General features: G+C 58.1%; 95 protein-coding genes, 1 rRNA gene and 5 pseudogenes. 50 read left to right on the top strand and 51 right to left on the bottom strand.

Annotation, left to right across the window (positions count from 1 at the left end; translation table 11 throughout):
- Positions 1 to 138: 138 nt before the first annotated feature.
- Positions 139 to 254: ribosomal RNA gene (rrf, locus tag ADS46_RS05730) — 5S ribosomal RNA — on the top strand.
- A gap of 250 nt (positions 255 to 504) precedes the next feature.
- On the top strand, positions 505 to 1,575 hold the full coding sequence (rlmM, locus tag ADS46_RS05725) for a 23S rRNA (cytidine(2498)-2'-O)-methyltransferase RlmM (protein WP_066317455.1): 1,071 nt from the start codon (positions 505 to 507) through the stop codon (positions 1,573 to 1,575).
- Between the two features lie 27 nt (positions 1,576 to 1,602).
- On the opposite strand, the gene ADS46_RS05720 is transcribed toward rlmM, so the two are convergent.
- The gene (locus tag ADS46_RS05720; RefSeq protein WP_066317450.1) at positions 1,603 to 1,890 is read right to left on the bottom strand and encodes an antibiotic biosynthesis monooxygenase family protein; all 288 of its coding nucleotides are present in this window, start codon (positions 1,888 to 1,890) and stop codon (positions 1,603 to 1,605) included.
- A 28-nt stretch (positions 1,891 to 1,918) separates the two neighbouring features.
- Between ADS46_RS05720 and tusA the strand changes: the two genes are divergently transcribed.
- On the top strand, positions 1,919 to 2,170 hold the full coding sequence (gene tusA / locus ADS46_RS05715; RefSeq protein ID WP_066317448.1) for a sulfurtransferase TusA: 252 nt from the start codon (positions 1,919 to 1,921) through the stop codon (positions 2,168 to 2,170).
- A 45-nt stretch (positions 2,171 to 2,215) separates the two neighbouring features.
- Here the strand turns inward: tusA and ADS46_RS05710 are convergent, their stop codons facing one another.
- From ADS46_RS05710 to ADS46_RS05700, 3 genes are all read right to left on the bottom strand, one after another.
- Complete coding sequence (locus tag ADS46_RS05710; RefSeq protein ID WP_066317447.1) at positions 2,216 to 2,911, bottom strand: hypothetical protein; 696 nt, start codon at positions 2,909 to 2,911, stop codon at positions 2,216 to 2,218.
- Positions 2,912 to 3,026: 115 nt separating this feature from the next.
- On the bottom strand, positions 3,027 to 4,013 hold the full coding sequence (locus tag ADS46_RS05705; protein WP_066317444.1) for a DUF3080 family protein: 987 nt from the start codon (positions 4,011 to 4,013) through the stop codon (positions 3,027 to 3,029).
- Complete coding sequence (locus ADS46_RS05700; RefSeq protein WP_066317439.1) at positions 4,000 to 5,448, bottom strand: MATE family efflux transporter; 1,449 nt, start codon at positions 5,446 to 5,448, stop codon at positions 4,000 to 4,002. The genes ADS46_RS05705 and ADS46_RS05700 overlap by 14 nt, the downstream gene beginning before the upstream one ends.
- Before the next feature lie 124 nt (positions 5,449 to 5,572).
- Between ADS46_RS05700 and ADS46_RS05695 the strand changes: the two genes are divergently transcribed.
- Positions 5,573 to 6,118, top strand: a complete 546-nt coding sequence (locus tag ADS46_RS05695) for an elongation factor P hydroxylase (protein ID WP_082926002.1) — start codon at positions 5,573 to 5,575, stop codon at positions 6,116 to 6,118.
- On the opposite strand, the gene ADS46_RS05690 is transcribed toward ADS46_RS05695, so the two are convergent.
- Positions 6,115 to 6,594 carry a hypothetical protein gene (locus ADS46_RS05690; RefSeq protein WP_066317435.1) on the bottom strand — a complete coding sequence of 160 codons (480 nt, stop codon included), beginning with the start codon at positions 6,592 to 6,594 and terminating at the stop codon, positions 6,115 to 6,117. The two genes, ADS46_RS05695 and ADS46_RS05690, sit on opposite strands and share 4 nt — an antisense overlap.
- Before the next feature lies 1 nt (position 6,595).
- Positions 6,596 to 7,459: a TatD family hydrolase gene (locus tag ADS46_RS05685; protein ID WP_066317433.1), complete on the bottom strand. Its 864-nt coding sequence runs from the start codon at positions 7,457 to 7,459 to the stop codon at positions 6,596 to 6,598.
- Positions 7,460 to 7,619: 160 nt separating this feature from the next.
- On the opposite strand from ADS46_RS05685, the pseudogene ADS46_RS19170 reads away from it, so the two are divergent.
- The 3 genes and pseudogenes from ADS46_RS19170 to ADS46_RS19160 all read left to right on the top strand — a co-directional run.
- Positions 7,620 to 8,486, top strand: a pseudogene (locus tag ADS46_RS19170) (ABC-F family ATP-binding cassette domain-containing protein); the annotation flags it as partial.
- A 150-nt stretch (positions 8,487 to 8,636) separates the two neighbouring features.
- Positions 8,637 to 8,951: pseudogene (locus tag ADS46_RS19165) on the top strand (ATP-binding cassette domain-containing protein); the annotation flags it as partial.
- A gap of 69 nt (positions 8,952 to 9,020) precedes the next feature.
- On the top strand, positions 9,021 to 9,536 hold the full coding sequence (locus ADS46_RS19160) for a hypothetical protein (protein ID WP_420706097.1): 516 nt from the start codon (positions 9,021 to 9,023) through the stop codon (positions 9,534 to 9,536).
- A 51-nt stretch (positions 9,537 to 9,587) separates the two neighbouring features.
- On the opposite strand, the gene ADS46_RS05675 is transcribed toward ADS46_RS19160, so the two are convergent.
- Positions 9,588 to 10,040: a universal stress protein gene (locus ADS46_RS05675; protein ID WP_066317422.1), complete on the bottom strand. Its 453-nt coding sequence runs from the start codon at positions 10,038 to 10,040 to the stop codon at positions 9,588 to 9,590.
- Positions 10,041 to 10,186: 146 nt separating this feature from the next.
- Here ADS46_RS05675 and ADS46_RS05670 point away from each other — a divergent pair, with 146 nt between their 5' ends.
- Positions 10,187 to 10,720, top strand: coding sequence for a hypothetical protein (locus tag ADS46_RS05670; RefSeq protein WP_066317420.1), 534 nt, complete (start codon positions 10,187 to 10,189; stop codon positions 10,718 to 10,720).
- Here ADS46_RS05670 and slyA read toward each other — a convergent pair.
- Together slyA and ADS46_RS05660 are read right to left on the bottom strand one after the other, a co-directional pair.
- Positions 10,700 to 11,152 carry a transcriptional regulator SlyA gene (slyA, locus tag ADS46_RS05665; protein ID WP_066317419.1) on the bottom strand — a complete coding sequence of 151 codons (453 nt, stop codon included), beginning with the start codon at positions 11,150 to 11,152 and terminating at the stop codon, positions 10,700 to 10,702. The genes ADS46_RS05670 and slyA overlap by 21 nt on opposite strands.
- A 70-nt stretch (positions 11,153 to 11,222) precedes the next feature.
- A complete protein-coding gene (locus ADS46_RS05660; RefSeq protein ID WP_066317418.1) occupies positions 11,223 to 12,380 on the bottom strand; it encodes a DUF5924 family protein in 1,158 nt (385 codons plus the stop codon).
- A 209-nt stretch (positions 12,381 to 12,589) separates the two neighbouring features.
- Here ADS46_RS05660 and fadB point away from each other — a divergent pair, with 209 nt between their 5' ends.
- Positions 12,590 to 14,767: a fatty acid oxidation complex subunit alpha FadB gene (gene fadB / locus ADS46_RS05655; protein WP_066317412.1), complete on the top strand. Its 2,178-nt coding sequence runs from the start codon at positions 12,590 to 12,592 to the stop codon at positions 14,765 to 14,767.
- A gap of 24 nt (positions 14,768 to 14,791) precedes the next feature.
- Positions 14,792 to 15,970 carry an acetyl-CoA C-acyltransferase FadA gene (gene fadA, locus ADS46_RS05650; RefSeq protein WP_066317409.1) on the top strand — a complete coding sequence of 393 codons (1,179 nt, stop codon included), beginning with the start codon at positions 14,792 to 14,794 and terminating at the stop codon, positions 15,968 to 15,970.
- Between the two features lie 167 nt (positions 15,971 to 16,137).
- Here fadA and ADS46_RS05645 read toward each other — a convergent pair whose 3' ends face one another.
- The 4 genes from ADS46_RS05645 to ADS46_RS05630 all read right to left on the bottom strand — a co-directional run bounded on the left by ADS46_RS05645 (position 16,138) and on the right by ADS46_RS05630 (position 18,183).
- The gene (locus ADS46_RS05645) at positions 16,138 to 16,620 is read right to left on the bottom strand and encodes a nucleoside deaminase (protein ID WP_066317406.1); all 483 of its coding nucleotides are present in this window, start codon (positions 16,618 to 16,620) and stop codon (positions 16,138 to 16,140) included.
- A gap of 79 nt (positions 16,621 to 16,699) precedes the next feature.
- Positions 16,700 to 17,092: a DMT family transporter gene (locus ADS46_RS05640; protein ID WP_066317403.1), complete on the bottom strand. Its 393-nt coding sequence runs from the start codon at positions 17,090 to 17,092 to the stop codon at positions 16,700 to 16,702.
- Positions 17,093 to 17,159: 67 nt separating this feature from the next.
- The gene (locus ADS46_RS05635) at positions 17,160 to 17,483 is read right to left on the bottom strand and encodes a DMT family transporter (protein ID WP_199825197.1); all 324 of its coding nucleotides are present in this window, start codon (positions 17,481 to 17,483) and stop codon (positions 17,160 to 17,162) included.
- A gap of 52 nt (positions 17,484 to 17,535) precedes the next feature.
- On the bottom strand, positions 17,536 to 18,183 hold the full coding sequence (locus ADS46_RS05630; protein WP_066317400.1) for a DsbA family oxidoreductase: 648 nt from the start codon (positions 18,181 to 18,183) through the stop codon (positions 17,536 to 17,538).
- Between the two features lie 469 nt (positions 18,184 to 18,652).
- Between ADS46_RS05630 and ADS46_RS05625 the strand changes: the two genes are divergently transcribed.
- Positions 18,653 to 19,084 (top strand): MarR family winged helix-turn-helix transcriptional regulator, encoded by a 432-nt coding sequence (locus ADS46_RS05625; protein ID WP_066317398.1) that lies wholly within the window; start codon positions 18,653 to 18,655, stop codon positions 19,082 to 19,084.
- 88 nt (positions 19,085 to 19,172) lie between these two features.
- Here ADS46_RS05625 and ADS46_RS05620 read toward each other — a convergent pair whose 3' ends face one another.
- Positions 19,173 to 20,261, bottom strand: coding sequence for a histone deacetylase (locus tag ADS46_RS05620; protein WP_066317396.1), 1,089 nt, complete (start codon positions 20,259 to 20,261; stop codon positions 19,173 to 19,175).
- Positions 20,262 to 20,358: 97 nt separating this feature from the next.
- Positions 20,359 to 20,820, bottom strand: coding sequence for a flavodoxin family protein (locus ADS46_RS05615; RefSeq protein ID WP_066317395.1), 462 nt, complete (start codon positions 20,818 to 20,820; stop codon positions 20,359 to 20,361).
- A 78-nt stretch (positions 20,821 to 20,898) separates the two neighbouring features.
- Between ADS46_RS05615 and ADS46_RS05610 the strand changes: the two genes are divergently transcribed.
- From ADS46_RS05610 to ADS46_RS05570, 9 genes are all read left to right on the top strand, one after another.
- Positions 20,899 to 21,276: a thiol-disulfide oxidoreductase DCC family protein gene (locus tag ADS46_RS05610; RefSeq protein ID WP_066317392.1), complete on the top strand. Its 378-nt coding sequence runs from the start codon at positions 20,899 to 20,901 to the stop codon at positions 21,274 to 21,276.
- Positions 21,277 to 21,362: 86 nt separating this feature from the next.
- Positions 21,363 to 21,839, top strand: coding sequence for a YbhB/YbcL family Raf kinase inhibitor-like protein (locus ADS46_RS05605; protein ID WP_066317389.1), 477 nt, complete (start codon positions 21,363 to 21,365; stop codon positions 21,837 to 21,839).
- 279 nt (positions 21,840 to 22,118) lie between these two features.
- Entirely contained in the window at positions 22,119 to 22,583 is a 465-nt protein-coding gene (locus ADS46_RS05600) for an SUF system Fe-S cluster assembly regulator (RefSeq protein WP_066317387.1), read from the top strand.
- Between the two features lie 79 nt (positions 22,584 to 22,662).
- On the top strand, positions 22,663 to 24,105 hold the full coding sequence (gene sufB, locus ADS46_RS05595) for a Fe-S cluster assembly protein SufB (RefSeq protein ID WP_066317469.1): 1,443 nt from the start codon (positions 22,663 to 22,665) through the stop codon (positions 24,103 to 24,105).
- Positions 24,106 to 24,177: 72 nt separating this feature from the next.
- Positions 24,178 to 24,927: a Fe-S cluster assembly ATPase SufC gene (gene sufC, locus ADS46_RS05590; RefSeq protein ID WP_066317385.1), complete on the top strand. Its 750-nt coding sequence runs from the start codon at positions 24,178 to 24,180 to the stop codon at positions 24,925 to 24,927.
- Positions 24,924 to 26,264 (top strand): Fe-S cluster assembly protein SufD, encoded by a 1,341-nt coding sequence (sufD, locus tag ADS46_RS05585; RefSeq protein ID WP_066317384.1) that lies wholly within the window; start codon positions 24,924 to 24,926, stop codon positions 26,262 to 26,264. Before sufC ends, sufD begins: the two co-directional genes overlap by 4 nt.
- 14 nt (positions 26,265 to 26,278) lie before the next feature.
- A complete protein-coding gene (locus ADS46_RS05580; RefSeq protein ID WP_066317382.1) occupies positions 26,279 to 27,544 on the top strand; it encodes an aminotransferase class V-fold PLP-dependent enzyme in 1,266 nt (421 codons plus the stop codon).
- Positions 27,545 to 27,552: 8 nt separating this feature from the next.
- Complete coding sequence (gene sufT / locus ADS46_RS05575; protein ID WP_066317380.1) at positions 27,553 to 28,122, top strand: putative Fe-S cluster assembly protein SufT; 570 nt, start codon at positions 27,553 to 27,555, stop codon at positions 28,120 to 28,122.
- A gap of 19 nt (positions 28,123 to 28,141) precedes the next feature.
- Positions 28,142 to 28,822 carry a SanA/YdcF family protein gene (locus ADS46_RS05570; RefSeq protein ID WP_066317378.1) on the top strand — a complete coding sequence of 227 codons (681 nt, stop codon included), beginning with the start codon at positions 28,142 to 28,144 and terminating at the stop codon, positions 28,820 to 28,822.
- On the opposite strand, the gene ADS46_RS05565 is transcribed toward ADS46_RS05570, so the two are convergent.
- The 4 genes from ADS46_RS05565 to ADS46_RS05550 form a co-directional block, all read right to left on the bottom strand.
- A complete protein-coding gene (locus ADS46_RS05565; protein ID WP_066317376.1) occupies positions 28,819 to 29,265 on the bottom strand; it encodes a hypothetical protein in 447 nt (148 codons plus the stop codon). The two genes, ADS46_RS05570 and ADS46_RS05565, sit on opposite strands and share 4 nt — an antisense overlap.
- An 88-nt stretch (positions 29,266 to 29,353) precedes the next feature.
- A complete protein-coding gene (rimK, locus tag ADS46_RS05560) occupies positions 29,354 to 30,262 on the bottom strand; it encodes a 30S ribosomal protein S6--L-glutamate ligase (protein ID WP_066317374.1) in 909 nt (302 codons plus the stop codon).
- 73 nt (positions 30,263 to 30,335) lie between these two features.
- Positions 30,336 to 30,776, bottom strand: a complete 441-nt coding sequence (locus ADS46_RS05555; protein WP_066317365.1) for an ATP-dependent zinc protease — start codon at positions 30,774 to 30,776, stop codon at positions 30,336 to 30,338.
- 76 nt (positions 30,777 to 30,852) lie between these two features.
- Entirely contained in the window at positions 30,853 to 31,893 is a 1,041-nt protein-coding gene (locus ADS46_RS05550) for a DUF3549 family protein (protein ID WP_066317362.1), read from the bottom strand.
- Positions 31,894 to 32,178: 285 nt separating this feature from the next.
- Between ADS46_RS05550 and ADS46_RS05545 the strand changes: the two genes are divergently transcribed.
- Positions 32,179 to 32,511, top strand: a complete 333-nt coding sequence (locus tag ADS46_RS05545) for a YqcC family protein (protein ID WP_066317359.1) — start codon at positions 32,179 to 32,181, stop codon at positions 32,509 to 32,511.
- A 74-nt stretch (positions 32,512 to 32,585) separates the two neighbouring features.
- Here ADS46_RS05545 and ADS46_RS05540 read toward each other — a convergent pair whose 3' ends face one another.
- The 4 genes from ADS46_RS05540 to ADS46_RS18475 form a co-directional block, all read right to left on the bottom strand.
- Entirely contained in the window at positions 32,586 to 33,212 is a 627-nt protein-coding gene (locus ADS46_RS05540) for an OmpW/AlkL family protein (protein WP_066317356.1), read from the bottom strand.
- A 473-nt stretch (positions 33,213 to 33,685) separates the two neighbouring features.
- Positions 33,686 to 34,552: a DMT family transporter gene (locus tag ADS46_RS05535; protein WP_066317355.1), complete on the bottom strand. Its 867-nt coding sequence runs from the start codon at positions 34,550 to 34,552 to the stop codon at positions 33,686 to 33,688.
- An 11-nt stretch (positions 34,553 to 34,563) separates the two neighbouring features.
- Positions 34,564 to 35,103 carry an aspartyl/asparaginyl beta-hydroxylase domain-containing protein gene (locus tag ADS46_RS18480; protein ID WP_082925999.1) on the bottom strand — a complete coding sequence of 180 codons (540 nt, stop codon included), beginning with the start codon at positions 35,101 to 35,103 and terminating at the stop codon, positions 34,564 to 34,566.
- The gene (locus ADS46_RS18475) at positions 35,104 to 35,430 is read right to left on the bottom strand and encodes a hypothetical protein (protein ID WP_082925998.1); all 327 of its coding nucleotides are present in this window, start codon (positions 35,428 to 35,430) and stop codon (positions 35,104 to 35,106) included. It lies immediately after the preceding gene.
- Positions 35,431 to 35,746: 316 nt separating this feature from the next.
- Between ADS46_RS18475 and ADS46_RS05525 the strand changes: the two genes are divergently transcribed.
- Entirely contained in the window at positions 35,747 to 36,631 is an 885-nt protein-coding gene (locus ADS46_RS05525; protein WP_066317353.1) for a LysR family transcriptional regulator, read from the top strand.
- Positions 36,632 to 36,786: 155 nt separating this feature from the next.
- On the opposite strand, the gene putA is transcribed toward ADS46_RS05525, so the two are convergent.
- The 5 genes from putA to ADS46_RS05500 form a co-directional block, all read right to left on the bottom strand.
- Positions 36,787 to 40,452: a bifunctional proline dehydrogenase/L-glutamate gamma-semialdehyde dehydrogenase PutA gene (gene putA / locus ADS46_RS05520; RefSeq protein ID WP_066317347.1), complete on the bottom strand. Its 3,666-nt coding sequence runs from the start codon at positions 40,450 to 40,452 to the stop codon at positions 36,787 to 36,789.
- 148 nt (positions 40,453 to 40,600) lie between these two features.
- Positions 40,601 to 42,091 (bottom strand): sodium/proline symporter PutP, encoded by a 1,491-nt coding sequence (gene putP, locus ADS46_RS05515; protein ID WP_066317345.1) that lies wholly within the window; start codon positions 42,089 to 42,091, stop codon positions 40,601 to 40,603.
- Positions 42,092 to 42,515: 424 nt separating this feature from the next.
- Positions 42,516 to 43,340 (bottom strand): AraC family transcriptional regulator, encoded by an 825-nt coding sequence (locus tag ADS46_RS05510; protein ID WP_066317344.1) that lies wholly within the window; start codon positions 43,338 to 43,340, stop codon positions 42,516 to 42,518.
- A gap of 23 nt (positions 43,341 to 43,363) precedes the next feature.
- On the bottom strand, positions 43,364 to 43,723 hold the full coding sequence (locus ADS46_RS05505) for a hypothetical protein (protein WP_066317341.1): 360 nt from the start codon (positions 43,721 to 43,723) through the stop codon (positions 43,364 to 43,366).
- 271 nt (positions 43,724 to 43,994) lie between these two features.
- Positions 43,995 to 44,402 carry a CBS domain-containing protein gene (locus tag ADS46_RS05500; protein ID WP_066317336.1) on the bottom strand — a complete coding sequence of 136 codons (408 nt, stop codon included), beginning with the start codon at positions 44,400 to 44,402 and terminating at the stop codon, positions 43,995 to 43,997.
- A gap of 223 nt (positions 44,403 to 44,625) precedes the next feature.
- On the opposite strand from ADS46_RS05500, the gene ADS46_RS05495 reads away from it, so the two are divergent.
- The 7 genes from ADS46_RS05495 (at position 44,626) to ADS46_RS05465 (ending at position 50,394) form a co-directional block, all read left to right on the top strand.
- A complete protein-coding gene (locus ADS46_RS05495; protein ID WP_066317333.1) occupies positions 44,626 to 45,147 on the top strand; it encodes a YqaE/Pmp3 family membrane protein in 522 nt (173 codons plus the stop codon).
- 117 nt (positions 45,148 to 45,264) lie between these two features.
- Positions 45,265 to 46,134: a carboxylate/amino acid/amine transporter gene (locus ADS46_RS05490; protein WP_066317330.1), complete on the top strand. Its 870-nt coding sequence runs from the start codon at positions 45,265 to 45,267 to the stop codon at positions 46,132 to 46,134.
- 113 nt (positions 46,135 to 46,247) lie between these two features.
- Complete coding sequence (locus ADS46_RS05485) at positions 46,248 to 47,156, top strand: NAD(+) kinase (RefSeq protein WP_066317328.1); 909 nt, start codon at positions 46,248 to 46,250, stop codon at positions 47,154 to 47,156.
- Between the two features lie 2 nt (positions 47,157 to 47,158).
- Positions 47,159 to 48,175, top strand: a complete 1,017-nt coding sequence (locus ADS46_RS05480; protein ID WP_066317325.1) for a metallophosphoesterase — start codon at positions 47,159 to 47,161, stop codon at positions 48,173 to 48,175.
- A gap of 245 nt (positions 48,176 to 48,420) precedes the next feature.
- Positions 48,421 to 49,266, top strand: a complete 846-nt coding sequence (locus ADS46_RS05475) for a rhomboid family intramembrane serine protease (RefSeq protein WP_066317324.1) — start codon at positions 48,421 to 48,423, stop codon at positions 49,264 to 49,266.
- Positions 49,267 to 49,280: 14 nt separating this feature from the next.
- Positions 49,281 to 49,565 carry a YeaC family protein gene (locus ADS46_RS05470; protein WP_066317322.1) on the top strand — a complete coding sequence of 95 codons (285 nt, stop codon included), beginning with the start codon at positions 49,281 to 49,283 and terminating at the stop codon, positions 49,563 to 49,565.
- On the top strand, positions 49,549 to 50,394 hold the full coding sequence (locus ADS46_RS05465; protein ID WP_066317319.1) for a DUF2797 domain-containing protein: 846 nt from the start codon (positions 49,549 to 49,551) through the stop codon (positions 50,392 to 50,394). Before ADS46_RS05470 ends, ADS46_RS05465 begins: the two co-directional genes overlap by 17 nt.
- A gap of 6 nt (positions 50,395 to 50,400) precedes the next feature.
- Here ADS46_RS05465 and ADS46_RS05460 read toward each other — a convergent pair whose 3' ends face one another.
- Complete coding sequence (locus tag ADS46_RS05460) at positions 50,401 to 50,706, bottom strand: winged helix-turn-helix domain-containing protein (RefSeq protein ID WP_066317317.1); 306 nt, start codon at positions 50,704 to 50,706, stop codon at positions 50,401 to 50,403.
- A gap of 40 nt (positions 50,707 to 50,746) precedes the next feature.
- Positions 50,747 to 51,832, bottom strand: coding sequence for a PA0069 family radical SAM protein (locus ADS46_RS05455; RefSeq protein ID WP_066317315.1), 1,086 nt, complete (start codon positions 51,830 to 51,832; stop codon positions 50,747 to 50,749).
- A 93-nt stretch (positions 51,833 to 51,925) separates the two neighbouring features.
- Here ADS46_RS05455 and ADS46_RS18720 point away from each other — a divergent pair.
- From ADS46_RS18720 to ADS46_RS05445, 3 genes and pseudogenes are all read left to right on the top strand, one after another.
- Positions 51,926 to 52,046 (top strand): annotated as a pseudogene (locus ADS46_RS18720) (DinB family protein); the annotation flags it as partial.
- A gap of 66 nt (positions 52,047 to 52,112) precedes the next feature.
- Entirely contained in the window at positions 52,113 to 52,382 is a 270-nt protein-coding gene (gene dhiT / locus ADS46_RS05450; protein ID WP_066317314.1) for a DUF4160 domain-containing protein, read from the top strand.
- Positions 52,376 to 52,897, top strand: coding sequence for a DUF2442 domain-containing protein (locus ADS46_RS05445; protein ID WP_066317313.1), 522 nt, complete (start codon positions 52,376 to 52,378; stop codon positions 52,895 to 52,897). Before dhiT ends, ADS46_RS05445 begins: the two co-directional genes overlap by 7 nt.
- A 219-nt stretch (positions 52,898 to 53,116) precedes the next feature.
- On the opposite strand, the gene pgi is transcribed toward ADS46_RS05445, so the two are convergent.
- The 4 genes from pgi to ptsP all read right to left on the bottom strand — a co-directional run bounded on the left by pgi (position 53,117) and on the right by ptsP (position 60,536).
- Positions 53,117 to 54,784: a glucose-6-phosphate isomerase gene (gene pgi / locus ADS46_RS05440; RefSeq protein ID WP_066317312.1), complete on the bottom strand. Its 1,668-nt coding sequence runs from the start codon at positions 54,782 to 54,784 to the stop codon at positions 53,117 to 53,119.
- A 168-nt stretch (positions 54,785 to 54,952) separates the two neighbouring features.
- On the bottom strand, positions 54,953 to 56,695 hold the full coding sequence (locus tag ADS46_RS05435; RefSeq protein ID WP_066317310.1) for a PTS fructose-like transporter subunit IIB: 1,743 nt from the start codon (positions 56,693 to 56,695) through the stop codon (positions 54,953 to 54,955).
- Entirely contained in the window at positions 56,692 to 57,663 is a 972-nt protein-coding gene (gene pfkB / locus ADS46_RS05430; RefSeq protein ID WP_066317309.1) for a 1-phosphofructokinase, read from the bottom strand. Before pfkB ends, ADS46_RS05435 begins: the two co-directional genes overlap by 4 nt.
- Positions 57,663 to 60,536, bottom strand: a complete 2,874-nt coding sequence (gene ptsP / locus ADS46_RS05425; protein WP_066317303.1) for a phosphoenolpyruvate--protein phosphotransferase — start codon at positions 60,534 to 60,536, stop codon at positions 57,663 to 57,665. The genes pfkB and ptsP overlap by 1 nt, the downstream gene beginning before the upstream one ends.
- A 181-nt stretch (positions 60,537 to 60,717) precedes the next feature.
- On the opposite strand from ptsP, the gene cra reads away from it, so the two are divergent.
- Positions 60,718 to 61,719 carry a catabolite repressor/activator gene (gene cra, locus ADS46_RS05420; RefSeq protein ID WP_066317301.1) on the top strand — a complete coding sequence of 334 codons (1,002 nt, stop codon included), beginning with the start codon at positions 60,718 to 60,720 and terminating at the stop codon, positions 61,717 to 61,719.
- 32 nt (positions 61,720 to 61,751) lie between these two features.
- On the opposite strand, the gene ADS46_RS05415 is transcribed toward cra, so the two are convergent.
- On the bottom strand, positions 61,752 to 62,228 hold the full coding sequence (locus ADS46_RS05415; RefSeq protein ID WP_066317298.1) for a methylglyoxal synthase: 477 nt from the start codon (positions 62,226 to 62,228) through the stop codon (positions 61,752 to 61,754).
- Between the two features lie 22 nt (positions 62,229 to 62,250).
- Positions 62,251 to 63,723: a pyruvate kinase gene (gene pyk, locus ADS46_RS05410; RefSeq protein WP_066317297.1), complete on the bottom strand. Its 1,473-nt coding sequence runs from the start codon at positions 63,721 to 63,723 to the stop codon at positions 62,251 to 62,253.
- Between the two features lie 279 nt (positions 63,724 to 64,002).
- Between pyk and gap the strand changes: the two genes are divergently transcribed.
- Positions 64,003 to 65,007: a type I glyceraldehyde-3-phosphate dehydrogenase gene (gene gap, locus ADS46_RS05405; protein WP_066317295.1), complete on the top strand. Its 1,005-nt coding sequence runs from the start codon at positions 64,003 to 64,005 to the stop codon at positions 65,005 to 65,007.
- Between the two features lie 9 nt (positions 65,008 to 65,016).
- Here gap and ADS46_RS05400 read toward each other — a convergent pair whose 3' ends face one another.
- From ADS46_RS05400 to ADS46_RS05375, 6 genes are all read right to left on the bottom strand, one after another.
- The gene (locus ADS46_RS05400; RefSeq protein ID WP_234346771.1) at positions 65,017 to 66,066 is read right to left on the bottom strand and encodes a LacI family DNA-binding transcriptional regulator; all 1,050 of its coding nucleotides are present in this window, start codon (positions 66,064 to 66,066) and stop codon (positions 65,017 to 65,019) included.
- A 137-nt stretch (positions 66,067 to 66,203) separates the two neighbouring features.
- Positions 66,204 to 67,310: an ABC transporter ATP-binding protein gene (locus ADS46_RS05395; RefSeq protein ID WP_066317291.1), complete on the bottom strand. Its 1,107-nt coding sequence runs from the start codon at positions 67,308 to 67,310 to the stop codon at positions 66,204 to 66,206.
- Between the two features lie 226 nt (positions 67,311 to 67,536).
- Positions 67,537 to 69,162 carry an alpha-glucosidase family protein gene (locus ADS46_RS05390; RefSeq protein WP_066317465.1) on the bottom strand — a complete coding sequence of 542 codons (1,626 nt, stop codon included), beginning with the start codon at positions 69,160 to 69,162 and terminating at the stop codon, positions 67,537 to 67,539.
- Between the two features lie 30 nt (positions 69,163 to 69,192).
- Positions 69,193 to 70,035, bottom strand: coding sequence for a carbohydrate ABC transporter permease (locus tag ADS46_RS05385; protein ID WP_066317288.1), 843 nt, complete (start codon positions 70,033 to 70,035; stop codon positions 69,193 to 69,195).
- The gene (locus ADS46_RS05380; RefSeq protein WP_066317285.1) at positions 70,032 to 71,018 is read right to left on the bottom strand and encodes a carbohydrate ABC transporter permease; all 987 of its coding nucleotides are present in this window, start codon (positions 71,016 to 71,018) and stop codon (positions 70,032 to 70,034) included. Before ADS46_RS05380 ends, ADS46_RS05385 begins: the two co-directional genes overlap by 4 nt.
- Positions 71,019 to 71,032: 14 nt before the next feature.
- Positions 71,033 to 72,304 (bottom strand): ABC transporter substrate-binding protein, encoded by a 1,272-nt coding sequence (locus ADS46_RS05375; RefSeq protein WP_066317283.1) that lies wholly within the window; start codon positions 72,302 to 72,304, stop codon positions 71,033 to 71,035.
- Between the two features lie 389 nt (positions 72,305 to 72,693).
- Between ADS46_RS05375 and ADS46_RS05370 the strand changes: the two genes are divergently transcribed.
- The 8 genes and pseudogenes from ADS46_RS05370 to eda (ADS46_RS05335) all read left to right on the top strand — a co-directional run.
- Positions 72,694 to 74,238 carry a carbohydrate porin gene (locus ADS46_RS05370; RefSeq protein WP_066317281.1) on the top strand — a complete coding sequence of 515 codons (1,545 nt, stop codon included), beginning with the start codon at positions 72,694 to 72,696 and terminating at the stop codon, positions 74,236 to 74,238.
- Positions 74,239 to 74,428: 190 nt separating this feature from the next.
- On the top strand, positions 74,429 to 74,953 hold the full coding sequence (locus ADS46_RS05365) for a DUF3455 domain-containing protein (RefSeq protein ID WP_066317279.1): 525 nt from the start codon (positions 74,429 to 74,431) through the stop codon (positions 74,951 to 74,953).
- Between the two features lie 110 nt (positions 74,954 to 75,063).
- On the top strand, positions 75,064 to 75,627 hold the full coding sequence (locus ADS46_RS05360) for a sigma-70 family RNA polymerase sigma factor (RefSeq protein WP_066317273.1): 564 nt from the start codon (positions 75,064 to 75,066) through the stop codon (positions 75,625 to 75,627).
- Positions 75,624 to 76,340 (top strand): anti-sigma factor, encoded by a 717-nt coding sequence (locus ADS46_RS05355; protein ID WP_066317271.1) that lies wholly within the window; start codon positions 75,624 to 75,626, stop codon positions 76,338 to 76,340. The genes ADS46_RS05360 and ADS46_RS05355 overlap by 4 nt, the downstream gene beginning before the upstream one ends.
- A gap of 527 nt (positions 76,341 to 76,867) precedes the next feature.
- Positions 76,868 to 78,373 (top strand): glucose-6-phosphate dehydrogenase, encoded by a 1,506-nt coding sequence (zwf, locus tag ADS46_RS05350; protein WP_066317269.1) that lies wholly within the window; start codon positions 76,868 to 76,870, stop codon positions 78,371 to 78,373.
- 1 nt (position 78,374) lies between these two features.
- Complete coding sequence (gene pgl, locus ADS46_RS05345; protein ID WP_066317267.1) at positions 78,375 to 79,040, top strand: 6-phosphogluconolactonase; 666 nt, start codon at positions 78,375 to 78,377, stop codon at positions 79,038 to 79,040.
- A gap of 38 nt (positions 79,041 to 79,078) precedes the next feature.
- Positions 79,079 to 79,526, top strand: a pseudogene (gene eda, locus ADS46_RS05340) (bifunctional 4-hydroxy-2-oxoglutarate aldolase/2-dehydro-3-deoxy-phosphogluconate aldolase); the annotation flags it as partial.
- Position 79,527: 1 nt separating this feature from the next.
- On the top strand, positions 79,528 to 79,915 hold a 388-nt coding region (eda, locus tag ADS46_RS05335), incomplete at its 5' end, for a bifunctional 4-hydroxy-2-oxoglutarate aldolase/2-dehydro-3-deoxy-phosphogluconate aldolase (protein ID WP_156524479.1).
- Positions 79,916 to 80,021: 106 nt separating this feature from the next.
- On the opposite strand, the gene ADS46_RS05330 is transcribed toward eda (ADS46_RS05335), so the two are convergent.
- The 9 genes and pseudogenes from ADS46_RS05330 to edd form a co-directional block, all read right to left on the bottom strand.
- Positions 80,022 to 80,903 (bottom strand): SMP-30/gluconolactonase/LRE family protein, encoded by an 882-nt coding sequence (locus tag ADS46_RS05330; protein WP_066317264.1) that lies wholly within the window; start codon positions 80,901 to 80,903, stop codon positions 80,022 to 80,024.
- A complete protein-coding gene (locus ADS46_RS05325) occupies positions 80,900 to 81,511 on the bottom strand; it encodes a 2-dehydro-3-deoxy-6-phosphogalactonate aldolase (RefSeq protein ID WP_066317262.1) in 612 nt (203 codons plus the stop codon). The genes ADS46_RS05330 and ADS46_RS05325 overlap by 4 nt, the downstream gene beginning before the upstream one ends.
- A gap of 42 nt (positions 81,512 to 81,553) precedes the next feature.
- Positions 81,554 to 82,519: a 2-dehydro-3-deoxygalactonokinase gene (locus tag ADS46_RS05320; RefSeq protein ID WP_082925997.1), complete on the bottom strand. Its 966-nt coding sequence runs from the start codon at positions 82,517 to 82,519 to the stop codon at positions 81,554 to 81,556.
- Positions 82,520 to 82,546: 27 nt separating this feature from the next.
- The gene (gene dgoD / locus ADS46_RS05315) at positions 82,547 to 83,695 is read right to left on the bottom strand and encodes a galactonate dehydratase (RefSeq protein WP_066317260.1); all 1,149 of its coding nucleotides are present in this window, start codon (positions 83,693 to 83,695) and stop codon (positions 82,547 to 82,549) included.
- A gap of 33 nt (positions 83,696 to 83,728) precedes the next feature.
- On the bottom strand, positions 83,729 to 84,448 hold the full coding sequence (locus ADS46_RS05310; protein ID WP_066317259.1) for a FadR/GntR family transcriptional regulator: 720 nt from the start codon (positions 84,446 to 84,448) through the stop codon (positions 83,729 to 83,731).
- A 156-nt stretch (positions 84,449 to 84,604) separates the two neighbouring features.
- Positions 84,605 to 85,598 (bottom strand): annotated as a pseudogene (locus ADS46_RS05305) (carbohydrate kinase family protein).
- Positions 85,599 to 85,640: 42 nt separating this feature from the next.
- Positions 85,641 to 86,510 (bottom strand): aldo/keto reductase, encoded by an 870-nt coding sequence (locus ADS46_RS05300; protein WP_066317257.1) that lies wholly within the window; start codon positions 86,508 to 86,510, stop codon positions 85,641 to 85,643.
- Between the two features lie 22 nt (positions 86,511 to 86,532).
- Entirely contained in the window at positions 86,533 to 87,498 is a 966-nt protein-coding gene (gene glk, locus ADS46_RS05295) for a glucokinase (RefSeq protein ID WP_066317253.1), read from the bottom strand.
- Positions 87,498 to 89,387, bottom strand: a complete 1,890-nt coding sequence (edd, locus tag ADS46_RS05290; RefSeq protein WP_066317251.1) for a phosphogluconate dehydratase — start codon at positions 89,385 to 89,387, stop codon at positions 87,498 to 87,500. The genes glk and edd overlap by 1 nt, the downstream gene beginning before the upstream one ends.
- Before the next feature lie 265 nt (positions 89,388 to 89,652).
- On the opposite strand from edd, the gene cobT reads away from it, so the two are divergent.
- From cobT to ADS46_RS05250, 8 genes are all read left to right on the top strand, one after another.
- A complete protein-coding gene (cobT, locus tag ADS46_RS05285; protein ID WP_066317248.1) occupies positions 89,653 to 90,717 on the top strand; it encodes a nicotinate-nucleotide--dimethylbenzimidazole phosphoribosyltransferase in 1,065 nt (354 codons plus the stop codon).
- A complete protein-coding gene (cbiB, locus tag ADS46_RS05280) occupies positions 90,714 to 91,724 on the top strand; it encodes an adenosylcobinamide-phosphate synthase CbiB (RefSeq protein WP_234346770.1) in 1,011 nt (336 codons plus the stop codon). Before cobT ends, cbiB begins: the two co-directional genes overlap by 4 nt.
- The gene (cobD, locus tag ADS46_RS05275; RefSeq protein WP_066317246.1) at positions 91,721 to 92,836 is read left to right on the top strand and encodes a threonine-phosphate decarboxylase CobD; all 1,116 of its coding nucleotides are present in this window, start codon (positions 91,721 to 91,723) and stop codon (positions 92,834 to 92,836) included. Before cbiB ends, cobD begins: the two co-directional genes overlap by 4 nt.
- A complete protein-coding gene (locus tag ADS46_RS05270) occupies positions 92,820 to 93,356 on the top strand; it encodes a bifunctional adenosylcobinamide kinase/adenosylcobinamide-phosphate guanylyltransferase (RefSeq protein WP_066317244.1) in 537 nt (178 codons plus the stop codon). Before cobD ends, ADS46_RS05270 begins: the two co-directional genes overlap by 17 nt.
- 41 nt (positions 93,357 to 93,397) lie before the next feature.
- Positions 93,398 to 94,168 carry an adenosylcobinamide-GDP ribazoletransferase gene (gene cobS, locus ADS46_RS05265; RefSeq protein ID WP_066317456.1) on the top strand — a complete coding sequence of 257 codons (771 nt, stop codon included), beginning with the start codon at positions 93,398 to 93,400 and terminating at the stop codon, positions 94,166 to 94,168.
- A complete protein-coding gene (locus ADS46_RS05260; protein ID WP_066317242.1) occupies positions 94,105 to 94,758 on the top strand; it encodes a histidine phosphatase family protein in 654 nt (217 codons plus the stop codon). The genes cobS and ADS46_RS05260 overlap by 64 nt, the downstream gene beginning before the upstream one ends.
- Positions 94,710 to 95,135, top strand: a complete 426-nt coding sequence (locus ADS46_RS05255; protein WP_066317239.1) for a bifunctional adenosylcobinamide kinase/adenosylcobinamide-phosphate guanylyltransferase — start codon at positions 94,710 to 94,712, stop codon at positions 95,133 to 95,135. The genes ADS46_RS05260 and ADS46_RS05255 overlap by 49 nt, the downstream gene beginning before the upstream one ends.
- 169 nt (positions 95,136 to 95,304) lie before the next feature.
- Positions 95,305 to 95,772, top strand: a 468-nt coding sequence (locus ADS46_RS05250) for a contractile injection system protein, VgrG/Pvc8 family (protein WP_267886939.1), incomplete at its 3' end; no start/stop codon positions are given.

Below are 95,772 nucleotides of genomic sequence, written 5' to 3'. Positions count from 1 at the left end.
ACCCTATAACACCCAAGGGGTCTGGTCGTGATGATAACGATGGAAGAACCGGATACGCGCACTGAGCCAAGTGTTGATGACACAAGGCTTGGTAAGAGACGCACACAAAACACAGCATGATATCCATTTAAAGTTACGCCTGACGACCATAGCAAGCGTGAACCACCTGATCCCTTGCCGAACTCAGCAGTGAAACCGCTTCGCGCCGATGGTAGTGTGGGGTCTCCCCATGCGAGAGTAGGTCATCGTCAGGCACCTATACCGCAGAAAACCCAGCCAACCGGCTGGGTTTTTTGTTTAGGGGTCTCCCCATGGAGAGTAGCGGAGAGCCGCCCTGGTCATCGTCAGGCACCTATACCAAAAAAATCCCCCAGGGCTGATGCCTTGGGGGATTTTTTTGTTATGGGACGAACAAAATAAATCGAGCCTTATAAGTGCTATGATGCGCGTCGATGAAATCAACCAGCGGCTGATACCGTTTGTGATGGGTAAATTTGAGGTGAAGTGGTGAGTGAAACGGTACCTACGTCATGGTTAGTCTATTGCCGTCCTGGGTTCGAGCATGATGCACTGTCAGAACTGCAGCATCACGCCGCCTTGAATGAGGTTAACTGTGTACCGTCCTATGGTGAAGGATGGGTAAGTCTAACCCACGCCGATGGTGAGCCGATCAACGACCTGCATCGCCAGGCCGCGTTTAACAAGTTGATTTTTGCGCGGCAGAGCCTGGCGGCACTGTCGGCACTGACGCTATCCCGTGATGATCGTTTGACGCCGATCTTGGAACAGATAAAAGCCAGCCGCTGGAGTTTTGAAGAGATCTGGCACGAAACGCCGGATACCAACGATGGTAAAGCGCTGGCCGGTCTGATCAAGGCGCTGACCAGGCCGCTGGAAAGCATGTTGAAAAAACGGGGGGCGTTAAGGCGGAAAGCCGGTGGGCGGCGGCTGCATATCTTCTGGACGGAGGGTGATCGTGTACAGCTGGGGATGAGCTTTCCCGGCAACAGAAGCGAGCTGATCAATGGTATTCGTCGTCTTCGCTCACCTTCACGTGCGCCCAGCCGTTCCACGTTAAAACTGGAAGAGGCGTGGCATGAGTTCATACCCCGTGAGGAATGGGATGCGCGTCTGGCGGATCATATGCAGGCGGCGGATTTGGGCGCGGCGCCAGGTGGGTGGACATGGCAGCTCGTTCAACGGGGCATGTACGTTTATGCCATCGATAATGGGCCCATGGATAAACAATTGATGGCGACAGGGCAGATTGATCATCTTAAGGAAGATGGTTTTACCTGGGAGCCGCCGCAGCGTCTGGATTGGCTGGTATGCGATATTGTTGATAAACCGGTACGCGTCCTGGCGATGGTCGAGCGCTGGTTAACGCGAAAATGGTGCCGCGAGGCCATCTTTAACCTCAAGCTGCCAATGAAGAAGCGCTGGGAAGAGGTATCACGTTGCCTGGCGATGTTAGAAAACTCATTATCCCAGGCAAGCGTTTCGGCAGATATTGCGTGTCGTCATCTCTACCATGACCGTGAAGAAGTGACAGTGCACGTAAGGCTGAAGCATTGACGCCAAGCTGATTTAGGGCCTGTTGACTTAGTAACTGGCTTCATAAATTCGAATTGTTTCATCTTCTGTCAGAAGCGGTAGAATTTGCTGCATCGCGTTGGCTCGCGCTTCACTGTGGTGCCATTCATTCCAGGCACGCAGGTCGCGCCATTTGGTAATCATTAAACGACGGTCCGTGTGGCCAAGTTCAACAAGACTTTCGCCGCCGACAAAGCCGCGAGCGCCCAATGAAGCCCGCATGGCCTCGCGGGCGGCCTGTTCATATTCTTCTTCAAGGCCGGGCATAATTCGCCGTTCAATGATGATTTTGATCATAGATTAAGTCTCAACTCCGAGGGTATCGATGTCTGACATTATAAAGGATGCGCCACATCACGATGCGCTATTGGATACCAGTGGCCTTTATTGCCCCGAGCCGATCATGCTGATGCACAATAAAGTCCGCGATATGGCCTCTGGCGATGTATTGAAGGTCATTGCAACAGATCCAGCAACCACCCGTGATGTGCCTAAGTTCTGTCAATTTCTAGGCCATGAGCTATTGCAGCAAACTTCAGATTCTGACCAGTATTGTTATTTTATACGTTTGGCATAGCCGATGCGGGGTCGCGCGGGTTATTTTGATAACCCGTGCGCCCTCTTATTTCTGTGGCAACACGACCATGGCCAGTGCGTCAAGGGTAGCGGGGTCTTCCTCAAGAATGCGATTGGCAATATGGCGCTGAAAGAAGTAGACACTTTGATGCATCGACCTTGCGCTGTATAGGCAGTCATCCCCCAATAAGATAGGTGTCATGGTTGCCTTATCTTCATCAGCAAGCAGAGCATCAATGCTACCGTCGCTATAAAGTCGCCAGCCGTAGACGGGCTTCATATGCCAGGGACTATCGGGCTGGTTCATGCATAAGGCATGGGTGCCTAACGTATCGGGCAATTGCTGGATAAGGGTGATATCACCCGAAGGTTCGTACTCGAAATACTCCGCGGCGGAGGCAAGCTCATCGGCTTTGTGGTCTGGCGGCGAAGTGAAGATTTCTTCCGTTTCAGGATCGCGATAGCCAATAAATCGCCCATCTTCATGACGGTGAAGTTCATGGCAATCGGTTAGCTGCTCCATCCACGGGACTAAACCGACGACATTGCCGTCCTCCCTGAGGCCCCAGGCTAGCAGGGGCATTCCATAATAGCTGTCCGGATCCGACGCCAACTGATATACCATTTCCAACCCATCCAGCTCTGGCGCTAGACGCACAAGGGTCTTTTGCGCCAGTTGACGCTGACGTACAGAATCCAGGTCGATGACCTGGGCAGAGCGGGGTGACAGGGGTGCGCCCATAGAGTCCCTCCTTCGTACTGCGTGGCCACGACATTGGCAAACCAGACGTGCATCTGTTCGCCGCATACTTCACCAATAGCACAGGTTGGCTCGAAGGTTAAGGGTAAACGACGTTTTAATTAGGCGTGCAATTAGAAAATTGAGCCCTGGCGCGTTCATGGGATTTGATGGCGGCCTGATAGCGTTGCCAGGGCGCATCGGGCGCCTGCAGTGATAACCATCTGGACTGGTAAGCCTGTATTGCCTCGGGCGCGGCGATGGGGTGGCGGTCGATCACGCCATTGACCGCGGTCAACCATCGCCTGGCCACATTAGACAGGTCGGCCAGATGTTGCTTGTTCCATCGAGGGAGGCACGTTTCGTCTGGTCTGGCATGCTCATTCAGGTATTTGCTGGCGTCTTCAAGCCGTTGAGCCGCCAGCATGAGCGTGCGCAACATCTCGGCGGTCAAAGGGCGCGTTCGTAGCGTATTAAGTTGGTCTTCCAGTCTTGATGAGTCCTGCTGCCAAGCGAGGCTGAATTGATGCTCCACCATTTGCTGCAGGTAGCGCACGGCTTCAAGCTGGGGCTCAATCGACGGCATGGCGTCGATCTTCAGAGGGTGACTGGCCCGCGCAAAACTGTCGGTCCATTCGTCAGAGTCAAAAATGGCATTCCAACTGACATAGGGCAGCTGCGCTGTTTTGGTATGCATCAGTTGATTCAGTCGTTCACGGTTTTCTGCACTCAGTGCGTGAGGAACATCGCTTGTCCAGCATAACGTTAAACGTTGCCACAGCGTTCGTTCATAAAGCCATTGCTGGCTGGGTGGAGCGACCTTGCCCAGTTGATTATTGCGGGCGGCGACGAGGGATGTGATCTCGCATTCGCGCAAGGCATAGACGTTGAGCAGTGAGTCGCGGGTTTCTTCGATGTCGAACAGGCGCGCTTCACGAGCCGGAAACGCACCGATATTAGGCGGTGGGCGCGTCTCGACAGGCCCATCGGCCAATGCGCTTTCAAGCTGCTGGTGGTAAGCCTCCCAGGGTGCCTCTGCCTGATGCGGGTCGGCGCAGCCGAGCAGCATCAAGGGTAAAACCCATATCCAGTCAAAGCGTTTCATGCTGACTCCTGATAGCAGAGGTGCGTCGGCTTATGACGTGCAGCCGCCAAGCCAGAAGCAAGGCAGCAGTGCTCAAGCCCGCAATCAAGCCGATCCAGTAGCCATGCACGCCCAGTGGGCCAAAGGCATTGCCCAGTCCTTGCGATCCCAGCCAGTGCCCCCCGCCGAGGCCCACCAGCCAATATGACAATACCGTAATGACCATGACGATCCGCGTATCCTTATAGCCCCTGAGGGCGCCCGCCAGATTTACCTGAAGCGAATCGGAGAGCTGGAAAATGGCCGCCAGGGCAATAATCGAGAGTGCCAGTGACTGTATGGCTTGATTGGACGTGTAGAGCGCAATGACAGGCGCGGCCGTTGTCCATAGCAGCAGACTATTCAAAGCAGCGACAATGACGCTGATGATAATACCGTTCCAGGCCACACGGCGGGCATGCGACATGCGTTGTTGCCCTAGCGTATTCCCCACGCGGACAGTTAGCGCCATGCTAAGCGACATGGGCAGCATAAACAGAATGGTGGTGTAACTCAGAGCAATCTGATGGGCGCCGACGGTGACTTCACCAAAGCTGGCGATAAATAAGGCAATCAGCGTGAACAGGGTAACCTCGACGAAAATGGCCACGCCAATGGGGACACCGACCACCAGGAGTTCCTTAATGCCGGGCCAATGGGGAAGCGATAAGCGCTGCCACAATGAGATGCCGTGATAATGATTGGTGTAGTGGGTGTAAATGGCCATCGCGATCGCCATGGTCCACATGGACAGCGCCGTGGCGATGCCGCAGCCCAGCGCGCCCAATGCAGGCAGTTGCTGTACTGCACTGGGCAACCATGGCCCCAGCAGGTTAGCCAAGCCGTCGCCGCCGTTGATCAGTAGATAGTTGGCGGGTATGTTGACAGCCAAGCCAATCAGACTGATCCATAGGGCAGGCCGGGTATGGTTCATGCCATCCGAAAAAGCCCTGAGCGCCTGGAAAAGGGCGATGCCCGGCATTCCAAAGGCGACGGCGGCGAGATACGCAGCGGAGGCGTGTGCTACCTGTGTTGGCACTTCCATCAGCTCGAAAATGGGCAGTACGCTTACCCAAAGCAGCAGTGCCGCCAACAGCCCCAGTACGATGGCAACCCAGAGCCCCTGATGTACTGCGGGTCGAATGGCGGTGTGGCGCTGCCCGCCCAGCAGGTGCGCGACGATGGGCGTCAGGCCCATTAATGTGCCGGTCATGAAAAGCATTAATGGCATCCACAGGCTGGAACCCACCGAGACAGCCGCCAGCGCAGTGGCATCATGGCGACCTGTCATGATGACATCGACCACGCTCATGCCCGCCTGGGCAAGCTGAGCGCCACAGATGGGAAGCGCCAGACGCACAAGTTGGCGCGTTTCAAGCCAGTCAACCGGACTGAATTTTTCCAACACACGACCCACGGGGTAACTCCTGAGCAAAGCGGCCCTCAAAGCTCGCTAGATTAGCAGGTATACTGGGCAAAATTATGCTGCTGATGAGGCTAATGTGAGTAACACCCAACCGCAATGGACGCTCGACGAAGTGATGACATTATTCGATGGCGTTTTTTTTGAGCGTTACAAAACCCGCTTGGTAAAAGGGGAGGAGGAACCCCTTTATCGACCGGCTGACGACAAGACGCCTTATCATCAAATTATTTTTGCTCATGGTTTTTTCGCCAGTGCGTTACACGAAATCAGTCATTGGTGTATTGCAGGGGCCGAGCGGCGACAAAAAGAAGACTATGGCTACTGGTATTTGCCGGATGGCCGGGATGCTGAACAACAACGCGCATTCGAGCAGTCCGAGATAGCCCCACAAGCACTGGAATCACTGTTTGCCGAGGCGTGTGGGCGTGAGTTTCATGTCAGCGTTGATAACCTGGGTGGCGATGCCGCGGTGGATCGTGAAGCATTTGCCGAAAAAGTGGCCCAGCGTGCCGCCCGCTACAAGGAAGAAGGCCTGCCAGTACGCGCCAACGCCTTTGCCTGTGCGTTGGCGCGTTACTATCGCCACCAGGATACGCTGACCGAGGCCGTGGCCCATGGGCATGCCGTGCTGGATCAAGCGGACTCAATGGCGAGCGCTTAATCGTCTTCGGTTAGTCTCTGGTGTAAAGACAGCATGACTTCCAATTCATGTTCGGGCCGCATGGGCTCGAGTCCCAACTCGCTGAATGTTTCCCGGCGCTGGCGATGCCACTCGCCAGGCGTGATGGACGGATAGAGAACCGATGCGGGGGCCAGTTCCACAAAAGGATCGAGTCCATAGGTGTCGAAGAGACGCGCAAGGGCCGCTTCATCATCGCCGTTATCGCTGGTATATAGTGTCGCGGAAAAGTGGTCGTTCTCAAGCTCGCGGATCACTTCAAGGGGGCTTACCCCCAGGCTCTCCAGCTCTTCGATGCTGTAGGCACCCATGGCATTGGTGTCTTCCTTGATCCAGCTATCGTCCGGGTGGATCAATGTCTGTTTAACTCGACCATCGGTTAGTGACCAGGCAATGGCTAGGGGGAGGCCATCATCTTCGCCTGTCTCAATGGCAATAAACCCTGGATAATCGGCCACGCTAGTACTCCTTTAAAGATTCCGTGGGAAGGCGGAAAAAACGTTGGGCGGTCTGTGTGGTGGCAGCCCCCATGTCAGCTTCGCTGATGCCACGGCACTCGGCAATTTCCCTGACAATCCATGGCAGCAGGGCAGGTTCGTGTCGGCGCCCTTTGAGTTTTGCTGGCAGGTTACGCGGCAGCAAATAGGGGCAATCGGTTTCTACCATCAGCCGGTCAAGTGGAATCTCACCCACCAACGGGCGTAGATGATGGCCGCGCCGCTCGTCACAAATCCAGCCTGTCAGGCCTATATGCAAGTCTAGGTCGAGATAGCCAAATAGCGTATCGCGGTCAGCGGTAAAACAATGCACCACGGCCTGACTGATCTCATCCCGCCAGGCATGCAGCATCTCGCGCATTCGTTGGCCGGCGTCGCGTTCATGCACAAACAGCGGTAAACCGCTCTCGGCCGCCAGGGCAAGCTGTGCTTCAAACGCACGCTCCTGTTCACGGGGCGTCGAGAAATTGCGATTGAAATCAAGCCCGCATTCACCCACGGCAACAACTTCCGGCCTGGCATGCAGTCTGGCCATTTCAGCCGCTATGGCGTTGTTCCACTGGCTTGCATCATGGGGGTGTATCCCGGCGGTGGCGTAGAGGCCGGGAAAGCGCTGCGCGAGTGAAACAGCCTGCTCGGCATGCTCGATGTCGGTGCCGGTAACGATCATTGTGGTGACCTGGGCTGCCTGCGCCCGTTGAATGACGGCTTCCAGATCCCGCCCAAAGCTTTCATGGGTCAGGTTGGCGCCGATATCAACCAGCGGCGCGCTGGGCCGGAACTGTAGCGCGTCGGGTAAAAAATCATCGATATAAGCGGTTCCCAAGCGGCACTCCCCTTAATTCGCAAAAGGCGCATTGTAACGTCAGGCATCAGCTGACGGCTATCGGTGGTTCGAGACATAAGGGAATTGTGCCTTATTAACGTTGTCCGCCCAGTCCGCGCATGCGTTACACTGTGCGCCTTATGATGAAGGAGGACACTGCGTGACCCTGTTACGACTCGAACAGCTGCAACTTGCCTACGGCACCCAGGTACTGCTCGACCGCGCCGATCTCACGGTTGAGAGAGGCGAGCGGCTGGCGTTAGTCGGGCGCAACGGCACCGGTAAGTCTACCTTGCTGAAACTGGTCGCCGGCGATATCCAGCCGGACGATGGCTCGATCTGGCGGGCACCCGGTTTGAAAATCGGCGTGTTAGCCCAGGAACTGCCCGACTCGTCCGGCATGACGATTTTCGACATGGTGGCGCAAGGACTGCCCGAGGCCGGAGAGTTACTGTCGGAATACCAGCATTTGATCAATGACCCTGATCCCGACATGAATCGCATGGCCACCTTGCAAACTCGCCTTGAGGCGATTGATGGGTGGTCGTTCCATCAGCAGATTGACGTGGTGCTGACGCGCTTGGGGTTGCCTCCGGAAGCCGAGATGAGCGCCCTTTCCGGTGGTTGGCGGCGCCGCGTCGCACTGGCCCGGGCGCTGGTTGCCCAGCCTGACCTGCTGCTCCTCGACGAGCCGACCAACCATCTGGACCTGGATACGATTGCCTGGCTTGAAGAGCAGCTGCTCGCATTCAACGGCGCGGTGTTGCTGATCACCCACGACCGGGCATTCCTCTCCAAACTGGCGACCAACATTCTTGAATTGGATCGTGGCAAGCTTGGGCACTATCCCGGTGACTATGCTGAGTATCAGGCGCGCAAGCAGCACGAGCTTGAAGTGGAAGCCCGGGAAAACGCCGAGTTCGATAAAAAGCTGGCTCAGGAAGAGGTCTGGATTCGTCAGGGTATCAAGGCACGCCGGACGCGTAACGAAGGCCGGGTGAGGGCCCTTGAGGCGATGCGCAACGAGCGCAGTCAGCGCCGTGAGCGCCAGGGAACGGCCAACCTGTCGGTTGACAGTGGAGAACGCACCGGCAAGCGTGTCGTCAAGCTGAAAGGCGTCAGTCAGCGGTTCGGCGATGACACCATTATCCGCGATCTGAATCTTGAAGTGATGCGTGGCGACCGAATTGGCTTTCTGGGGCGTAACGGGGCCGGTAAAACAACCCTGCTCAAGATATTGCTCGGCGAGATTGAGCCGACGGAAGGCACTGTCCAGTTGGGCACCAACCTTAAAGTGGCTTACTTCGACCAGCTACGTGCAGGGCTCGAGCCCGAGAAAACGGTCTACGACAACGTGGCGCAAGGGAGTGATCGAGTCAGTGTCGGTGGTAAAGACCGCCACGTCATGAGCTATCTGCAGGATTTCCTGTTCACGCCAGACCGCGTCCGCCAACCGGTAAAAGCGCTCTCGGGCGGCGAGTCCAATCGTCTGTTGCTGGCCAAGCTGTTTACCCAGCCCGCCAATGTGCTGGTGCTCGATGAGCCAACCAACGACCTGGACATGGAAACCCTGGAGCTTCTGGAAGAGCTGCTGCTGAATTTCGAAGGAACGCTGCTGTTGGTGTCCCACGATCGGACCTTTATGGATAACGTGGTCACCAGCATGCTGGCGTTCGAAGGTGAAGGCGTTGTGCGTGAATACGTCGGCGGCTATACCGACTGGATTCGTCAAGGGGGCAAGTTGCCACCGGCTCCCTGGGAGGGGGCGGCACGGCAGAACGCCGAGCCGACGGCAACGGTAGCTAAAGAAAAGCACAGCGCAACCGCTGCACCGGCGCAAAAGCCGGTCAAGCTTTCCTATAAGCTACAGCGTGAACTTGATGCGTTACCTGCCGAGATAGAGCGGTTGGAAAACAACGTGGAAGCACTGGAGCAGGAAGCCGCCGACCCGGCATTCTATCAGCAGGACGCGAGCGACGTGACGGCCAAGCTGAAAGCGCTTGAGCAGACGCAGCAGGCATTGGATGCGGCCATGGAGCGCTGGATGGCCCTGGAGGCGATGGCCAACGGTGAATAAGCAGCGTGTTGAAGGTGCCGGTATCACCGGCACCTTCAACCGCACCCGGCATTATTCGTCGCTTTCTTCGCCTTTTTTACCCACGCGAACCGCCAGCACATCACATTGGGCACCATGCAACACCCCGGTGGAGGTGGAACCAAGCAGCAGTGCAAACCCATGGCGTCCGTGGGAGCCGACGACAATCAAGTCAACGCCGTGTTCTTCAGCGAAGCGATGAATTTCTGTATCCGGCATACCCACCACCACGTGTTGATCTGCCTCGGCAATGTGGGGAGACGCTATGTCGGCCAGGCGTTTCTTGGCGTGATCGTCAAGCTGGTCCTGAATGCTGGTCAAATCCATCGGGATATCGCCGCCGTAGGCAAAACCCAGGGGTTCAAGCGTATGCATGATAGAAATCTTGGCGCGGTCATTGCGCTCAGCAATCGCGATGGCCCGATCCAGAATTTTCTGAGAGTCTTTGGTCAAGTCGACGGCAACCAGAATATGGTGATAGCTCATGGCCTATCTCCTTAGTGAGTAACAAGCAGTGTTATGTATCTAATGCTCTCTACTTTAAGTGGCGTGCCCCATCTTAACAACGACCTGGATCATGGTTTTTACGCACTCTCCATTCAAGTGTGGCTCAGTTTGAAGGAAATGTAGAAATGGAATGGTTGATTATTGTCTTTATCATGCTGTTTGTCCTGGCGCCGGTGATGTGGTTAAAACCGAGCCCGCGACAAAAGAGAACCATGGCAATGCGCCTGCACGCCAGCCGTAAAGGGGTAACGATCAAGCAGCAAAAACCACCGCTGCATGGTTTCAGGGGCACCATGCCCGCTTACCGCTGGTACTATCCTCAGCAGCAACCAGGGCCTGATTTTTTGCTCGTCCGCGACCAGCATGCCAGCCAGGAACTCGAACCCTACCATGCAGGATGGCGCTGGCGCATAGCACCGCTGAGGCCCATCCCTGACGCTGCTGAAACGCCACTGAAAGCGTTGCTGGAACGCCTGCCACTGGATGCGCTAGTGCTTGAGTCAACGCCCAAGTCACTGACGCTTTGGTGGTGGGAGTCACAGAATGCCGCGCGTTTCGACACCTATCTGGATGATTTTAACCAGCTACGCGACCAACTGTCGGGGCAGGCGGATAGCTCTCCTCAAGAGCCTCCTCTGTCAGGAAGCCGCTTCCTGTAGATCGCGCGCCTGAATGGCCAGTCCGTTTTGCTCAATGCGTTCCAGCCATTCCCCCAGTTGCTCAAGGTCCGCTTCCGAGAGACCCTCGAACATTTCCTTGCGGGCTTCCTGCGCGACACTGTCGATCTGTTCAAGCAGTGGCATGGCCGCATCCGTCAGGTGGATACGTTTACTGCGACGGTCGCTATCGCAAGCGCGCCGCTCCACCAGCCCCTGTGCTTCAAGCTGACTGAGTGTGCGAACCAGGGAGGGGGCCTCGACACCAATTGCCCGGGCCAGGTCACACTGTGGCTGGCCGTCGCCCAGACGCCACAGATGATACAGCGTCACCCAGCGCGTTTGCGTAAGGCCAAGCGGCGCCAGACGGCGATCCAATATGGAACGCCATAGATGGGGCAGGCGAGCAATGCGAAAACCAATTGATGATGCCATGATCTGCTAGTTACCAGTCAAAGTGAATAAACGGATTGTCATAATCTCAGGCGCTGAATGCAAGACACGATCACTGCTCAGCGTCGGTTTGGTCAACGTCTCGGTCACGGCCGGCGATAAAGCGCTGAAGATTCAACCGGCTCAAGCCCGCTGGCCGAATGTCGCTATCTGCCAACGTCGCCTTGTCGGTATCTTCGCTGACGGTAAACCGAATCAGGCCCAACCGCTGGCCGCTATCCGTCATGATATCCACCCGCCAGCGGCCAGACGGATCCTCGGGGAAGTTCAGTTTGTGGCTCCAGGCCCGGTAACCTTCTTCCCGCCCGCCATTGATATCCAGGTCGACGACGTCCAGCTGTTCACCATTGTGATGCCACACATGGGAAATCGTTTCACTCAACCCCCGTGGGGCACGAATGGCGGTATACACATAAAGACCGTTTTGCTTAACTGCCTGAGGGGTCAAGGCAATGGAGCCGCGGGGTTCTCGTTGCTGAATATTGAGGGCCGGTGACAACGCCGTGCCGGTCATCCATAAGCTGGCTGGTGGCACCCAGGCGCGCCCGAACCAGGCCAGGCCCGCCACTATTAACATCATGGCGAGTAACGGAAACCAGCCACTGAATGAACGTTGTCTCAACAGGTGCCAAAAGCTGGGTATTGCCACCACCAGCATGGTGGCAATGGCCAGTAGTAAACTCTGCCCGGTGGTCAGGTGAAGCATGATCGGCAACGTGACCAGCACCACCAAAAACACACACAGGGCATGAAACATGAAATAGAGACTGCGCCAGCGACCGGCAACCTTGTAATACAGAGGATCAATAATCGACAGCACCGCCATGGCCACGACGCAAAGCGTGAATAGACTTTGGCCGCTGTTCCATACGGTGGTGATCAAAATAAACGGCAGTGTGAAAAATAACGTTTCCTGGTGGATCATCTGCGCGATGAACGAGGCAACGCCTTTGGGTAGGGTAGGATAGCCTCGACGGGCAAGCCAGCGACCGACCAGGCTTTCTGAGAGAAGCAACAGCCAGGCGAATAAAAGCCCCAATGCCAGCGCTGCTCCCAGCCATTGCTGGCGATCCACAAGAAAGAAGCTGCCTAGGCCTGCCGCAAAGGCTAAAGGGGGCCATAGCCAGCTCCATGGTTTTAAACGAACGACGAGTCGTTCCACAAACGATTGCAAAGCGGCGATGCGCGCCTGTGTGAGCAGCGTGCTCATATCAAATAACCCGGATGATCAACGAGTCGTGATCCTAACAGCCCGAACGCTTGGTGGGGAGCGCTGGTCGAAGAGGTTTGCAGAATTAGCCGAAAGTCAGGGCTTGACGTTCTTGGGTAACTCAACCAAGCTTACGCAATCAAACGACCGTATGAATGCGAGGTGTGTCCCGCTGCTCGGGACCGCCCGAACTTGTGGAGAGAGCGCGGATGATCTATCAAGGCAATGCCATCACGGTGGAACGTCGTGACACCCAAGGTGGCAATGACATCGCAATGCTCACTTTCGATTTGAAAGATGAGTCCGTCAACAAGCTTTCCAGCGCCGTGATGACTGAGCTGGGAGAGGCCGTCAAAGCCCTTCAGGCAGAAACCGGGCTGCAGGGGCTGGTCATTGGCAGTGCCAAAGAAGCCTTCATCGTGGGTGCCGACATTACCGAGTTTCACGGCATGTTCTCCAAGGGCGAGGAGCAGATTGCCGAGATGCTTGAGCGGGTGCATGGCATCTTCAACGCCATTGAAGACCTGCCTTTCCCCACGGTAGCAGCGATTAATGGCCTGGCGTTGGGCGGCGGTTGTGAAGTACTGCTGGCCGCCGACTTCCGCGTCATGAGCGAAAAAGCCAAGATCGGTCTGCCGGAAACCAAGCTGGGTATTCTGCCGGGCTGGGGCGGCTGTGTGCGCCTACCGCGGCTGATCGGTGCCGACAACGCGATTGAATGGATTGCCGGTGGCACTGAAAACCGGGCTGACGCGGCGCTCAAGATGGGGGCCGTCGACGCGGTGGTTGCCCATGAGCTGCTCCAGGACGCTGCACTGGATATTCTCGACCGCGCCAACAGCGGTGAACTTGACTATCAGGCGCGTCGCGACGAAAAGACCAGCCCGCTCAAGCTTAACGCCATCGAGCAGATGATGGCCTTTGAAACCGCCAAGGGCTATGTGGCAGGCAAAGCAGGGCCGCATTATCCTGCGCCGATTGAAGCGATCAAGGTGATCCAGAAGGGCGCTGGCGAGGAGCGTGGTCGTGCCCAGGCGATCGAGGCCAAGGCCTTTGCCAAGCTGGCGCTGAGCAGCGTGGCATTCAACCTGGTGGGTCTGTTCCTCAACGACCAGGTGGTCAAGAAAAAAGGCAGCCAGTACGAGAAGCAGGCGCAGCCGGTGAAGCAAACGGCCGTGCTGGGCGCCGGTATCATGGGCGGCGGTATTGCCTATCAGAGTGCTTCCAAAGGCACGCCCATCCTGATGAAAGATATCAAGGATGACGCCATCGAGCTGGGCCTCAAGGAAGCCCGCAAGCTGTTTGCCAAGCAGGTGGAGCGCAACAAGCTGACTACCGAGCAGATGGCCGAAAAGCTGAGCAATATTCGCCCGACGCTCTCCTACGGTGATTTCGGCAATGTCGATCTGGTCGTCGAAGCAGTCGTTGAGAACCCGAAAGTCAAAGACGCGGTGCTCACGGAGGTCGAAGGGGTCATCGGTGAAAACACCATTCTCACTTCCAACACCTCGACCATTTCCATCAACCGCCTGGCCAAGAACCTGAAGCGTCCGGAAAACTTCTGCGGCATGCACTTCTTCAACCCGGTGCACCGTATGCCGCTGGTGGAGGTGATCCGCGGCGAGAAAACCTCGGATGCTGCGGTGGCCGCCACGGTCGCCTACGCGCGGGCCATGGGCAAGACGCCGATCGTGGTCAACGACTGCCCTGGGTTCCTAGTCAACCGGGTGCTGTTCCCCTACTTCGGTGGCTTTAGCTTACTTGTCGAGCAAGGCGCCGACTTCCAGCAGGTCGATAAAGTCATGGAGAAATTTGGCTGGCCCATGGGTCCTGCGTACCTGCTGGACGTGGTCGGTATGGATACGGCGGTTCACGCCAACGAGGTCATGGCCGAAGGCTTCCCGGATCGAATGGCCCGTGACGGCAAGACCGCCATCCAGGTCATGTACGACAACGAGCGACTCGGCCAGAAGAATGACAAGGGCTTCTACGCCTACGAAGAGGACAAGAAGGGTAAGCCGAAGAAAGTCACCGATGAAGCGGCCTACACCTTGGTCAAAGAAGTGGTGAAAGAGCAGAAGGAATTTTCCGACGACGACATCATTGCCCGCATGATGGTGCCGCTGTGCCTGGAGACCGTGCGTTGCCTGGAAGACGGTATTGTCGCGACGCCTGCCGAAGCCGACATGGCGCTGATTTACGGAATCGGCTTCCCGCCGTTCCGCGGTGGTGCGCTGCGCTACATTGACGCCATGGGCGTGGCCGAGTTCGTCAAGCTGGCCGAGGGGCTGGCTGATGAGCTGGGACCGCTTTACGCGCCCACTGACAAGCTGCGCCAGATGGCCAAAAATGACGAGCTCTTTTACACCGTCGGCGATCAGGCCTAAGTCACCACGTACAGGAGAAATATGATGAGTTTGAATCCGAGAGATATCGTGGTGGTCGACGCCGTACGCACCGCCATGGCAAAAGCCAAGAACGGCGCGTTTCGTAACGTGCGGGCAGAAAATTTGTCCGCGGCTGCCATGCAGGCCTTGTTTCAGCGCAACGCCAATCTGGATGCCTCAGAAGTCGACGATGTGATCTGGGGGTGTGTTAACCAGACCCTCGAGCAGTCGATGAACATTGCGCGCAACGCCGCCATCATGACCGGCATCCCGCGCTCGGTACCGGCGCAGACTGTCAACCGCCTTTGCGGCTCTTCCATGAGCGCGCTGCATATCGCCTCGGCCAATATCAAGGCCGGTATGGGGGATTTCTACATTATCGGCGGCGTCGAGCACATGGAGCATGTGCCGATGACTCACGGCGTTGACGTCAACCCCGCGGCCAGCAAGCACGCCGCGAAAGCCGCCATGATGATGGGCCTGACCGCCGAGCTGCTGGGTAAAATGCACGGTGTCTCCCGCGAAGACCAGGACAAGTTTGGCGTACGCTCCCACCAGCGTGCCCAGGCGGCGATGGAGAAAGGCTACTTTGACAACGAAATCATCGGCGTCGAAGGCCACGACCAGCAAGGCTTCAAGGTGATGGTCAAGAATGACGAAGTGATTCGTCCCGATGCCAGCCTGGAGTCGATGGCTAACCTCAAGCCGGTGTTTGATCCGCGCAACGGTACCGTGACGGCAGGTACCTCTTCGGCGCTGTCGGTGGGCGCTTCCGCCATGGCGGTAATGAGCTACGAGCGTGCCCAGGCCCTGGGTCTCGAGCCGATCGCCAAGGTGGTGTCCACCGGTGTAGCGGGCTGCGATGCGTCCATCATGGGGTATGGCCCGGTGCCTGCTTCCAAGAAGGCGCTGAAAGCCGCTGGGCTTTCCGCTGAGGATATTCAGACCGTCGAGCTCAACGAAGCCTTTGCCGCTCAGGGCATACCCGTGCTGAAAGACTTGGGTTTCCTGGATGCCATGGACGAGAAGGTGAACCTGCACGGCGGCGCCATTGCGCTGGGGCACCCGCTGGGCTGCTCGGGCTCGCGCATCTGTACAACGCTGCTTAACGTCATGCAGCAGCGCGACACCACCCTCGGTCTCGCCACCATGTGTATCGGCATGGGGCAGGGGGTTGCCACCGTATTTGAACGCCTCAGATAACCATGGCGTTAGTCAGAACGTAAAACGGCACCCTTCGGGGTGCCGTTTTGGTTGATGCCCTCGGTTCAACCCTGCTTTCCCTAACCCCAGTGCAGATGTAGATAAACGGTACCTTCATAGTGCGCGGGGCAGTAGAATTTTTTGGCTTGAGCTGGGTCATGGGGCGTTCACAGGAGACTCCTTTTTCTTCTCCAAAGGTTAAACGGCTCGAGTGCCTGGGTGGTGGCGTGCTTGTGTACCTTCATCGGCCACTGGTCGGGGAAGTGCGCCAGCATCTGATAGGAGCCGCGGTAATCGAAGCCCGCTTCGGCGGCATCATCCCGATCAACCGCATAGATCACCTCGTCGATGCCTGCGAAGAGAGCGTTCAGGTAGCACATGGCGCAGGGCTCGCCCGACGCCAGGAGCGCCATCCCCCGCAATTGGCTGGTGCCGACGTTACGACACGCGTCTCTTATCGCTTCTACCTCTGCGTGGGCGGTCGGGTCGTGATGTTCCACGACGCGGTTTACACCACGCCCCAGAATCGCACCGGAGGCATCGACGACAAAGGCAGTGAAGGGGATGCCGCCACTGCGAACATGCTCTGACGAGTAGGTCACTACCTCTTCCATGAGCTTCGAGAAGCGTTCAGTTGGACTAGAGGACATCACTTGTCTCCAAACGTAGTGGATCTCCCCAAATGGGCATGCGGTTTAGCATGCCCATTTAGGAGTTTTTATGGGTTATTCAAGACGGTGAGGTACTTGATCCATTGACTTGCAGTTTTTCGCTACTGGCCAGTTTCAGCCAGATAACACCAGCAATGATGACAGTGAGCCAAAACCCCTGAACCAACGTGAAGGATTGATCGAATAAAATGCTGCCAAACACGACCGAACCTACCGCACCGATGCCCGCCCAGACGGCATAGCCAATGCCTACGTCGATAGTCTTCAAGGCAACACTCAGCGCGTACAGCGTGAGCAGGAAGAAGACGATGGCCGAGATCGACCAGCTCAGAACAGTAAAGGCTTCGCTACCGGCGACACTCAAGGCATAAACGATTTCGAAGGCGCCGGCGAGCAGCAGCGCGAGCCATGCACGGCCATTGTCGGCTAGGGGGGAAGATGTATTCGTCATGTTGATTTCCTTTGGTTTAGTGCTGATGACATAGGTACCGCAATGGCGGTTACTGCTTGATTTGCCCTTACGCTGCGCCGCTCAGTCGAAGGCCGATGACACCGCCAATGACCATGGCGATACCCGAAAGCTTTCTTAGATTGAGCCGTTCCTGGAAGAAAATCGCACCCAGGATGACGATTCCGACCCCAGCGACGGAGGTCCAGATGGAGTAGCCCACGCCGACATCGAACTCGAGGAGAGCGAGGCTGAGAAAGAAGGTGGCAATGGCCCCGCTGACAAGCGTGGCAATCGTCCACCATAGGCGGGTGAACCCCTTTGCGTTTCCTGCTGAGAAGGCGACGGCAATTTCAAAAAGAACGGCGATGCCGAGATATAGCCAGCTAATCATGGTAGTTACTCCTGCGGTGTTTAGAGGTTGTGTTAAGACCTGCTTGTGTGAACTAGTGTGCGTTGCCTGGGAGCGTAGAATCAGGCAGGCGCTGCTTGTGGTCGGCCTCTGCCGTGGCCTGATCGATGGCCCGACGCAGCGCTTCATGGGACGGTACGCCACGGAAAACTTGCTCGCCCACCACAATGGTGGGCACGGACGCGATGGTCATGTCCTCCTGGGCATGGCGTAGAGCTTCGCGATGGCGATCTCGGTAAGTGCCTTTGGTCAGTGCGTTAAGTACCGCCTCGCGCTCAAGGCCTACTTTGGCTCCTAGATTGGCTAAGACTTCCGGATTGCCGATATCCTCCTCATCCTGAAAAAACGCTTTTAGGGCCGTCATCGAAAATGCGTGGCCATGCCCATTCTCATCCGCCATTGCGAAGACCTCGAAGGCCTTGTCGGTGCGTGGCTGAGGCGAAATAGTCGGCAGCTTGATCGGGACGCCGAGACGCTCTGCCATCGGATAAATAGATTGCTTCCAGATCTGTGGCAAATAGGGGTCCTCGACGCGCAGAGTCGGTACCGGCTCGGGCCGAAGCTCGTAGGGGCGCCATGTGATCCCGATGTCTTGCCCTTGGATCACTTCTTCGACGATGTGCTCTGCCAGTAGGCAGTACGGGCAGACGTAATCGGTGTAGATGGTTATTTGTGTGTTCATGAGATTTCCTGTGGTTGTACATGCATATAATTAGCATTAAACCCCTGAGCTTGGGGATTTGGCTCGCGGCAGCCCGCCGTCTGGCATGACTATGCCTGGATGGTAAATGTTCACCATCGCTATCAGCTCGGAATAGCGTGGGTGAATACCAACTGACCTTCGCTGTAGTCCATTGTCATAGCCATCTATTGGAAGGCAGGTCAAGCAATTGCTTGCATGTGCAAGCATTAATAGGTTAGTGATTAATTTTTGAATGTCAATATGCTTGCGCATGCAAGTAAATTGGGTGTTTAGTTCTTCTCGGAGGGAATCTGTCGATAGCTGTTGGGAATATTGCTGGCAGGAAAAATTAATTACCGCTAACAGCGATTTAGTTGAGAAATAGAGCAAATTTTGGCTAAAATATGCATGTACAAATATCAGGGAAGCTAAAGTGAAAATGACATCACTCGTTTAGATGAGACCAATTATGATCCCCCAGTCTGTAGTTTGGCAGCAATTGAGAAACGTCTTTGAATCGGTAGAAAATCAGGTGGCTAAAGCGATGCAAAGAGAGCATGGCCTAGGGCTTACCGAATACAGGGCATTGAAACTGCTCTCAATAGCGCCAGATGCCGAGCTACGTATGCAAGAGTTGGCCTTAAAGCTGGGGCTGAATCAGAGTTCTGTGACGCGTTTGGTCGAGCGTATGGAGCGCAACGGGTATACCTTCCGTGATGTATGTCCAAATGATAAACGTGGCGTCTATACGGTTCTTACCAAACGTGGTCGGCAAGTACAGGCCGAGGCGGGAAAAGACTATGATAATTTCCTGGAATCTGCGCTTGATGAGGTGTCCGGACAGCAGGAAAATACCCATATAGTCAATTATTTACGTCAACTTACCTCAGAGGCCAATTGAAGACGAGCGGGAAATTGAGTACGGGCTGCTTGAAGGCGCACCATTTAAGATAATAACAGCGCCAACAGTTAACTGGATGGGGTAGTCGCTACTCGGCCTGAAAAGCGCTGCGGTGGAAATTGGCCGCTGCCTCGACTTCAGCAATACCGCAGCTGTCGGGGACGGGGATTGTCTGGCCAGCAAGGACGGCAAACACGGCGCGCGTGCCGTTGGCCAGCGACTCCAGGTTATACCCACCCTCCAGAATAAAGACCAGGCGGTCATCGCAGTGCTTCTCAGCCAGCTGCTGTAAGAAGCCGGTCAAGGCGCCAAACCCGTCGTAGGAAACATTGAGGGCCAAGTCGTGCCAGTGCGGGTCAAAGCCGGCGGAAACCAGAATGATATCGGGCTTAAACCATTCGGCCGCCGGAGCCAGAATATCCTGAAACGCCTTGAGAAAAGCCTCGTCACCGGCGCCGGCAGGCAGTGGAACATTGATGGTGGTACCTTCGCCCAGTCCGGCACCGACTTCTTCCAGATGACCCGAGCCTGGGTAGAAGGGGGCAGCCCGGTGTATGTCGAAAAACATGACATTGGGCTCGGCCCAAAAGATATCCTGAGTGCCGTTACCGTGGTGGGCGTCCCAGTCAACGATCAGCACGCGCTCACAGCCCAGGGCACTGCGGGCATGGGCCGCTGCGACGGCGACATTATTGAATAGACAGAAACCGCGGGCGCGAACCGGTTCGGCATGGTGTCCAGGCGGTCGAACAAGGGCAAAGGCGCTTTTAGCACGTTTTTCCACCACCGCTTCAACGGCGGCAATCGCGGTACCTGCTGCCACTTCCGCGGCGTCGATGCTGCCCGGTGAGACCGCCGTGGTGTCCACGTCCAGCCAGGCATTTTTACCGCGTAAACTAAAAATATCGGTCAAATAAGAGGTCGTATGCACCCGCGCCAACTGCTCATGGGTGGCCGCTTTGCCCCCTTCAAACGTCAGGCCTTCAATGGGGGCTTTTGTGAGGAGATGCTGTATGGCTTTCAAGCGGCCGGGGTGTTCAGGATATTTCCATGGCACCGGCAGGCCAGCCAGTAGATGACGAATGCGTTTATCGATGCGGTCATGTAAAAAGTCGGACTCGATATTGGGTTCGTGGGCAAGGACGCGATCATCATAGAAGGCGATAACGTTTTGCATGGTCATATACCTGAGTTAGGGCGCGCTCAGTACAGGCGTATCAGTTGTTGGCCCAAGCGCTAAAGAGATTGCTTACAGTAAGGCAGGCTTGGCGACGTTATACAATGCCATTATCCAGGCTGAACGCTAAGTAGAGCCCCAACTCTTCCACCTGGGTGGCAAAATCCTCCTGCCATCTTCCCTGCAGGATGAGAGGTGGCTGTACCCACCGCCAGCGCAGGCCGGAAACGATGCTTTCCACCGCTCGTCGTGTGCCGGTACCGTCAAGCCCGGCACGAATGTACAGGGCACAAGGCAGGCCCTGTTTTTCCTCTATGACGCCGTAGTAGCTGCGGTCGAAAAAATCCTTGAGCGCACCGCTCATGTAACCCAGGTTTTCCGTGGTGCCAAGCAGGATGCCATCGCAGGCAAGTACATCGTCAGGACCAGCCTTGAAAGGGGTCTTGACCACGCAGCGCACGTTTTCAAGGTCGGTGTGTGTGGCACCACGATAAGCTGCATCGCTGAGCGCCTGGGTGTTCGATGAAGGAGTATGGGCAACGATGAGTAGCTGTTTCATGAGGTAACCTGTGGGGATGAGATTTGCGTCGTTGCAGCAACATGCCACACTAACTATCCACCTGTTCCAAGAGCCTATATGCCCACGAATGCCATGATCAACGTGTATTACGATGCGATCTGCCCTGGCTGCCGAGAAGATCGACGGCGCTTTGAGCGCTGGGCAGGCAAGCGCGCCAGGGATATTGACTGGTTCGATGTGACCGAGCATCAGCAACGCCTGCGCGACAAGGGAATAGCGCCGGAAGCTGCCTTGCGCTCGCTGCATATTGAGCTGAGTGACGGCCGCATGATTGAGGGTATTGATGCCTATCGGTTACTCATGCAGCGGATACCGTTATTTTATCCCGCGGCATGGTTGATCGGTTTGCCTGGTATCAAGCAGGCGTTGCGTCGTTACTACGATCACTGGGTGGAGAAACGCTTGAAGCGTGAAGGTCGCTGGCCGCCCCAGTAAAGGACTTGTCACCTGATGACATTGACAACGCTGTGCTTTTCGACAAGGCTTTTGGCACTTCTCACTGGAAGATCAAGGAGAGAAATATGGCGTTTGCTCTATCTTCAATGCAGGTAACCAGCAGTGCCTTTGCGAATCATCAAGCGATTCCCGCAAAGCATAGTGCCGAGCAAGATGATGTATCGCCTGCACTGGCTTGGCAGGGCGCACCCGAAGGTACCAAGGGTTTCGCCGTTGTGTGCCACGATCCCGATGCGCCGCTGGTTAAAGACGGCACCTACGGGTTTGTTCATTGGGTGCTGTATAACCTGCCGGGCGATCTCAACGAGCTGAGTGAAAATACGGCGCTGGGCACCGCCGGTGCCAATGACTTCGGCAACCAGGGGTATGGTGGCCCCATGCCGCCAGAAGGCCATGGTACGCATTATTATTATTTTTGGGTGCTGGCGCTTGACCATCAAACGGCCTTGCCCGAAGGGCTGACACTCAACGAGTTGCTGCGTGAAATCGAGCCAAACCTGCTAGGCATGAACCGACTGGTCGGCACCTATCAGCGCGATTGACGCTGCCACGGCAACGGGGGAGTATCATTTTCCCCATCGTTCTCCGATGAAACCCGCGAACCCTCGCGGGTTTTTTTCGCGCAGCATCTCGCCCAGCAGTCTGATAGTTTCATTGAATGATAATGATTAGCTTTTTTGATGTTATCAGCGGCGAACGTGTCAGGAAATTGCGCTATTTGATAAGGAATTTGCAGAAGGGCTTCACATCAAATTTATACAGGACTAAAATGGTACTCAATTGAGTGGATAGGCCAAATGCAATGGCTAATGGGAGTCGACATGCTTAAGCTTTCCCGGCTGACAGACTATGCCGCCGTGGTCATGGCGCAGATTGCCCGTCAGTCACAGGCGTCACATGCGGCGGCAGACCTGGCCGATGCGGTGCAGCTGCCTCATCCGACGGTAAGCAAAACGCTCAAAATGCTGGTGAAAGCAGGACTTCTTGAGTCACAGCGCGGCGCCCAGGGCGGCTACCGGCTTGCCCGGCCTGCCTCCCAGATTTCGGCGGCAGACATTATCTCCGCCATTGAGGGCCCGGTGGCGATGACTGAGTGCAGCCAGGCGGAAGGTGACTGCGAGCTCGTGGCCACCTGTGGCGTGGCGGACAACTGGCAGCGCGTATCGCTCGCCATTCGCACACTGCTTGAAAGCGTGACGCTTGCGCATTTGGCCGACACCACACCGATCAAGCTACCCGTACAGCTACCAATTCAAAGCATAAGTCTATCGGCAGCTACCGCATGACCAGCATGACCGATACAGGCACTTATCTCTTATTGACGGCGAGCTAACCTCGCCACCCAACTGCCCGGAGGGTATGACCATGGCAACCGAAGAAATGGAACAGTTGGTTCGTCGCGATTACAAAGAAGGCTTTGTAACAGATATCGAAAGCGACACCCTGCCACCTGGCCTGGATGAAAACACCATCGCCTTTATTTCCAAAAAGAAAGGCGAGCCGGAGTGGATGCTGGAGTGGCGCTTGGAGGCGTTCCACAAATGGCAGGAAATGAAAGAGCCGTCCTGGGCGCACCTGAATTATCCGCCGATCGATTACCAGTCGATTTCCTACTTCAGTGCACCGAAGCGTCCCGAAGATCGTCCCCAGAGCCTCGACGAAGTCGATCCCAAGCTACTGGAAACTTACGAGAAACTGGGCATTCCGCTGCATGAACGGGCAGCGCTTGCCGGTGTTGCGGTAGATGCCGTGTTCGACTCGGTATCGGTGGCCACCACCTTCAAGAAGCAGCTCGCCGAGGCCGGTGTCATCTTCTGCTCGATCTCTGAGGCGATCCGTGACTACCCGGAACTGGTTAAGCAGTACCTGGGGACCGTGGTGCCACAGAACGACAACTATTTTGCGGCGTTGAACTCTGCCGTGTTCACCGACGGGTCCTTTGTCTTCGTGCCGGAAGGCGTGACCTGCCCGATGGAGCTGTCGACCTACTTCCGTATCAATGCCGCCAACACCGGTCAGTTCGAGCGTACGCTGATCATCTGTGAAAGCCGGGCTCAGGTTTCCTATCTGGAAGGCTGCACCGCGCCGATGCGCGATGAAAACCAGCTGCACGCGGCGGTGGTAGAGCTTGTCGCACTGGACGATGCCTATATCAAGTATTCCACGGTCCAGAACTGGTATCCCGGTGATGAAGACGGAAAGGGTGGCATTTACAACTTCGTGACCAAGCGTGGCGAATGCCGTGGCGCGCGTTCGCGGATCAGTTGGACCCAGGTTGAAACCGGGTCAGCCATCACCTGGAAGTACCCCTCCTGCGTGCTACGCGGTAAAGACAGTATCGGCGAGTTCTATTCTGTCGCCGTGACTAACGGCCGCCAGCAGGCTGATACCGGTACCAAGATGATCCACATCGGGGAGGGCACCCGTTCCTATATCGTCGCCAAGGGTATCTCTGCCGGTAAGAGCGATCAGTCCTATCGGGGGCTGGTGAAAATCGGCCCGCGCGCCAAAGGGGCCCGTAACTTTACCCAGTGCGACTCGCTGCTGATAGGTGACAAGTCAGGTGCGCATACCTTCCCGTACCAGGAAATAGGTAACAGCACGGCCAAAATTGAACACGAAGCGACCACGTCCAAAATTGGTGAAGACCAGCTGTTCTACTGCCAGAGCCGGGGTATCACCGAGGAAGACGCGGTCAGCATGATCGTTAACGGCTTCTGCAAGGACGTGTTCCAGGAATTGCCGATGGAGTTCGCGGTCGAGGCCGAAGCGCTCCTGAACGTGACACTGGAAGGCGCGGTGGGCTAAGCGCGCCACGGTACCAGACAACTTTTATGAGCGTCGCGTAAGCGATCTGTAAGCATTTGAAGGGTTTTTACTATGTTGGAAGTTAAAGATTTACACGTCACCGTCGAAGGCAGCGAGATTCTCAAAGGCCTCAGTCTGACAATCAACGAGGGTGAAGTGCATGCGCTGATGGGCCCTAACGGCGCGGGTAAATCCACGTTGTCGGCGGTAATTGCGGGCAAGGATGGCTACGAGGTCACCCAGGGCAGCATTACCTTCAAGGGTCAGGACGTGCTGGAAATGGAAATCGAAGAGCGTGCCCAGGCGGGCCTGCTGTTGGGTTTCCAGTACCCGGTCGAAATTCCCGGGGTGAAAAATATCTACCTGCTCAAAGCCGCCCTCAACGCCCAGCGTGCCGCGCGTGGTGAAGACGAGTTGCCAGCACCTGAGTTCATGAAGCTGGTGAAAGAGAAGCTTGGCCTGATGAAGATGGATGCCAGCTTTTTGCAGCGTGCGGTCAACGAAGGCTTTTCTGGCGGCGAGAAGAAGCGCAACGAAATTCTGCAAATGCTGGTGCTGCAACCCAAGCTCGCCATGCTTGACGAGATTGACTCGGGGCTTGATATCGACGCCATGAAAGTCGTTGCCGACGGGGTCAACAGCCTGCGCGCCCAAGACCGCGCGATTCTGCTGGTGACCCACTACCAGCGCCTGCTCGATTACATCGTCCCGGACAAGGTTCACGTTCTGGTCGACGGGCGCATTGTCAAAACCGGCGATGCAGAGCTTGCCAAAGAGCTGGAAGCCAACGGGTACGAAGGCATTGAGGAGTCTGCGGCATGAGCGACACGCAAACGTTTTTGGACACGCTGAACGCGCGTAGCCAACAGCGCGATGCAGAGCCGACCTGGATCGCGGCTCGCCGCCAGGCTGGCGCGGCGCGCTTCGAGGCTGTTGGCTTCCCCACTCGCCGTGATGAAGAGTGGAAATACACCGATGTTCGCTCTATTGCCCAGGGCAATTTTGCCCTGGCGGAAAGTGCCGAGTTCTCCCAGGCCCAGGCAGCCGCATTGACGCTGCCCCTGGATGCCTACCGGCTGACGTTTGTCGACGGCGTGTTTTCATCAGCGCTGTCTGATCTGGAGGCACTGCCCGATAGCGTTCAGATGCTGCCGTTGTCCAAGGCCCTGACCGACAATCATGAAGCCGTTGGCGGGCCGCTGGGTCGTCTGACAAGCGTTGATTTTTCCGCCTTTGCGGCACTCAATACGGCGTTTATGGAAGAAGGTGCCGTGGTACGCATCGCACCGGGGACAGTGGTGGAAAAGCCCATTCTGCTGCAATTCCTTTCCCGTGCCGGTACGCCAGTGATGAGCCATCCGCGTATTCTGGTAGAAGCCGGTAGCCGCAGCGAAGCGACGCTGATCGAACATTATGCCGGTCAAACCGATGCCACGAATTTCACCAACGTGGTGGCTGAGCTGATGCTGGACCGTGGTGCGATTCTGAACCACTACAAGCTTCAGGAAGCCCCGCTGGGCGATATGCACGTGGCGAGTATCCATGTCGAGCAAGGCCGCGATACCCGGTACAGCTCCTACAACCTGAATCTGGGCGGTGCGCTGGTGCGTAACGACCTGATCAGTGACTTGAACGGCCAGGGGGCTGAAACCAACTTCCTCGGGCTGTTCTTTGGCCAGGGTCGCCAGCATGTCGATAACCACACCAAGGTCAATCATAATGCGCCGCTGACGTTCTCCAACGAGAACTACAAGGGCATTCTGGATGACCGTGCCCACGGCGTGTTTAACGGCAAGGTATATGTCAAACGCGACAGCCAGAAGATAGAAGGTTTCCAGAGCAACCAGAACCTGCTGCTTTCCGACCGTGCTCACATCGACGCCAAGCCTGAGCTTGAAATCTACGCGGACGACGTCAAGTGCTCCCACGGCACGACCACCGGCCAGCTTGATGAAGAAGCCATCTACGCATTGCGCACCCGGGGAATCGACGAAGCGACCGCTCGCGGTCTACTGACACTGGCGTTTGCCGGTGAAGTGCTGGAGCAGGTGGCGCTGGATGCCGTGGCCGAGCGCGTGGAACTTGCCGTCGCCGGTAAATTGCCAGAGCGTTTCAACCTTGCCGGGTTGGTAGAAGCAGCGGTTTCGCTCAACGACTAATCAAGGAGCTATCGATGCCCCATACCGTGATTGAGACGCCCTTGGAGCAAGACAGCGCGCGCTATGACGTGGCCGCGCTGCGCCGGGAATTCCCGGTGCTTAGCCGCGAAGTTAACGGCAAGCCGCTGATCTACCTGGACAATGCGGCGACCAGCCAGACGCCGCAGCCAGTGATAGACGTATTCAGCGATTACTACTCGCGCTATAACGCCAACATTCACCGTGGTCTGCACACCCTGGCCGATGAGGCCACCGCGGCGTTTGAGGGTACGCGTCAACGGGTGAAAGGGTTTCTCAATGCGGAAGACGCGCGTCAGATTATCTTTACCCGAGGCACCACCGAGGCGATTAACCTGGTGGCGCAAAGCTGGGGGCGCACCCAACTGCATCCTGGCGATGAGGTGCTGATATCGATGCTGGAGCACCATTCCAACATCGTGCCCTGGCAACTGCTGGCAGCCGAGCGCGGGTTTACCATCAAGGTCATTCCCGTGGACGCAAATGGCGCGCTGGATATGGACGCCTATCGGGAACTGTTGAGCGAGCGTACCAAGCTGGTCGCAGTCAATCACGTGTCCAATGCGTTAGGTACGATCAATCCCGTTAAAGAGATGACGTCGCTGGCGCATCAGTTTGGCGCCTTGACCCTTGTTGATGGCGCCCAGGCCGCGCCGCATCAACGGGTTGACGTGCAGGACATCGATGCTGATTTCTATGCCTTCTCGGGGCATAAGGTCTACGGGCCTACCGGCGTTGGTGTGCTGTATGGCAAAAAAGCGTTGCTGGAAGCGATGCCCCCCTGGCAGGGCGGCGGTGAGATGATCGACACCGTTTCCTTTGACGCGGGCACTACCTTTGCTGCTATTCCGCACAAGTTCGAGGCGGGGACGCCGGCGATTGCCGAAGTCATTGCCTTGGGCCGCGCCCTTGAGTGGATGGAAGGTGTCGGGGTCGAGGCGATTAGTGCCTGGGAAGGCGTTTTGCTTCATCATGCCACCCAGGCGGTCAGCCAGGTGGAGGGGCTACGTATTCTGGGTACCGCACCGAACAAGGCAGGCGTGCTATCCTTCGTGGTTGACGGGGTACATGCCCAGGATATTGGCCTGTTGATCGACCAGTTGGGCGTGGCAATCCGCACGGGGCATCACTGCGCTCAACCGCTCCTGCATCACTTCGGGGTAGAAGCAACGTGTCGGGCCTCATTTGCTGCGTATAATACCCTTGAAGAGGTAGAAACCTTTGTAGCGGCGCTCAACCGCGTTATCGGAATGGTGCGCTAAGGGAGCTTATGGATATCGAGCAAGTAGCCAGTTTGCAGCGTGGACAAAGCTTACCGCTTCAGCGCGATGTGGAAGCGATCGCGATACCGTTTGGCAGCACCGAGCAGTTGCCGGAAGATAGCGTCGTAAGCGTCATGCAGGCCAAGGGCAGTACGGTGAGTGTCGGCTTTGAGGGGCGGTTGTTCTTGATTGAAGGCAGCAACCTGGATGCGTTGGGGCTTCCTCCATTGCCGCGACCAACGCTGCACGAAGATGCCACGGAAGACGAAATCGAGCAGTTCGTCTGGGATCAACTGCGGACATGCTTTGACCCTGAGATACCTGTCAATATCGTCGACCTGGGGCTGGTTTACGGCTGCAGGATCGAGCGACTGATCAGCGGTGAACGGATGGTGACCATTCGTATGACGCTTACCGCCCCTGGTTGTGGCATGGGCGATGTGATTGCTGCCGACGCGCGTAACAAGATCCTTGGCGCGCCGCAGATCAGCAAGGTGCATACCGAGATTGTCTTCAGCCCGCCCTGGAGCCGTGACATGATGAGCGAAGAGGCGAAGCTTGAGCTGGGTATGTTTTAACGGCGGGACGGCGCGCTAAATGCGTATACCGCTGATCAGATGGATATCGCGTATGTTAATGTCGCTGGGAGCCTTGCTGCTTCTGGCGACATTGCTATTTGTAGGTGCCAATCTATGGATTCTGGGGCGAACAAGCGCTTATATCCATGAGCAACTTCCCCAGTGTGTACCCACCGAGGTAGGGATCGTCTTTGGTACCTCGAACTGGACACGCAGCGGCATGCGCAATCCTCATTTCCATGCGCGAATGCGCACCGCCGCCCGGTTGGTTGACCATCAAAAAGTACAGCATCTGCTGCTGTCGGGCGATAATCGTACTCAGGCCTATAATGAACCCCGCGCCATGTGGCGAGACTTGACGCGCCGAGGCGTAGCCCCTGAGCAGCTGACAATGGACTTTGCCGGTTTCAGTACCTACGACACCCTGGCAAGAGCCCGCGACGTTTTTCAGCTGGACCAGGCGGTATTGATTACCCAGGACTGGCACTTGCCCAGGGCGATCTTCATCGCCCAGGCATTGGGCATGGAGGTAACGGGCTGTGTCGCTGAAGAGCGCGATGGAGCGGGTGGCTGGCACGTGCTGATGCGCGAGTGGGCAGCCAGGGTGGCCACGCTCGGTGATTTGTATATCTGGGGGCGCGAGCCTTACTTTCTAGGCCCGCCGGAGCCTATTCAAACCTTACCCGAGCGCACGAATTAGCGGCTTGTTTTGCGTTTTTGCAGCTCGTATAGCTCGCGGATCAGCTGACGACAGCCCTTCATGCAATCTTCGATAACCGGCTCGATAGGGGCGGGTAGCGGATGAGTGAAGAGCGTTGACAACGCCTGCATCAAGACGCGCTCCTGCTCCAGCAGCTCGTTGATCAGCACTTGACTGTCGTTGCCGACAAAACTTTTCAGACGGCTCCAGAGCCATAGAAAGTCGTCGCGCTCAACGTCAGCGTCCCGGGGCAGCATCTTCAGATGCGTCCGTGCCAGGTCCTGCAACTGGTGCATGGATTCTAGGCGTGCAGCGTAATGCGGCTTCAATGCTTCGCGCAGGGAAGGTCGCAGGCGTTCTATATTGTCCTGGAAATAATCAATGCTATCGGCCAGCGCTTCCAATGCGCTGTCCATCGCCACTTGGCGATTGTCGAGAAACATGAGCGTCTACCTCCTTCGGTGACGCAGATTGTGGCGGGGGTGCGCTAGATTTGCCACCCCCTTGACGAATTATTTTTGCGCAGACCGGTTAGCCTTTTGGCTTGGGTGGTGCTTTACGCGCCGGCATGGCATTTTTTTCGATGTGTTCAATAATCATGCTGGCGATGTCTTTGCCCGTGGCACTTTCGATGCCATGCAAACCGGGGGAGGAGTTCACCTCCATGATCACCGGGCCATGATTGGAGCGCAGCAAATCGACACCCGCAACCCGCAGCCCCATGGCCTTGGCCGCACGGATGGCGGTGGAGCGCTCTTCAGGCGTAATCCGGATGACGCTGGCGGTGCCGCCGCGGTGAAGGTTCGAACGGAATTCACCGTCGGCCGCCTGACGCTTCATGGAGGCCACGACTTTATCACCGATCACGAAACAGCGAATATCGGCACCGCGTGCTTCCTTGATGTACTCCTGCACCATAATGTTGGCTTTCATGCCCATAAAGGCTTGAATAACCGACTCCGCCGCCTGATTGGTTTCAGCCAACACCACGCCAATGCCCTGGGTGCCCTCCAGCAGCTTAATGACCAGCGGGGCACTCTTTACCATGGTGATCAGGTCGGGAATGTCATCCGGCGAGTGGGCAAAGCCGGTAATGGGAAGCCCCAACCCTTTGCGTGACAGCAATTGAAGCGAGCGCAGCTTATCCCTTGAACGCGTAATCGAGACGTTATCGTTGATAACGTAAGTACCCATCATTTCGAACTGACGGAGCACCGCGCAGCCATAAAAGGTGACGGATGAACCAATCCGCGGGATGACCGCGTCGAAAGGCTCGATTTCCTGACCCTTATAGTGAATCGACGGGTGGTGTGAGGCAATGCTCATATAGCAGCGCAGGGTGTCAACCACTCGCGCAGTGTGTCCACGACTTTCAGCGGCTTCCACCAGGCGGCGCGTGGAGTAGAGGTTGCGATTACGGGAAAGCAAAGCGATGTGCATGCGAAACTCCAAGCCTAGTCGAAGGGGCGTAGTGAAAGAGGAAGTGGAAAACCAGCGTGGAATGCTAACAAACTTAAGGTTCGCCGTGTAAAAACGCAGCCCCCGGTGCCACCAGCAAACGGCGCATTGCACGCCGCCCCAATAGCATGGGGTGTCGCATATTGCTGCGGTCCGCAAGGCTTAGCTCAACCGGAAAGTTGAGGTCACCCAGGCGCATTGGAGTGCGGATCACATAACGCCATTCAGCGTGTCCGTTCGAGCTGGTCACCCGTCGGCGATCGTGTAAATGCACCTTCAGACGGTGAGCCGGGGTTTCAGGCCCACCGCTATGGGTAATAAAGCTGACCCATAGCTGACCTTCTTCATCTTCATGGGTCTGGATCTCCTCGGCGTGCAACGCCGAGGTACGCGCCCCTGTGTCTGCTTTGCAGCACAGATGAAGTCCCAGATCTGGCAAATAGACCATTTCACGACGGCCAATCACCGCTTTGGCCTGGTAAGGGAGTTCTTTCAAAACGACTCCTTAGGAAGCCGACGATTGACGATAGCCTTCTTCACGTTCATCGGGCGTTCCTTAGCAACATCAGTAATCAACCCTGGCCGCTATCGGCCGACAATTCAGCTACGCGGGCGTGGATCCTTGAGCCTTCCGGTGCATCACGCAGCGCCATCAGTAATGGCAAACGTAGCCGGGGAATCAGTGCCAAGTCTTTTACCATCGCAATAAAATCGGTGCGTTCATCATCAGCCAGGCGCGACAGGAAAAGCGGCAGGCGTTCGCCGTCTTCCAGATGTGACCAGCCCCTGCCCGCCATCGCCGCCAGTACGTCGGGGCCACTGGTGGTCTCATCGCGGAGCAACTGAGCATACCAATTGCCTGCTTCGTCGGTGTCCGTCGCTCCGACGGCCCGCACGCAGGCACATAGCATTTCAAGATCACCTGCAATGATGGCTTTTTCACCCCGCTGGCGCAATGCGGCGACCAGGCTGCTGGGCAAAGGCTGATGCTCCAGGCAAAGGCAAAAGGCCTGAGCAACCCCTGTGGGCAAACGGGCGAACTGGGTGGCTAATCGTTCTGCCGTCTCTTCATCGAGGCGGACTACCACGTCGGCGATACCCTGTAACCCCAACTGTTGCCAGTCTAGCGCCTGTGGATCGCGTAGGTAAGCGTCGACGGGTTCAAAATACCGACTGGCAGGCAAGTCAAGCGCATTGGTTGCCCGGGCATTAAGCATCGCCTGAAAAGGGGCGCTCGGGGTAAAGGCGAGCGGGTTGTCCTTCATCAGGTTGTCAACTTCCGAGCCGTGCCCCTGACCCAACTGCGAGACGTTGCGGCCGAGGGTTTCAAGCAGCCGGTTCAGAAACGCATCGCGCTGGGCGGGCACCAGGTGGCCTTCCTCGTCCAACGGCAGAGCCAGAAACCAGATTGCCGGTTCGGGCATATCACCCAGACGAAACACAATGGCCACGCGCGCCTGACCTTGCCAGGGTTCAGGCCATGGGCTTTGGGCATTTTCCAGCTGGCGCAGTGCATCAATGGGGCACGGGGTGACGCGCCGTCCCATATGATAAAGCGACACACTGGCTCCGCTGCGCTGAAAAAACTCGTCTAGGGTGCGAATTGGTTGCATAACTTCCTTTCCCATTGCAAGCCTGCACTCTACCTTGCGGATAGCAGCCTGTCAGCCGTAGGCACCCATAATATCACGCCTTTTTTACTGTCTGGTTAAAAATTAAACAGTCATCGCCAACCCGCATGGGAAACGCGGATGCGATACCTTTCCATAGCTTATCCACAGTCTCTTGCAGGTTTTCTGTGAATCTGTGAATAACGAAGATCCCGGTGGATGAGTGGCAACTCATCCATAGAGTAGGGATAATGCTTGTTTAATTATCTGATTTAACATAGGTGGTTTATGGGTGCACATCGCGAGCTTCATACCGCGCTTCTTGACCTTGAAGCGACGCTAAAGGCCGCTGACCTATGGCGTATGCCAACCCCAGAAGCAGCGGCTTTTTCCAGCCAGCAGCCGTTCTGTGTCGATACAATGTCGCTGCTCCAGTGGCTGCGCTTTGTGTTTATCGCGCGCCTGGAGTCGCTGGCTGAAGCGGGTGGGCCGATGCCCGCCAAATGCGAGGTGGCGCCCGCCGTGGCGGCCTATTTGCAGCAGGAGCAAACACCTGCCCATCACCAGTTGCTCGTTGTGCGGGCTGTGGAGAGAGTGGATAAGGTCGTCACTGAAAACTGAAGGCCGTTGTAACAACAAAGCCCGCCGCAAGGCAGGCTTTGTGGATAACGCCTGAGAGGTTATTGGCTGTCAGCCTAGAAGCGATAGCTGAGGCCACCCATAACCACGACAGGGTCGATCTCAACGGTACCGGCCGCTGCACCGTCAACGCTGGCATCGGTATCGATGTCGATGTACCAGGCCGCGGCGTTCAACGCCCAGTGGTCATCAATCAGCAGGTCGACGCCTACTTGCCCCGCTGCACCCCAGGAGTCATCCAGATCTAAATCGCCAATCGCGAGCTCTTCATCGGAGAAATGGGTGTAGTTGATACCCGCGCCGACATAAGGCTGTACCCGGGACTGTGTGCCGCCCAGCGGGTAATACTGCATTGTCAGGGTTGGCGGCAAGTGCTTGGTGGAAGCGATATTACCGCCGTTCAGGTGGATATCGTGCTCGAACGGCAGCGCGGCCAATAGCTCCACGCCGACTTTATCGAGGAAGCGGTAGCCCAAGGTGAACGCAAAATCGGTTTCATCCTGTACATCCACGGCCAGCGCACCGTTGGCCAGTGAGCCGTTGTCGCTTTTAGGAGCGACTTTGGCAACACCCACGCGGGTAAAGAAATCACCCGCGCCGTAAGCGAATGCCTGGCTGCTGGTCATCAACGCAGAAGCGGCAACGGTGGATACAAGTAGGGTAGGCAGGGCGGCTTTACGCATGGGGGCACTCCTGATGTTAAAACAGACAGTTTCAAACGACTCGTTGCAACGCTGGACGGCTATTCGATAGCCGCTTAACGATGTGGCCAGTGTAACGAGATCCAGGGAGTGGATTATTGATCCAGGGCAAGGGTTGCTGGGTAGTTGCTATGCCCTAAAGAAGATGCCCCTCAGGCTGGCATAAAAATGCAAGCCACGCCTCGCAACAAGCGCGTGATTGCGGGCGCTATGATAACGTATATGTACCTAAAGGCGTATATTAGTTGAGAATTGAACATGCAAGAGATGCGTCATGGCCGGAATCACAGCAACTGAGGCGCGCAGCATTTGGCCACTAACAAGGAAAGGTCATGCGGTAGGGGGGACAATCCTGATCTGTGTTTGCTGAGCTCTGGAGGAGGATGGGTGGCATTGGCCCGACGTTCACCTTTTTTAAGAACTGATTGTCTACTTAAAGCCCTAAAACCGACTCCTCACCGAATAAGCCGACCATATATAAGCAGTGAAGATACAACCATTGCTCCACCGATAATCGTTAATAAGCTCAATGGTGCATCGTAGACAAGATAGTCTAATAAATATGTAATAACAGGCACCAAAAAAAACAGCGTTGAGACCTTGCTTGCTTTGTCCCCTTTCAGCATGTATACCAGCAAAAGCACGGCCCCCACTGAGACCACGACAATCATCCATAGCGCTGAAAAGATAAATTGTGGCGTTAGTTTTGCGTCAAAACCATAAAGTCCAACCCCAAAAGCGAAGATGGCAGAGGATAAGCAGTATTGAACCAGCACCGAACTCATTACATGAACGTTGGTATGCTTCTGTAGGATAGTGCCAAACGTCATTGCCAATACGGATAAGCTGGCGAATATAAGTCCGGGTACCGTAACAACATCTACCGCACCGCCCCCTGTGACTGCAATCACCAGTCCGACAAATCCAAGAAGCAGCACCATATAGCCTTTGCCACCAATGCGTTCCAGCGCAAGCACAGGGGTGAGTAAAGGTTGGCATCCAAGTACAATAGCAAGCATGCCGGGCGACAGGTCGTGAGCGATAGAAGCAAAGAAGAACCCCTGATAGAGGACCTGCAAAAAAAGCCCCACGAATAAGAGCCGAATCCAGGTTGGCCTGGGCATTGAAAGCAAGCTCCGAATCTCGGCCGGAAGAAGCGTAGCCAGTAATATCGTCATCACCAGCAAGGCGCCAAGAGACCTGACTAGGAGGAAGGACAGTACAGAAGAGTCCTGTAAACCAGCTTTAACAAAAAGGGCACCACTGCTCCACATGGCTAGAAAGAGCAGTGGCGCCAAACGGGCAAGATTGAAACTGACCATAATGGAGTCACTCACCAACTGGCGATTGAAAAGCGCTCACCCAAATTTCGGTTCTCAATCAAATAGTGCTTAAGCGCTTTCGCCTTGGCTGCGACCTCTTCATCGTTTTTGCTCAATGCGGCATCAATTATCCAGTCATAGCATTCTGATACGGGTATATCGTAAGTGAAATGGAATTTTGATGCGGCAAATATTATATCTTTAAAGGTTTGTTTGTTTAACATCTTGGCTATGCTTGCCACAATTTCATTTTTTTCGATTGAACTGACTGTATTTCTTTTTACATAGGTCGGTTTGACACCTTCTTCGTACCTTGCTGATTCGTTGAAAATATCACGAGGATCAAAATCTCCCTGAAAAACAAAATCAAGGCAGATTGCCATACGGCTTTTGTTTGAAAAATTAATGGCAGCGTGATCTTTGGCCGCGTCAAGGAACCATACTTCTCCTTTGCGCATCTGGAACACACCGCCTTCATCAGAGTGGTAGGATTCAGGGTTATTTTCAAGCATCATAAAAACTCGAAAGTAGCGTTCAGTTTCACCGTCCATTTAAACAAAATCTCGATGCGGGATAACCATTCCGTCAATCAAGTTTCTAGCTCTAACCATAATTAGATTTTTAATAGAAAAATTATCTTCGATAATTTTATTTATCATTTGGCATTTTTTGAGGTGCGACGTCGGTATTGCTATTTCACAGTTTCGAAACTGTGTGTCATAGTCATGTCCTGATGCATTAAACAACGAGATGTTTTTCCAATACCCTTGTGCAAATTCATCATACTCTTCATGGATCTTGGGTAGATTGTTGAGGTATTCAATTTCGCTAGAAAGGTTGACTGCGTCAAGGTCGATTTTTGCCACAATAAAAGACATAGCTTATACTCCACTTGAAAGTTTGGAAGATTGTTTTTAACCCTAGCTGTCAAAGTGGGGAAATCCCAGCGAATAATGTTGATAGGTGGGTATCAATATTTTAGATATGGTGACTGCCCTATTCTTATGGGATATTAATCCATAGAATAACTAAAATACCTTTTATAAAGCATGGTGGGCATGGGGAGAGCAGAGGTTGAAGCAGAGTATGGGGCACTGAGTGCCAGAAAAGATCTTTTTAAGAAAGTGTTTGGGGATACTTGAAACCGCAGGTGCTGCACTTATTATTACTTGAATTCAGGACTAGGAGTGCCAAATGGATCTAGACATCGATTGCTTACGCACCTTCATCGCCGTGTCTGAGCTGAGCAGCTTCACCAAAGCTGCCGTACGCCGTCATCGTGTACAGTCTGCAATCAGCTGGCAGATAAGGAAGCTGGAGCTACAGTTAGGAACGCCGCTTTTCACAAGGCATAGCGGCGGTGTGTCACTCACAAAAGCTGGCAAGCAGTTACTCAAGCGGGCTAAAGAAATTCTCGAAATAAACGAGCTGGCGCTAAATGAATTGTCTGGTGTCAGCGACGACCAAAAGGTGACAATCGGAACCAGCGATGTATTCTTGGCAAGTTTCATACCGGACTTGCTTAGAGCGTGCTGTGACTCTCATCCAGGAATAAGTATAGAAGTTGTCTCTGGATATAGTGATGAGATTTGGCGTGCTTATTCAACAGGCGAGGTTGATATTGCACTTACTCAGAATTGCCCTGAGTCTATTTCAAGCAGGCTGTTGTTGACCACACCGATGGTATGGATAGCACCAAATGCCCAATTTTCTTGGCAAGAGAAGAGGTTGAGGATTGCCTGCTTTACTGATGGTTGCTCCGACCGATCCATGATCCTCAATGCCCTCGATAGCAACGGGTTAGATTATGAGATTGTCTTTTCGTCATCAAACCTTGCTGGTGTTTTATCAGCAGTAGCAAATAATCTCGCTATATCGGCGATCCCACATGTTGCGGTAACTGATGATGTCTACAAACTGGAAAACAATAATTTTTTACCGAACCTAGGAAGTATTGATATCTCTGTATCAGCTAACTGTACAAATCCAGATAGTCCGGTGAGAATGGTAGAAGAAATGATTGTTGGTTTTTTTGAATATAAAAACAATATAAGTAAATCAGTGGTTAAGGCATGTTAACGCTCCTTCTTCTATCATTTTAAAAGTTCTTAAGCCGACTTTTTAGTTCTGTAGAACTCCGTTACAGGTGGCGACTGAATGACCTTGTGTCTTTCATTGGGGAGACGCCAGTATTGGCGTCTCCCGACCACGTTAGATCACGTTCAGTAGCGATCCTATTCAGCCGTTGCCAATAAGCTCGCGTTGCCGCCCGCTGCGGTGGTGTCGATGCACAGATGGCGTTCCACCACGTAGCGTTCCGGCGAAACGGTCTGGGTCTCGAGCTGGATGACGGCGCCGTCGCGCTTGGCCAGCGCAATGCGCAGTTCGCGGGTCCAGTCGCTGTTGCCCGCGGCGGCGACCGCCGCAATACCTTTGACCTCACTCAATGTCTCGGTCGAGACGCTTCCGTCGAGCCCCGCGACTGGCGCACCGGCATCGATCAGCGGCTTCACTGCCTGTTCGGCGCCTGGCGCGACCAAGACGGCCGCACAGCCAGTGCCAAGAGCCTGTGCGGCCTGGGCGATGGCAACATCCAGGGTTGGCCCCAGGCACAGCACCATGCCCTTGGGATACATCGCCAGACGATTGCTTTCACCCGTTGGCCCCGGCAGTGTCTGCGGGGTCATATCCAGCGCTGCCGTCTCATTGAGCGCCTTGCGGATCACACCGCCTTTGCCGGAGAGCGCCTTGCGCAGTACCTCGATGCGATTGGGGCGTACCGCCCAGTTGCGCGCATCCAACCCGTCGATGGCGGATTGGAGATCGCCCAGTGATACGGTTTTTTCGTGTGGCGCCTCAGTGCGTTCGGCGTCTGCGGTGCGGCGGAAGCGCGTCACGTAGAGCGGGCCGCCGGCCTTGGGTCCGGTGCCTGAGAGGCCCTCGCCGCCGAACGGCTGGGAGCCGACGATGGCGCCGATCTGGTTGCGGTTGACATAGACATTGCCGACATGGATGCGCTCGACGATCTGCTGCACGCGGTCATCGATACGGGTATGCAGGCCGAAGGTCAGCCCGTAGCCCTTGCCGTTGATGTCGTCGACCACCTTGTCGATATCCCGCGCCTTGAAGGTGGCCACGTGCAACACCGGGCCAAAGATTTCACGCTCGAGATCCTCGATGCCGCCAACATCGATCACCGCCGGGGTAACGAAGGTGCCGGTCTCCGGCGCGGGTAGCTTCTTCAGCACCTTGCCAGCCTTCTCCTGCGCCGCTACATAATCGCTGATTTCCTGTTGGGCATCGGCATCAATCACCGGCGATACGTCAGTATCGGTATTCCAGGGATCGCCGATGGTCAGTGCGTCCATGGCACCGTAGAGCATGTTGAGCAACCGGTCCCGGGCCTCTTCCTGGACATACAGCATGCGCAGCGCGGAACAGCGCTGACCAGCCGACTGGAAGGAGGAGATCAGAATATCGCGTACCGCTTGCTCGGTGAGCGCCGTGGAGTCGACGATCATGGAGTTGAGTCCGCCGGTTTCGGCGATCAGTACGGCATCAGGCCCCGCGTTCTCGGCCAGCGCCTTGTGGATGATCTGTGCCACCGGGGTCGAGCCGGTGAAGCAGACACCGGCAATACGCGGATCGCTGGTCAACGGGCCACCTACCGTCGGGCCATCGCCCGGGAGTAGTTGCAGCGCCGCTTCGGGCAAACCGGCTTCGCGCATCAACTCGACGGCACGGGCCGCGATCAGAGGCGTCTGCTCGGCGGGCTTGGCGAGTACTGCGTTACCGGCCACCAGGGCGGCCGCGATCTGCCCGGTGGTGATGGCCAGGGGGAAGTTCCACGGACTGATGCAGACGAAGATACCGCGGGCGCTGCCGGGCTCTTCCGCTTCCAGCCGCTCGCCTTCGTTGGCGTAGTAGCGTAGGAAATCCACTGCCTCACGCACTTCGGCGATACCATCGAACATCATCTTGCCCGCTTCGCGGGTGGTGATCACGGTCAGTTCGGCGATGTGTTCTTCGTAGAGGTCGGCGGTGCGGCGCAGTACCGCGGCGCGTTCTGTCACAGGGCGCGCCGACCACTCTTTGAAGCCTTCCTCGGCGGCGTCGAGGGCCGTGGCGACCTCTTCCGGGGTGGCTTCATGCACTTTGCCGATTACCCGAGTGCCGTCGGCGGGGGAGACCGCATCACGCGCCGGGCCCTTGGGAGCCGGGTTGCCTGCTAGCATCGGGCCTGCGGTCCAGGTGGCGTTGGCAAAGGTTTCACGCGCATCGAGCAGCGGCAGGATCGAAGCGGGCTCGTTGATGCGGTAGCCCTTGGAGTTCTTGCGGTCGGGCTCGAACAGCTCGCTGGGCTGGCGGATCAAGGGGCTTGAAACGTCATTGCCGAGCTGCTTAAAGCCTTCAATGGGATCCTTCGAGACCTCGCTGGGCGGAATTGAGCTATCCACCACTTGGTTGACGAACGAGGAGTTGGCGCCGTTCTCCAGCAGGCGGCGAACCAGGTAGGCCAGCAGGTCGCGGTGCGCGCCGACCGGGGCGTAGATGCGACAGTGCGTGCCCTCTGACTCTTTAACGATGTGGTGCAGCGATTCGCCCATGCCATGCAGGCGCTGGAACTCGTAGCTGTCCTTGTCGTCGCCCGCCATCTCGACAACGGCGGCGCAGGTGTGGGCGTTGTGGGTCGCAAACTGCGGGTAGATGCGGTCGCGCCGGTCGAGCAGCATTTGCGCGCAGGCCATATAGCTGACATCGGTGTTGACCTTGCGGGTGAAGACAGGGAAGGTCTTGACGCCCATCTCCTGGGAGAGCTTGATCTCGGTATCCCAGTAAGCGCCTTTCACCAGGCGTACCATGATCTTGCGGTCATACCGCTCGGCGAGTTCGTAGAGCGTCTCGATCATCGGCGCGGCGCGGCGCCCGTAGGCTTGCACGACCACCCCAAAGCCGTCCCAACCGTCCAGGCTGGGGTCGGCCATTAGCGCCTCGATCACGTCGAGGGAGAGATCCAGCCGATCCTGCTCTTCGGCGTCGATATTGAAACCGATATTGGCCTTGGCTGCCTGCTGCACCAGTTCCTTGGCGCGGGGCAGAAGTTCCGCCATTACCGTTTCACGGTGGGTATATTCATAGCGCGGATGCAGCGCCGAGAGCTTCACCGAAATGCCGGGGCTACCGCGTACATCGCCCTTGGCCTGTTCGGCGATGGCCGAGATCGCCTTGGCATACGCCTGGTGATAGCGGACGGCATCTTCATCGGTGCGCGCTGCTTCGCCCAGCATGTCGTAGGAGTAGGTGTAGCCCTGTTTCTCGAGTTCGCGGGCATTCTTCATGCCTTCATCGATAGTCTGGCCGAGCACGAACTGGCGGCCAAGAATCTTCATCGACTGGCCAACTGCTTTACGCACGACCGGCTCGCCCATGCGGCGCACCAGGCCCCGCAGCGCCCGTGTGGGCCCCTTGGGGTCCTCTTCCAGTACCTTGCCGGTCAGCAGCAATGCCCAGGTCGAGGCATTGACCATTGAAGACGAGGACTTGCCCAGGTGGGCGCCCCAGTCGGAGGGTTCGATCTTGTCGTGGATCAGGTCGTCGATGGTTTCCGCATCGGGCACACGCAGCAACGCCTCTGCCAGGCACATGAGGCCAACGCCCTCGGTGGTCGAGAGCCCGTACTCGGCCAGGAATGCCTCCATCATTGAGGGCGACCTTTCCTTGCGCACACGCTCTACGTACTTGGCACCAACGGCGGCGACTTGCTTGCGGTCATCCTCCGACAGCTTGATACGCTCGATAAGCCCGTGCAGTACATCTGCCTCATTGGCGTCGTAATTCTTGCGAATGCGTGAGCGCAGGTCACTCACGTCGCTATGCAGATGAGGGTTGGCTTCGTTCATAGGGATCTCTCCTTGCTAGCCGACACGTAACGTTACTGCGTCGGTTAGGGTTTAGTCGGTCTTTTGGCAGCAAACACAAAAGATCAAACCAACAGAGGGCTCCTGGGGGAGCCCTCCTGATACGTTGAATGTATCCTGCGCGCTCTTGCTAGCGGGTAATGTGCTGATATTCACCGGCATCTGCAGTGGCACTGCTTACCACCAGGATGGCAAGGAAGGCTGCGATGAAGCCGGGAATGATCTCGTAAATGCCCGGGCCACCCATGAAGGAAGCGTTCCAGCCCAGGGCAATCCAGATCATGACGGTGGCGGCACCCACGACCATGCCAGCAATGGCGCCATTGCCGTTGGTACGTGACCACATCAGCGACAGGATGATCAGCGGGCCGAAGGCGGCGCCGAAGCCTGCCCAGGCGTTACTGACCAATCCGAGTACCTGCGAGTCTGGATCCGACGCAATCACGGCGGCTATCAAGCCCACTAGGACGACGCTCACACGGCCCACGTTCACGCACTCCTTGTCAGTGGCTTCTTTACGCAGGAAGAGGCGATAGAAGTCCTCGGTCAGCGAAGAAGACGCTACCAGTAGCTGGCTGGAAATGGTGCTCATGACCGCCGCCAGCAGCGCTGCATACAGGAAGCCGGTGATCAGCGGGTGGAACAGCAACTCCGCCAGGATAATGAAGATGGTTTCCGGGTCTTCGACATCCATGCCGTTGCGGACCGCATAGGCGCGGCCAAAAATACCCAGCGACACCGCGCCGATCAGCGAGATGGCCATCCAGCTCATGCCGATGTTGCGGGCAATTGGTACATCCTTGAGCGTGCGGATTGCCATGAAGCGCACGATGATGTGTGGCTGGCCAAAGTACCCAAGCCCCCAGGTCACCGCAGACAGCCAGCCAATAAAGGTCAACCCTTCTGTCCACGAAAGCAGCGTGGGGTCAACTTCATTGAGGGTCTGTGATGCCTGGCCGAAGCCGCCGCCGCCTTCGCCAAAGAGCACCACCGCCGGCATGATCACCAGGGCCAGCATCATGATGCAGCCTTGCACGAAGTCCGTCATGCTCACCGCGAGAAAGCCACCGACCACGGTGTAAACCAGCACGACGCCGAGGGTGATCAGCACGCCCGCACCATAGTCGCTCATGCCGCCAATGTTCACGACCCCCGCAAAGGCGCTTTCGAACAGCTTGCCGCCGGCCACCAGGCCCGATGCGGTGTAGACCGCAAAGAAGATGACGATCACGATGGCAGACACCGTGCGCAGGGAAAGCGACCGTGTCGGAAAGCGATTTGCCAGGAAAGCCGGAATGGTGATCGCATTGCCATAGTGAACCGTCTGTTCACGCAGGCGCGGAGCGACCAGAATCCAGTTGAATAATGCCCCGACGAGCAGGCCAATACCGATCCAGGCCGATCCGAGGCCAGAAGCGAACATCGCACCGGGCAAGCCCAGCAGCAACCAGCCACTCATGTCCGACGCGCCAGCTGACAAGGCGGCCACTTTGGGGCTGAGGTTACGGCCACCCAGCATGTAATCTTCCGAGGAAGAGGTGGCTTTGCGCATCGCATAAATGCCAATGGCAATCATGAGCGCAAAGTAGGCAATGAGACTGATCCAAACACCAATAGCCATGTAACTTCTCCAATTCTTCGGGACGGCGTTAATTCCGCCCGGTTTGTGCGGTTACCGGGAAGGGCCCGGTAGTCATCCGCATTATTTTTATTAACCCGTTTTTCATTCACGCCACGGGGCTTAACGAACGCCCGCAATAGACAGTGTCAGAAAGGTTGATGGCACCTTTATCAGCAATGATCCCAGTATTATTTTCGACCATAAGAGAGTTCCCTGTTCATGAGTTTTGGTTTGTCGATGATGAGCTGCTTACTCATCGCCCTGCGCCGAAAGCGGCGCGTTTCCGCCCATTAAAGCGGTAATAATGGTAACAGGACGTAAAACCTGAGCTAACGCTCGAATGTAGAGCGGAGTGGCTGTCGGTGTATGCCATTTCCACGGGAAAATATGTCAAATTCGAGGTAAGTCGATCACTTATAAGACGTTAGTTTAGTTTGACAGGCTCTGCCAGGGGATTATATGGACGGCTAGTCAACGGGGTGGAGAGTCTGCGGGATTGACGAAGCTGGCGGGGAGAGAGCCCATAGCCACGGCGAAACGCATGCGATAGCGCACTCTGGTTGGCAAAACCGGTTTGCAGCGCAATATCGGTCAACGACAATTGGCTCTGTACCACAAGCTGATGGGCCGCATGGAGTCGCTGACGCTTAACGTATTGCCAGGGCGAGAGCCCTGTCTGTTGACGGAAACGTTCCGAAAAATGTGCCTCGCTCAGGCACACCAGTTTCGCCAGGTCGGCGACACGCAGATTGTCGGCCATATGCTGTTGAATATAACGGTCAAGGTGGCGAATATCGAGACGCGAGGGTGGGTCAGAGACATTGCCCAGGCGCCCCTTGAGAGCCCCCAGAAAAGTGGCAGCCAGTCGGTCATGTTGAAAGGGCGGCAGGCCAGGGGAGTCGGTCTGGCCAAGCTCACATTCCATGAAGGCCAGGTAGTGGCGCAGCGAGGCATCCAGAGCAAAAAAACGCGGCGCATCGAACAGGGCGACCAGCTCGCGCTGCTCACCGGTAAGCGCCGGTGCATCTTCTGGCAGGTCCAGAATCAGCTGTCGGTTATAGCCACTGCCCGAGTAGTAGTGCTCATGATTCGCGGGCACGATACAGCCCGAAAACGCATTGACACGGCCGCCCAGCCCCTTGATCTCAAACTCCGACGCACCGCATAGAGTGATAACGATTTGGTGAAAATCATGAGCGTGGTGACGCGTAGCGCTTTCCAGAGGAATTCGGCGAATCGTGCTGGGCATAGGAATCTCCGTCGCCACCTGCGTTAATGTGCATGGAGTTCGGTGTGGGCCGCCAAATGGTCACGCAGGGCTTTCAGCTCCGCCTGACCTTCTGCGTTAAGCAGAGGCTTTCCCTGAGCCAGCTGCCAGCGCCTACCATGTTGGTCCATCAAGTGGGATGCCCGCCTCCGCACCCCCTCCAGGTACTCGTCATGCCGGATGGGGTAGCCGATCAGGGCGTTCCATTCCGTCTCGCTCACCTGGCTGGCCAGCGCTTTGTCAAAAAGTGCCAGCAGATCTTTCGGCTCGGTGCGGTACCTTGGCGTGCGTGAGGTCAGCAACACGGCGACGACACTGCCAATCACCAGAAAACACACCCCGAATACCAAAAGATAAAGTGCCATGCAGTACTCCCTTGGGGGTTGAGTGCGAAATGTCGATACAGACCATTATACCGTTCACATTTTTTGAAACGAAAATTTTGCAGATTGCCGAACTTTTTCAGAAAAGCGTGTCTGAGTAAGTACAGACAACGTAGTGATAGCAGTCGCTAATGGTGTTGTCTCGCTATTGTTTTGATCCCTTGCTTCCGCTGCTCCATGAGCAGCGGTTTTTTTTGCCTGACGTTCATGACGTCACGGCGGCCTGCTTTCGCAATGTTTGGCGACAGCCTCCTTAGTGGCGGCGAATGGTGAGCAAGGCGACAAGGATATCCCGCCGTGTAACAATCCCAACCAGGCGGCGTTGTTCAACCACCGGATATATTTTGGGCTTTGCGCCCAGCATTTCCTGAGCCAGATCGGTAATGCTTTTCACCGGAGTAACGCTGAGCACTTCGTTGCGCATCAATTCTCTAACCAGGGGGGCCTCGTCGTCATGATACACGCTGTCGAGAACGCGGCCCAACACATCCTGTTCCGAGATAAAGCCGATCAGATTGTCATGCCGGTCGACCACCGGCGCCCCCGGCAGTCGGTGCAGTGCGAGCCCCTGGGCCAGAGTGGTGATCGACATTTCCGGCGAAACACGATAGCAATCGCGAGACATGATATCGCGTACTGTGTGAGGCGTGGGTTTTGACATTGTGGTTCTCCTTTTGCGTGAGCATGGCGAACATTTAGTTAACCGTCACTCCATTCACTTTAGAAGATTTACATACAGATGCGATGATCATCCCGCTGGAGCATTCAACGCTTTAAAAGCGCTTGTAAAGGGCCGGGGGCGTCGCAATTGTTATTCTTATCTGGTCGAATAACCCAAGGGGCTGGCCGCAACAGACCCCAATGACTTGGCGTGAGGAAACATTATGGACGCACGTGAATATTTGAATCGCAAAGGGGTGCCGCTGGACCGTGATGCCGACCGCCCCAACACGCTGGAAGAGAAATCCTGGGAGCGTGCGCGTGAAGCCGGGCATCAACCCCCCAAGGTGGGAACACCCCACGATTGGGAAGAGTGGGAGCGCTATCACGATGATCTGGCGCACGACGCTGACGCTCTGACGCAAAAAATCGACAAGGAAGCACACCGCAAGACGAAGGTTAACGAGTCCACCAAGGCTGAAGCGACGCCCGCTGTTGATAAAAGCGTTGAATATTACACCCCTGAAAAACCGTCTGTTAACGAATCGGCGACGCAGCCACCGCCGCTGACAGACATGCCTTCATCGGTGAAGGCCGCGTACTATGCATTGGCTGTGCTATTCCCGCCATTGGCGGTAGCGCTGACGGATGGGGGCGCGCGACGCGTCGCCATTACGACCTTACTGACGCTATGCGTCTGGCTACCTGGAGTCGTTTTTGCTTTTGTCTGGCTTCGCCGACAATAAGGCGCGCCAATTCCCAGGCAGATCAACATTCAAGCGATGTTTTTGCCTACCAGCCATTGGCATTGACGAAACGCTACGTATAATTCATGTCAACTTTTATAATGTCTGGGGTTTACAATGGCGTATCTCGTCGGTGTCACCGCGCTGTGGGCGTTCTCTTTCTCGCTGATTGGCGTTTATCTGGCGGGCCAGGTGGACAGCTATTTTGCGGTCCTCCTCCGGGTAGGGCTTGCCGCCCTGGTGTTCTTGCCGTTCCTGCGGCCCAGCCTGTTAAAAGGCAAGCAGCGTTTGGCGCTGATGGCGCTGGGCGCCATTCAGCTTGGCATTATGTACACCTTCTTCTATCAGTCATTTATATTGCTGTCGGTGCCCGAAGTTCTACTGTTCACTATCTTCACGCCCATTTATATCGCACTGCTGGATGACCTGCTGTTTGGGCGGTTTACGCCGATCTACCTGTTAAGCGCTGGCTTGGCTGTGCTGGGCGCGGCGGTTATCCGCTACGATGGGGTGGATAGTGGTTTTTGGGCAGGCTTTTTAGTCGTTCAGGGGGCCAATCTGTGTTTTGCCATCGGCCAGGTAGGCTACCGGCGTCTAGCGGCTGACCTGCCCGCAGACTTGCCCTGGCACAATGTATTTGGCTGGTTTTTTATCGGCGCCATGGTGATTGCGCTGCCGGTCTTCCTGCTGTTCGGTAATAGCGCCGCCTTGCCAACAACCGGTGTGCAGTGGGGCGTGTTGGCCTGGCTTGGACTGGTCGCTTCGGGCGTGGGGTATTTTGCCTGGAACCAAGGGGCTACCCGGGTCGATGCAGGTACGCTTGCGGTCATGAACAACGCGCTGGTACCCGCAGGGCTGGCCGTCAACCTGTTGATCTGGAACCGTGAGGCCGATGTGGCTCGGCTGCTGCTCGGCGCGGGCATTATGGCGGCGTCCCTTTGGTTGAATCATTGGTGGCTGCAACGTCAGCAGGCACACCCTGCCTAGGGCCGGTTGACGTTTCACTCACGTAAGTCCATTTGCCCGCGCTGCCTGCTCTGGCCATAATGGACTGATATTACTTGAGTCGACCCACGACCCATCATGTTCAGGAAGCTGCTGTGCCATCGAATACACCCAAGGAGTCAGGGCGGCCATTTAGTACCATCGGGCTAATTGGCCGCCTGGGCAGCGATAAAGTCGTCGACTCGCTGCAGCGCTTAGTCAATTACCTGGTTGAGCATCGCTACCGCGTACTGGTCGAAGATCGCACCGCAACGGTGATCCCCCACCATGGCCAGCCCGAGGCCAGTCGTCGAGCCCTGGGGGAGATGTGTGACCTGGTGATTGTGGTCGGTGGTGATGGCAGCCTGTTAGGCGCGGCCCGAACTCTTTGCCATAGCGGGACGCTGATTTTAGGCGTTAATCGAGGTCGCTTGGGCTTTCTGACCGACATCTCGCCGGATGAGCTGGAAAGCCGCGTTAGCGAAGTGCTGGCCGGTGAGTTCGAACGCGAGGAACGCTTTCTGCTGGATATGGCGTTGTATCGCAACGGTGTCATGGTGGGGTCGGGTGAAGCGCTCAATGAAGTCGTCGTCCATCCTGGCAAAGCGGTGCGCATGATCGAGTTCGAACTGTTCATCGATGGCCAGTTCGTTTACAGCCAGCGAAGCGACGGGCTGATTATCGCCACGCCCACGGGCTCTACGGCTTACGCCTTATCCGGCGGTGGACCGATCATGCACCCCAAGCTGGATGTGATTACTCTGGTGCCGATGTTCCCGCATACGCTTTCAAGCCGCCCCATTGTCATCGATGCGGCCAGCGAGATTCGCCTGCACATCGGTGAGACCAACCTGTCCTACCCCCACGTCAGCTGCGATGGGCAAACACGCTCGGTCGCCAAACCGGATGATGTGGTGGTCATTACGCGCAAGCCAGAACGCGTCCAACTGGTGCATCCCATCGGGCATAATTTCTACGAGGTGCTGCGCAGCAAACTCGGCTGGAGCAACCGGTTGGGAGACTGAAGATGGCCCACCAAATCGCCACCAAGTCGGTGTTTGAAGGCTACGATCTGATTGGGGATGTGCACGGGTGCGGGGCCACGCTCGCGGCGCTCCTCGAAAAGCTCGGCTATCGCCAGCGCAGTGGTGTCTATCGCCATCCGCGCCGCCGGGTGATCTTTCTTGGTGATCTTATCGACCGGGGGCCACGCATCCGGCTTGCCGTGACGATCGCCCGGCGTATGGTCGAGTCGGGCGAGGCCCAGATTGTCATGGGCAACCATGAATATAACGCCTTGGCGTATACCCACCCGGCACCGCCGAATAGCCAACAGCGCTGGTTACGCGAGCACACACCGCGTCACAACCGGATTATTCAGGATACGCTGGAACAGTACCGCGACCACACCAATGAATGGGAAGACACGCTGGCGTGGTTTAAAACGCTGCCGTTGTTTCTCGAGCAGGATGGCTTGCGGGTGGTCCATGCCTGCTGGGACCACCAGCTGATTGCGCAATTCAAGCAGGATTACCCGGATGGCTGCCTGGATGACGATTTTCTGGTCGCGTCTACCGATCCATCGACCCAGGCATTTCAGATTCTGGATCGCCTGACGCGGGGCAGTCATCTACCGCTTCCCGACAATGTTGCCATTCATTCGGGTGATGGGTTTACGCGGCGCAGTTTCCGCACTCATTTCTGGGCAGCATCGCCGCAGTGCTGGGGCGATGTCGCCTTCCAGCCTGATAACTTACCCGGCGATCTAGAGCAGCGACCGCTCAGCCAAAAAGAACGCGAGACACTAAGTTATTATGGCCCTGACGAGCCGCCCTTGTTTGTCGGCCATTACTGGTGTGAAGGCATTCCTGCGTTGCCCACGGCGAACATTGCCTGTCTTGATTACAGTGCGGTGAAGTATGGCCGTCTGGTTGCCTATCGCTGGAATGGGGAACAAAACTTGAATGCCGATCAGTTTGTCTGGATTCGGGTTGCTAGAGAAGAGCAGAGTGTTTTAAACACCGTGCAGGATGACGATGATTGATCCGAATTGTTATTGTTACATTAATTTACATAATTTTTGCAAAACATATGAACTAACGTTGTCGCTGCTCGTCAGAATAGGTGTTCCCTTGAATGATCCCTTGCTATTTACCCGGCGGCCCCCCCGCCGGTTTTTTTTGTGGAAATAATAACCACTGTCTTGTCACGCCCCAGCGTGTTCTATCAAATGGTTGCCAAGCTTGGCGTTTGTATGAAAAGCCTATGTCGTTACCATGAAGGAAGCCTATGCACCCCGTAATGCGTTTACCCCCTGAAGCGGATACCCAGGCACTTCGCAAAGCGCTTTGGCGTTATCGCATAGGGCACCGGATTACCGCTGAAGGCGATGCCCTGGTGCTCTGGGTCGCCGATCCAGATCAGCGTGAAGCACTTCTCGCGCTGGTAGCCCGCTGGCAGAAGGGCGAGCCCCTTGAATTAGCTGAGCAGGTCTCAAAGGCGGATTCCCCGGGGGTGTTCCCAACGCTAAAGCAGTTGCCGGTTACCGTGGCCATGGTGGTAGTGAGCCTGGTTGTCTTCGCCCTGATGGGGGTGTTCGGTGATCTGTTGATCGTGGCCCTTACCATTGTGCCGATTGGCATCGTGGGCGGTGAGTTAAGCTACGGATCGCTGGCAGATACGCTGGCCAGCGGCCAGGTATGGCGTCTGCTGTCGCCAGCTTTTCTGCACTTTGGCTGGATGCACCTGATCTTCAACCTGATGTGGGTCTGGTATTTCGGGCGTCAGGTCGAAGCATTTCAGGGCGGACGGACGCTGCTCATGCTGCTGGTCGTCGCGGGGGTGCTGGCGAACCTGGCGCAGTACGCGACCGGTACAGTGCTGTTCGGTGGCATGTCGGGTGTCGTTTACGCCTTGCTGGGGCATGTGTGGCTGATGTCGCGTCGGGTGCCGGGAAGTGGCTTTTTTGTACCGCAAATGCTCGTCGTGTTCATGCTGGGCTGGATGGTCTTTACCATGACCGACATGGCCGGGCTGGTAGGCTTTGGCAATGTTGCCAACGAGGCGCATCTTGGCGGGCTGATCGTCGGCCTGGTTACAGGCTGGTATTATAGTGCGCGGCGTTTACGGTCTTAACTGAGGAGTTTGGCATGAGCGATATGACCTTCGATAAAATGATCAACCAGATGACCCCGGCGATCTATGAGAGCCTCAAGCAGGCCGTATCGCTGCGCAAGTGGCCCGATGGTCGCTACCTCACTGCCGAGCAGACCGAATTGTGTCTTGAAGCCGTGATGCGCTATGAGGTGGAAAACAACGTGCCCGAAGCGAACCGCGTCGGGTATCTGGAACAGCGCACCTGCGGTGCTGGCGCCACGGGGCAGGGCGTTTCACCGGAAATGGCCGGCCTTGCCAAGGATGCGTCGCGTGACTGATGGCTTAGTGCAGGGCTGCTTGCGGAAAATGGCGGTGGAACCGGGTTCGACCCAGGCGCAACCCGTCAGCTATCATCTGCGCGCGGGTGAGCATCGTATTGATTTGAACGCACGGTTGGGATCGCCGTTAAAGCTGCGTTGGAGCGGCGCTATCGCCTGCACCCATTGCGGTCGTGCAACCAAAAAAAGCTTTGCCCAGGGCTACTGCTACCCCTGCTTCAAGCGCCTGGCCCAGTGCGATACCTGCATCATGAAGCCGGAAACGTGCCATTACTATCAGGGTACCTGCCGCGACCCCGCATGGGCGGAGCAGCATTGCTTTCAGCCGCATATTGTTTACCTGGCCAACTCGTCGGGGTTGAAAGTAGGGATTACCCGTAAAACGCAAATGCCCACCCGCTGGTTGGACCAGGGGGCGATACAGGCCTTGCCGATTCTCGAGGTCGATACCCGCCAGCAATCAGGCTTTGTGGAGATGCTGTTCAAGGAGCATGTTGGTGACCGCACCAACTGGCGGGCCATGCTCAAAGGCGAGGTGGCGGAGCTTGATCTGAAAGCCGAACGCGATCGCCTGATGGCCGCGACGGCCAGCGGCCTTGGGCAACTGAAAAGCGAACACGAGGAGGACGCCATTCGCGAGCTGGATGGTCAACACCATGCCTTTCACTATCCAGTTGCGGCCTTCCCGCGCAAAATCGTGTCGCATAACTTTGATAAGCAGCCCGAAGTCAGCGGCATTTTGCAAGGCATCAAAGGCCAATACTTGATGCTGGATACCGGCGTGATCAATCTGCGTAAGTTTACCGGTTACGAGGTAAGCGTTGCTTAATACCGCTTAGGCGTTACCGTAGCCCAGTGCCTTTTGCAGGTACTGGGCGTGACTTGCCACCCAGTGTGGGTCAATCGCCCCCCAATCGCGTATCTGATAGCGGCCGATGTTGTGCCGCTCGCCTTCATCCTTTTCGAACACACATTCGATATCCAATTCGGCAAGCGAGGTAATGGTGTCTTGCGCGGTGCGCCTTGGCATGCCTGTCGCCTCGATCAAGGCGGGGACGCTGGCAGCGCCCTGGTCAATCAGGTACGCCACATAAAGGCGGCGGTAAAAGCTCGATTTGGTTTTGCTTAACGGCGCGGGCATGGCGCATCCTTTATGGGGTTCGAGAGTAACGCCGCCCAGTCTAATAGAATAAATCCCCTTGCGCGCGCGGCGGGCGAAAATCGCGGGTATTCAATCCCTGCTCGGTGCGGGACTGCAATTTCCACTGGCGACTGGCACGATTGAACCGCTGGCCAATCATTTCGGCAAACACCCCTTCACCGCGGAAACGCTTGCCAAAGCGGGCGTCGTAATCCTTTCCGCCGCGGCACTGGCGAATCAAGCTCATCACTTTGGCTGCCCGTTCAGGGTAGTGGGCTTCCAGCCATGCCTCGAACAGTGGCGCCACTTCATGGGGCAGTCGCAACAGTATCCAGGTGGCGGTGCGCGCCCCCGCTCGGCTGGCGGCTTCAAGAATCCGCTCGATCTCATGGTCGGTCAGCCCAGGGATGATCGGCGAAACCAGCGTGCCCACAGGAATCCCCGCCGTATTCAGCTCGCGGATGACTTTCAGGCGGGCTTGAGGCGACGCCGTGCGCGGCTCGAGGGTGCGTTTCAGGTTGGCATCCAGGCTGGTAAGGCTGATAAACACTCGCACCAGGCGGTGTTCGGCCATTTCCGAAAGTAGCTCCAGGTCTCTCAGTATCAGGCTGCTTTTGGTCACGATGGTGACCGGATGCCGACATTCCAATAACAACTCAAGCAAGCGGCGGGTGGTTTGGTGTTTTGCCTCAAGTGGCTGGTAACAGTCGGTATTGCCGGAAAGGTTAATCGGACGGCATACGTAATTAGGGTGGCACAGCTCGTCGGTTAACCGCTCCACCAAACCGCTGCGGGCAATCAGCCTGGTTTCAAAATCCAGCCCTGGCGATAAATCCCAGTAGGCATGGGAGGGGCGGGCATAGCAGTAAACGCAGCCGTGCTCACAGCCGCGATAAGGATTCAGTGAGCGATCAAACGGCAAATCCGGCGAGGTGTTCCACGACAGGGCGCTTTTACTCACCTCTTCGCGTACCTCGGTGGCGATGGTGGTGGATGCTTCCTCCCGCCACCAGCCATCGTCTTCCGCAACGCTTTGGGTGGGCGCAAAGCGGTTATGCGGGTCGTACGTCGCTCCACGCCCTTTGCGTACAGAGGAGCCGCCATCAGCGTAATGAAAAGACGTCATCTGCCACCCCCGTTAATATATGGTTATATATACAGTATATGGCGTTTGTAAAAAGACGCAAAGCGAGGGAAAAGGGCTTAAGTGCTAAATTTTTACTTCTTCAATCACCAAACCCATCACCGAGGGCAGGTGGCCACCTTAATTCTCTCAAGCCGGTGTGGATATTGGCGTTACCGCTCTGCTGGCGATGATTCCGGATGAGATGGAAAAATGATGGTTATTTTGTCTCTTTCAGGATACGGTGCTATTCTATCTTCAGGGTGCCATTCAAGGAGGGGGCATGCCAGAGATTGATGCTCTGCTCGGGCTTTCATTTTGTATGTATTTTTTTGATAACAAGCAGCACAAGCTTCCTCACCTGCACGTCAAATATGGTGGCTATGAACTGATAATCGCAATTGAGTCAGGTGAGTGCTTGGAGGGATATCTGCCCAATAAGCATCGTAAGCGGGCAGAAAACCACATTGCTGAGCATCGGGAGCAGCTAATGCATATGTGGCAGAAAGCAGTCAATGGTGAAAACCCAGGCAAATTAGGTGACATATGTTAAAAATCATTGATGTGGACTTGGTTGGGTCATATACGCTTGAACTGGTTTTTAGCGATGGTTTTCATGGCGTTGCTGATCTATCAGGCTATTTTAGCAAGGCTCCTTTTTCAGGGATTAAAGACTTCCAAAAGTTCTCACTAACCGCGGCTGGGTCGCTCAACTGGGGTGGCAACGAGCTTTCTGCGAGCACCCTGCGTGCAGTGACAAAAGGCGTGCAAAAAACAGCAGCCACTCACTTCAACGTGCAGGAAATGGAAGACGTTATCAAGCAAGCCTCATGGGACTCTATGCAGGAAGGGCGTCCCGACATTTTACAGGCTGCTATTCGTTCCTACGTGGAGCAGTTCGGGCATAGCCAGGTCATTGCCAAAGCAGGTATCAAAAGCCGTACCAGCGCCTATCGTTCTCTAAAGCCACAAACCACCCCCAATTTCGCCACCTTGGTTCAACTGGGGCATGCGGTCATCGAATTAGCAAAAGAGAATGTCAGTGAGCGTTCTACAGCACAGCGATAAAACCAGGAAGTTAAATCAGACATTCTAAGAAGAGTAAGTACGCAGGTGGTGGAAGATAAGCCATGAATTGAGCTCAAAGCTGACTGGCCAAAGATCCGGCGGCAGGTAGAGATTGAATAGCGTCGCTACGACCAAGCCAGTCGTCCAATAGCAACAAAAACGCCTTGGCTCTCTAAAGCCAAGGCGTTTCGCATTATCCAGTACGTGACTCGCTAGCGCTTAGCGCTTTTTCCGCGTGGTTTTTTTATCGTCGTTGGCTTTTGCGGCGCTGTCTTCACTTCTCCCATTGCCGGGGAAGTGCCCGCGCAGCAGCTCCAGCAGTCCCTGGGTCGAGGCGTCGAAGTCGGCGGCGTTGGTGTCGATGCGCTCGCTGATTTCACCGGCGATGCGCTTGCCGAGCTGAACACCCCACTGGTCGAAGGAGTTGATGTTCCAGATAACGCCTTGCACGAACACCTTGTGTTCGTAGAGCGCGATCAGGGCACCCAGGTTTTTCGGCGTCAGCTCGTCCAGCAGCAGGGTGCTTGATGGGCGGTTGCCAGGGCAGCTGTAGGGATCGTGCTGGCTGAGCTCCTTGCTGTCTCCCTGGCTGCCTTCCATAAAGGCGTTGGCCTGGGCGAGCATGTTGGTGAGCAGCGCGAAGTGGTGGTCTTCGACACCCGGCTCGGGCTTGAGCGAGGCGATAAAGTCGATGGGGACGTAGCGTGTGCCCTGATGCAGCAGCTGGAAGAAAGCGTGCTGACCGTTGGAGCCGGTCTGGCCCCAGACAATCGGGCCGGTCTTGTAATTCACCGGGTGGCCGAAAATATCCACCGACTTGCCGTTGGACTCCATATCCAGCTGCTGGAGAAACGACGGCAGCTGGTGCAGGGCCTGGTCGTAGGGCACGATGGCTTGGGTTTCCGCACCAATGAAATTGATATACCAGATGCCAATCAGCGCCATCAGTACCGGCATGTTCTCAGAGAAGGGCGCTTCAATGAAGTGATTATCCATCTCGTGAGCGCCTTCCAGCAGCTCGATAAAGCCCTCAAAGCCAATCGAGAGCGCAATCGGCAGGCCAATGGATGACCACATGGAGTAGCGCCCGCCGACCCAGGCCCAGAACTCGAACACGTTCTCTTCACGAATGCCGAATTCCATCGCTGCCTTGCGATTGGTGGAGGCAGCGATAAAGTGCGCGCCCACATCGGCGTCTTCACCGGCGTTCTCCAGGAACCAGCGCCTGGCGGTCTTGGCGTTGAGCAGGGTTTCCTGGGTAGAGAAGGTCTTGGTTGAGACGATGAACAGCGTGGTGGCTGGGTCGAGACGCGAAAGCACCTTCTGGATATGGGTGCCGTCCACGTTGGAAACGAAGTGGAAGTGCAGCTCCGGGTGGCGGTACTTCAATAGCGCACGGACGGCCATGTTGGGGCCCAGGTCCGACCCGCCGATGCCAATGTTGACCACGTCCTTGATGCGTTTGCCGCTATAGCCTTTCCACTCGCCGCTACGCACCGCCTCGGAAAACTGCTTGATCTGCTCGCGGGTGCGGGTGATCTCGGGCATTACATCCTTGCCATCGACAAACACCGGCTCGTCGCCCAGGTGGCGCAGCGCGGTGTGAAGTACCGGACGGTCTTCGGTGACGTTGATGATATCGCCCGAGAACATCTGCGCTCGGCGCTGCACCAGAGCGGAGTGGTCGGCCAGCTCGATCAGCTTGGCCTTGACCTCGTCGGATACGTGGTGCTTCGAGTAGTCGAGGAAAAGGCCGCCTACCCGCAGGCTCATTTTTTCAAAGCGCTGCGGGTCATTGGTGAAGTAGTCACGAATGCGGTCGTTAGCGGTTTTGTCGCGCAGGCGTTCGAGTGCCTGCCACGTCACACTGCGGGTCAGCTGAAACATAGCGGTGTCCGTTGTTGTAGATCGGCGAGTTGTCTTGATGTTATGTGTGTAAAAATACTACATAAAACGCGCACTGTGGCAAACCACCGTAAACAAAAGCGTGTTGCGCGGTAATAAAACCAATAACGGTCTCAAGAAAAAGGCGGGCCTTGGCCCGCCTGGTATTGCTTAGCTGGCAATGGCCACCTGGGTGGCGCCACGTTTGATCATGGCATAGCTAAGGCCGGTAATCAGCGAGCCGACCACAATGGCGCCCAGGTAGAGAAAGACCGGGGTGATGGCATTGGGGATAAGCAGTACGAAGATACCACCGTGGGGTGCCATCAGCTTGGCGCCTACCAGCATGGAAAGTGCGCCGGTAACGGCACCGCCCAGCATGCAGGCAGGGATGACCCGCAGCGGATCTTTGGCGGCAAACGGAATCGCCCCTTCGCTGATAAAACACATACCCAGCACAAAGGAGGCCTTGCCTGCCTCGCGCTCGGGTGCCGAAAATTTGCTTCGTGCCACCAGGCTAGCAATACCCATGCCGATGGGAGGTACCATGCCGGCGGCCATGATCGCCGCCATGGGGCCATAGGTTTCCGAGGCCAGAAGCCCGACGCCAAAGGTATAGGCGGCTTTATTGACCGGGCCGCCCAGGTCGAAACACATCATGGCGCCCAGCAGAATACCCAGCAATACCGCGTTGGCAGAGCCCATGGTCTCAAGGAAGTTGGTCAGCGTGTTGAGAATGCCCGCCACTGGCTCGCCGACGATATAGATCATTACCAGGCCGGTGACCAGGCTGGCGATTAGTGGAATAATCAGAATCGGTTTGAGTGATTCGATACTCGAAGGCAGCTTGATATAACGGGTAACCGCCAGGGCGACGTAACCGGCCAGGAAACCAGCCAGAATACCGCCGATAAAACCAGCGCCAATATCGGCGGCCAACATGCCGCCAATCATGCCCGGCGCGATACCGGGGCGGTCGGCAATCGAGTAGGCAATATACCCCGCGAGTACCGGGATCATCAGCGCGAAGGCGGTGCCGCCGCCGATTTTCATCAGTGCGGCGGCCAGTGAGCCTTCTTCCTCGGCGGCGTTGATACCGAACACAAACGACAGCGCGATCAGCAAACCACCCGCCACCACCATTGGCAGCATGAAGGATACGCCGGTCAGCAGGTGCTTGTAGACGCCTTTCTCTTTGAGGCTTTTGCCTTCACTGCCGACACTGGGTTGGTTGCCGTTTTCGACACTGGCGTGGGCGAGGGCGGCTTCCAGGGTTGGGCGCGGTTTTTTCAGGGCACTGCCGGTAGAAGTGCGATAAATGCGCTTGCCCGCAAAGCGGGTAGGGTCGACGTCGATATCACAAGCCAAAACGACTACATCGGCTTCAGCGATCTCTTGTTCCGTCAGCTGGTCCTGAGCGCCTACCGAGCCCTGGGTTTCCACGCGGATCGTATGGCCCATGGCTTTGCCCGCTTCCGCTAGCGCCTCGGCCGCCATAAAGGTATGGGCAACGCCTGTCGGGCAGGCAGTCACCGCGACAATGTTCTGTCCTTCAGCGGCCGTGGGTGCCGAGGCGCTGTCAGCGGGCGTGCTGGCGGGCGCTTGATAAATCGGCGCATCGCGTTTCGCGGTGGCCAAAAAGCCACTGGGGTCAGGAAGCGCGTCGGCAATTGGCGCTTGATAAAGCCGCTTGCCTTCAAAGCGCTCGGGGGCGGGCACGTGATCTGCGGCGACGACGATCAGATCGGCGTTGGCAATCTGCTCGGCGGTGGCCGCCTGGAGCGGTGCCAGCTCACCGTGCATTTCCACATGAACGTGCCAGCCTTGGCGTTCGGCGGCTTGCTCCAGCCGCTTGGCGGCGAGGAAGGTGGTCGCCATGCCGCTGGGGCAGGCGGTAATCAGAATCACATTCATAGCGTTGCTCCCTCGGTGATGGTGTCGTCAAGACGCCGTACCCGGGTCTGTTGTTGGAGTGAGTCGAAATCGTCGGCGTGGGGATTGCCTACGCCAACATGGCGAACGGCCTCGGCGGAAAGCGCCGTGGCAAAGCGAAGGGTGTGTTCCGGGTCGTTGCCGCTGAGCAGGCCATGGAGCATACCGGCAACGAACGTATCGCCGGCGCACACGGTATTGGTCGCGGTAACCCGCGGCGGTGTCGCTTGCCACATGCCCTGGGCATTGACCCATAGCACGCCATCAGCGCCCGCGGAGACCAGCGCGTGTTCCAAGCCGTTGTCATGCAGTCGCTGGGCAGCCTGAGTGCGAGCGCCCAGGCTGTCGAGCGGTGTTCCCGCCCACTCGGCAAGCTCATGCTCATTGGGTTTGACGGCGCTGGGCTGCACCTCGATGGCGGCGTTGAGTGCGTCGCCACTGGTATCCACCCACAGTGGCACGCCACTGGCGTTGAGCTGGCGTAGCAGGGCGCGAAAATTCTCCAGACTGAGCCCGGGCGGCAGGCTGCCTGCCACCACCACCGCGTGCGGCGGTGTCGTACTGTGCAGCAGGGCATCGAGCCGGGCCATTAAGCGCTCAAGGTCGGCCGGTGCGATCGGCATGCCCGGGCCGTTGATATCGGTGACGCGACCGCTTTGTTCCGCAAGCTTGGCATTGATGCGCGTTTCACCGGCGACGCGCACAAAGTCGTCATGTAACGCAGCGTGCTGAAAGGCCAGCGCGAAAGGCGCGTCGTTAGCGGCGCCCAGAAACCCGCTGACGGTGACGTCGTGGCCCAGCCCTGCGAGTACCCGGGCGACGTTGACGCCCTTACCCGCGGCTTCCAACTGGGCGCGGTGGGGGCGGTTGACAGCCCCAGGGGTAAGCTGGTCCAAGCTGAACGCCAGATCCAGTGCCGGGTTGAGCGTAATGCACAGCACGCGGGCCATCAGCGGGCCTCCAGCGCGTCGCGCACGTCATCGCTGGTGGCTTGCGCCAGGGCCAATTGGGCGCTGGCCTTAGCATCGGCGAGGTCAAACTCGCGCAGCCGCGCCTTGACCAGCGGGATCTGGCGAGCGCTGACCGACAACTCATCGACGCCCAGACCAACCAGCACCGGCACCGCCATGGCGTCCGAGGCCAGTTCACCACAGACACCGACCCATTTGCCTTGGGCGTGGGCGGCGTCGACGGTCATCTGGATCAAGCGCAAGACCGCCGGGTGCAGGCCGTCGGCCTGGCCGGAAAGCTCGGGGTGTCCGCGGTCGATGGCCAGGGTGTACTGGGTCAGGTCGTTGGTGCCCACTGAGAAGAAATCGACCTCGGCGGCAAGCGACGGCGCGAGCAGGGCGCTTGACGGCACCTCGATCATCACGCCGAGCTGAACATCGGTGGCGCGTTGAGACGGGGCAATCTCGCTCAGCAGCCGATCATAGATCGCCTTGGCAGCGCGGAACTCGGCGATATCCTTGACCATCGGCAGCATGATGCGCAGCGGACTATCCTTTCCAGCCATCAATAACGCGCGCAGTTGGGTTTCAAGCACCTCGGGCTGGGTCAGCGCCAGGCGGATGCCGCGCAGGCCAAGGAAGGGATTGTCTTCCTGTGGAACCGGCCAGTAGGGCAGCGGCTTATCGCCGCCGACATCCAGTGTGCGGGCCACTAGCGGACGACCGCCGAGGGCGTCAATCGCCTGGCGGTATTCGTCGATCTGGGTGGCCAGGTCCGGCGCGCTGGCGTGAGCCATGAAAAGGAACTCGGTGCGCAGCAGGCCAACGCCTTCGGCGCCACGCTCAACGGCGTCTGAGGCGTGTGCGGTATTGCCCAGGTTGGCCGCCACTTCAACCCGATGGCCGTCGTGGGTTTGGGCGGTTTCAAAGCGAGTTTCCCAGGCATCCGCTTCACGCTGCTGCTGGTCTAGCAACTGCTGTTCGGCGCGTTGCAGGCGATCTTCCGACGGCTGGTGCGTGACCCGGCCACGCTCGCCATCGAGGATCATCATGCCGCCGTTGGGCAATGTCATCACGGTTTCACCGGCCCCCACCACGGCGGGAATGCCCAGGGCGCGGGCCAGAATCGCGCTGTGTGCGGTGGCACCACCGCGCACGGTCAGCAGGCCACGCACCCGCGACGTATCCAAGCGGGCGACGTCGGACGGGCCGATATCGTCCATCACCAGAATATACGGATGGTCGGGTGGCGTGGGCAGCTTGACATCGCAAAGCACGCCCAGCACTCGGCGGCCGACGTCGCGCAGGTCGGCGGCGCGCTCGGCCAGCAGGCGGTCAGCGAGCATTTCCTGGGCGTGGGCCGCGGTCTCGATGGCTTCCCACCAACCGGCCTCCGCCGAGCGCCCCTCGCGAATGGCCTCAATGGCGGCCTGATGAAGTTCCGGATCGTCTAGCATCTCTTCGTGCATGGACAGAATATCGGCGACTTCGCCGCCCGGTGCGTTCTGCACCAGCATGTCCAACTGGGCGGCGCTTTCTTTCAGCGCTGCTTGCAGGCGGGCAACTTCCTGTTCGGGGTTGTCGGCGTTGGCGGGGTATTCGAAGCTTGGTGGGCGGATGACGAACACCGGCGCGATGGCAAGCCCCGGCGAGGCGGCCACGCCGGTATGCGGCGTATCGTCAGCCAGCGGTTCCACGGCGGGCTTGGTGCTGTCGGTGGCGGGAGAGACGCTTTCCCGGCCGCCGTCAAAGGCGGCAACTTTCTCGCCCAGGCCGGACTCGACGGCCTCGCTGACGGCCGCGAGTGCCTGGCCTGCCTGCTCGCCCTCGGCAGAAAACACCAGCCATTGGCCCCGCCGTGCGCCCAAACCAATCACCTTGGTCAGACTGGCAGCGGAAACCGGCGTTGCGCTGCCTTCTTCAAGGCGAACGTTGATCGGCACCGCCTGGGCGCGGGCGGTCTGGACCAGTTGCTTGGCCGGGCGAGCGTGGAGGCCGTGAGGGTTTAATACGCGGGCGCGCTGGGTTTGCGTGTTGGCGGTTTCGCCCGCCAGGGTGGCCAGCCACTGGGCACTGGTGTTGTTGACCAGGCTCTCGCTGTCGTTGTGGTCTAGCAGAGGCAATAATTGCTCGAGCAGCGAGCGGTGGCTTTCACCGCTGGCCGCCAGGCAGAACAAGGCATGAACGGGGTGGCCGTGATGATTCAGTGATGTATCCGCCGGGGTTGCAACACCCAGAGCGGGCTGGGTAACCCCGTGAGCGTGGCTTGCCAGCCACAGGCCGTTACCCAGCCAGGTGGGCTCAGCGGAGGCAATGGCGCTGATAAACGTATTATCGACGCAGCCGCTTTGGCGCAGTCGCGCGGCAGCGGCTAGCGTCAATTCCTGCAGGTCCTTGGCGGGGAAGCTAACGCACAGCGTGTCGTTATCCAAACGTGGCATTACGGCTGGCTTGGAAAGCAGGCGAGCCACGTCGGCGGCGGAGGTGGCGTCAGCCAGCTGCTCGGCGACGCCCTCGCGATCCAGTACATGGGTCAGCTGGCGCAGGATGTCGAGGTGCTCGTCGTTTTGTGCGGCAATGGTCACCAGCACGTGCACCTGCTGCCCATCGTGCCATTGAACCCCGTGGGGAAACTGTAAAACGCGTACCCCGGTTTGCTTGACGTATTGGCGGCTTTCCGGGGTGCCGTGGGGGATGGCGATGGCATTGCCCAAAAACGTCGAGGACTGGGCTTCCCGGTCGAGCAGGCCGTCACGGTAATCGGGTTCGACAAACCCCGCCGCCACCAGCGCATCAGCGGCGCTGTTGAGAGCTGCTCGCCAGTCGTCAGCATGGCAGTCCAGCAATATGTCATCAGAGCCGAGCGTCAGCATAGGTGTCTCCGTGTAGAACCATGGTCGTAGCGCACCGAAGTGAGCTGGATGAATCGTGTCATCTGTGTATAGTTGGCTATGCTGAATCGATTCACTTCGGGACACAAGAGGTTCGCGCCTAGACTTTGGTCTGATGGGCGTCTGTCGACTGTTAAACTGGCGGCAATCAGAGGGGAAATTCATGACACTTGCCGATATTGCCCGGCTTGCCGGGGTATCACGTACCACCGCCAGCTATGTGATTAATGGCCAGGCCGAAAAACGCCGCATTAGCCAAGCGACCATCGACAAGGTGATGGCGGTCGTTCGCCAGCACCGTTATCACATCGACCCCCAGGCCGCCGCCCTGCGCCGGGGGGCCAGTCGTTTACTGGGGTTGATCGTACCTGACCTGGAAAACATCAGTTACGCGCGGCTTGCCAAGCGCATAGAGCGGGGTGCTCGCGAACGCGGCTATCAACTGCTGGTGGTGAGCTCCGACGACTGCCCGGAAAGCGAACGGGCGTTGGCGCTCGCACTGCGCGCCCAGCGCTGTGAAGTGCTTATCACGGCGAGTTGTCTGGCCAGCGACGATCCGTTTTACGCGGACCTGGTAAAAGAAGGCTGGAGCGTGGTGGGAATGGACCGGGGGCTGGATCCTGCGCGTTTTGCCAGTGTGGTCAGTAACGACCGCCAAGCATCGCTGGCGCTGACCCACTCGGTGATTGACCCGGCTACCCGGCGCGTTGCATGGCTCGAGGCAATGCCAGATCTTTCCATCAGCCGTGAGCGCAGGGCCGGATTTCAGCAGGCGCTTGCGGGCACGTCCATAACGCCGCTGTATTTATGCGGTACGCACTATGAGCGTAACGAAGGCGCCCGCCTGGCGGTCAAGCTGCTGGATGAAGAGGGGGGAGCCGATGCGTTGGTCACCGCGTCCTATACGCTGCTGGAAGGTGCGTTTGACGTCTTTCTGGAGCGAGGAGGGTTGCCGGAAGGGATGCGGCTGGCCACCTTTGGTGATCATCGCCTGCTGGATTTTTTGCCTCAGCCGATCAACTCGGCCCTGCAGGATTACGACCGCATCGCGGAGTTGACGCTACGCTGTGCCCTGGCCGCGACAGAGGGCGAGCCTCAATGCGGTCAGCAGGTGGTAGCACGCCATTTGCGCACCCGTCATCCCGGTGCGCAAATGATGGCTTGAAATCAAGCGGCCAACGACTCGCCGCGGGTCAGTCAATCCTTGCGGGCTTCGGCCCAAGCATCTGCGTCGGGTATCGACATGTCGTAGCTTTCATCCAGATAAGGCGAGGAAAGCACAAAGTCGGCGCTGGCGGCATTGCACGCTACCGGGATGTTCCAGAGTGCCGCAAGGCGCAGTAGCGCTTTGACATCCGGGTCGTGGGGCTGGGGCGCGAACGGGTCCCAGAAAAAGATCAGCACGTCGAGCGCCTGCTCGGCAATGCGTGCGCCAATCTGCTGGTCACCGCCAAGCGGCCCGCTCATCAACCCTTCGATAGGCAGTCCCAGTGCGTCGTGCAAGCGTTTTGCCGTGGTGCCGGTGCCAAGCAGTTCGTGGCGGCCCAGCGTGTCCTTCCAGCGCGTCGCCCACTCAAGCATTTCGGTTTTCTTGCCATCGTGGGCAATCAGCGCAATCCGCTTGCGGGCCTGGAGCTTGCGAATTGCCTGACGAGGGGGGCGCGCATCGTTCATGGTATGGATCTCCAAAGCAGGATCATTGCGACTCGGACGCAACGGCTAATACCTTCATGGTGTTGGTGCCGCCATGGGCGTTCATATGGTCGCCTCGAGTGAGAATGACATGCTCGCCGGGGTCCGCCAAGCCGTGGGCCTTTAATAATCTCAGCGCCTCGCCGTTGACGTCTTCTGCCTGCATGTGGGTCGTGTCGAAGGGTATCGAGACCACGCCCCGGTACAACGCCATGCGGCGCTGAGCGATGGGGCTATGGGCCAGGCCGACAATCGGCAGCTTGGAGCGAATGCGCGACGCAATCAGTGGCGTATAGCCGGTGGCGGTCATGCAGGCGATCACGCTGACACCCTCGAGATGGTTGGCCGCATACATGGCAGACAGCGCAATGGTCTCGTCAATGCGCTCGAAGCCTTCGTGAATGCGGTGGCTCGACTCCTGGGCAATGCGCTCGCGTTCGGCGCCCAGGCAGACGCGGTTCATCGCCTCGATGGTCTCCACCGGATAATCCCCCGCGGCGGTTTCGGCGGAGAGCATCACCGCGTCGGTGGCATCCAGCACCGCGTTGGCCACGTCAAACACCTCGGCCCGGGTGGGCAGCGGCGACTCGATCATCGACTCCATCATCTGGGTCGCGGTAATCACCGCACGGTTCAGGGTGCGGGCGTGCTTGATGATGCGCTTCTGGGTGCCGATCAGTGCTTCATCGCCAATTTCCACGCCCAGGTCGCCGCGCGCCACCATTACGGCCTCCGAGGCCTGGATGATGCCATCCAGGGTTTCGTCGTTGGCCACGGCTTCGGCGCGCTCGAGTTTGGCAACCAGGCCGATGTCCTTGCCAGCCTCGCCCAGGAGGGTGCGTGCTTCCTGCATGTCGGCGGCGCTACGCGGGAAGGAAACCGCCAGGTAGTCCACGCCGATATCCAGGGCGGTGACCAGGTCGGCCTTGTCCTTTTCGGTGAGCGCCGGGGCGGAGAGGCCCCCGCCTTGCTTGTTGATGCCTTTGTTGTTGGACAGCTTGCCGCCCACGTGAACCCGTGTGTGCACTTCCTGGTCAACCACCTGAGTGACATCTAGGACCACGCGGCCGTCGTCGAGCAGCAGGCGGTCGCCGGCGGTGACGTCATCGATCAGCGATTTGTAGTCACAGCCGACCCGCTCCTGGTTGCCCTGGTCAGTGCCGAGCGCCATGTCGAGGATGAACGGCTGGCCGTGGGTGAGGTGGACGGCACCATCCTGAAAGCGTGAAATGCGAATTTTAGGCCCTTGAAGGTCGCCCAGTACGGCGACGCTACGTCCCAGTCGCTGGGCGATCTCGCGAACGTCCTGCAGGCGGCGGCGATGGTCGTCTGCGGCGCCATGGGAAAAGTTCAGGCGAACGACATCGACACCGGCTTTCAACATGGCTTCCAGTACACCGGGGCGGTCGCTTGCGGGGCCTAGCGTGGCGACAATCTTGGTGCGGCGTAGGGGGAGTGAGAGGATTTGGCTCGTCATTGCACATTCTCCTGGGTCGGCCATGGTTATTGTTGGCGCTGCGCGGATATTGAAATTGCAGGCTATTAAGTTGTGGACTACGATAGCGTCTATATAGTAATTTTACTACATATTGATTGAAAGGCAGCCTTTTTGAGGACTTTGGCTCCGCCAGGCGTCTCGTTAGGGTGCTTAAATACGTTTTTTTAGTAACTTTTTACTGAATATAGAACCGGTTGCGTAGCAAAGATCCGCTATGTATTTTTGTTACAAACGTTCTCTGCAAAGGTGAGGTGCTCCATGACAATAAGAGTCGCTATCAACGGCTTCGGTCGCATTGGCCGTAACGTACTGCGTGCCCTTTACGAAAACGGCTATCGTGATCGTATGCAGGTCGTCGCGATCAACGACCTTGGCGATCCGTCGCTTAACTCCCACCTGCTTCGTCATGACAGCGTCCACGGCCACTTTCCGTATTCGGTCGATCATGACGCGGAAAGTATCAGTGTCGATGGCGACCGCATCGCGATCTCCTCCGAGCGAGATCCCGCAAAATTGCCCTGGGCATCGATGGACATCGATATCGTGATGGAATGCACGGGCTTGTTTACCAAGCGCGAAGCAGCGGCCAAACACATCGACGCGGGCGCCAAGCGTGTGTTGATTTCAGCACCCAGTTCTGATGCCGATGCCATGATTGTGTTCGGCGTCAATGAAGAGACACTCACCGCTGAGCATAAAGTGGTCTCGAATGCCTCCTGCACAACCAACTGCCTGGCGCCGGTCGCCAAAGCCTTGAATGATGCCGTGGGTATCGAGAATGGCCTGATGACGACGGTGCATGCTTACACCAATGACCAGAATCTGTCGGATGTCTATCACACTGACCCCTACCGGGCGCGCAGTGCGACCCAGTCGATGATTCCGACCAAGACGGGTGCCGCGGCTGCCGTCGGCAAGGTGCTGCCCGAGCTTGAGGGGAAATTCGATGGCCTGGCGGTTCGCGTCCCGGTGATCAACGTCTCGCTGGTGGATCTGACCTTCACCGCTGGCCGTGACACCACTGCAGAAGAGATCAACGCGGTTGTTGAAAAAGCGGCTATCAATTCGCCGGTCTTGGCGGTCAACGCCCAGCCATTGGTGTCTATCGATTTCAACCACGACGCCAACTCGTCCACTTTCGACAGCAACCATACCCGTGTTAACGGGCGGCTGGTGAAAATCATGGCCTGGTACGACAATGAATGGGGCTTCTCCAACCGCATGTTGGATACCGCAGAAGCCATGCAGGCCGCCGCCAAGTAATTCAACCGGTCAGGGGCAGGTATCGCCGAGCAACAGCTCTGTTTTCAGCAACTGCTGCTCGGCAGGCAGCAGGCCGAGAATCATCTGTGCCGCCACCCGCCCTTTGCCTTCGCTATCCTGCCTAACCGTTGTCAAACGGGGGGCTCGGTACTGGCCTTCCGCAATGCCGTCAAAGCCGGTGATACGCAGCTCCTCGGGTACCCGGATGCCGCGCTGCTCGGCCAGCGTCAGCGCCGTCAGGGCAATGCGATCCGACATGCACAGCAGCAGGTCGGGGCGCTGGTGCTCAGGTTGATCGAGTATTTCTGCCAATACCGGGCTACACACCTCGAACGTATTCTCCTCGATATTCCACAGTGGTACCTGTTGTGCATCCACGCCGTGTTCGCTGAGCGCGGTATGGAAACCTTCCAGCCGTGCGCGGCTGATCGTACTGGTGTTGGGCAGCAGGGTGTGCTCGGGCGTCACGCGCCCGTTGCAGGGTTCCTTGGTCAAGCGCAGGTTAATAATCGCTGGTCGCTTTGATGGCTGCTTGAGGGCATGGCAGGCGATGCGGTAGCTAGCCTCGGTATCGTCGATATGAACCGTTGGGCAGCCTTCTACGTCAAAATCGACCGAGACGAGCGGACGGTGGGCCGGTAGCCGCTGCAACAGCTGGTTGTTGGGCATCAAGCCATAGACGATGAAGCCATCGGCGATATTAGCTGAGCCTGCTGGTTGCGAATCGTGTCCACGCCCCGGCAGCAGCAACAGCGTATGACCATGGGCGTCGAGGACTTCGGCGACGCCGGAGAGAAACTCGCTGGCCACGGCATCATTCAAGCTGTAGGTAAGGCTCTCTGCCAGCACCACGGCAACAATTCGTGAACGGCCGGTGCGCAAGCTGCGGGCCTTGGCATCCGGGCCGCTGTAACCCAGGCGGGCCGCTTCACTCAAGATGCGTTCGCGCAGCGTGGGAGACAGTTGGTCGGGCCGGTTGAAGGCGTTGGAAATGGTGGCAGTGGAGACGCCGAGTTCACGGGCAAGGTCCTTGAGCGTCATTCGGCGGGGTGGTGTCACGGGGTTTCCTATGCAGGCTAATGTCAGGCGTCCATCCGCAAGAATACCGACCCCCGCAGCCACCCGACAAGCCCCGCATCTTACGGCTCGTCGCGATCTGCGCGGGTCAGTGGATAATCGTGGTCAAAGTACGCCAGTCAGGCAGCTTGCCGTTGGGCAGGCAAATCCAGAGCAGCACCGCCCTCGTCGAACAGGTGAACATGCTGGGTGTCAGGCACCAGCGAGACGTGTTGCCCCTCTTCCCATTGACTGGGGGCTTCGCTGCGATGGATCAGCAGTGTATCCCCTTCTTTGGGATCCAGGTAAACGTAGACTTCGTTACCCAGGTATTCAACGTTGACGATCTCGAAACGGTTATCTCCAGACGGCTCTGCCAGGCGGAGGTGTTCCGGGCGCACGCCAATACTGAGCGCGGCGCTTTGCGGCTGGGCACTTGCATCCTGTGGCAAGGCAAGTTCGCCCACGCCTGCAGCGAGTACCCGGCAGCCATGGTCATCCTTTGCCAGCAGTTGGGCAGGCATGAAATTCATGGTGGGTGAGCCGATAAACCCGGCAACGAACTTGGTGGCAGGGCGCTGATAAAGCTCTTGAGGGGTGCCCACCTGTTCGACATGGCCGCCGTTGAGCACCACGATCTTGTCGGCAAGCGTCATGGCCTCTACCTGATCATGGGTCACGTAGATCATGGTGGAGCCGAGACGATTATGCAGCCGGGCGATTTCGTTGCGCATCTGCACGCGGAGTGAGGCGTCCAGGTTGGAGAGCGGTTCGTCAAACAGCAGAATGCGCGGTTCCCGGGCCATGGCACGGCCCATGGCTACCCGCTGGCGCTGGCCGCCGGAGAGGGCCTTGGGTTTGCGGTGCAGCAGCTCTTCCAGCTGCAGGATTCTGGCGGTGCTCATCACCCGGTCATTGATCGTCTCATCCGACTGTTTGGCCAGCTTAAGACCAAACGCCATGTTGTCGTATACGGTCATGTGCGGGTATAGCGCATAGGACTGGAATACCATGCCGACACCGCGTTCACGTGGTGGTAAGTCGTTGACCACAGTGTCGTCGATACGCAAATTGCCATCGGTAATCGACTCAAGACCGGCAATCAGACGTAGCAGGGTGGATTTACCGCAGCCCGATGGGCCGACGAAAACGACGAATTCGCCGTCGCCGATTTCCAGGTCGACATCGTCGATGATGTGGTCGCGGCCAAACACCTTGTTAATTTTTTCAAGCGTAACACTTGCCATGGGTGACTCCTTGCCAACCTCAAGGCCTGTGCCCCGGGTTGGCCTGTTGTTGTTTAAAACGGTCTAGCAGCCTGTCGGACTTAACACTGATCTACTGCGAATCCGGTCTTTTGGCCAACTTTATTCGATCGATTTCGTTAAATAGCGCGCTATTCGCCTCAATCGATCGATAAATTTGGCTCAAAATCCGTGATTCTCGCGACGATCGGTCAAGCCCGACAGGCTGCTAGGCGGTGCGCATAAAGGCCGCCTGGTAAGCGGGGAGCGTCAGTCGGTCGCCGTCGCGTTGATAGTTGAAGCCATGGCCGTCGAGATCGGCGGTCACCGTAACGGGGAGCGTAACCTCTTGCGGCTGGCCGGTCAGATTGAAAACGCACAGCAGGGATTCGTTGCCGTGTTGGCGGGTAAAGCCCAGCAGGTCGTCGCCCACGTCGGCCAGCGTCAAGTCTCCGTCAAACAGCGCGGCGTGTTGGCGACGAAACGCCAGCAACTGGCGTGTGGCATTGAGGGTTGAGGCCGAGTCGCCCTGTTGCTGGCTGACGGCAAGCTCGCGATGTCGTGGCGAGACCGGCAGCCATGGCTCAGCGCTTGAAAAGCCCGCCTGGGACGAATCATCCCAGGGCATGGGCGTGCGACAGCCGTCGCGGCCCTTGAATTCGGGCCAGAGCACCTTGCCGTAAGGGTCCTGAATGCGTTCAAAGGGAACCTCGGCTTCGGGTAGCCCAAGCTCTTCGCCCTGATAAAGGCAGACGCTGCCACGTAGTGAAAACAGCATTGCCAGGGCAACTTTAGGATAGGCCGTTGGGTCTTCGTCGGCGCCCCAGCGCGAGGCGCTGCGCTCAACATCGTGATTCGAGGTGGCCCAGCACGGCCAGGCATCGCCCGCCAGCCGCTGGAAACGCTCGATCACTTCACGTAGATACGCAGCGGAATGCGGCTTGTTGAGCAGGTCGAAGGTGTAGGCCATGTGCAGCTTGTCGCCACCAGCGGTGTACTCGGCCATACGCTCCAGCGGGTTGTCATCGCCGATTTCACCCACAGTCGTGGTGCCGGGGTATTCATCCATCAGCGCACGCAGATCCTTGAGAAAGTCCAGGTTCTCCGGGCGGCTGAGGTCATAGATGTGGCGCTGCCAGGTATACGGATTGCTGTCCGGTGCGCCCAGGGTTTTGGCTTCGCCTTTGGGGACGGGAGGGTTGTCGCGTAACTCGGCGTCATGGAAGAAAAAGTTGACCGTGTCCAGGCGGAAGCCATCGACACCCAGCTCCAGCCAGAAGCGCATATTATCCAACTGGGCCTGACGCGCTTCCGGGTTATGGAAGTTGACGTCTGGCTGACTGGTTAGAAAGTTATGCATGTAATACTGCTGGCGGCGTGGCTCAAAGGTCCATGCCGGGCCGCCAAAAATCGACAGCCAGTTGTTGGGTGGCGTGCCGTCTGGCTTGGGGTCGGCCCATACAAACCAGTCAGCCTTGGGATTGGTGCGATTCTGGCGGCTTTCCTGAAACCAGGCGTGCTGATCCGAGGTATGGCTGATGACCTGGTCGATCATCACTTTCAGGCCCAGCCTGTGGGCTTTGGCCAGCAGCGCCTTGAAGTCGTCCAGCGTGCCGAACATCGGGTCGACATCGCGGTAGTTGCTGATGTCGTAGCCGAAGTCGAGCATTGGCGAGGTAAAGAAAGGCGATAGCCAGATACCGTCGACATTGAGTGATGCTACATAGTCGAGCTTTTCAGTAACGCCGGGTAAATCACCGATACCATCCCCGCGGCTGTCCATGAAGCTGCGTGGGTAAATCTGATAGATAACGCCGCCGCGCCACCAGGCTTTTGTATCTTGGGTATCTTGCATGAGTGAGTCCGTTGATGACATTAAAAATCCTTAGCCTTTGACGGCGCCAGCGGTGAGTCCAGAGACGATGCGTCGTTGGAAGATGATCACCAGCACCACCAGTGGAACTGTTACCACCACCGAGGCCGCCATGATGGGCCCCCAGGGCAATTCGTAGGCGCTGCCGCCGGACAGCAAGGCGATCGCCACCGGTACGGTGCGCTGGGTGTCGGTCAGGGTGAAGGTAAGCGCGAACAGAAACTCGTTCCACGCGGCAATAAAGGCGAGCAGCCCGGTGGTCGCCATGGCGGGCCACATCAGGGGTAAAAACACCTTGGTAATGGTGATCCACGGTGTAGCGCCGTCCATGATGGCGGCTTCTTCAAGTTCCATGGGGAGCTGCTTCATGAAGGTGGTCAGCACCCACACCGTGAAGGGCAGGGTGAAAATGGTGTAACTCAAGATCAGCCCGGCCGGGTTGTTGTAGAGGTTGAGCGTGCGGATGACTTCAAACAACCCGGAGAGCACTGCCACCTGGGGAAACATCGACACTCCCAGAATGACCAGCAATACCGTTGAGCGCCCGCGAAAACGGACGCGACCCAGTGCATAGGAGGCCGTGATGCCCAGCAACAGGGCGATGAACACCACGCTCACGGCCACCACGATGGAATTGAAGATCGCTCGCAGAAAGCTCGACTGGGTGAGCACCTGGGCGTAGTTACCCAGGTGCCAGGAAGAAGGCCATAGCTCGACACGAAACAGCTCGCTCGATGGCTTGAACGAGGTGATCACGGCGTAATAAAACGGGAACACGGCGTAAACCATGATCAGCACGATCAGCGCCCAGAAACCGACCCGCTTGGCTATTTTGCTCAGCTGACGTGCGGTCATGCGTCACCTCCCAGTTGCAGTTGCTTGCGGCCAGCATAAATGTAGGCAACGGTTGCCAGGGCGATAATCAGGAACAGCAGGGTGGACGCCGCGCTGCCATAGCCGACGTCCTGGAATTCGACCAGTTGCTGGCGAGCGTAGACCGACATGGACATGGTGCTGGTGGAATTCGAGGTCAGCACGTAGATGACATCGAACACCCGCAGGGCGTCGAGCAGGCGGAAAATCACCGCCACCATCAAGGCAGGGGTAACCAGCGGCAGCGTCACCTTGAAAAACACCCGCACTGGATGAATGCCGTCGACTTCGGCAGCCTCGTAACAGTCCTTGGGCAGCATCTGCAGAGCGGCAAGCACCAGCAGGGCAACGAAGGGGATGGTTTTCCAGACGTCGACCATGATCACCGCCCACATCGAGTAGGTGGCGCTGGCGGTCCAGGCAATGGGGTCATCGATGACGCCAACCCCCATCAGCATGTGGTTGATGATGCCGAACTGGTCGTTGAGCATCCATGCCCACATCTGCGCCGAGACAATGGTGGGGATGGCCCAGGGAATCAGTACGGCGGCGCGCACAATGGTGCGCCCTTTAAACTCCGCGTTGAGAATCAGCGCGACGATGACGCCAAAGACAACCTCAAGCGATACCGACACCACCGAGAAGTAGACGGTATTCCATACCGACTGCCACCACACGGGGTCGGCCATGATGCCAAACCAGCGGCCGTTATCATGAACCAGGTAGTTCTCGAAGCCGATGAAATTGGCCGTGCCCAGGTCAGACAGTGAGGCGTCGGTAAAACTTAAAAAGAAGGTGCGAAATAAAGGCCAGCCAGCCACCAGCGCTAGCGCGACCAGCATGGGGGTCAAAAATAACCAGGCCGCTTTGACCCGCTGACGGCGCACCTTGGTGCCGCGCGAGCGCCGCGCCGTCAATGGGGCGGTGCGCGCCCCAACGGGCGCGCTTGAGTGAGAAGTCGTCATCAGGCTCTCCAGCGTTACCAGTTACGACGCTTCAAACGCAGAAGCTCGTTTTCCAGGTCCTCAACGGCCTGGGCGCCATCCTTGGTACCCGAGAGCACCTCGTGGGTAGCGCTGAAGAAGGCGTTGCTGACCCGGCCGTAGGCATCGCCGGTTGGCGCAGAAGGACGGGCAACGGCGTTGGTGAAGGTGTCGTAAAGGGTGCCGAAGAAGGGCACGGCGTCCAGCACCTCGTCATCCTGATAGAGCGCGTCAATGGTCGGGTTGTAGGAGGCTTCGATGGCGCGACGTTTCTGCTCTTCCTCGCCGGTCAGGAAGGCCACCAGGTCGGCGGCAAGCTCGGGGTTCTCGGTGTAGCGGGATACCGCCAGGTTCCAGCCGCCAAGGCCAGCAGCGCTTTCACCGTCTTCGCCGCCCGCCGGCAGTTGGGTGACGCCGACATTGCCACGGACGTCGCTGTCTTCGCTTTGCGCCAGCGCCCAGGCGTAAGGCCAGTTGCGCATGAAGACGGAATTGCCACCCTGGAAGACACCGCGGGCTTCTTCCTCGGTGTAATTGAGCACGCCATTGGGCGAGATGTCGCCGATCCATGAGGCCGCCAGGTCAAGCGCTTCGGCCGCCTGTGGGTTATTGATGCTGACCTCGCCGTCAGCCTCGACAACATTACCGCCACCGTGGCTTGCCACCCATTCAAGGGCATTCACCGTCAAGCCTTCATAGGCACGGCCCTGGAAGACATAGCCCTGCATGCGGTCGTTGCCTGCTTCGCGCTCTGCCTGCTTGATCGCGCGGGCAGTTTCGGTCAGTTCCTGCCAGGTGGTGGGTACTTCAAAGCCATGTTCTTCGAGCAGGTCTTCGCGGTAATACAGCACGCCTGCATCGGTAAACCACGGCATGGCGACCAACCGATCGTCGATGGTGTTGTTGGTCACGATGGTTTCGAAATGTCCGGCAGCAGCGTCGTCGCCCAGCACCTCGCGCAGATCGAGCAGGTGGTTGGCCAGCAGGCCCGGCCAGACAACGTCAATCTGCATGACGTCGATATCGCTGGAATTGGCGGACAGGATCTGCTGATACAGCGAAAGCCGCTCGGTGGATGAATTGGGCGTCGAGACCACATCCACCTCATGGCCGGTCTTGGCTTCCCAGGCGGCCACGCCTTCCTGGCAAAGCGTCAGTTCGGCACCTACGGCGCCGCATGAAATGGTCAGGTCAGCCGCCTGAGCCTGGCTGATGCCACCAGTAGTGCTGGCAAGCGCAATGGCGGTCGTTAAAAGCGTTTTTTTCATGATGGTTCCTCGGCGTTTGTTGTTGTCGGGTAGCGCATCGTTCAAGCCCGTTGAATGTGGACTTAAACGATTAAGTTGGTGCACCTAGTTAGCCGCCTCTTGCCAGCAAGTTCAATAGCGACTTTTGTCTAATTATTTATTCAGGTTTTGCTAACACGATGCCTGCTGTTTAGACATTGGTCGACAATTAGTAATTACTGGTTGGTTTACGTAGTCTTAATCGATTAAGTTTCACTTGTTCCAGCGTTTTGGTTGGTAGCAGTGGTTGCTTTACCAACTGTTGGGGCAAATACGATTTACAACAATCGACTCAAGCGCGACCGCTTTCATGCGCATCGGATTGCAACGCAGTGACGGGCGGGCGTCGAACAACAATAGGGTTTAAAACAATGGATAAAATGACTTTCAAAACACCGCTGGCGATTGCCATCGCCGCCGCCAGCCTGGGTGTCAGCGGTGCGGCCATGGCCGATACCACCATGGAAGAGCGGCTTGCCGAGTTGGAAGCGCGGATTATCGCCGCTGAGCAGCGAGCCGACGCCGCCGAGCAGCGTGCTGCCGAGGCCGAACAGCAACGCGCCGCAACCGCCGATATTGAAAGCGATGCTGAAATTGAAGAACGTCTGGCAAGGGTAGAGCGCTATGCTGACGGCGAAGAAGGGTTTTCATTCAATGTTTATGCGCGCTCGGGCCTGTTGATCGGTGAAGATGGCAAAAGTGAAGAGGGTGGCCCTTACGTGACACCTGCAGGCCCTGAAGGCGGCGCGGTGGGTCGCTTGGGTAACGAGCCCGATACCTATGCCGAAGCGATTCTGAACTACCGCATGCGGTTTGATAACGGCGCCAAAGCGCTATACCGCACCATGATCGCCGACGGCACCACCTCGAGCAATGACTGGACTGGCGGCGAGTCGGATATCAACGTCCGTCAGGTATATGCCGAATTCAGCGATCTACCGAGCTTTACCGGTGCGTTTGAAAACGCCTCCATCTGGGCCGGTAAGCGTTTTGACCGCGACAACTTCGACATCCACTGGCTGGATAGCGACGTGGTCTTCCTCGCCGGTACCGGTGGCGGTATTTACGACATGCAGCTGGCCGATAACTGGAAATCCAACCTGTCGATTTACGGCCGCAGCTTTGCCGACTTTGACGTGGTCAGTAGTGAAGATCCTGGTCTAAAAGGTGATACCGATAACCTGATCCTGACCTCCAACAACTACTTTGGTAACTGGCAGTGGATGGTCAACGGCATGTCCGCCGCCGATAACGACACCCGTGATATTGGCGCCGGGCAGGAAGCCGCCGAAAACGGTTTCCACACCATGGTGGCCTATCACGGCGACAGCTTCTTCGGCATGGGCGAGGGCAGTTATAAAGCGGCGGTGCTGCATGGCCAGGGGCTGGGCGCCGAGACCAAGAACATCGGCGCCAACGGTGATTTGACCGATGATGCCAGCTCAACCCGTCTAGCGCTTTATGGAACGACCTATCTTGCACCCAAATGGCGTATTGCGCCCTCAGTGCTTGCTGAAACCAGCGAAGACCGTTTTGCAGAAGGCGATTCGTATGACTGGGCCACGCTCAACGTCCGCTTGGCCAACGAGCTGACTGAAAACTTCGAAATGCAGTACGAAGCGAGTTATCAATGGATGGATTTAGATCCTCAAGGCTACGGTCAGCGTAATGAGGTTGATGGGGGCTACACCAAGTTCACCATTGCGCCGACCTTCAAACCTGAAGTCGGTGGCTTTTGGAAGCGCCCCGAAATTCGTTTCTTTACGACCTGGAGCGACTGGGATGATGACTTGAACGGTTATCTGCAAAACGATGCGACTGATGCCGGCGGCAACGATATTTCAGACTCTTTCGGTCAGTCAGGCTTTACAGGAGGTGAATGGACCTTCGGCGTACAAAGCGAAGTCTGGTTCTAGGCCAGTAGGCCTGGTAAGAGGCCAGGCCGCTTGCTGTTTACCCGTTTCTGATTGCCCGCGACACGTCGCGGGCTTTTTTACGTTTTTTAGAAATATTATGAATGGGCTGCATCCAAAACGTCTCCTCGCGGGTATTCCCTATACAGCCGCTATTTAAGGCAGCTGATATTTAACCCTTAGGAGACTGAAAATGACCCTTCATCATCTAACGCGCGCTACCTTGGCCGCCACTCTGATTGCATCCTCCAGTCACGCTGCGCTGGCAGACATGACGCCCGCGGATGTCCAGGTACCGGACGGCAATGCCGTTGCGCTTGAAACCGTCGGTGTTGGCGCAATCACTTATATGTGTGAAATGAACGACGACGACACCATGGCTTGGGTATTTAAAGGCCCGCACGCTGCGCTTAATGATAGCGACGGCAGCCAGGTCGGCAGTTACTACGGCCCGCCCGCCACCTGGGAAGCACTGGATGGCTCGAAAGTCACCGGCACCCAGCTGGCAACCGCCGCCAATGGTGATGGCAACATTCCGCTCCAGCTTGTTGAAGCCAACCCCGCTGAAGGCGAAGGCGCTATGACCGGCGTCAGCTACATCCAGCGGCTGAACACCCAGGGTGGCGTTGCTCCGGATGTGGCCTGCGATATGGATCATGACGGTGCCACCGCCGTCGTTACCTACCAAGCCGATTATATCTTCTGGTCGGCTGAATAAGTCGACGAGAGCGCTAATTCCGCTGGGGTCTCGTTTGTCGAGCCTCCAGCGGCTATGCTGTCTTTGGGAACGACGACCGACGTCGGCGCCGTCACCAGGGAGCTAGGGGTTTGACTGACGAGTCTTTAGAGTTTGATCATGCTTCGGTATTAGCCAAGTGTGCCCGCGGCGAGCATGACGCCTTGCACCAACTTTATGTTTATGAAGGTGCCCGGCTGTTAGGCGTTGTCCTAAGAATCGTCAAGGATCGCGGCATGGCCGAAGACATTGTCCACGATGCCTGCCTTAATATTTGGCAACGCGCCAATAGCTTCGACCCAGCCAAAGGGTCGGCGCGAACATGGATATTCAGCGTGGCGCGCCATCAGGCATTAAACGCCATCCGTTACCGTGATCGTGAAATCACGTTTGATAGTAATGACCCCACCGAGATAGACCTTGACGAACATTTCCAGCATTCGTCCGTTGTCGAAGATGCCTTCGATTGGCAGACCGGCCAGCGCATGGATGACTGTCTGCATCAGTTAGAGACCGAGCGGCGAAACTGTGTGCTCCATGCCTATGTGGATGGTCTCAGTCACGCGGAAATTTCCGCCCACACGGGGGCGCCGCTGGGTACCGTCAAAGCCTGGATAAAACGCAGCCTGCTGCGCCTACGGGAGTGTATGGCATGACCGGTCCCCTTGATCAAGACGACTACGCCCTGGCGGGTGAATACGTACTGGGAACACTGTCGTTGGCACAGCGCAAGGCAGTAGAAGCGCGACTCAAACACGAGCCGGAATTGCTCAGAGCGGTGATGGCGTGGGAGGAACGCTTCGTGCCCTATACCGCGCTGACTCAGCCAGAAAGGCCTTCTGACTCTTTATGGCCACGTATCGAACGCAGCCTTAATGCTTTGCATGACTCACAACGTGACAGCGTTACAACGCCGCCACGCCGTCGCTGGGTCACCCAGTTGCCGTTTTGGCAGGGAGCTGCCGGTATTGGAATGGCTGCCGCGTTAGTCATGGGCGTGATGTTGAGCCAGGTATCCACCGCGCCTACAACGCCAGAGTACATGGTGGTATTGCTCGCGCCACAAAGCCAGTCCGCGGGGTGGGTCGTTCAGGCCTCAAATCAACAACAAATTGAGTTGATACCGTTGGGTACCTTTGAAGTGCCGGATGGCAAGGCGCTTGAGTTCTGGACCAAGGCTGACGAATGGCAGGCGCCGGTATCGCTTGGCCTGGTCGAGCCAGGCCAGCCCATCCGCCTACGCCTGGATGAGCTGCCGCCGCTTCAGGATAACCAGCTTTTTGAGCTCACCCTGGAAGACGACACCGGCTCGCCTACTGGCTTGCCTACTGGCCCTATCCAGTTTATTGGTCGCGCCGTGGAGATTTAGCTGTTTCATTAATGAACCCCCGACCTTTGCCGGGTGTTTGCCTGTTGGTTCACACATGAAAACTCCCTAATCGATGCCGCTGCGTTCCAGGTTCAAGGCGTTCTCATTCTCACCATAGCGGCTACTTGGCCTTTTCCGGGTACCGTTCCGATCCTCGTTATCACTTATCCTGATTGTCCGTTGATCAGCCACGAAGTGAACGGGGCCTTTATGTTGCCATCAAAGTGAAACCTCAGTTCTTGTCGCGGTGTTGGCATTGCCCCTTGAACAGGCTTAGCTACGCTTATTCATACCTCCACTGCCTCATTCTTCTGGGACGCAGAAGTCGTTTGTATGGTGGGAATACTTGATGTGAAGAGCCGCCGCTATGTCATATTGCAGCAGTGCAACACCATAATAGCGTTAAGGTAACGCTTGAAGATTTTTTGTAGTAAAATTACACGCAATATTGCGTATAATGCCTTTTTTCAGATAGATTTTAGGTAATCTAACAACATTAGATCATCTAATGGTCAACAGGAGCTGAGATGAGCCCGTCACCTGCCTCCCAGGGTGCCCCATTGGGCGATCCGAATAACGCCATCGACTTAGCGCTGTTTGGCGCGCTTGGCGATTTGGCGCTGCGCAAGCTGTTTCCCGCGCTCTATCAACTGGACCGAGAAGGCCTGATGCCAGAGAGCACGCGCATTCTGGGGTTGGCGCGCCAGGAGCACGATACGGCCGAGTTTCGTCAATTGGTAAGCGGTGCGCTGCACAAGCGTCTCAAAAAGGACGAGCAGGATAAAGCCAGCCTGGAGCGCTTTCTGGACCGCCTCGATTACTTGAAGCTGGATTTTACCAGTGTCGAGGGGTTTGATGCCGTGCGTCAATGGCGCGAAGGGTCGCCGCGCCCGATGGTGGTCTATCTGTCGGTGGGCGCCAAAATCTACGGCGATATCTGTCGAAACCTTCAGCAGAGCGGCAGTCTGGACGATGCCACGCGCGTCGTGGTGGAAAAGCCCATCGGTTTCGACCTGGCGTCTTCCGAGGAAATCAACGACGCCATTGGCGATGTCTTTCCCGAGTCGCGGGTGTATCGCATTGACCACTATCTGGGCAAGGAAACCGTTCAGAACCTGATCGCGCTGCGCTTTGCCAACCCGCTGTTCGGCACCCAGTGGAATCAAAACCATATCTCCCACGTGGAAATTACCGTGGCGGAAAAGGTCGGCATCGAGGGCCGCTGGGGCTATTTCGATGAAGCGGGCCAGCTGCGCGACATGGTGCAGAACCACTTGCTGCAGTTGCTTTGTCTGATTGCCATGGACCCGCCCTCCAACCTCGACGCTGACGCCATTCGCGACGAAAAGGTCAAGGTGTTGAAGGCGCTCAAGCCGTTCACCGGTGAAGCCCTGGACAAGGACGTGGTGCGCGGCCAGTACACGGCGGGCACCAGCGACGGCCAACAGGTGCCCGGCTACCTGGAAGAGGAGGGCGCCAACACGGAGAGCCAGACGGAAACCTTCGTCGCGATGAAGACCGAGGTGGCCAACTGGCGCTGGGCGGGCGTACCTTTCTATCTGCGTACCGGCAAACGGATGCCGGAGAAGCTGTCGCAGATCGTGATCCACTTCCGCCAGCAGCCGCACTACATCTTCGATCCGGATCAGCGCAATATCGCGGCCAACAAGCTGATCATTCGTCTGCAGCCGGAAGAGGGCATTGCGCTCCAGGTGCTCACCAAAGACAGCGGTCTCGATAAAGGCATGCGCCTGCGCCCCGGCCCGCTGCACCTGGATTTCAACAACGCCTTCCCCAAATCGCGTATCCCTGATGCCTACGAACGGTTGCTGCTGGAAGTCATGAAAGGCCAGCAGTACCTGTTCGTGCGCCGTGACGAAGTCGAGCATGCCTGGCGCTGGTGTGATCAGCTGATTGATGGCTGGAAAGCCCGGGAAACGCCGCCGCGCCGTTATCCGGCCGGGTCCTGGGGGCCGGTCGCCTCCATTGCCATGATTACCCAGGATGGTCGCAGCTGGTACGAGGATTATTGATATGAGCGATGCACGCACACAGCTTGCCGAACAGCTGGCCGAGGCCGTTTTTCAGGCCTTGAACGACGACCTGGAACACCAGGAAAACGCCTTGCTGGTGGTCTCCGGCGGCTCGACGCCCGTCCCCTTTTTCAAAGCCCTGGCGGCCAAGCCGCTGCCCTGGGAGCGGGTGGAAATCACGCTGGCGGACGAGCGCTGGGTGGATGAGCAAAGTGACGACAGCAACGCAAAATTGGTCCGCGAGCACTTGCTTCAGGGGGCGGCAGCGGCAGCCCATTTTGCACCCTTGACCAGCGACGCGGGGACGCCTGAAGAAGGTGTGTCCGACGTCAGTGAGCGTGCGCTATCACTTAGCTGGCCGGCAAGCGTCGTGATTTTGGGCATGGGCGGCGATGGCCACACGGCCTCGCTGTTTCCTGACAGCCTTGAACTTGGCCTGGCGCTCGCCACGGAAGAGCCGCTGGTCGCCGTGCGAACGCCCAGCCAGCCGCAGCCGCGCATCACGTTTTCGGCAGACCGGCTGCATCAGGCGCGCCGCCACATTTTACATATTACCGGTGACGATAAGAGAGCGGTGTTGGCCAAGGCTCTGAGCGGGGACGACATGCGTCAACTGCCCATCCGCGCTTTCTTATCCTGCCCCTTGGCGATTTACTGGGCGCCTTAACGCCGCTTTCGCCAATAATAATTTGCTTGGAGACTCACATGACCATTGATAAGCAGCTACCGTCGACACGCACCGCGGAGCTAGACAGCATTTGCCTCAAGGCCGAGGTGATTCCGGTGATTACTATTGATCGCCTGGAAGATGCCGTACCGATGGGGCGTGCGCTGGTAGAAGGCGGCTTGACGGTGCTGGAAATCACCCTGCGTACCGATTGCGCGCTGGAAGCCATCAAGCGCATGAAAGAAGCGCTGCCGGGGGCGAGCATTGGCGTCGGCACGGTGTTGACCCCTGCCCAATATCGCCAGGCCGAGCAGGTCGGCGCTGACTTCGTGGTAACCCCGGGGGCGACCGATGCGCTTTATCGCTATGGCGTGGAAAGCCCGGTGCCGATGCTGCCCGGCGTATCCACCATTTCAGAACTGATGACCGGCTGGCAGTACGGCTACCGCCGGTTCAAGTTCTTCCCGGCGGAATCCAGCGGCGGGGNGGTCGGCGCTGACTTCGTGGTAACCCCGGGGGCGACCGATGCGCTTTATCGCTATGGCGTGGAAAGCCCGGTGCCGATGCTGCCCGGCGTATCCACCATTTCAGAACTGATGACCGGCGGGCAGTACGGCTACCGCCGGTTCAAGTTCTTCCCGGCGGAATCCAGCGGCGGGGCCAAAGCGCTCAAGGCGTTTGGCGCGCCGATTCCGGAAGCACGTTTCTGCCCCACGGGCGGCATCACCGTCGACAACGCCGAGGACTATCTCTCGCTGCCCAACGTCATGTGCGTGGGCGGTTCCTGGCTGACGCCGAAGGCAATGGTCGAGGCAGAAGACTGGGACGGTATTCGCGAGCTGGCCCGCCAGGCTGCCGAGCGCTTTCACCACTAAAGGTGGTGTTAGCAGTAAGGTGCACTCTCGCCACTTGCCTCACGCAAACAGGGTCGTTTGTGCAAGTGGATTGCCCCGGACATGGTCCGGGGTTTTTTTGCTGTGGCTAAGCCAGGCGCAATAGCGGGTCGGCAAGCCCGCGCACGCCAACGTCGCAGGTGAACAGTCCGCCCGCCTGGGGCTGTTCCTGGCGTTGGTCGGCAGTGAATCCTTCCTGAGCGGTGGTGATGTAAAGCCGGTCCAGATTCTCGCCCGCGAAGGCTGGGCAGGAGGGTTGGCTAACGGGGAGCTGAACGCTATCAATCACCTGGCCATCGCGGTTCAGCCGCACCACTTTGCCAGCGCCCCACAGGGCGAGCCACAGGCAGCCTTCGCTATCGATCACCGCGCCGTCCGGATTGCCGTCAACCCCCTTGAAATCTGCCCAGGCAACCGGTTCGCCGACAGGCCAGCCCTGGTCGTCCAACGCCCAGCGCATCACGACCCCGGCGGCTGTGTCGGTAAAATACGCCGCGTCGCCTTGAGGTGAAAAGCAGATGGCGTTGGGAATGGTGAGCCCGCTGCGCACTCGGGTCAGCTCACCGCGATGCAGGCGGTAAAGGCTCCCCGCGCCGGGTTCGGCGGTCTTGCCCATGGTGGAAAGCCACAGGCTGCCGTGGCGGTCCACGCGGGCATCGTTGCTGCGCGTAACGGGGTTGTCGGCTTCAAAGTCGGCAAAATGCTCAAGGCGTTGCGTGGCCGGATTCAACAGGCTCAGGCTGTGCTCGCCGACCAGCATTAACCGGCCATCGTTCAGTGGGGTGGCGAGCGATACCATTTGTCCAAGGGGATAATGGCCGTGATCGCCGTTTTCAAGCGACAGCCAGTGAAGGCATTTGCCCAGAATATCGCACCAGTAAAGCCGTCCGCTTTCGGCGTCCCATTGGGGGCCTTCTCCCAGCTCGCAGCGGCAATCCACCGCCAGTTCGGCCATCTTGTTGTGATTCATAAACGATCTCCTGCGGCTTGCCAGGCGTCTACCAGTGCATGGGCCTGCTTGCCGACTTGCTGGGGCGTTTGCCCCGGTTGGTAAAGCGCGCTGCCAAGGCCTGCGCCATCTACGCCCGCGGCGCGCCAGGCGGCGAAATTGTCGATACCGATACCCCCAACCGCATATAGCAATGTGTTAAGGGGCAGCACGGCGCGGACAGCTTTCATGCCCGCGATGCCCACCTGGACCGCCGGGAAGAGCTTGAGTCCGGTCGCCCCCGCATCCAGGGCATCAAAGGCTTCGGAAGGCGTAACAATGCCCGGCCAACTGGCCATGGAGAGGCGATGGGATGCTTCGATGACGGCAGGGCGGCAGTTGGGCGAGACGATCAATCGACCGCCTGCAGCATGAACGTCGCGTACCTGCTCAGCGCTTAATACCGTTCCCGCACCGATCAGCGCCTGGTCGCCAAAGGCGTCCGCCAGGCGCTGGATGCTGGTGAGCGGGTCTGGAGAATTAAGCGGCACCTCGATTTGCGTGATGCCCGCCTCAAGCAAGGCGCCGCCAACGGCCACCGCGTCATTGGGCGTCACCCCACGTAAAATGCCAATTAAAGGCAGTGTCATAGCGCTCTCCTTGTTTAGCTGATGCTTATTGCCGGGTACTTATTACCGGGTGCTTTGGTAGGCGAGGGTCAGCCCTGCCAATACCGCTGTGTCGCCGTCAACGCGCTGGGTGTCGATGCCGAGGGTTTCCAGGGCGAGTGAGTAACGGTGGCTGAGTGCCTCGTTGCCGATCAGGGTAACCCTTTCCCCGGTTGTCAGCTCGCGGCAGGCACCGGCCAGTTCCAGACCGATCGCCAACCCCGAGAGATGTGCGGCAAGCACGGCACCTCGGGCATCACCGCTCGGTAAGGTATTAGCCAGCAAGTCCTGAGCGCGGACGCCGAATAGCCGCTGGCTGAAGCGTTCGGGCGCCTGATAGGTTGCCTTGACCGCCTGGCTAAACGCCTGGCGACAGCCGTCGTGTTGCAGGTCATCCTGCCCTACGGAGTGCTTCAGTACGGATTGATGAGCGAGCAGTTGATACAGCTCGCCGGTCAAGTAGGTCGCAAACTCGGTGACGGCACCATCGGTTAAGCGTGCCCATTTGGCATGGGTGCCGGGCAGGCAGACAAGGCCGCTAAAACGCGATGTATCCGCCAACAGGCCAGCCAGCTGGGTTTCCTCCCCGCGCATGACATCATAGTCGTGGTTTGTGCTGCCGGTCTGGCTTAATCCAGGCAGTAAATAAACCCGCAGGCGAGGGTCGGCGAGGGGCGGCATCACCGCGCCACGAGAGAGTTGATCGAGACGCGTGGGCGTCGCCAGATAGGCGGCTTCCTGCCAACCCTGCCGCGCGCCCGCCATACCGCATACCATCACGGGCGTTTGGCCGCTGTCGGGCAACCAGTCGCCGACGATTCCAAGCAGCTCGGCCTCGTACTCGGCGGGGGTCAGCGACAGCATGCCGCGAGGGCTGGAGGCACTCGCCATGACGTGATGCTGGGCATCCATTGCCCAGGCGCGCAGGTTGCTCGACCCCCAGTCCACCGCAATCCACGCTAAAGGACGTGTCAGTTCACTTGCGCCCATAGGGACGTCTCCCGTTGATGAGATGGTTTACCACTCGGCAATCGAGCCATCTTCATGGGTCCAGACGGGGTTGCGCCAGCGGTGGCCGACCCTGGCGCGCTCTTCAACGAAGGCCTCGTCAATCTCCACACCTAGCCCTGGGCCCTGGGGAATCGCACAGAAGCCGTCTTCAATGCTGAGCGCCGATTTGTCGACCAGGTAGTCGAGAACATCGTTGCCCTGGTTGTAGTGAATGCCCATGCTCTGTTCCTGGATAAAGGCGTTGTGGCTAACGGCATCCAGCTGTAGCGACGCGGCCAGGGTCAACGGGCCGAGCGGGCAGTGGGGCGCCAGGGCCACGTCGTAGGCGGATGCCAAGGCGGCGATTTTAAGCCCCTCGCTGATACCGCCACAGTGGGAGATATCTGGCTGAATAATGTCGATCATGCCGTCCTTGAGCAGGTCCCGGAACTCAAAGCGGGTATGCAGCCGTTCGCCGGTGGCGAGCGGGTACCCAAGGCCACCGGCAATGTCTTTCAGGCAGGGCAAGTGCTCGGGAGCAACCGGTTCCTCGACGAACATCGGGTGATAGGGCTCCAGCTCGCGCAGCAGCGCCTTGGCCATGGGGCGATGCACGCGGCCATGAAAATCGATACCAATGCCCACATCCGGGCCGACCGCATTGCGCGCTTCGGCCACCCGGGCGACCGCCTCATCCACTTTGCGGTGGGAGTCGACGATCTGCAGCTCCGGTGTGCCGTTCATTTTGAAGGCGGTAAAGCCCTTGTCGGCCAGCGCCTTGGCGCCCGCGCCCACGTCGCTTGGCCGGTCGCCGCCGGTCCAGGCGTACATGCGCATTTTATCGCGCACCGCGCCGCCTAGAAGCTGGTGCACGGGCACACCCAGATCGCGACCTTTAAGGTCCCATAGCGCCTGGTCGATACCCGCAATGGCGCTCATCAAGATTGGCCCGCCGCGGTAGAACCCGGCGCGATACAGCGTATTCCACAGGTGTTCGATGCGGTGCGGGTCCTGGCCAATCAGGTAGTCGGAAAGCTCATGAACGGCAGCCTCGACAGTCGCCGCGCGGCCTTCGATGACCGGCTCGCCCCAGCCGTAGCAGCCTTCGTCGGTTTCGATCTTGAGAAACAGCCAGCGGGGCGGTACTTGCCAGGTTTTTAGTCGGGTAATTTTCATAGGGTCAGATCCTAGTCAGTTGTCGATGGCCGATTAATTGACGATGCCCAGGTCGATCGCCGTGCGGCGAAGCACTTCCCGCGCAGCGCGAGACGCCGCCTCGGCATCCCGGCGCATAATGGCTTCAAGCACGCGGCGATGCCGTGACAGGCTGTCGTCGAAGGTGTCGGTTCGGTGCTGAGAGCCATGAACCAGGGCCATGATCGAAGGGCGCAACAAGTGTCCCATTTGCCGCCACACCAGGTTATGGCTGGCTTGATAGGTAGCATCGTGAAACATCACGTCATACTCGGCGTGCTGGGCGCGAGCGGCGGGTGACCGGGCCGTTTTCTGCATGCCTTCAAAGGCGGCTTCCAGGCGGGCGATATCGTTCGCATCGGCAGCGTCGGCGGCAAGGCCCGCCACGACGGGCTCGGCCGAAAAGCGAAACGCATAGATGGCGCTCGTGAGCTGCGGGTCGAGGTCGGTAAGCCCCGTCATCCATTCGCTCATCAGCGGATCCAGCAGGTGCCAGTCGCTCATTTCACGGACGTGCGTGCCACGCCCGGCGGTGCGGTCTAAAAGACCTGCGGCGGTCAAGCGGGTCAGCGCATTGCGCACCTGGTTACGGCTCACATCGAAGTGCGTGCCGATGTCCATTTCCTTGGGGAAGGCGTCACCCGGCTGCCAGTGGCCTGCCAGTAATGCCCTTGCCAGCAGGCGGGCTAACTCGTCCGCACCCCCTTTATGGCGGGGAAGGGTCTCCAGCGTCATAGCGGTCACTTATTAACGATAGTGACGGTATGGTAGTAAATGTCTGACATTTAGACAAGCCGGAGCGGTACGACCTTTGTCGGCAATGCAGGGCGCATATCGGTGCGCCCTGGGCAATTGGCTGTTATTTAGGGAATGGTATTTAGGGAACGTTATTTAGAAAGCGTTGCGCAACGCTTCGATATCCGCGTGGGTGGGTAGGGCGGAGTAGGCGCCGGGGCGCGTTACGGCGTGTGCGCCACAACGGCAGGCCGTTTTCACCGCGCGGGTAAGAAAGTCGGCGTCCTGGTGCCAGCCTTCCTCAATGCCGTGATGTGACAGCTCGGCCAGCAGGCCGCCAATGAACGCATCACCGCCCGCGGTGGTGTCCACGGCCTCAACCTTGGGCGGCGCGATGGTTTGATCAATGCCCACGCCTTTCATCGCCACGCTATTGGGCCCGTCGGTCACCAGCATGACCTTCACGCCTGCGGCAAGGCGCTCTGCTATCCAGGCTTCTTGGGGGTGATCGCCGCGCAGATAATCAAGTTCGTCGAGCGATACCTTGACCAGCTCGGCGCTATCCAGCAGTTGCGTCACCAAGCCCATATCCGCTTCACCTTCTGGCCAGAGATTGTGGCGCAGGTTGGCATCAACGCTGATCAGGCAACCTGCACGTTTCGCCATGGACGCCATGGCAAGCGTCACGTCGGCGATTTCCGGGTCGGTCAGGCTGTTACTGCAGAGGTGAAGAATCGCGGGGTTCTCGAAAACGCCCTGGGGGAGGTGTTCAAGACGGTATAGCAGGTCGGCGGCCGGTGGCCGGTAAAAATCGAAGGTGCGCTCGCCCTGGCTATCCCGGGAGACAAACGCCAGCGCCGTGCGTGCCTCTTGAGTGAGGATCACGCCCTGGGTGTCCACGCCATGGTGTTGTAATTCGCGGATTAGAAAATGCCCGAAGGTATCATCGCCGACCATGCCCAGAAACTGGCTGGGCACGCCGAGCCGGGCGCAGGCAACCGCCACATTGGCGGGCGCCACATTGGCGGGTGCACCCGGCGGGTGCACCCCCGGCGTAGGGGGTAAAGGTCTCGGGTCCTGTGTTGTCGTTACCCAGGCGGCTGGAGAGCATATCCACCAGGGCTTCACCAAACGCAATGATCGGCGTCATGATCGATTCCTTGTCATTATTGATCAGAAGAGAAGCCTTGAACTAGGCGACGCAATGGCCCCGGGCGGCTTCCAACAGTTCATACCAGGCTTCCCTGGGGAGGGTGTCTGGGCCTGCCAGCATATCGGCAATCCGTTCGGGCTTCACGCTACCTACCACGGGCGCAGGGCGATTGGGCAGCGTGCGAAGCCATGCCAGGGCAAGTGCGCCGGGCGTGCTGTTGTACTCGCTTGCCAAACGGTCAAGCACCTTATGCACTGCGCCCTGCATCAGGTGACCGCCCGCCAGCGGCGACCACGCCATCGGCGCATGGCCGTCGGCGCATAAATCGTCGAAGCTGCCGTCAAACAGCGGTGTGCTATGGGCGATGGACAGCTCGATCTGATTGGCGCGCAGCGGGTAGTGCATGGCGTTTTGCAACCTGCGCCACTGGCCGGGCAGGTGGTTGGAAACGCCTGCGGCGCCAATTTTGCCTGCCTCGATGGCGCTGTCCAGGGCGCGCCCGGTGGCTTCGGCGTCCATCAGCAGGTCAGGACGGTGAATCAGAAAGTGATCGATCCGCTCAACGCTCAGGCAGTTTAGCGAGTCATCAATCGCCTGGCTCAGGTACGCCGGGCTGGCGTTGTAGTGCTTGACCTTGCCTGAGCCAGGGGCGGGGTTGTCGTTGGCAATGCTGGCCTTGGTCACCACCTTGAGCCGCTTGGCAAGCGCCGGGCGGGCGCGCAGTGCCTGACCAAACAGCGTCTCGCCAGCACCCTTGCCGTAGATATCGGCGTGGTCGAACCAGTGCAGCCCCTGCTCGAGTCGCGCCTCGATCCAGTCAGCCAGGTGGTTGGCCTGGTGCATTTCGGCGGTCTCGTGGAGACGCATCATGCCAAGGACAAAGGGCACGTCAAAGGTTGGCGCGGGCATAGGGAGCTTCCTGTCGGTTGGCTTAAAACACTTCTTCGTTATGCAACGCCTCAGCGGCGCCCAGTAGCCCCGTCCACGGGTGGGTGACCACCCAGACGGGAATGTCAGCGTTATACGCCCCCATGCGGCCCTTGTTGACGAAGCCGTCGCGCAGCTGGCTTTTGGGCAGCCAGTCAAGCAGGCGCGGCAGGATCCCGCCGCACAGGTAAACCCCGCCACGGGCACCCATGGTCAGCGTGGCATCGCCACACACATCGCCGAGAATTTTCAGGAACCGCAACAGCGTGGCCGTGGCGATCGGGTCGCCCTGGTTGGCGGCCTGGGTCACCTCGGCAGGGGAGGTGCAGCGCGGCGCCTGATCGTCAAGCGCGCAGTGGGCCTGATAAAGCTCGAGTAAGCCTTGGCCGCACAGGATGCGCTCCACGCTGACCCGCTTGTGGTGTTGCAGAAAGACGTCGAGCAGCGCGCGCTCGGTGTCGTCGGTGGGCGCGAAAGTGACATGGCCGCCCTCGGTAGGCAGCGGTATCCAGGCGTGCTGGCCAGGGAAGACCCCGGCCACGCCAAGCCCTGTGCCAGGGCCAATCACCAGGCGAGTGGAATGTGCCTGGCCGTCACCTGCCTGAACCGCGACGAGGTCATCGGCGGTCACATGGGGCACGCCCAGGGCCTGAGCGGTAAAGTCGTTGATAACCTTGAATAGCGATAGGTTCAGCGTTTCGCGAACCTCGCTTTTCCTGAAATCCCAGTGGTTGTTGGTCATCTTGACCCGCTCGGCGTGGACCGGGCAGGCAAACGCCAGGCAGGCTTCGCGAGGGGCGTTGTCGCCCGCCGCACCCACCCGGGTCAGGTAGTCCTGAATCGCCTCAATGACGCCCGGGTAGTCGGCGCAGGGCAGGTTGATGATATCGTGCGGGGTAATGTCGCCTGGCGTCACTAGCGCCAGGCGAGCATTGGTCCCGCCGATATCGCCGATCAAGGCCGGTCGCATCAGGCATCCTCTTCGAAGATCTGTCCTTCCTGGCGGGCCAGGTCGTCGGCTTCAAAGCCGCCGAACACCCCGGCGCCTTCTTCGCCGCGCATGGCCAGGTGGCGGAACCCAGAGAACAGCTCGCGACCCAGGCCTACGTGGTAGTGGTCAAGATTGCCGATGGCCAGTTCACGCTGCCCCCAGGTAACAGGGTCTACCTTGGCGTCGAGGGTGCCGGCGTTGGCGTCCAGACGGACGATATCGCCATCGCGCAGTTTGGCCAGCGGGCCGCCGTCCAGGGCTTCCGGGCTCATATGGATGGACGCGGGCACCTTACCCGAGGCGCCCGACATACGGCCGTCGGTAACCAGCGCGACCTTGTAGCCACGATCCTGGAGGACACCCAGGTACGGCGTCAGCTTGTGCAGTTCCGGCATGCCGTTGGCCTTGGGGCCCTGGAAGCGCACGACCACGATCACGTCGCGATCCAGCTCGCCGGATTCGAAGGCGGCCTTCATCTCGTTCTGGTCTTCGAAGATCTTCACCGGCGCTTCGACGATACGGTGCTCTTCGGTAACCGCCGAGACCTTGATCACACCCCGGCCCAGGTTGCCTTTCATCACCGTCAGGCCGCCGGTGGGCGCGAACGGGTTGGCCACGGTGCTCAGCACGGCTTCGTCGAGGCTCTTCTCGGGACCTTCGTGCCAGACCACCTTGCCGTCTTCCAGGAAAGGCTCCTGGGTGTAGGCGGTCAGGTCGGTGCCGAAGACGGTGGGAATATCGCCGTGCAGCAGGCCCGCGCCCAGAAGCTCGCGGAACAGGAAGCTCATGCCGCCCGCCGCCTGGAAGTGGTTGATATCCGCCTGGCCGTTGGGGTAGACCCGCATCAGGCTTGGAGTGACCGCGGACAGATCGGTGAAGTCGTCCCAGTTGAGCGTAATGCCAGCGGCCGCCGCCATGGCGATCAGGTGCATGGTATGGTTGGTGGAGCCGCCCGACGCCAGCAGGCCAACCACCGCATTGACGATCGCACGTTCGTCGATCTGCTTGTAGAACGGGCGATAGTCACCGCCAGGCTCGGTGTTGCGGATTGCCTGCTCGGTGGCGTAGCGGGTCAGGGCCTCGCGCATCTCGGTGCCAGGGTTGACGAAGGAGGTACCCGGCAGGTGCAGGCCCATCACTTCCATCATCAGCTGGTTGGAGTTGGCAGTGCCGTAGAAGGTACAGGTGCCGGGGCTGTGGTACGACTCGGACTCGGCTTCCAGCAGTGCATCGCGGCCCACCTTGCCTTCGGCGTACAACTGGCGGATGCGGGCCTTTTCCTTGTTGGGCAGGCCGCTGGGCATTGGGCCCGCTGGCACGAACATCGCGGGCAGGTGACCAAAGCGCGCCGCGGCAATGAACAGCCCCGGTACGATCTTGTCGCACACGCCAAGGTACAAGGCAGCGTCGAACATGTTGTGGGACAGGCCTACGGCGGTGGCCATGGCAATCACATCCCGAGAGAACAGCGACAGCTCCATGCCTGGCTGGCCCTGGGTCACACCATCGCACATCGCCGGTACGCCACCGGCAAACTGGGCGGTAGAGCCCATGGCGCGGGCAGCCCCCTTGATGGTTTCCGGGAAAGTCTCAAACGGCTGGTGAGCCGAGAGCATGTCATTGTAGGCGGAGATGATCCCCAGGTTGGCGCTGTTCATCAGCTTGAGGGAATCCTTTTCCTGCGGGTTGCAGGCCGCAAACCCATGGGCGAGGTTACCGCATGAGAGCTCGCCGCGATGCACGCCGCGTTTGTGCTGGTCGGCCATGCGACGCTCGTATAGCGCGCGCCGCTCGGCAGAACGCTCACGTATGCGCTGGGTAACCTCGGCAACGGTGGGGTTTAAAGGGGCGTGTGTTGAGCTCGGCATAGGGACCTCTGCATGGTAGAGACGGTGAGTCAGACCTGTAGTTATTTTACATTTTTTGATGGCGATAGGAGAGACCTTACGGCAATAAAAGCGTTAATTGTAGTTTTATTACCCTAATTGATGACAGCTATCGCCCTGGGCGATCAGGGCTAAAGATTGATTGCGATAGCGGTAATCGCCCGCTTGCTAAGCGTAAATCGCAAGTATAGCAGGCCTGCTTTTGCTACCATCCCCCTCTCGTGATGTTGAACGCTCTGGAGCCGCCATGCCTATCGATGTTGCCCCGTCTATTATCGAGCGTATTGCGCCGGTAGATGCTTGCGCTGGCGAACGTACCCGCGCCTATCTTGATACGTTGACCAAACCCCCGGGCAGCCTTGGTCGCTTGGAGACACTTGCCATACAGTTGAGTGCCATCACCGGTGGGCAAACGCCTGACGTAACGCCAGCCAGTGTGCTGGTATTTGCTGCCGATCACGGTGTGGCCGAAGAGGGCGTGTCCGCGTTTCCTCAGGCCGTAACGGCGCAAATGGTCGCCAACTTCGCAAGCGGCGGTGCCGCCATCAATGTCTTTGCCCGGCAGATTGGCGCGAGAATCGACGTCGTCGATGTGGGGGTGGTGGCACCCTTGACCGTGGCGGGCGTGACGCATGCCAAGGTGCGCCCAGGCACGGCCAATATGGTGCTCGAAAACGCCATGCAAGGCGCTGAAGCCCACGCAGCGATCAATGCGGGCGTTGCCGCCGTGGAGCGCGCCAGCCACGCCGGGGCCAGGTGCATCATTGTCGGCGAAATGGGGATTGCCAATACCACCGCCAGCAGCGCCATGCTGGCGGTGTTGACCGCTACGCCAGTGGCTCAGGTGGTTGGCGCCGGAACCGGTATCGATAGCGCACAGCAAGCTCATAAAGTAGCGGTGATCGAGCGCGCTATTCAAGCGCGCCAGGCCGACCCCAATGACCCTCTGGACGTGCTTGTTAAAATGGGCGGCCTGGAAATCGCCGCCATGACCGGGGCCTACCTGGCCTCGGCGGCACACCGGCTGCCTGCTATCGTCGATGGCTTTATCGCCACGGTGGCGGCTCTGGTGGCGTGTCGTTTATGCCCCGCGGTGCGCGGCTATCTGGTATTTGGTCACCGCTCGGAAGAGCCAGGTCATGCCACGGCACTTGACGCGTTGGACGCCAAGCCGCTGCTGGCGCTTGGCATGCGCCTGGGCGAAGGCAGCGGGGCGGCGCTGGCATTCCCGCTGCTTCAGGCGGCTGTCGCAATGCTCAATGAGATGGCAACCTTCGCTGATGCGGGCGTAAGCGATAGCGCCCGCCAATGATGCCCTTCAACGACGACGCACTCATGATCCTGGTGTGGATCGCCGTGGCGATCATGATTGATCTGATCGTCGGTGACCCGCGCTCGCTGCCGCACCCAGTGGTGATCATCGGCCGTTTTATCAGCCACTACGAGCGGCTCTGGAACCGCGGCTCGCCCAAGCAGCGGCGGCTGAGTGGCGTGCTGCTCACCGTCATTGTGGTGGGTGGCGTATGGGGGGGTAGCGTGTTGGTGCTGGCGATCTTGGCGCGTTTGCATCCTGGGCTTGCGCTCATCGCGGAGCTTTGGCTGTTGTCCACCACGCTTGCCATCAAAGGGTTGGCGGATGCGGGGCGCGCGATTGCCGCCCCGCTTGCCAAAGGCGACCTGCCCGCCGCTCGGCAAGCCCTCGGCATGATTGTCGGGCGCGATACCTATGGCCTGGATGAAGCCGAGATTACCCGGGGGGCGGTGGAAACCGTGGCGGAAAATACCGTCGATGGCATTACCGCGCCGCTGTTTTTTGCCCTGATCGGCGGCGCGCCGCTGGCGCTGGCGTACAAGGCGGTGAATACTCTGGATTCGATGGTCGGTTATCGCAACGCACGCTATAACGAGTTTGGTTATGCCTCCGCCAGGCTGGACGACGCGGCCAACTGGCTGCCAGCTCGCTTGACGGCTTTTTGTCTGTGGCTAGCGGGTCTGCTGTTGAGCGTTTTTTGGGGGATGCGCCTGCACTGGCGAGGCGCGCTGCGCGGTACCTTATGCGATGCACCCCGTCACCCGAGTCCCAACGCTGGCTGGCCGGAAGCCATGGTGGCGCGATTGCTCGGTGTGCAGTTGGGCGGTACCAATTACTATGAGGGTGTGGCTTCCTGTCGTGCGACGCTAGGCAAGCCGCTGGAGCCACTTCGGGTTGCCCACATCGACGCCACGATTCGCTTGATGCACGGTGGCTGGATGCTGTTCATTTTACTGTCCGCTGTCCTGATGGTCGGGTTGGGTATGATTTTTCCGAGGCTTATATGAGTACACCTGAATGGCCCAGCCACGGCGGCCAAGCCGAGACGCTATTAGCCCACTTCGGCTTGCCCTCCGGGCATCGTCTGGACGATTTCAGCGCCAATCTGAATCCCCTGGGGCCACCCGCCTGGGTACGCGACTGGTTAACGCAACATCTGGCCGGCCTTGAGCGCTATCCAGCGCCGGATTATTCCGCGGCCCGCCAGGCCATCGCCAACCATCACCAACTGCAGCCCGAACAGGTGCTGCTGACCAACGGCGGCGCCGAGGCGATTTTTCTTGCCGCCGCGCTACATGCCTGGCAGCGCGCGGCGATTATGACGCCAAGCTTTGGCGAGTATGCCCGCGCTTGCTGTGCCCACCGGCTCTCAATCGTTGAGATCGCGCTGCCCGCGCCGGACTTTGCCCTGGATGTTGATACGCTGTTGGCAAGGCTTAATGATATCGATGTGCTGTTTCTGTGTCGGCCCAATAATCCCACAGCGACCCTTATCGATACCTCGGCCATGGAGGTACTGCTGGATTACACGGCTTGGGCGGGCTGCCGGGTGGTGGTGGACGAGGCTTTTGTGGACATGGTCGGCGATACGCATGATGCGGTGTCGCTGGTACCGCTGCTGGATCGCTACCCGCATCTGATTCTGCTGCGCTCGATGACCAAGTTTTATACGCTGCCAGGGCTACGGCTAGGCTACCTGCTGGCGGATGCGGCCACGATTCAGGCGGCACAGACCCACCAGCCGCCCTGGAGCGTGAATCACCTGGCGGCGGAGCTGGTAGCGCCGCTGCTGGCGGACGGTGCCTTTACCCGGCGCACCCAGCGCTGGTTAGCCAGCGAGCGGCCACGCCTGCGTCAAGCACTTAGCGAGTTGGGTCTGGACGTTGTACCCAGCCAGGCCTGCTTTTTTCTTATCCAGCCTGGTGCCGAGCAGCGCGCCGCAGGCACCACCAGTGATGTGTTATTTGAGCGGCTGCTGCAGCAAGGCGTACTGGTACGCCATACCCACAATTTTGCCGGGCTTGAAGGTGAATGGCTAAGAGTGGCGCTACGCGATGAAGCGGCTAACCGGCGGCTAGTCAATGAGTTGAAAAAGGCACTGCATGATTGTCTTCGTTAGCGGCGGAGCGCGTTCCGGCAAAAGCGACATCGCCGAGCAGCGGGTGCTTGGCGCGGCGGCCGGTTCCCCCTGTTACTATTTGGCCACCGCAGACGTGTACGACGACGAGATGGCCGCACGTGTTGCTCGCCATCGGCAATCCAGGGGCGCGCAGTGGCTGACACTGGAAGCGCCGCTGGCCATTGATCAGGCGATTGCAAGAGTGCCAGAAGGGAGCGCCGTTCTACTGGATTGCCTGACCCTCTGGGCCAGCCAGGTGCTGTATGCCAGTCAGCTTGGCGAAGACGAAGGCTTGGCGTTACTGGCAGACACCCTCGCAGATGCCCAGGCACGCCGCGTGCATCTAGTGATTGTCTCTAACGATATCAACGAAACGTTACCTCCCGGTAATGCCGAAACCTGGCGCTACCTGACCTTTCTTCAGCGTGCCCACCGCTGGCTAGCCGCCGAGGCGGACTCGGTGCTGGAAGTGGTCGCGGGCTGTGCCATCGAATGGAAAAACGACGGGAAGTTGATGTGAAAGAAAGTACTCTGAAAGAAGATGCTGTGAAAGAAGACGCCGTGAAAAACGCTTTGTTCGGTCTCCTGCTCGCGCTACAGTTTTTGACCCGAATCCCGATCCCTGTCGCTTGCCCCTGGACGCCTGCAACCCGGCGCTGGGCGGTGCGTGCCTATCCCCTGGTCGGCTTGCTAATCGGCAGCGTCTTGGTGCTGTTGGCATTCGCCATGCACAACGTCCCCACGCCGATCACCGCGCTGGCGCTGCTGAGCCTTTGGGTCGCGCTTTCCGGTGGGCTGCACCTGGATGGCGTCATGGATATCGCCGATGCGCTGGGCAGCAATCAACCGTTGGAACGTCGCTGGGCGATCATGAAGGATCCGCAAATCGGCAGTTTCGGCATCCTGGCGCTGGTGTTTCTACTTGCCTGGAAGGGCGTTCTACTGTGGGCATTACTTACCTATCAAGCGCCGCTCTGGTGGCTGCTGGTGGTGCCCGCGCTTGGGCGCTGGGCGGGTGTGGCATTGCTGGTGCTGACCCCTTGCGCCCAGCCCAAGGGCTTGGCCTGGAGCTGGCAGCAGTCGCTTAGCGGCCAGGATGTGGCCCTGGCGCTGGTGCCGCTGGCGGTGATAGCCCTGTTGGCACCCACACTGGTGGTGATGCTGCTGACGGCCAGCGTTTTTGTGGGACTTATGCGCTGGCTTATGCTGCGCCTGTTTAACGGCATCAACGGCGATATGGTCGGTGCCACCATCGAAGGAGGAGAGCTTTGGCTACTGATCTTAGTGTGGAGCTGGTGGCAGTTCGCCACGGTATCACCGCCTGGAATCTAGAGCGCCGCTACCAGGGCCAGCGCGATATCCCGCTGCTGTTTCCCGATGCTGAGGCAGGGTTACTGGCGCTGCGCGAAGCGCTGGCGGGTGAGCGTTTTGATGCCATTTATTCAAGCGACTTGAACCGCTGCCAACAGACGCTTGAGTGGATCCAGGCCGCGAAAGAGGGCGTGCCGGTTGCGCTTGAGCCGCGTCTGCGCGAACTCGATTTTGGCGACTATGAAGGCAAGGTCTACGACGAGCTAAAAGATTTGCCCCATTACCGCGCCTGGATCGACAGCGTTGGCGAGCTGCAAATTCCTGGCGGTGAATCCGCCGCCCAACTGCGCACGCGCCTGGAGGCCTGGTTGCATGATGTAGCCGTGAATGCCCGGCAAGACGGCCATCGAAAGATTCTAGCGGTCACTCACGGCGGTGTGATTCGCGAACTGCGCCGTCGTTTTGAAACCCTTCACTTCTGGGATGGCTCAGTGAGTCAGGCCCAGGGCAGGCGCTGGGCACTCACTTATCAAACCGATGCGAATGGCAAAGGAGATTGGCAATGCAGCTCTTCATCGGCGGTGCCTGCGCTGGTAAACGCGACGCCGTAACGGCTCGCTTTCCCGACGCCGTATGGCATCGCCTCGCACCGGGTCAGCGGCTGGAAGAGTGCCAGCAAGCGCTGGTTGCCGACACCCCGCTGGTGATAACCGGCGTGCTCGAGTGGCTGGAAGCCGCTTTAGCAAACGCGGAAAATGACCCCCTGCGCCAACAGTGGCAGGGCGATATGACACGGCTCTGCCAGCGTGCTGGCGAACTAAAGGCGCCGCTTATCATTATCGCTAATGAAGTCGGTCGGGGTATTGTGCCCATGTCACCCGAGCAGCGCCGCCTGCGCGACCTCAATGGCTGGTTTACTCAAGACGCCACCGCCCAGGCCGAGCAGGTGTGGTACGTGCGGCATGGTTTGGTGCAGTTGATCAAGTAGTTATCCGGGCTTTTATCACAATAATTCGGGCAAATTTTTGCCTGTTTTGTAAGCTATTTCGTACACGTGTAAGAGATCGCTGTGACGTGCCCTGCAAGGGTTGCGCTTCGCTTCTGGCTCGCTATTCTGACCGTTTTCATTAGCGATTGATGGTCCAGGGAGCGGCATTATGTCGGAAAGGACGGGGGCGAACAAAACAGGCCTGCAATTCACCCTAGCGCTACCGGGGGTGGATGATATCGCGGTGATCGACTTCACCCATCGCGAAGCCCTCTCCCAGCCTTTCGAACTGGCGCTCAACCTGGCCAGCCGCGACGGCAGCCTGGAGGCTGCCGACCTCCTGGATCGTGAAGCAACACTCACCATCTGGCAGGACGGCGAACCGCTGCGCAGAGTACATGGGATTGTCGCTGAATTTGGCCGGGGCGATCGCGGCCATCGGCGCACCTTCTACTCCCTGGTACTGCGCCCCGCACTTTGGCGCCTCTCGCTGCGCCAGAACTCGCGCATCTTTCAGAAAGTCGATCCGCTCACCATTATCAATACCCTGTGCGACGAACGCGGTATCCGGGACGTAACCTTTGCGGTCACCCGCGAGCTTGCCGAGCGCGAGTACTGCGTGCAGTACCGCGAGACC

Origin of the sequence: Halomonas sp. G11 (assembly GCF_001663515.1) — a bacterium.
GTDB lineage: Bacteria > Pseudomonadota > Gammaproteobacteria > Pseudomonadales > Halomonadaceae > Vreelandella.
The sequence above is the reverse complement of the archived record's forward strand: the minus strand, read 5'-3'. Positions and strand labels throughout refer to the sequence as shown.

What these genes read in the sequence shown, in the direction of transcription:
- ADS46_RS05370 (WP_066317281.1), top strand. Translation starts at nt 72,694, where the DNA reads ATGGATAAAATGACTTTCAAAACACCGCTGGCGATTGCCATCGCCGCC.
- ADS46_RS05480 (WP_066317325.1), top strand. Translation starts at nt 47,159, where the DNA reads ATGGCCCACCAAATCGCCACCAAGTCGGTGTTTGAAGGCTACGATCTG.
- pyk (WP_066317297.1), bottom strand. Translation starts at nt 63,723, where the DNA reads ATGACGAGCCAAATCCTCTCACTCCCCCTACGCCGCACCAAGATTGTC.
- ADS46_RS05375 (WP_066317283.1), bottom strand. Translation starts at nt 72,304, where the DNA reads ATGAAAAAAACGCTTTTAACGACCGCCATTGCGCTTGCCAGCACTACT.
- pfkB (WP_066317309.1), bottom strand. Translation starts at nt 57,663, where the DNA reads ATGGCCCGCGTGCTGTGCATTACGCTCAACCCGGCACTGGATCTGGCG.
- ptsP (WP_066317303.1), bottom strand. Translation starts at nt 60,536, where the DNA reads ATGCTGACGCTCGGCTCTGATGACATATTGCTGGACTGCCATGCTGAC.
- ADS46_RS05610 (WP_066317392.1), top strand. Translation starts at nt 20,899, where the DNA reads ATGCCCACGAATGCCATGATCAACGTGTATTACGATGCGATCTGCCCT.
- ADS46_RS05720 (WP_066317450.1), bottom strand. Translation starts at nt 1,890, where the DNA reads ATGATCAAAATCATCATTGAACGGCGAATTATGCCCGGCCTTGAAGAA.
- cobT (WP_066317248.1), top strand. Translation starts at nt 89,653, where the DNA reads ATGCCTATCGATGTTGCCCCGTCTATTATCGAGCGTATTGCGCCGGTA.
- tusA (WP_066317448.1), top strand. Translation starts at nt 1,919, where the DNA reads ATGTCTGACATTATAAAGGATGCGCCACATCACGATGCGCTATTGGAT.
- sufD (WP_066317384.1), top strand. Translation starts at nt 24,924, where the DNA reads ATGAGCGACACGCAAACGTTTTTGGACACGCTGAACGCGCGTAGCCAA.
- sufT (WP_066317380.1), top strand. Translation starts at nt 27,553, where the DNA reads ATGGATATCGAGCAAGTAGCCAGTTTGCAGCGTGGACAAAGCTTACCG.
- ADS46_RS05705 (WP_066317444.1), bottom strand. Translation starts at nt 4,013, where the DNA reads ATGAAACGCTTTGACTGGATATGGGTTTTACCCTTGATGCTGCTCGGC.
- ADS46_RS18475 (WP_082925998.1), bottom strand. Translation starts at nt 35,430, where the DNA reads ATGTCTTTTATTGTGGCAAAAATCGACCTTGACGCAGTCAACCTTTCT.
- ADS46_RS19160 (WP_420706097.1), top strand. Translation starts at nt 9,021, where the DNA reads ATGGAAACCCTGGAGCTTCTGGAAGAGCTGCTGCTGAATTTCGAAGGA.
- ADS46_RS05395 (WP_066317291.1), bottom strand. Translation starts at nt 67,310, where the DNA reads ATGGCAAGTGTTACGCTTGAAAAAATTAACAAGGTGTTTGGCCGCGAC.
- ADS46_RS05445 (WP_066317313.1), top strand. Translation starts at nt 52,376, where the DNA reads ATGTTAAAAATCATTGATGTGGACTTGGTTGGGTCATATACGCTTGAA.
- ADS46_RS05625 (WP_066317398.1), top strand. Translation starts at nt 18,653, where the DNA reads ATGATCCCCCAGTCTGTAGTTTGGCAGCAATTGAGAAACGTCTTTGAA.
- ADS46_RS05355 (WP_066317271.1), top strand. Translation starts at nt 75,624, where the DNA reads ATGACCGGTCCCCTTGATCAAGACGACTACGCCCTGGCGGGTGAATAC.
- cra (WP_066317301.1), top strand. Translation starts at nt 60,718, where the DNA reads ATGACACTTGCCGATATTGCCCGGCTTGCCGGGGTATCACGTACCACC.
- ADS46_RS05330 (WP_066317264.1), bottom strand. Translation starts at nt 80,903, where the DNA reads ATGAATCACAACAAGATGGCCGAACTGGCGGTGGATTGCCGCTGCGAG.
- edd (WP_066317251.1), bottom strand. Translation starts at nt 89,387, where the DNA reads ATGCCGAGCTCAACACACGCCCCTTTAAACCCCACCGTTGCCGAGGTT.
- ADS46_RS18480 (WP_082925999.1), bottom strand. Translation starts at nt 35,103, where the DNA reads ATGGACGGTGAAACTGAACGCTACTTTCGAGTTTTTATGATGCTTGAA.
- pgi (WP_066317312.1), bottom strand. Translation starts at nt 54,784, where the DNA reads ATGTTTCAGCTGACCCGCAGTGTGACGTGGCAGGCACTCGAACGCCTG.
- ADS46_RS05710 (WP_066317447.1), bottom strand. Translation starts at nt 2,911, where the DNA reads ATGGGCGCACCCCTGTCACCCCGCTCTGCCCAGGTCATCGACCTGGAT.
- putP (WP_066317345.1), bottom strand. Translation starts at nt 42,091, where the DNA reads ATGGCTATTGGTGTTTGGATCAGTCTCATTGCCTACTTTGCGCTCATG.
- ADS46_RS05385 (WP_066317288.1), bottom strand. Translation starts at nt 70,035, where the DNA reads ATGACCGCACGTCAGCTGAGCAAAATAGCCAAGCGGGTCGGTTTCTGG.
- gap (WP_066317295.1), top strand. Translation starts at nt 64,003, where the DNA reads ATGACAATAAGAGTCGCTATCAACGGCTTCGGTCGCATTGGCCGTAAC.
- ADS46_RS05365 (WP_066317279.1), top strand. Translation starts at nt 74,429, where the DNA reads ATGACCCTTCATCATCTAACGCGCGCTACCTTGGCCGCCACTCTGATT.
- ADS46_RS05570 (WP_066317378.1), top strand. Translation starts at nt 28,142, where the DNA reads ATGCGTATACCGCTGATCAGATGGATATCGCGTATGTTAATGTCGCTG.
- ADS46_RS05635 (WP_199825197.1), bottom strand. Translation starts at nt 17,483, where the DNA reads ATGATTAGCTGGCTATATCTCGGCATCGCCGTTCTTTTTGAAATTGCC.
- ADS46_RS05415 (WP_066317298.1), bottom strand. Translation starts at nt 62,228, where the DNA reads ATGAACGATGCGCGCCCCCCTCGTCAGGCAATTCGCAAGCTCCAGGCC.
- ADS46_RS05255 (WP_066317239.1), top strand. Translation starts at nt 94,710, where the DNA reads ATGCAGCTCTTCATCGGCGGTGCCTGCGCTGGTAAACGCGACGCCGTA.
- sufC (WP_066317385.1), top strand. Translation starts at nt 24,178, where the DNA reads ATGTTGGAAGTTAAAGATTTACACGTCACCGTCGAAGGCAGCGAGATT.
- ADS46_RS05325 (WP_066317262.1), bottom strand. Translation starts at nt 81,511, where the DNA reads ATGACACTGCCTTTAATTGGCATTTTACGTGGGGTGACGCCCAATGAC.
- slyA (WP_066317419.1), bottom strand. Translation starts at nt 11,152, where the DNA reads ATGGCATCATCAATTGGTTTTCGCATTGCTCGCCTGCCCCATCTATGG.
- ADS46_RS05390 (WP_066317465.1), bottom strand. Translation starts at nt 69,162, where the DNA reads ATGCAAGATACCCAAGATACAAAAGCCTGGTGGCGCGGCGGCGTTATC.
- zwf (WP_066317269.1), top strand. Translation starts at nt 76,868, where the DNA reads ATGAGCCCGTCACCTGCCTCCCAGGGTGCCCCATTGGGCGATCCGAAT.
- ADS46_RS05505 (WP_066317341.1), bottom strand. Translation starts at nt 43,723, where the DNA reads ATGGCACTTTATCTTTTGGTATTCGGGGTGTGTTTTCTGGTGATTGGC.
- ADS46_RS05580 (WP_066317382.1), top strand. Translation starts at nt 26,279, where the DNA reads ATGCCCCATACCGTGATTGAGACGCCCTTGGAGCAAGACAGCGCGCGC.
- ADS46_RS05380 (WP_066317285.1), bottom strand. Translation starts at nt 71,018, where the DNA reads ATGACGACTTCTCACTCAAGCGCGCCCGTTGGGGCGCGCACCGCCCCA.
- ADS46_RS05605 (WP_066317389.1), top strand. Translation starts at nt 21,363, where the DNA reads ATGGCGTTTGCTCTATCTTCAATGCAGGTAACCAGCAGTGCCTTTGCG.
- ADS46_RS05695 (WP_082926002.1), top strand. Translation starts at nt 5,573, where the DNA reads ATGACATTATTCGATGGCGTTTTTTTTGAGCGTTACAAAACCCGCTTG.
- ADS46_RS05535 (WP_066317355.1), bottom strand. Translation starts at nt 34,552, where the DNA reads ATGGTCAGTTTCAATCTTGCCCGTTTGGCGCCACTGCTCTTTCTAGCC.
- ADS46_RS05615 (WP_066317395.1), bottom strand. Translation starts at nt 20,820, where the DNA reads ATGAAACAGCTACTCATCGTTGCCCATACTCCTTCATCGAACACCCAG.
- fadA (WP_066317409.1), top strand. Translation starts at nt 14,792, where the DNA reads ATGAGTTTGAATCCGAGAGATATCGTGGTGGTCGACGCCGTACGCACC.
- ADS46_RS05300 (WP_066317257.1), bottom strand. Translation starts at nt 86,510, where the DNA reads ATGCCCGCGCCAACCTTTGACGTGCCCTTTGTCCTTGGCATGATGCGT.
- pgl (WP_066317267.1), top strand. Translation starts at nt 78,375, where the DNA reads ATGAGCGATGCACGCACACAGCTTGCCGAACAGCTGGCCGAGGCCGTT.
- ADS46_RS05660 (WP_066317418.1), bottom strand. Translation starts at nt 12,380, where the DNA reads ATGAGCACGCTGCTCACACAGGCGCGCATCGCCGCTTTGCAATCGTTT.
- ADS46_RS05630 (WP_066317400.1), bottom strand. Translation starts at nt 18,183, where the DNA reads ATGAACACACAAATAACCATCTACACCGATTACGTCTGCCCGTACTGC.
- ADS46_RS05620 (WP_066317396.1), bottom strand. Translation starts at nt 20,261, where the DNA reads ATGCAAAACGTTATCGCCTTCTATGATGATCGCGTCCTTGCCCACGAA.
- dhiT (WP_066317314.1), top strand. Translation starts at nt 52,113, where the DNA reads ATGCCAGAGATTGATGCTCTGCTCGGGCTTTCATTTTGTATGTATTTT.
- ADS46_RS05675 (WP_066317422.1), bottom strand. Translation starts at nt 10,040, where the DNA reads ATGAGCTATCACCATATTCTGGTTGCCGTCGACTTGACCAAAGACTCT.
- cbiB (WP_234346770.1), top strand. Translation starts at nt 90,714, where the DNA reads ATGATGCCCTTCAACGACGACGCACTCATGATCCTGGTGTGGATCGCC.
- ADS46_RS05270 (WP_066317244.1), top strand. Translation starts at nt 92,820, where the DNA reads ATGATTGTCTTCGTTAGCGGCGGAGCGCGTTCCGGCAAAAGCGACATC.
- ADS46_RS05500 (WP_066317336.1), bottom strand. Translation starts at nt 44,402, where the DNA reads ATGTCAAAACCCACGCCTCACACAGTACGCGATATCATGTCTCGCGAT.
- ADS46_RS05470 (WP_066317322.1), top strand. Translation starts at nt 49,281, where the DNA reads ATGAGCGATATGACCTTCGATAAAATGATCAACCAGATGACCCCGGCG.
- ADS46_RS05465 (WP_066317319.1), top strand. Translation starts at nt 49,549, where the DNA reads ATGCGTCGCGTGACTGATGGCTTAGTGCAGGGCTGCTTGCGGAAAATG.
- ADS46_RS05310 (WP_066317259.1), bottom strand. Translation starts at nt 84,448, where the DNA reads ATGACGCTGGAGACCCTTCCCCGCCATAAAGGGGGTGCGGACGAGTTA.
- glk (WP_066317253.1), bottom strand. Translation starts at nt 87,498, where the DNA reads ATGCGACCGGCCTTGATCGGCGATATCGGCGGGACCAATGCTCGCCTG.
- ADS46_RS05545 (WP_066317359.1), top strand. Translation starts at nt 32,179, where the DNA reads ATGGGTGCACATCGCGAGCTTCATACCGCGCTTCTTGACCTTGAAGCG.
- ADS46_RS05540 (WP_066317356.1), bottom strand. Translation starts at nt 33,212, where the DNA reads ATGCGTAAAGCCGCCCTGCCTACCCTACTTGTATCCACCGTTGCCGCT.
- ADS46_RS05525 (WP_066317353.1), top strand. Translation starts at nt 35,747, where the DNA reads ATGGATCTAGACATCGATTGCTTACGCACCTTCATCGCCGTGTCTGAG.
- ADS46_RS05565 (WP_066317376.1), bottom strand. Translation starts at nt 29,265, where the DNA reads ATGTTTCTCGACAATCGCCAAGTGGCGATGGACAGCGCATTGGAAGCG.
- ADS46_RS05435 (WP_066317310.1), bottom strand. Translation starts at nt 56,695, where the DNA reads ATGAATGTGATTCTGATTACCGCCTGCCCCAGCGGCATGGCGACCACC.
- fadB (WP_066317412.1), top strand. Translation starts at nt 12,590, where the DNA reads ATGATCTATCAAGGCAATGCCATCACGGTGGAACGTCGTGACACCCAA.
- dgoD (WP_066317260.1), bottom strand. Translation starts at nt 83,695, where the DNA reads ATGAAAATTACCCGACTAAAAACCTGGCAAGTACCGCCCCGCTGGCTG.
- putA (WP_066317347.1), bottom strand. Translation starts at nt 40,452, where the DNA reads ATGAACGAAGCCAACCCTCATCTGCATAGCGACGTGAGTGACCTGCGC.
- rimK (WP_066317374.1), bottom strand. Translation starts at nt 30,262, where the DNA reads ATGCACATCGCTTTGCTTTCCCGTAATCGCAACCTCTACTCCACGCGC.
- cobD (WP_066317246.1), top strand. Translation starts at nt 91,721, where the DNA reads ATGAGTACACCTGAATGGCCCAGCCACGGCGGCCAAGCCGAGACGCTA.
- ADS46_RS05460 (WP_066317317.1), bottom strand. Translation starts at nt 50,706, where the DNA reads ATGCCCGCGCCGTTAAGCAAAACCAAATCGAGCTTTTACCGCCGCCTT.
- ADS46_RS05600 (WP_066317387.1), top strand. Translation starts at nt 22,119, where the DNA reads ATGCTTAAGCTTTCCCGGCTGACAGACTATGCCGCCGTGGTCATGGCG.
- ADS46_RS05475 (WP_066317324.1), top strand. Translation starts at nt 48,421, where the DNA reads ATGCACCCCGTAATGCGTTTACCCCCTGAAGCGGATACCCAGGCACTT.
- ADS46_RS05455 (WP_066317315.1), bottom strand. Translation starts at nt 51,832, where the DNA reads ATGACGTCTTTTCATTACGCTGATGGCGGCTCCTCTGTACGCAAAGGG.
- ADS46_RS05550 (WP_066317362.1), bottom strand. Translation starts at nt 31,893, where the DNA reads ATGCAACCAATTCGCACCCTAGACGAGTTTTTTCAGCGCAGCGGAGCC.
- ADS46_RS05510 (WP_066317344.1), bottom strand. Translation starts at nt 43,340, where the DNA reads ATGCCCAGCACGATTCGCCGAATTCCTCTGGAAAGCGCTACGCGTCAC.
- ADS46_RS05495 (WP_066317333.1), top strand. Translation starts at nt 44,626, where the DNA reads ATGGACGCACGTGAATATTTGAATCGCAAAGGGGTGCCGCTGGACCGT.
- ADS46_RS05640 (WP_066317403.1), bottom strand. Translation starts at nt 17,092, where the DNA reads ATGACGAATACATCTTCCCCCCTAGCCGACAATGGCCGTGCATGGCTC.
- ADS46_RS05645 (WP_066317406.1), bottom strand. Translation starts at nt 16,620, where the DNA reads ATGTCCTCTAGTCCAACTGAACGCTTCTCGAAGCTCATGGAAGAGGTA.
- ADS46_RS05670 (WP_066317420.1), top strand. Translation starts at nt 10,187, where the DNA reads ATGGAATGGTTGATTATTGTCTTTATCATGCTGTTTGTCCTGGCGCCG.
- sufB (WP_066317469.1), top strand. Translation starts at nt 22,663, where the DNA reads ATGGCAACCGAAGAAATGGAACAGTTGGTTCGTCGCGATTACAAAGAA.
- ADS46_RS05490 (WP_066317330.1), top strand. Translation starts at nt 45,265, where the DNA reads ATGGCGTATCTCGTCGGTGTCACCGCGCTGTGGGCGTTCTCTTTCTCG.
- ADS46_RS05320 (WP_082925997.1), bottom strand. Translation starts at nt 82,519, where the DNA reads ATGGGCGCAAGTGAACTGACACGTCCTTTAGCGTGGATTGCGGTGGAC.